The 112,582-nt window shown below is 59.7% G+C and carries 112 protein-coding genes and 2 pseudogenes (2 of these 114 only partly in view); 57 read left to right on the top strand and 57 right to left on the bottom strand.

Annotated elements, in window-relative coordinates:
- Positions 1-956: the 3' portion of a glycerol-3-phosphate transporter gene (glpT, locus tag FHW68_RS13535; RefSeq protein ID WP_183680765.1), read on the top strand. Its footprint begins 394 nt before the window's first position; the window shows 956 of its 1,350 coding nt (coding positions 395-1,350); the start codon falls outside the window, past its left edge; the stop codon is at positions 954-956.
- Here the strand turns inward: glpT and FHW68_RS13530 are convergent.
- From FHW68_RS13530 to FHW68_RS13505, 6 genes are all read right to left on the bottom strand, one after another.
- A complete protein-coding gene (locus tag FHW68_RS13530; RefSeq protein ID WP_095633146.1) occupies positions 932-1,600 on the bottom strand; it encodes a gamma-glutamylcyclotransferase in 669 nt (222 codons plus the stop codon). The two genes, glpT and FHW68_RS13530, sit on opposite strands and share 25 nt — an antisense overlap.
- 196 nt (positions 1,601-1,796) lie before the next feature.
- The gene (locus tag FHW68_RS13525) at positions 1,797-2,765 is read right to left on the bottom strand and encodes a CDP-6-deoxy-delta-3,4-glucoseen reductase (RefSeq protein WP_183680762.1); all 969 of its coding nucleotides are present in this window, start codon (positions 2,763-2,765) and stop codon (positions 1,797-1,799) included.
- Positions 2,765-4,231, bottom strand: a complete 1,467-nt coding sequence (gene ubiD, locus FHW68_RS13520; protein ID WP_008024285.1) for a 4-hydroxy-3-polyprenylbenzoate decarboxylase — start codon at positions 4,229-4,231, stop codon at positions 2,765-2,767. The genes FHW68_RS13525 and ubiD overlap by 1 nt, the downstream gene beginning before the upstream one ends.
- Positions 4,232-4,372: 141 nt before the next feature.
- Positions 4,373-5,632 carry a transcription termination factor Rho gene (gene rho / locus FHW68_RS13515; protein ID WP_007899384.1) on the bottom strand — a complete coding sequence of 420 codons (1,260 nt, stop codon included), beginning with the start codon at positions 5,630-5,632 and terminating at the stop codon, positions 4,373-4,375.
- Positions 5,633-5,879: 247 nt separating this feature from the next.
- Positions 5,880-6,209, bottom strand: coding sequence for a thioredoxin TrxA (gene trxA / locus FHW68_RS13510; protein WP_007899382.1), 330 nt, complete (start codon positions 6,207-6,209; stop codon positions 5,880-5,882).
- Between the two features lie 122 nt (positions 6,210-6,331).
- Entirely contained in the window at positions 6,332-7,039 is a 708-nt protein-coding gene (locus tag FHW68_RS13505; protein WP_095633144.1) for a FadR/GntR family transcriptional regulator, read from the bottom strand.
- A gap of 257 nt (positions 7,040-7,296) precedes the next feature.
- Here FHW68_RS13505 and FHW68_RS13500 point away from each other — a divergent pair, with 257 nt between their 5' ends.
- The 5 genes from FHW68_RS13500 to ppx all read left to right on the top strand — a co-directional run bounded on the left by FHW68_RS13500 (position 7,297) and on the right by ppx (position 11,890).
- On the top strand, positions 7,297-8,082 hold the full coding sequence (locus FHW68_RS13500; RefSeq protein ID WP_183680761.1) for a transporter substrate-binding domain-containing protein: 786 nt from the start codon (positions 7,297-7,299) through the stop codon (positions 8,080-8,082).
- Positions 8,083-8,101: 19 nt separating this feature from the next.
- Positions 8,102-8,773 (top strand): amino acid ABC transporter permease, encoded by a 672-nt coding sequence (locus FHW68_RS13495; protein ID WP_008076077.1) that lies wholly within the window; start codon positions 8,102-8,104, stop codon positions 8,771-8,773.
- Entirely contained in the window at positions 8,770-9,420 is a 651-nt protein-coding gene (locus tag FHW68_RS13490; RefSeq protein ID WP_007899375.1) for an amino acid ABC transporter permease, read from the top strand. The genes FHW68_RS13495 and FHW68_RS13490 overlap by 4 nt, the downstream gene beginning before the upstream one ends.
- On the top strand, positions 9,407-10,144 hold the full coding sequence (locus FHW68_RS13485; RefSeq protein ID WP_183680759.1) for an amino acid ABC transporter ATP-binding protein: 738 nt from the start codon (positions 9,407-9,409) through the stop codon (positions 10,142-10,144). The genes FHW68_RS13490 and FHW68_RS13485 overlap by 14 nt, the downstream gene beginning before the upstream one ends.
- Positions 10,145-10,387: 243 nt before the next feature.
- Entirely contained in the window at positions 10,388-11,890 is a 1,503-nt protein-coding gene (ppx, locus tag FHW68_RS13480) for an exopolyphosphatase (protein WP_183680757.1), read from the top strand.
- Between the two features lie 229 nt (positions 11,891-12,119).
- On the opposite strand, the gene ppk1 is transcribed toward ppx, so the two are convergent.
- Entirely contained in the window at positions 12,120-14,345 is a 2,226-nt protein-coding gene (gene ppk1 / locus FHW68_RS13475) for a polyphosphate kinase 1 (RefSeq protein WP_183680755.1), read from the bottom strand.
- Positions 14,346-14,363: 18 nt separating this feature from the next.
- Positions 14,364-15,377, bottom strand: a complete 1,014-nt coding sequence (gene hemB, locus FHW68_RS13470) for a porphobilinogen synthase (RefSeq protein WP_183680753.1) — start codon at positions 15,375-15,377, stop codon at positions 14,364-14,366.
- Between the two features lie 198 nt (positions 15,378-15,575).
- Between hemB and FHW68_RS13465 the strand changes: the two genes are divergently transcribed.
- The gene (locus tag FHW68_RS13465) at positions 15,576-16,208 is read left to right on the top strand and encodes a DedA family protein (RefSeq protein ID WP_183680751.1); all 633 of its coding nucleotides are present in this window, start codon (positions 15,576-15,578) and stop codon (positions 16,206-16,208) included.
- Here FHW68_RS13465 and FHW68_RS13460 read toward each other — a convergent pair.
- Positions 16,189-17,436 carry a sterol desaturase family protein gene (locus tag FHW68_RS13460; protein WP_095633136.1) on the bottom strand — a complete coding sequence of 416 codons (1,248 nt, stop codon included), beginning with the start codon at positions 17,434-17,436 and terminating at the stop codon, positions 16,189-16,191. The genes FHW68_RS13465 and FHW68_RS13460 overlap by 20 nt on opposite strands.
- A 114-nt stretch (positions 17,437-17,550) precedes the next feature.
- Between FHW68_RS13460 and elbB the strand changes: the two genes are divergently transcribed.
- The gene (gene elbB, locus FHW68_RS13455) at positions 17,551-18,219 is read left to right on the top strand and encodes an isoprenoid biosynthesis glyoxalase ElbB (protein ID WP_095633135.1); all 669 of its coding nucleotides are present in this window, start codon (positions 17,551-17,553) and stop codon (positions 18,217-18,219) included.
- Between the two features lie 111 nt (positions 18,220-18,330).
- Here elbB and FHW68_RS13450 read toward each other — a convergent pair whose 3' ends face one another.
- Both FHW68_RS13450 and FHW68_RS13445 read right to left on the bottom strand, forming a co-directional pair.
- Complete coding sequence (locus tag FHW68_RS13450; protein ID WP_183680748.1) at positions 18,331-18,786, bottom strand: YaiI/YqxD family protein; 456 nt, start codon at positions 18,784-18,786, stop codon at positions 18,331-18,333.
- Between the two features lie 107 nt (positions 18,787-18,893).
- Positions 18,894-20,792 (bottom strand): FTR1 family protein, encoded by a 1,899-nt coding sequence (locus tag FHW68_RS13445; RefSeq protein ID WP_183680746.1) that lies wholly within the window; start codon positions 20,790-20,792, stop codon positions 18,894-18,896.
- A 317-nt stretch (positions 20,793-21,109) separates the two neighbouring features.
- On the opposite strand from FHW68_RS13445, the gene FHW68_RS13440 reads away from it, so the two are divergent.
- Genes FHW68_RS13440 through FHW68_RS13425 form a run of 4 tightly spaced genes read left to right on the top strand, consistent with a single transcriptional unit; the run spans position 21,110 to position 24,268 of the window.
- A complete protein-coding gene (locus FHW68_RS13440; protein WP_183680744.1) occupies positions 21,110-22,504 on the top strand; it encodes a COG3014 family protein in 1,395 nt (464 codons plus the stop codon).
- Positions 22,505-22,519: 15 nt separating this feature from the next.
- Positions 22,520-22,891 (top strand): YcfL family protein, encoded by a 372-nt coding sequence (locus tag FHW68_RS13435; RefSeq protein WP_007899347.1) that lies wholly within the window; start codon positions 22,520-22,522, stop codon positions 22,889-22,891.
- Positions 22,892-22,930: 39 nt separating this feature from the next.
- Positions 22,931-23,518, top strand: a complete 588-nt coding sequence (gene lpoB / locus FHW68_RS13430; protein ID WP_095633130.1) for a penicillin-binding protein activator LpoB — start codon at positions 22,931-22,933, stop codon at positions 23,516-23,518.
- 3 nt (positions 23,519-23,521) lie between these two features.
- Positions 23,522-24,268, top strand: coding sequence for a penicillin-binding protein activator LpoB (locus FHW68_RS13425; protein ID WP_183680742.1), 747 nt, complete (start codon positions 23,522-23,524; stop codon positions 24,266-24,268).
- Between the two features lie 207 nt (positions 24,269-24,475).
- Here the strand turns inward: FHW68_RS13425 and FHW68_RS13420 are convergent, their stop codons facing one another.
- The 3 genes from FHW68_RS13420 to FHW68_RS13410 all read right to left on the bottom strand — a co-directional run bounded on the left by FHW68_RS13420 (position 24,476) and on the right by FHW68_RS13410 (position 27,853).
- Entirely contained in the window at positions 24,476-25,108 is a 633-nt protein-coding gene (locus FHW68_RS13420; RefSeq protein ID WP_095633128.1) for a LysE family transporter, read from the bottom strand.
- 253 nt (positions 25,109-25,361) lie between these two features.
- A complete protein-coding gene (locus FHW68_RS13415; RefSeq protein WP_095633127.1) occupies positions 25,362-25,943 on the bottom strand; it encodes a mechanosensitive ion channel family protein in 582 nt (193 codons plus the stop codon).
- Complete coding sequence (locus FHW68_RS13410) at positions 25,943-27,853, bottom strand: ATP-binding cassette domain-containing protein (RefSeq protein WP_095633126.1); 1,911 nt, start codon at positions 27,851-27,853, stop codon at positions 25,943-25,945. The genes FHW68_RS13415 and FHW68_RS13410 overlap by 1 nt, the downstream gene beginning before the upstream one ends.
- A 50-nt stretch (positions 27,854-27,903) precedes the next feature.
- Between FHW68_RS13410 and FHW68_RS13405 the strand changes: the two genes are divergently transcribed.
- The gene (locus FHW68_RS13405; RefSeq protein WP_095633125.1) at positions 27,904-28,368 is read left to right on the top strand and encodes a TIGR02444 family protein; all 465 of its coding nucleotides are present in this window, start codon (positions 27,904-27,906) and stop codon (positions 28,366-28,368) included.
- Here the strand turns inward: FHW68_RS13405 and FHW68_RS13400 are convergent.
- Positions 28,365-29,486 carry an AlgP family protein gene (locus FHW68_RS13400; RefSeq protein ID WP_183680740.1) on the bottom strand — a complete coding sequence of 374 codons (1,122 nt, stop codon included), beginning with the start codon at positions 29,484-29,486 and terminating at the stop codon, positions 28,365-28,367. The genes FHW68_RS13405 and FHW68_RS13400 overlap by 4 nt on opposite strands.
- A gap of 192 nt (positions 29,487-29,678) precedes the next feature.
- Here FHW68_RS13400 and FHW68_RS13395 point away from each other — a divergent pair, with 192 nt between their 5' ends.
- The gene (locus tag FHW68_RS13395; protein WP_095633123.1) at positions 29,679-30,344 is read left to right on the top strand and encodes an FKBP-type peptidyl-prolyl cis-trans isomerase; all 666 of its coding nucleotides are present in this window, start codon (positions 29,679-29,681) and stop codon (positions 30,342-30,344) included.
- A 62-nt stretch (positions 30,345-30,406) separates the two neighbouring features.
- Here FHW68_RS13395 and rsd read toward each other — a convergent pair whose 3' ends face one another.
- From rsd to FHW68_RS13360, 7 genes are all read right to left on the bottom strand, one after another.
- Positions 30,407-30,865, bottom strand: a complete 459-nt coding sequence (gene rsd / locus FHW68_RS13390; RefSeq protein WP_095633122.1) for a sigma D regulator — start codon at positions 30,863-30,865, stop codon at positions 30,407-30,409.
- A gap of 176 nt (positions 30,866-31,041) precedes the next feature.
- Complete coding sequence (locus tag FHW68_RS13385) at positions 31,042-31,593, bottom strand: disulfide bond formation protein B (RefSeq protein ID WP_095633121.1); 552 nt, start codon at positions 31,591-31,593, stop codon at positions 31,042-31,044.
- Between the two features lie 344 nt (positions 31,594-31,937).
- Positions 31,938-33,176 (bottom strand): heme biosynthesis protein HemY, encoded by a 1,239-nt coding sequence (locus tag FHW68_RS13380; protein WP_095633120.1) that lies wholly within the window; start codon positions 33,174-33,176, stop codon positions 31,938-31,940.
- Positions 33,173-34,327 carry a uroporphyrinogen-III C-methyltransferase gene (locus tag FHW68_RS13375; RefSeq protein WP_095633119.1) on the bottom strand — a complete coding sequence of 385 codons (1,155 nt, stop codon included), beginning with the start codon at positions 34,325-34,327 and terminating at the stop codon, positions 33,173-33,175. The genes FHW68_RS13380 and FHW68_RS13375 overlap by 4 nt, the downstream gene beginning before the upstream one ends.
- A 16-nt stretch (positions 34,328-34,343) precedes the next feature.
- Entirely contained in the window at positions 34,344-35,111 is a 768-nt protein-coding gene (locus FHW68_RS13370) for a uroporphyrinogen-III synthase (RefSeq protein ID WP_095633118.1), read from the bottom strand.
- The gene (gene hemC, locus FHW68_RS13365) at positions 35,108-36,049 is read right to left on the bottom strand and encodes a hydroxymethylbilane synthase (RefSeq protein ID WP_095633117.1); all 942 of its coding nucleotides are present in this window, start codon (positions 36,047-36,049) and stop codon (positions 35,108-35,110) included. The genes FHW68_RS13370 and hemC overlap by 4 nt, the downstream gene beginning before the upstream one ends.
- A 126-nt stretch (positions 36,050-36,175) precedes the next feature.
- Positions 36,176-36,922, bottom strand: coding sequence for a LytTR family DNA-binding domain-containing protein (locus FHW68_RS13360; RefSeq protein WP_095633116.1), 747 nt, complete (start codon positions 36,920-36,922; stop codon positions 36,176-36,178).
- Between the two features lie 462 nt (positions 36,923-37,384).
- Between FHW68_RS13360 and argH the strand changes: the two genes are divergently transcribed.
- Positions 37,385-38,779 (top strand): argininosuccinate lyase, encoded by a 1,395-nt coding sequence (gene argH / locus FHW68_RS13355; protein WP_183680738.1) that lies wholly within the window; start codon positions 37,385-37,387, stop codon positions 38,777-38,779.
- 99 nt (positions 38,780-38,878) lie between these two features.
- On the opposite strand, the gene FHW68_RS13350 is transcribed toward argH, so the two are convergent.
- Complete coding sequence (locus tag FHW68_RS13350) at positions 38,879-39,538, bottom strand: glutathione S-transferase (RefSeq protein WP_095633114.1); 660 nt, start codon at positions 39,536-39,538, stop codon at positions 38,879-38,881.
- Positions 39,539-39,663: 125 nt separating this feature from the next.
- Between FHW68_RS13350 and FHW68_RS13345 the strand changes: the two genes are divergently transcribed.
- The 3 genes from FHW68_RS13345 (at position 39,664) to FHW68_RS13335 (ending at position 43,526) form a co-directional block, all read left to right on the top strand.
- Complete coding sequence (locus FHW68_RS13345) at positions 39,664-39,948, top strand: hypothetical protein (protein ID WP_095633113.1); 285 nt, start codon at positions 39,664-39,666, stop codon at positions 39,946-39,948.
- Positions 39,949-40,240: 292 nt separating this feature from the next.
- Complete coding sequence (locus tag FHW68_RS13340; protein WP_095633112.1) at positions 40,241-40,486, top strand: TIGR02647 family protein; 246 nt, start codon at positions 40,241-40,243, stop codon at positions 40,484-40,486.
- A gap of 193 nt (positions 40,487-40,679) precedes the next feature.
- The gene (locus FHW68_RS13335) at positions 40,680-43,526 is read left to right on the top strand and encodes a class I adenylate cyclase (protein ID WP_183680736.1); all 2,847 of its coding nucleotides are present in this window, start codon (positions 40,680-40,682) and stop codon (positions 43,524-43,526) included.
- 7 nt (positions 43,527-43,533) lie between these two features.
- On the opposite strand, the gene rnk is transcribed toward FHW68_RS13335, so the two are convergent.
- The 3 genes from rnk to cyaY all read right to left on the bottom strand — a co-directional run bounded on the left by rnk (position 43,534) and on the right by cyaY (position 44,750).
- The gene (rnk, locus tag FHW68_RS13330; RefSeq protein WP_095633110.1) at positions 43,534-43,944 is read right to left on the bottom strand and encodes a nucleoside diphosphate kinase regulator; all 411 of its coding nucleotides are present in this window, start codon (positions 43,942-43,944) and stop codon (positions 43,534-43,536) included.
- Between the two features lie 250 nt (positions 43,945-44,194).
- Positions 44,195-44,413 (bottom strand): DUF1289 domain-containing protein, encoded by a 219-nt coding sequence (locus tag FHW68_RS13325; protein ID WP_183680734.1) that lies wholly within the window; start codon positions 44,411-44,413, stop codon positions 44,195-44,197.
- 4 nt (positions 44,414-44,417) lie between these two features.
- Positions 44,418-44,750 carry an iron donor protein CyaY gene (gene cyaY / locus FHW68_RS13320; RefSeq protein WP_095633108.1) on the bottom strand — a complete coding sequence of 111 codons (333 nt, stop codon included), beginning with the start codon at positions 44,748-44,750 and terminating at the stop codon, positions 44,418-44,420.
- A gap of 320 nt (positions 44,751-45,070) precedes the next feature.
- Between cyaY and lptM the strand changes: the two genes are divergently transcribed.
- Genes lptM through FHW68_RS13290 form a run of 6 tightly spaced genes read left to right on the top strand, consistent with a single transcriptional unit; the run spans position 45,071 to position 49,684 of the window.
- A complete protein-coding gene (gene lptM / locus FHW68_RS13315; protein WP_095633106.1) occupies positions 45,071-45,250 on the top strand; it encodes an LPS translocon maturation chaperone LptM in 180 nt (59 codons plus the stop codon).
- Positions 45,251-45,259: 9 nt separating this feature from the next.
- Positions 45,260-46,507 carry a diaminopimelate decarboxylase gene (lysA, locus tag FHW68_RS13310; protein WP_095633105.1) on the top strand — a complete coding sequence of 416 codons (1,248 nt, stop codon included), beginning with the start codon at positions 45,260-45,262 and terminating at the stop codon, positions 46,505-46,507.
- Between the two features lie 4 nt (positions 46,508-46,511).
- Positions 46,512-47,342 carry a diaminopimelate epimerase gene (gene dapF, locus FHW68_RS13305; protein ID WP_183680732.1) on the top strand — a complete coding sequence of 277 codons (831 nt, stop codon included), beginning with the start codon at positions 46,512-46,514 and terminating at the stop codon, positions 47,340-47,342.
- A gap of 13 nt (positions 47,343-47,355) precedes the next feature.
- A complete protein-coding gene (locus FHW68_RS13300; protein WP_095633103.1) occupies positions 47,356-48,081 on the top strand; it encodes a DUF484 family protein in 726 nt (241 codons plus the stop codon).
- 2 nt (positions 48,082-48,083) lie between these two features.
- The gene (xerC, locus tag FHW68_RS13295) at positions 48,084-48,983 is read left to right on the top strand and encodes a tyrosine recombinase XerC (protein ID WP_018927532.1); all 900 of its coding nucleotides are present in this window, start codon (positions 48,084-48,086) and stop codon (positions 48,981-48,983) included.
- Entirely contained in the window at positions 48,980-49,684 is a 705-nt protein-coding gene (locus FHW68_RS13290; protein WP_183680730.1) for an HAD family hydrolase, read from the top strand. Before xerC ends, FHW68_RS13290 begins: the two co-directional genes overlap by 4 nt.
- Before the next feature lie 186 nt (positions 49,685-49,870).
- On the opposite strand, the gene sutA is transcribed toward FHW68_RS13290, so the two are convergent.
- The 4 genes from sutA to glnK all read right to left on the bottom strand — a co-directional run bounded on the left by sutA (position 49,871) and on the right by glnK (position 52,649).
- Complete coding sequence (gene sutA / locus FHW68_RS13285) at positions 49,871-50,194, bottom strand: transcriptional regulator SutA (RefSeq protein ID WP_095633100.1); 324 nt, start codon at positions 50,192-50,194, stop codon at positions 49,871-49,873.
- 103 nt (positions 50,195-50,297) lie between these two features.
- Entirely contained in the window at positions 50,298-50,723 is a 426-nt protein-coding gene (locus FHW68_RS13280; protein WP_007989493.1) for a secondary thiamine-phosphate synthase enzyme YjbQ, read from the bottom strand.
- A 214-nt stretch (positions 50,724-50,937) separates the two neighbouring features.
- The gene (locus FHW68_RS13275; protein WP_095633099.1) at positions 50,938-52,275 is read right to left on the bottom strand and encodes an ammonium transporter; all 1,338 of its coding nucleotides are present in this window, start codon (positions 52,273-52,275) and stop codon (positions 50,938-50,940) included.
- 35 nt (positions 52,276-52,310) lie between these two features.
- On the bottom strand, positions 52,311-52,649 hold the full coding sequence (glnK, locus tag FHW68_RS13270) for a P-II family nitrogen regulator (protein WP_002555808.1): 339 nt from the start codon (positions 52,647-52,649) through the stop codon (positions 52,311-52,313).
- A 414-nt stretch (positions 52,650-53,063) separates the two neighbouring features.
- On the opposite strand from glnK, the gene FHW68_RS13265 reads away from it, so the two are divergent.
- Together FHW68_RS13265 and FHW68_RS13260 are read left to right on the top strand one after the other, a co-directional pair.
- Positions 53,064-53,330: an accessory factor UbiK family protein gene (locus FHW68_RS13265; protein WP_183680728.1), complete on the top strand. Its 267-nt coding sequence runs from the start codon at positions 53,064-53,066 to the stop codon at positions 53,328-53,330.
- Positions 53,331-53,805: 475 nt separating this feature from the next.
- Positions 53,806-54,333: a Bro-N domain-containing protein gene (locus FHW68_RS13260; protein WP_183680726.1), complete on the top strand. Its 528-nt coding sequence runs from the start codon at positions 53,806-53,808 to the stop codon at positions 54,331-54,333.
- 45 nt (positions 54,334-54,378) lie between these two features.
- Here FHW68_RS13260 and FHW68_RS13255 read toward each other — a convergent pair whose 3' ends face one another.
- The gene (locus FHW68_RS13255; RefSeq protein WP_183680725.1) at positions 54,379-54,684 is read right to left on the bottom strand and encodes a HigA family addiction module antitoxin; all 306 of its coding nucleotides are present in this window, start codon (positions 54,682-54,684) and stop codon (positions 54,379-54,381) included.
- An 8-nt stretch (positions 54,685-54,692) separates the two neighbouring features.
- Positions 54,693-54,970: pseudogene (locus FHW68_RS13250) on the bottom strand (type II toxin-antitoxin system RelE/ParE family toxin).
- A gap of 235 nt (positions 54,971-55,205) precedes the next feature.
- Here FHW68_RS13250 and FHW68_RS13245 point away from each other — a divergent pair.
- Both FHW68_RS13245 and FHW68_RS13240 read left to right on the top strand, forming a co-directional pair.
- Entirely contained in the window at positions 55,206-55,376 is a 171-nt protein-coding gene (locus tag FHW68_RS13245) for a hypothetical protein (protein WP_173860504.1), read from the top strand.
- A 178-nt stretch (positions 55,377-55,554) separates the two neighbouring features.
- Complete coding sequence (locus tag FHW68_RS13240; RefSeq protein ID WP_183680723.1) at positions 55,555-57,048, top strand: YifB family Mg chelatase-like AAA ATPase; 1,494 nt, start codon at positions 55,555-55,557, stop codon at positions 57,046-57,048.
- A 6-nt stretch (positions 57,049-57,054) separates the two neighbouring features.
- On the opposite strand, the gene FHW68_RS13235 is transcribed toward FHW68_RS13240, so the two are convergent.
- From FHW68_RS13235 to FHW68_RS13225, 3 genes are all read right to left on the bottom strand, one after another.
- The gene (locus FHW68_RS13235) at positions 57,055-58,269 is read right to left on the bottom strand and encodes an aldose 1-epimerase family protein (RefSeq protein ID WP_183680721.1); all 1,215 of its coding nucleotides are present in this window, start codon (positions 58,267-58,269) and stop codon (positions 57,055-57,057) included.
- A 252-nt stretch (positions 58,270-58,521) separates the two neighbouring features.
- Positions 58,522-60,498, bottom strand: a complete 1,977-nt coding sequence (locus tag FHW68_RS13230) for a methyl-accepting chemotaxis protein (protein WP_095633595.1) — start codon at positions 60,496-60,498, stop codon at positions 58,522-58,524.
- A 185-nt stretch (positions 60,499-60,683) separates the two neighbouring features.
- Positions 60,684-61,604, bottom strand: coding sequence for a LysR substrate-binding domain-containing protein (locus FHW68_RS13225; RefSeq protein WP_095633596.1), 921 nt, complete (start codon positions 61,602-61,604; stop codon positions 60,684-60,686).
- Positions 61,605-61,760: 156 nt separating this feature from the next.
- Between FHW68_RS13225 and FHW68_RS13220 the strand changes: the two genes are divergently transcribed.
- Positions 61,761-63,158, top strand: coding sequence for a NorM family multidrug efflux MATE transporter (locus tag FHW68_RS13220; protein WP_183680983.1), 1,398 nt, complete (start codon positions 61,761-61,763; stop codon positions 63,156-63,158).
- A 103-nt stretch (positions 63,159-63,261) separates the two neighbouring features.
- Here FHW68_RS13220 and FHW68_RS13215 read toward each other — a convergent pair whose 3' ends face one another.
- Positions 63,262-64,926: a bifunctional diguanylate cyclase/phosphodiesterase gene (locus FHW68_RS13215; protein WP_183680719.1), complete on the bottom strand. Its 1,665-nt coding sequence runs from the start codon at positions 64,924-64,926 to the stop codon at positions 63,262-63,264.
- 237 nt (positions 64,927-65,163) lie between these two features.
- Between FHW68_RS13215 and rep the strand changes: the two genes are divergently transcribed.
- Positions 65,164-67,173 (top strand): DNA helicase Rep, encoded by a 2,010-nt coding sequence (gene rep / locus FHW68_RS13210; RefSeq protein ID WP_095633598.1) that lies wholly within the window; start codon positions 65,164-65,166, stop codon positions 67,171-67,173.
- Positions 67,174-67,242: 69 nt separating this feature from the next.
- A complete protein-coding gene (locus FHW68_RS13205) occupies positions 67,243-67,815 on the top strand; it encodes a xanthine phosphoribosyltransferase (RefSeq protein WP_007934646.1) in 573 nt (190 codons plus the stop codon).
- A gap of 127 nt (positions 67,816-67,942) precedes the next feature.
- On the opposite strand, the gene FHW68_RS13200 is transcribed toward FHW68_RS13205, so the two are convergent.
- The 6 genes from FHW68_RS13200 to dadA form a co-directional block, all read right to left on the bottom strand.
- Positions 67,943-69,865: an acetyl-CoA hydrolase/transferase family protein gene (locus FHW68_RS13200; protein ID WP_183680717.1), complete on the bottom strand. Its 1,923-nt coding sequence runs from the start codon at positions 69,863-69,865 to the stop codon at positions 67,943-67,945.
- A gap of 133 nt (positions 69,866-69,998) precedes the next feature.
- Positions 69,999-70,412, bottom strand: coding sequence for a cytochrome c5 family protein (locus FHW68_RS13195; protein ID WP_095633601.1), 414 nt, complete (start codon positions 70,410-70,412; stop codon positions 69,999-70,001).
- Between the two features lie 182 nt (positions 70,413-70,594).
- Positions 70,595-71,143 carry a cupin domain-containing protein gene (locus FHW68_RS13190; RefSeq protein WP_018927504.1) on the bottom strand — a complete coding sequence of 183 codons (549 nt, stop codon included), beginning with the start codon at positions 71,141-71,143 and terminating at the stop codon, positions 70,595-70,597.
- 129 nt (positions 71,144-71,272) lie between these two features.
- Positions 71,273-72,346 carry an alanine racemase gene (gene alr / locus FHW68_RS13185; RefSeq protein ID WP_183680714.1) on the bottom strand — a complete coding sequence of 358 codons (1,074 nt, stop codon included), beginning with the start codon at positions 72,344-72,346 and terminating at the stop codon, positions 71,273-71,275.
- A gap of 97 nt (positions 72,347-72,443) precedes the next feature.
- The gene (locus FHW68_RS13180; RefSeq protein WP_095633603.1) at positions 72,444-72,797 is read right to left on the bottom strand and encodes a RidA family protein; all 354 of its coding nucleotides are present in this window, start codon (positions 72,795-72,797) and stop codon (positions 72,444-72,446) included.
- Complete coding sequence (dadA, locus tag FHW68_RS13175; protein WP_183680712.1) at positions 72,769-74,073, bottom strand: D-amino acid dehydrogenase; 1,305 nt, start codon at positions 74,071-74,073, stop codon at positions 72,769-72,771. Before dadA ends, FHW68_RS13180 begins: the two co-directional genes overlap by 29 nt.
- A 156-nt stretch (positions 74,074-74,229) precedes the next feature.
- On the opposite strand from dadA, the gene FHW68_RS13170 reads away from it, so the two are divergent.
- The gene (locus FHW68_RS13170; protein WP_003206849.1) at positions 74,230-74,718 is read left to right on the top strand and encodes an Lrp/AsnC ligand binding domain-containing protein; all 489 of its coding nucleotides are present in this window, start codon (positions 74,230-74,232) and stop codon (positions 74,716-74,718) included.
- A 67-nt stretch (positions 74,719-74,785) separates the two neighbouring features.
- Here the strand turns inward: FHW68_RS13170 and FHW68_RS13165 are convergent, their stop codons facing one another.
- Positions 74,786-75,139: a YkgJ family cysteine cluster protein gene (locus tag FHW68_RS13165; RefSeq protein ID WP_095633604.1), complete on the bottom strand. Its 354-nt coding sequence runs from the start codon at positions 75,137-75,139 to the stop codon at positions 74,786-74,788.
- Between the two features lie 147 nt (positions 75,140-75,286).
- Here FHW68_RS13165 and FHW68_RS13160 point away from each other — a divergent pair, with 147 nt between their 5' ends.
- On the top strand, positions 75,287-76,600 hold the full coding sequence (locus FHW68_RS13160) for an FAD-binding oxidoreductase (RefSeq protein WP_183680710.1): 1,314 nt from the start codon (positions 75,287-75,289) through the stop codon (positions 76,598-76,600).
- 118 nt (positions 76,601-76,718) lie between these two features.
- Here the strand turns inward: FHW68_RS13160 and FHW68_RS13155 are convergent, their stop codons facing one another.
- Positions 76,719-76,964 (bottom strand): DUF1127 domain-containing protein, encoded by a 246-nt coding sequence (locus tag FHW68_RS13155; protein ID WP_095633606.1) that lies wholly within the window; start codon positions 76,962-76,964, stop codon positions 76,719-76,721.
- 179 nt (positions 76,965-77,143) lie between these two features.
- Between FHW68_RS13155 and FHW68_RS13150 the strand changes: the two genes are divergently transcribed.
- Positions 77,144-78,565 (top strand): PLP-dependent aminotransferase family protein, encoded by a 1,422-nt coding sequence (locus tag FHW68_RS13150; RefSeq protein WP_095633607.1) that lies wholly within the window; start codon positions 77,144-77,146, stop codon positions 78,563-78,565.
- Positions 78,566-78,621: 56 nt separating this feature from the next.
- Complete coding sequence (locus tag FHW68_RS13145) at positions 78,622-80,202, top strand: phospholipase D family protein (protein ID WP_183680709.1); 1,581 nt, start codon at positions 78,622-78,624, stop codon at positions 80,200-80,202.
- Positions 80,203-80,220: 18 nt separating this feature from the next.
- Here the strand turns inward: FHW68_RS13145 and FHW68_RS13140 are convergent, their stop codons facing one another.
- Both FHW68_RS13140 and FHW68_RS13135 read right to left on the bottom strand, forming a co-directional pair.
- Positions 80,221-81,366, bottom strand: coding sequence for an MFS transporter (locus tag FHW68_RS13140; RefSeq protein WP_183680707.1), 1,146 nt, complete (start codon positions 81,364-81,366; stop codon positions 80,221-80,223).
- Positions 81,367-81,488: 122 nt separating this feature from the next.
- Entirely contained in the window at positions 81,489-82,982 is a 1,494-nt protein-coding gene (locus FHW68_RS13135; RefSeq protein WP_183680705.1) for an aldehyde dehydrogenase, read from the bottom strand.
- 229 nt (positions 82,983-83,211) lie between these two features.
- Here FHW68_RS13135 and FHW68_RS13130 point away from each other — a divergent pair, with 229 nt between their 5' ends.
- Complete coding sequence (locus FHW68_RS13130; protein WP_095633611.1) at positions 83,212-83,574, top strand: cupin domain-containing protein; 363 nt, start codon at positions 83,212-83,214, stop codon at positions 83,572-83,574.
- Positions 83,575-83,760: 186 nt separating this feature from the next.
- On the opposite strand, the gene rpmG is transcribed toward FHW68_RS13130, so the two are convergent.
- On the bottom strand, positions 83,761-83,916 hold the full coding sequence (gene rpmG, locus FHW68_RS13125) for a 50S ribosomal protein L33 (RefSeq protein ID WP_007894709.1): 156 nt from the start codon (positions 83,914-83,916) through the stop codon (positions 83,761-83,763).
- A gap of 11 nt (positions 83,917-83,927) precedes the next feature.
- Positions 83,928-84,161, bottom strand: a complete 234-nt coding sequence (gene rpmB, locus FHW68_RS13120; protein WP_007894701.1) for a 50S ribosomal protein L28 — start codon at positions 84,159-84,161, stop codon at positions 83,928-83,930.
- 447 nt (positions 84,162-84,608) lie between these two features.
- Between rpmB and FHW68_RS13115 the strand changes: the two genes are divergently transcribed.
- Positions 84,609-86,198, top strand: coding sequence for an ABC transporter substrate-binding protein (locus FHW68_RS13115; RefSeq protein WP_095633612.1), 1,590 nt, complete (start codon positions 84,609-84,611; stop codon positions 86,196-86,198).
- Positions 86,199-86,276: 78 nt separating this feature from the next.
- On the opposite strand, the gene radC is transcribed toward FHW68_RS13115, so the two are convergent.
- Positions 86,277-86,951 (bottom strand): RadC family protein, encoded by a 675-nt coding sequence (radC, locus tag FHW68_RS13110; protein WP_095633613.1) that lies wholly within the window; start codon positions 86,949-86,951, stop codon positions 86,277-86,279.
- A gap of 135 nt (positions 86,952-87,086) precedes the next feature.
- Between radC and coaBC the strand changes: the two genes are divergently transcribed.
- From coaBC to FHW68_RS13080, 6 genes and pseudogenes are all read left to right on the top strand, one after another.
- Positions 87,087-88,295: a bifunctional phosphopantothenoylcysteine decarboxylase/phosphopantothenate--cysteine ligase CoaBC gene (gene coaBC, locus FHW68_RS13105; protein ID WP_095633614.1), complete on the top strand. Its 1,209-nt coding sequence runs from the start codon at positions 87,087-87,089 to the stop codon at positions 88,293-88,295.
- Between the two features lie 5 nt (positions 88,296-88,300).
- A complete protein-coding gene (dut, locus tag FHW68_RS13100; protein ID WP_007894692.1) occupies positions 88,301-88,756 on the top strand; it encodes a dUTP diphosphatase in 456 nt (151 codons plus the stop codon).
- Between the two features lie 64 nt (positions 88,757-88,820).
- Positions 88,821-89,021, top strand: a complete 201-nt coding sequence (locus tag FHW68_RS13095; protein ID WP_095633615.1) for a hypothetical protein — start codon at positions 88,821-88,823, stop codon at positions 89,019-89,021.
- Positions 89,012-90,415 (top strand): annotated as a pseudogene (locus FHW68_RS13090) (phosphomannomutase/phosphoglucomutase); the annotation flags it as partial. The gene FHW68_RS13095 and the pseudogene FHW68_RS13090, both read left to right, overlap by 10 nt.
- A gap of 25 nt (positions 90,416-90,440) precedes the next feature.
- Complete coding sequence (argB, locus tag FHW68_RS13085) at positions 90,441-91,346, top strand: acetylglutamate kinase (RefSeq protein ID WP_007894690.1); 906 nt, start codon at positions 90,441-90,443, stop codon at positions 91,344-91,346.
- A 187-nt stretch (positions 91,347-91,533) separates the two neighbouring features.
- Complete coding sequence (locus tag FHW68_RS13080) at positions 91,534-91,794, top strand: hypothetical protein (RefSeq protein ID WP_183680701.1); 261 nt, start codon at positions 91,534-91,536, stop codon at positions 91,792-91,794.
- Between the two features lie 205 nt (positions 91,795-91,999).
- Here FHW68_RS13080 and pyrE read toward each other — a convergent pair whose 3' ends face one another.
- Entirely contained in the window at positions 92,000-92,644 is a 645-nt protein-coding gene (gene pyrE, locus FHW68_RS13075) for an orotate phosphoribosyltransferase (protein ID WP_095633618.1), read from the bottom strand.
- 81 nt (positions 92,645-92,725) lie between these two features.
- Here pyrE and FHW68_RS13070 point away from each other — a divergent pair, with 81 nt between their 5' ends.
- On the top strand, positions 92,726-93,505 hold the full coding sequence (locus tag FHW68_RS13070) for an exodeoxyribonuclease III (protein ID WP_007934608.1): 780 nt from the start codon (positions 92,726-92,728) through the stop codon (positions 93,503-93,505).
- A 168-nt stretch (positions 93,506-93,673) separates the two neighbouring features.
- Here the strand turns inward: FHW68_RS13070 and FHW68_RS13065 are convergent, their stop codons facing one another.
- Both FHW68_RS13065 and rph read right to left on the bottom strand, forming a co-directional pair.
- A complete protein-coding gene (locus FHW68_RS13065; protein WP_008073410.1) occupies positions 93,674-94,042 on the bottom strand; it encodes a DUF4870 domain-containing protein in 369 nt (122 codons plus the stop codon).
- Positions 94,043-94,071: 29 nt separating this feature from the next.
- Positions 94,072-94,794 carry a ribonuclease PH gene (gene rph, locus FHW68_RS13060; protein WP_095633619.1) on the bottom strand — a complete coding sequence of 241 codons (723 nt, stop codon included), beginning with the start codon at positions 94,792-94,794 and terminating at the stop codon, positions 94,072-94,074.
- A gap of 269 nt (positions 94,795-95,063) precedes the next feature.
- On the opposite strand from rph, the gene FHW68_RS13055 reads away from it, so the two are divergent.
- The 6 genes from FHW68_RS13055 (at position 95,064) to FHW68_RS13030 (ending at position 100,357) form a co-directional block, all read left to right on the top strand.
- Positions 95,064-95,927 (top strand): YicC/YloC family endoribonuclease, encoded by an 864-nt coding sequence (locus FHW68_RS13055; RefSeq protein WP_095633620.1) that lies wholly within the window; start codon positions 95,064-95,066, stop codon positions 95,925-95,927.
- A gap of 12 nt (positions 95,928-95,939) precedes the next feature.
- Positions 95,940-96,560, top strand: coding sequence for a guanylate kinase (gene gmk, locus FHW68_RS13050; protein WP_095633621.1), 621 nt, complete (start codon positions 95,940-95,942; stop codon positions 96,558-96,560).
- 167 nt (positions 96,561-96,727) lie between these two features.
- The gene (gene rpoZ / locus FHW68_RS13045; RefSeq protein WP_003177259.1) at positions 96,728-96,991 is read left to right on the top strand and encodes a DNA-directed RNA polymerase subunit omega; all 264 of its coding nucleotides are present in this window, start codon (positions 96,728-96,730) and stop codon (positions 96,989-96,991) included.
- Positions 96,992-97,048: 57 nt separating this feature from the next.
- Complete coding sequence (gene spoT / locus FHW68_RS13040; RefSeq protein ID WP_007894658.1) at positions 97,049-99,154, top strand: bifunctional GTP diphosphokinase/guanosine-3',5'-bis pyrophosphate 3'-pyrophosphohydrolase; 2,106 nt, start codon at positions 97,049-97,051, stop codon at positions 99,152-99,154.
- A 24-nt stretch (positions 99,155-99,178) separates the two neighbouring features.
- Positions 99,179-99,559 carry a RidA family protein gene (locus tag FHW68_RS13035; RefSeq protein ID WP_095633622.1) on the top strand — a complete coding sequence of 127 codons (381 nt, stop codon included), beginning with the start codon at positions 99,179-99,181 and terminating at the stop codon, positions 99,557-99,559.
- Between the two features lie 57 nt (positions 99,560-99,616).
- Positions 99,617-100,357, top strand: coding sequence for a hypothetical protein (locus FHW68_RS13030; RefSeq protein WP_095633623.1), 741 nt, complete (start codon positions 99,617-99,619; stop codon positions 100,355-100,357).
- 138 nt (positions 100,358-100,495) lie between these two features.
- Here FHW68_RS13030 and FHW68_RS13025 read toward each other — a convergent pair whose 3' ends face one another.
- Positions 100,496-101,353, bottom strand: coding sequence for an SDR family oxidoreductase (locus FHW68_RS13025; protein ID WP_183680699.1), 858 nt, complete (start codon positions 101,351-101,353; stop codon positions 100,496-100,498).
- Between the two features lie 191 nt (positions 101,354-101,544).
- Between FHW68_RS13025 and exbB the strand changes: the two genes are divergently transcribed.
- The 6 genes from exbB to FHW68_RS12995 all read left to right on the top strand — a co-directional run bounded on the left by exbB (position 101,545) and on the right by FHW68_RS12995 (position 108,457).
- On the top strand, positions 101,545-102,501 hold the full coding sequence (gene exbB, locus FHW68_RS13020) for a tonB-system energizer ExbB (RefSeq protein WP_095633625.1): 957 nt from the start codon (positions 101,545-101,547) through the stop codon (positions 102,499-102,501).
- 6 nt (positions 102,502-102,507) lie between these two features.
- Positions 102,508-102,936 carry a TonB system transport protein ExbD gene (exbD, locus tag FHW68_RS13015; protein ID WP_007894651.1) on the top strand — a complete coding sequence of 143 codons (429 nt, stop codon included), beginning with the start codon at positions 102,508-102,510 and terminating at the stop codon, positions 102,934-102,936.
- Positions 102,933-103,679, top strand: a complete 747-nt coding sequence (locus FHW68_RS13010) for an energy transducer TonB (protein WP_095633626.1) — start codon at positions 102,933-102,935, stop codon at positions 103,677-103,679. Before exbD ends, FHW68_RS13010 begins: the two co-directional genes overlap by 4 nt.
- A gap of 284 nt (positions 103,680-103,963) precedes the next feature.
- Entirely contained in the window at positions 103,964-104,893 is a 930-nt protein-coding gene (locus tag FHW68_RS13005; protein WP_008073417.1) for a hydrogen peroxide-inducible genes activator, read from the top strand.
- A 9-nt stretch (positions 104,894-104,902) separates the two neighbouring features.
- Positions 104,903-106,978, top strand: coding sequence for an ATP-dependent DNA helicase RecG (recG, locus tag FHW68_RS13000; protein WP_183680696.1), 2,076 nt, complete (start codon positions 104,903-104,905; stop codon positions 106,976-106,978).
- 78 nt (positions 106,979-107,056) lie between these two features.
- A complete protein-coding gene (locus tag FHW68_RS12995; protein WP_183680694.1) occupies positions 107,057-108,457 on the top strand; it encodes an aminoacyl-tRNA deacylase and HDOD domain-containing protein in 1,401 nt (466 codons plus the stop codon).
- Positions 108,458-108,742: 285 nt separating this feature from the next.
- Here the strand turns inward: FHW68_RS12995 and FHW68_RS12990 are convergent, their stop codons facing one another.
- On the bottom strand, positions 108,743-109,126 hold the full coding sequence (locus FHW68_RS12990) for an SCP2 sterol-binding domain-containing protein (RefSeq protein ID WP_183680692.1): 384 nt from the start codon (positions 109,124-109,126) through the stop codon (positions 108,743-108,745).
- Positions 109,127-109,714: 588 nt separating this feature from the next.
- Here FHW68_RS12990 and FHW68_RS12985 point away from each other — a divergent pair.
- Positions 109,715-110,095, top strand: a complete 381-nt coding sequence (locus FHW68_RS12985; RefSeq protein ID WP_183680690.1) for a DUF6124 family protein — start codon at positions 109,715-109,717, stop codon at positions 110,093-110,095.
- Between the two features lie 543 nt (positions 110,096-110,638).
- Here FHW68_RS12985 and FHW68_RS12980 read toward each other — a convergent pair.
- From FHW68_RS12980 to FHW68_RS12970, 3 genes are all read right to left on the bottom strand, one after another.
- The gene (locus FHW68_RS12980) at positions 110,639-111,592 is read right to left on the bottom strand and encodes a hypothetical protein (RefSeq protein WP_183680688.1); all 954 of its coding nucleotides are present in this window, start codon (positions 111,590-111,592) and stop codon (positions 110,639-110,641) included.
- Positions 111,593-111,681: 89 nt separating this feature from the next.
- Positions 111,682-112,437, bottom strand: coding sequence for a lysozyme inhibitor LprI family protein (locus tag FHW68_RS12975; protein WP_183680981.1), 756 nt, complete (start codon positions 112,435-112,437; stop codon positions 111,682-111,684).
- Between the two features lie 22 nt (positions 112,438-112,459).
- Positions 112,460-112,582, bottom strand: partial view of a type IV pilus biogenesis/stability protein PilW gene (locus FHW68_RS12970; RefSeq protein ID WP_260296508.1) — the end only. 699 nt of this gene lie beyond the right edge of the window; 123 of the gene's 822 nt are visible here — the last part of the coding sequence; its start codon lies off the right edge, out of view — the gene reads right to left on this strand; its stop codon occupies positions 112,460-112,462.

Genomic DNA, 112,582 nt, shown 5'->3' with positions numbered 1-112,582 from the left:
GGGCGCAAGGCATGGGCTGGCCGCCGAGCGGGCGCACCATGGTGCACTGGTGGTCACAGAAAGAACGCGGCGGTGTGGTTTCGGTATGGAACACCGCGCATAACGTCGGCGGTGGTTTGATCGGCCCGCTGGCAATACTCGGCATGGGCTGGTTCAACGACTGGCACAGCAAGTTCTATGTGCCGGCAGCGGTGGCGTTGCTGGTCGCTGTATTTGCCTTCATCGTCATGCGTGATACCCCGCAATCGACGGGACTGCCGCCGATCGAGAAGTACAAGAACGATTACCCGGAAGGCTACGACGCCAGCCATGAAGAAGAATTCAGCGCCAAAGACATCTTCGTCAAATACGTGCTGCGCAACAAAATGCTCTGGTTCATCGCACTGGCCAACGTCTTCGTCTATTTGTTGCGCTACGGCATTCTGGACTGGGCGCCGACCTACCTTAAGGAGGTCAAGCATTTCAACTTCGACAAGACGTCCTGGGCTTACTTCCTGTATGAGTGGGCAGGCATTCCCGGCACGCTGCTGTGCGGCTGGATGTCGGACAAGATCTTCCGGGGTAACCGTGGCCTGACGGGCATGGTCTTCATGGCACTGGTGACCGTTGCGACGATCGTTTACTGGCTCAATCCGCCGGGCAATCCGATGGTCGACATGATCTCGCTGTTCGCGATCGGCTTCCTGATCTACGGCCCGGTGATGCTGGTCGGCCTGCAGGCGCTGGAGCTGGTTCCGAAGAAAGCTGCAGGAACGGCCGCGGGCTTTACCGGTTTGTTTGGTTATTTGGGTGGTTCAGTCGCGGCCAGTGCCCTGATGGGCTACACGGTGGACTATTTCGGCTGGGATGGCGGCTTCATCCTGCTGGTTGTTGCCTGCCTGCTGGCGATGGCGTTCCTGGCGCCTACTTTGGGTCACAAAAACGTCGCCAGTCAGAGCCGCGAAGCGATCGCCTGATCGGCTTTTGATTTGCAGCGCTTGAGCCGCGCCTCCAGATTCCGGTCTGGCATGGCGTGGCTACGCAGGGCGTGGGCAGTCTGCTCGACATACTCGCGCGTCGTGCCATAACGCCCGCAAGCACTTTCGAACACCTGGCTCAGCACATGATCCGGCAAGTTGCCGGCATAGCTGGGCAGGTGTCGCTCCAAAACGAATCCCAATGCCTGAACCTGGCTTCCGTCTTCGAGACGGCAGTTGAGCCAGTGTGGGCGATAGGACGGGAATGGCATTTCACGCTGCCAGAGCGCATAAAGCGAAGCGTCGAGTTGCTCTTCGGGCAAGCGATAGGCAAAGCCGCTGCATGAGCCGCCGCGATCCAGGCCAAATACCAGCCCGGGCGCTTCCGGCGTACCGCGATGTTCGTGGGACCACAGGTATAAACCGCGATGGTAGCCATGCACGCGACCGCGTACTCGCTCAACCGCCGCACATTCAGGGCGCCAGATCAGCGAACCATAAGCGAATAGCCAGACCGGCCCACCCTTGTGGCGCGCCATGGTCGATTGCATCGAGTTGAGCAGTTGTTCATGCGTAAGTTGCGGCCCCAGATCGAGCCGCGGAGGGTAAGCCAGATTCAAAAAAGCAGATTCAATGGCGCTCATGGCGAATAGCGTTCAGCTCCCCGCGGGTGAAGAATTACTTAATAGAACGCACCGTTGTAACAATAAGGCACATAGGTTTAAGGCAATTTAAGTGCCATGGCGGCGCTCTAAAACTTATTGCCTGAATGGGATATAACCTACCGGCATTTATATAATTATATAAATACCGATCGGCTATATGAGGAGTTATAACGATTCAAGATCGCGGCGCGTAAGCGAACACATCCGCGCGCATTTGATGGGCATCCATTCCCGCTTCGACCAGCGCATCCAGGGTGCCATAGACCATCGCCGGAGAGCCGCTGGCATAGACGTGCAGGGCTTTGAGATCGGGGAAATCTTCACACACTGCCTCATGCAACATGCCGCAGCGCCCTCCCCAGCCACACTGATCGCTGACGACTTTATGCAGGAACAGATTGGGCAGTTTTTCCCATTCATCCCAATGTTCGATGTCATAAAAATCTTCAGGACGACGTACGCCCCAATACAGATGCACCGGATGCTTGAACCCCGCAGCCCGGCAATGTTCGATCAGGCTGTGAATCTGGCCCATGCCGGTCCCGGCAGCAATCAGCACCAATGGACCGTCTGGCAGTTCCGCCAGATGGGTATCGCCGAACGGCATCTCGATGCGCACCATCGGGTTGCGCTGAAGCTGTTCGATCAGGCTCAGCGCACTGCTTTCGCGCGCCAGTATGTGAATTTCCAGGTCGCGACCCGAATGCGGTGCGGAGGCCAGGGAGAAGGCGGATTTCTCGCCGTTTTCACGCTCGATCATCAGGTACTGGCCGGCGTGATAGCGCGGCGGCTTGCCCGCCGGGGCACGCAGACGCACGCGCCAGGTATCGCCGCCGACGTCCCTGCATTCAATGACCTGACACGACACGCTGCGCACCGGTAATTCTCCCAGCGCGAGCACGCCATCCCACAGCACGATGCAGTCTTCCAGCGGCTCTGCAATGCAAGTGTAGAACTCGCCATGGTCGCGCACATCGCCGGCTTGTTGGACCCGCCCTTCCACCAGCAACGCGCCGCACACATGGCAATTGCCGTTTCGACAGCTTTGCGGGCATTCATAGCCCAGGCGCCGCGCGCCATCGAGAATCCGCTCGCCGGGCAGAATATCCAGCACTGCTCCGGAAGGCTGCAAAGTTACACGCATCAATCTATTCCTAACTGATTCCAGATGGCATCGATCCGTTGGGTAACGGCTTCATCCTTGACGATGACCCGGCCCCACTCGCGAGTGGTTTCACCGGGCCACTTATGCGTGGCATCGAGTCCCATCTTCGAACCCAGGCCGGAAACCGGCGAGGCGAAGTCGAGGTAGTCGATCGGCGTGTTGTCGATCATCACCGTGTCACGCTTGGGGTCCATGCGCGTGGTGATGGCCCAGATCACGTCGTTCCAGTCCCGTGCGTTGATATCGTCGTCAGTGACGATAACGAACTTGGTGTACATGAACTGTCGCAAAAACGACCAGACACCGAGCATTACCCGCTTGGCATGCCCAGGATACGACTTCTTCATGGTCACGATGGCCATGCGGTACGAGCAGCCCTCGGGCGGCAGATAGAAGTCGGTGATCTCCGGAAACTGCTTCTGCAGGATCGGCACGAACACTTCATTAAGCGCCACACCGAGAATCGCCGGCTCATCTGGCGGACGGCCGGTGTAGGTGCTGTGATAAATCGGTTTGATCCGGTGGGTAATGCGCTCGACGGTGAACACCGGGAAGCTGTCGACTTCGTTGTAATAGCCAGTGTGGTCGCCATACGGGCCTTCGTCGGCCATTTCACCCGGATGGATCACGCCTTCCAGAATGATTTCAGCAGTAGCCGGCACTTGCAGGTCGTTACCGCGGCACTTCACCAGTTCGGTGCGATTGCCGCGCAACAGGCCGGCGAAAGCATACTCGGAGAGGCTGTCCGGCACCGGGGTCACGGCGCCCAGAATGGTTGCCGGGTCAGCGCCCAAGGCCACGGAGACCGGGAACGGCTGGCCGGGGTGTTTTTCGCACCATTCACGGTAATCCAGCGCGCCGCCACGGTGGCTCAACCAGCGCATGATCACCTTGTTGCGGCCGATCACCTGCTGACGATAGATACCGAGGTTCTGGCGATCCTTGTTCGGACCTTTGGTGACGGTCAGGCCCCAGGTAATCAGTGGACCGACGTCGCCCGGCCAGCAGGTCTGCACCGGCAACATCGCCAGATCGACATCGTCACCTTCGATGACCACTTCCTGGCACACCGCGTCTTTGACGACTTTGGGCGCCATGGCAATGATCTTGCGGAAGATCGGCAGCTTGGACCAGGCGTCTTTGAGGCCCTTCGGCGGCTCGGGCTCCTTGAGGAACGCCAACAGCTTGCCGATTTCGCGCAGCTCGCTGACCGCTTCTGCGCCCATGCCCAGCGCCACGCGCTCAGGGGTGCCGAACAGGTTGCCGAGTACGGGAATGTCATAACCGGTAGGGTTTTCGAAAAGCAGCGCCGGGCCCTTGGCGCGCAACGTGCGATCGCAGACCTCGGTCATTTCGAGCACTGGGGACACCGGAACCTGGATGCGCTTGAGTTCGCCGCGCTGTTCCAGGCCGCTGATAAAGTCGCGCAAGTCGCGATACTGCATGCGTGAGCCTCGTGTTGGCCGTGGCGTTCGGGGCAGGCAGTTTAGCGCCGAACCCCTCTATTCAGAACCACGAACTGCCGTTGATCAAAAATCAGATAGCAAAAAGCCGGGTTTCCCCGGCTTTTGCTGACTTTCTGCGATTTACTTGCGCTTCATCGACAGGAAGAACTCGTCGTTGGTCTTGGTCTGTTTCAGCTTGTCGACCAGGAACTCGATGGCAGAGACTTCGTCCATCGGGTGCAGCAACTTGCGCAGGATCCACATACGCTGCAGCTCGTCGTCGGCCGTCAGCAACTCTTCGCGGCGAGTACCGGAACGGTTGATGTTGATGGCCGGGAATACACGCTTTTCGGCGATCTTGCGGTCCAGAGGCAGTTCCATGTTGCCGGTGCCTTTGAATTCCTCGTAGATCACTTCGTCCATCTTCGAACCGGTTTCAACCAGCGCGGTCGCGATGATGGTCAGCGAACCACCTTCTTCGATGTTCCGTGCAGCACCGAAGAAACGTTTCGGTTTCTCCAGGGCGTGGGCATCGACACCACCGGTCAGCACCTTGCCGGAGCTCGGGATCACGGTGTTGTAGGCACGCGCCAGACGGGTGATGGAGTCAAGCAGGATCACCACGTCCTTCTTGTGTTCGACCAGGCGCTTGGCCTTCTCGATTACCATTTCGGCAACCTGCACGTGGCGGGTTGGCGGTTCGTCGAACGTCGAGGCAACCACTTCGCCGCGCACGGTGCGCTGCATTTCGGTCACTTCTTCCGGACGTTCGTCGATCAGCAATACGATCAGATGAACTTCAGGATTGTTACGTGCGATGTTCGCCGCGATGTTTTGCAGCATGATCGTTTTACCGGCTTTCGGCGGTGCAACGATCAGGCCTCGCTGGCCCTTGCCGATCGGGGCGCACAGGTCGATGACACGACCGGTCAAGTCTTCGGTGGAACCGTTGCCGGCTTCCATCTTCATGCGCACGGTCGGGAACAGCGGGGTCAGGTTCTCGAAGAGAATCTTGTTTTTCGCGTTCTCGGGACGATCGTAGTTGATCGTGTCAACCTTGAGCAGCGCGAAATACCGCTCGCCTTCCTTTGGAGGGCGGATCTTGCCAACGATGGTGTCACCGGTGCGCAAGTTGAAGCGGCGGATCTGGCTCGGCGAGACGTAGATATCGTCCGGGCCGGCAAGATAGGAAGCGTCAGCGGAGCGCAGGAAGCCGAAGCCGTCCTGGAGAATCTCCAGCACGCCATCACCGGAGATTTCCTCGCCGCTTTTAGCGTGCTTTTTGAGCAGGGAGAAAATCACGTCCTGCTTGCGCGAACGGGCCATATTTTCTATGCCCATCTGTTCGGCCAATTCGAGCAGTTCGGTAATCGGCTTTTGCTTGAGTTCAGTCAGATTCATATAGGAATGACGTAATCATTTATGGAGGGGGGAAATTAAGCTTTTGGCTTAATGAGGCCGCGCCGCAGAGAAGGCGACAGGATCGCGTACTTATTCGAAAAGGAGTGCGTCGGCGACGGCTAGCAGGGGGCAGTGGAGAAACCAGTGCGGGGCCGAATGTACCACCTGAATTTCGGAGCGTCTAGCCCTCAATAACGAAAAGGCCCCGCATTATGCGGGGCCTTTTCATGACGCTTTATAACAACGCTTAGATGTTGGCGTCGAGGAAAGCAGCCAGTTGCGACTTCGACAGCGCACCGACCTTGGTGGCTTCGACGTTGCCGTTCTTGAACAGCATCAGCGTCGGGATACCGCGTACGCCGTGCTTGGCCGGGGTTTCCTGGTTTTCATCGATGTTCAGCTTGGCAACGGTCAGCTTGCCAGCATAGGTGCCAGCAATCTCGTCCAGAACCGGGGCGATCATTTTGCAAGGGCCGCACCACTCAGCCCAGTAGTCAACAAGCACAGGGCCAGCAGCCTTCAGTACTTCTTCTTCGAAGTTAGCGTCGGTGACGTGCTTGATAAGATCGCTGCTCATGGATGTCTCCGGGTTGTAAGCAATAAAAAACGTGGCCCATCATAGCCGCCCTTCCCGTGTTCAGGAAGCCGCAGATGATTGAGTCTCGCTATGGTGGCCCATGAGTTTGGGTATAGCTCAAGTCATGAGGTGGCGGGAGCGACAAAAGCAATTCCGGTCCGCAGGGCGGCATTGCGCACATGCTCTTGCATGGCCTTCTGCGCGGCGCCAGAGGCCCGACGCGCCAGCGCGCGGAGGATTTTACGGTGCTCCTGCCAGGTTTCCATCGCCCGTTCGGCCCTGATGAACGGTAGCTTCTGGCTCTCCAGGAAGATGTCGGCGCTGGCGGAAAGGATGCTTAGCATCGCCTGATTGCCACTGGCCAGGAGGATACGTCGATGAAACTCGAAATCCAGTCGCGCCGCTGCATCGAAGTCGGCGGTCCGCAGTTCGTTGCGCATGGCGGCGACATTGTCTTCCAGGGCATCGAGTTCATCGGTGCTCAAGGTCACGGCAGCCAGCCCGGCGGCAAAACCTTCCAGCGCGTAGCGCAGCTGGAAAATGTCCAATGGCGATGCCTGAGCCGCGAACGGCCAGCCCGGCGCCGCATCGCCCCGGGGCAGATCTACCGGCGATTGCACGAACACCCCCTTGCCCGGCTGGATACTGACCACCCCCAGCGCGCTCAGGGACGACAACGCCTCGCGCAATGACGCCCGACTGACGCCCAACTGAGCTGCCAGATCCCGTTGCGACGGCAACGCGTCCCCCGCCCCGAAGCCTTGTTCGGTAATCAGTTTGCGGATGGCTTGCAGCGCCACTTCGGGTACGGCGCGGGAGATCGAGTTCATGGTTTTTTCAGACGAACCAGGCCAATGAGCGGCTAGTTGTAAAGCTATTCGCAACGCCCGGCAAGTCGTGCCCCATGGGGGTTCGGGAATTTTCACGGGTGCGCCATCAGGGTGCGAAATGTCACTCAACTGTTCAGACCAGTAAGACCGAACGACACCAGCAAAACCGTGGCCTGCGCCCCCCAAAAACCATTTTTGGCATGGCCCGTGCTCTGTCGATCCGCAGAAATCACTTCTCGCCGATCCGGAGATTTGCCATGACCCTGCGTTACAGCGCCCTCCTCGCCGCCTTGTTTGCCAGCCTGATGCTGAGCCAGGCACCCGCCCACGCCGACGGTCTGGAGGATGTGGTCAAGCGCGGCACCCTCAAAGTCGCCGTGCCCCAGGACTTCCCGCCGTTCGGTTCGGTCGGCCCGGACATGAAACCGCGCGGCCTCGATATTGACACCGCCAAACTGCTGGCCGACCAACTCAAGGTCAAACTCGAACTGACCCCGGTCAACAGCACCAACCGCATTCCGTTCCTGACCACAGGCAAAGTCGACCTGGTGATTTCCAGCCTGGGCAAGAACCCTGAGCGCGAGAAAGTCATCGACTTCTCACGTGCCTACGCGCCGTTCTACCTCGCCGTATTCGGCCCGCCAGACGCCGCCATCAAGGGCCTGGAGGATCTCAAGGGCAAAACCATCAGCGTCACCCGTGGCGCCATCGAAGACATCGAGCTGACCAAAGTCGCTCCTGAAGGCGCGACGATCAAACGCTTCGAAGACAACAACTCGACCATCGCCGCCTACCTCGCCGGGCAAGTCGACCTGATCGCCAGTGGCAACGTGGTGATGGTGGCGATCAGCGAGAAAAACCCGAAACGCGTGCCAGCCCTCAAGGTGAAGCTCAAGGATTCGCCGGTTTACGTCGGCGTGAACAAGAACGAGCCAGCGCTGCTGGGCAAGGTGAATGACATCCTCACCTCGGCCAAGGCTGACGGTGCGCTGGAAAAGAACTCGCAAACCTGGCTGAAAGAGCCGCTGCCGGCCGATCTCTGATCGTTCGCGGAGACGACTTATGGCTTATCAGTTCGATTTCTTGCCGGTGGTGGAAAACACCGATCTGCTGCTGCGCGGTGCGCTGTTCACCCTTGAGTTGACGGCCATTGGCGCGGTACTCGGAGTCGGTCTGGGTATCGTCGGGGCACTGGTGCGGGCGTGGAACATCCGCCCGTTCGCCGGCATTTTCGGGGTTTACGTCGAGTTGATCCGCAACACGCCATTCCTGGTGCAGTTGTTTTTCATCTTCTTCGGTTTGCCGTCGCTGGGCCTGCAGATTTCCGAATGGCAGGCGGCGGTGCTGGCGATGGTGATCAACCTTGGCGCCTATTCGACCGAGATCATCCGCGCCGGCATTCAAGCAATTCCGCGCGGGCAGTTGGAAGCCGCAGCCGCACTGGCGATGACCCGCTTCGAAGCCTTCCGCCACGTGGTGCTGCTACCAGCGCTGGGCAAGGTCTGGCCGGCCCTGAGCAGCCAGATCATCATCGTGATGCTCGGCTCGGCGGTCTGTTCGCAGATCGCCACCGAAGAGCTGAGCTTCGCCGCCAACTTCATTCAATCGCGCAACTTCCGCGCCTTTGAAACCTATGCCCTGACCACACTGATCTACCTGTGCATGGCGCTGCTGATCCGCCAATTGCTGAACTGGATCGGCCGGCGCTACATAGCAAGGAGCAGCAGCCAATGAGCGATTTCACCTTCTGGGACATCCTGCGCAACCTGCTCACCGGCCTGCAATGGACCCTCGCGCTGTCGCTGGTGGCATTTATCGGCGGCGGGCTGATCGGTTTGTTGATCATGGTGATGCGGATTTCAAAAAAGTCCCTGCCCAGCCACTTCGCCCGCACCTACATCGAACTGTTCCAGGGCACGCCGCTATTGATGCAGCTGTTTCTGGTGTTCTTCGGTGTGGCGCTGGCCGGTGTGGAGATTTCGCCGTGGATGGCCGCGGCGATAGCCTTGACGCTGTTCACCAGCGCCTATCTGGCGGAGATCTGGCGCGGTTGTGTCGATTCGATCCCCAATGGCCAGTGGGAAGCCTCCTCGAGCCTGGCGCTCAATCCGCTGGAGCAACTGCGTTACGTGATCCTGCCGCAAGCCTTGCGCATTGCCGTGGCGCCGACCGTGGGCTTCTCGGTGCAAGTGGTCAAAGGCACCGCCGTGACCTCGATCATCGGCTTCACCGAACTGACCAAGACCGGCGGCATGCTCGCCAACGCGACCTTCGAGCCCTTCATGGTCTACGGCCTGGTGGCGCTCGGTTACTTCCTGCTCTGCTACCCCTTGTCCCTCAGTGCGCGCTACCTGGAAAGGAGACTGCATGCCTCTGCTTAGAATTTCCGCCCTGCATAAATATTACGGCGACCATCATGTGCTCAAAGGCATCGACCTGAGTGTCGAGGAAGGCCAAGTGGTGGCGATCATCGGTCGCAGCGGCTCGGGCAAATCCACCTTGCTGCGCACCCTCAATGGCCTGGAATCGATCAATGACGGCGTGATCGAAGTTGATGGCGAATACCTCGACGCAGCCCGTGCCGACCTGCGCAGCTTGCGGCAGAAAGTCGGGATGGTGTTCCAGCAGTTCAATCTGTTCCCGCACCTCACTGTGGGCGAAAACGTCATGCTCGCGCCGCAAGTGGTGCAAAAAGTGCAGAAAGCCAAAGCCGCCGAACTGGCGCGGCACATGCTGGAACGGGTCGGACTGGGGGAAAAGTTCGATGCCTTCCCCGACCGGCTGTCTGGTGGCCAGCAACAGCGGGTGGCGATTGCCCGGGCGCTGGCGATGTCGCCGAAGGTGCTGTTGTGCGATGAAATCACCTCGGCGCTGGACCCGGAACTGGTCAACGAAGTGCTGAGCGTGGTCCGGCAACTGGCCAGGGAGGGCATGACGCTGATCATGGTCACCCATGAAATGCGTTTTGCCCGCGAGGTGGGGGACAAATTGGTGTTCATGCACCAGGGCAAGGTGCATGAGGTGGGGGATCCGAAGGTGCTGTTCGCCAACCCGCAGACGGCGGAACTGGCGAATTTTATCGGGACGGTGGAAGCGGCAGGCTGAAGGAAACTTAGTGCCTTTGAGGCCGCCTTCGCGGGCAAGCCCGCTCCCACAGGGTTCTCTGCTGGAACGCGATCATGTGTTCGACGCAAAAACCTGTGGGAGCGGGCTTGCCCGCGAAGAGGTCATTCGCAACACCACGGATGCCCCGTGGTAAAAGATCGCAGCCTTCGACAGCGCCTACGCGTTGGCGGCAGCGTTTGATCGTGGCAGGATGTCGGGGTTATCGACCGAGACCCCCTGACCATGCCGCTATCCCAAGCCAAGAATCTGTCCCTGATCGCCGCAATCGACCTGGGCTCCAACAGCTTTCACATGGTCGTGGCCAAGGCCCAGAACGGCGAAATCCGGATTCTCGAGCGTCTCGGGGAAAAGGTTCAGCTGGCCGCCGGCATCGACGAAGAACGTCAACTCAGCGAAGAATCCATGCAGCGCGGGCTCGATTGCCTGAAACGCTTCGCCCAACTGATCAGCGGTATGCCACCGGGCACCGTGCGGATCGTCGGCACCAACGCCCTGCGCGAAGCCCGTAACCGCGCCGAATTCATCCACCGCGCCGAAGAAATCCTTGGCCATCCGGTGGAAGTCATCTCGGGCCGTGAAGAAGCGCGCCTGATTTACCTCGGCGTCTCCCACACCCTCGCCGATACGCCGGGCAAGCGCCTGGTGGCTGACATCGGTGGCGGCAGTACCGAATTCATCATCGGCCAGCGCTTCGAACCGCTGCTGCGCGAAAGCCTGCAAATGGGTTGCGTCAGTTATACCCAGCGCTATTTCAAGGATGGCAAGATAACCCCGGCCCGCTATGCCCAGGCATACACCGCGGCGCGGCTGGAGATCATGAGCATCGAACACGCCCTGCACCGCCTGACCTGGGATGAAGCCATCGGCTCCTCGGGCACCATTCGCGCCATTGGCCTGGCACTGAAGGCCGGCGGGCATGGCACGGGCGAAGTGAATGCCGAAGGCCTGGCCTGGCTCAAGCGCAAGCTGTTCAAACTCGGCGATGCCGAAAAAATCGATTTCGAAGGCATCAAGCCCGACCGTCGGGCAATCTTCCCCGCCGGGCTGGCAATTCTCGAAGCAATCTTCGACGCCCTCGAATTGCAACGCATGGACCACTGTGAAGGCGCCCTGCGCGAAGGCGTGCTCTACGACCTGTTGGGCCGTCATCACCATGAAGACGTGCGTGAGCGCACCCTCAGCTCGCTGATGGAGCGTTACCACGTTGACCTGGAGCAAGCCGCCCGGGTTGAACGCAAGGCGCTGCACGCCTTCGATCAAGTGGCCGTGGATTGGGAGCTGGATGACGGTGTCTGGCGCGAACTGCTGAGCTGGGCCGCCAAAGTCCATGAAGTGGGCCTGGACATCGCCCACTATCAGTACCACAAGCACGGTGCTTACCTGATCGAGCACTCGGATCTGGCTGGTTTCTCCCGCGAAGACCAGCAAATGCTCGCGCTACTGGTACGTGGCCACCGACGCAACATTCCCAAGGACAAGTTCGCCGAATTCGGCGACGACGGCATCAAGCTGATTCGCCTGTGCGTGTTGCTGCGTTTTGCGATTCTGTTTCACCACATCCGCGGCACCCAGGAAATGCCTCAGGTCGTACTGCACGCCAACGGCCACAGCCTGGATGTGTTGTTCCCCGAACACTGGCTGGACGATAACCAGTTGACCCAGGCCGACTTCGCCCTCGAAGCGGAATGGCTGACTCGCGTCAGCTTCGTGCTTAACGTTCGTTGAAATTGAAAAAGGCCTTCTTCGGAAGGCCTTTTTTTGTGCCCGCGATTCAGCAGACGATGCAATCCCCATGTGGGAGCGGGCTTATGTGGCGAGGGGGCTTGCCCCCGTTGGGTCGCGAAGCGGCCCCAGAATCTGCGCTCGTGGTGTATCGGGTACACCGCGTGCAATGTTCTACGACTGCTACGCAGCCGAACGGGGGCAAGCCCCCTCGCCACACAGGTTCTGCGCGTTAACGAACGGTCAGAATCGGGCTACCCAAACGCTCCAGCAAGGTGGCCTGGGCACTGCGCGGGTTCTGGTTGCCGGTCGGCGTATTGCGGATATAGCGACCATCCGACTGCAGGCTCCAGCTGTGGGTGTTATCGGTGAGATAAAGCTCCAGCTCTTTCTTGACCCGCAATATCAGCTTCTTGCCCTCGACCGGGAAGCAAGTCTCGACGCGTTTGTCGAGGTTGCGCTCCATCCAGTCGGCGCTGGACAAGAACATCTGCTCTTCGCCGCCATTGAGGAAGTAAAAGACCCGGGTGTGTTCCAGGAAGCGGCCGATGATCGAGCGCACGTGGATGTTGTGGGACACGCCGGCGATGCCTGGGCGCAGGCAGCACATGCCGCGCACCACCAGATCGATACGCACCCCGGACTGGCTGGCCTTGTACAACGCGCGGATGACCTTCGGGTCGGTCAGCGAGTTGAACTTGGCGATGATGTGCGCCGGTTTGCCGTCTAGAGCGAATTGCGTCTCCCGGGCAATCATGTCGAGCATGCCCTTCTTCAACGTGAACGGCGCGTGCAGCAGTTTCTTCATGCGCAGGGTCTTGCCCATGCCAATCAACTGGCTGAACAGTTTGCCGACGTCTTCGCACAAGGCATCGTCGGAAGTCAGCAGGCTGTAGTCGGTGTACAGACGGGCGTTGGCTGCGTGGTAGTTGCCGGTCCCCAAGTGGGCATAACGGACAATTTCGCCCGCCTCGCGGCGTAAAATCAGCATCATCTTGGCGTGGGTCTTGAAGCCGACCACGCCGTAGATCACCACCGCGCCGGCCGCTTGCAGACGGCTGGCCAGTTGCAGGTTGGATTCTTCATCGAAGCGCGCGCGCAATTCGATTACCGCCGTCACTTCCTTGCCGTTGCGCGCAGCGTCCACCAGCGCGTCGACGATCTCGGAGTTGGCGCCGCTGCGATACAACGTCTGGCGAACCGCCAACACGTGCGGATCCTTGGCCGCCTGACGCAGCAAGTCGACCACCGGGGTGAACGACTCGAACGGGTGCAGCAGCAGAATGTCCTGCTTGCTGATCACGCTGAAAATGTTCTCGCTGTTTTGCAGCAGTTTCGGGATCTGCGGTGTGAACGGTGTGTATTGCAGCTCCGGATGACTGTCCAGGCCGGTGATGCTGAACAGCCGGGTCAGGTTGACCGGGCCGTTGACCTGGTACAGCTCGGTCTCATGCAGGTTGAACTGCTTGAGCAGGTAATCGGACAGGTGTTTGGGGCAGGTATCGGCGACTTCCAGACGCACCGCGTCACCGTAGCGACGGGAGAACAACTCACCGCGCAGGGCGCGAGCCAGGTCTTCGACATCTTCGGTGTCGACCGCGAGGTCGGCGTTTCGGGTCAGGCGGAACTGGTAGCAACCCTTGACCTTCATGCCCTGGAACAGGTCGTCGGCGTGGGCGTGGATCATCGACGACAGGAACACATAGTTGTCGCCGGGGCCGCCGACTTCTTCCGGCACCTTGATGATCCGCGGCAGCAGACGCGGTGCCGGGATAATCGCCAGACCGGAGTCGCGACCGAAGGCGTCGATGCCTTCGAGCTCGACGATGAAGTTCAGGCTCTTGTTCACCAGCAACGGAAACGGGTGCGTCGGGTCGAGGCCGATCGGGGTGATGATCGGCGCGATCTCGTCGCGGAAATAACGTCGAACCCAAGTCTTGAGCTTGGTGGTCCAGTAACGGCGACGGATGAAGCGGACCTGATGTTTTTCCAGTTCCGGCAACAGAATGTCATTGAGGATCGCATACTGACGATCGACGTGGCCGTGCACCAGTTCACTGATGCGAGCCAGGGCCTGGTGCGGTTGCAGGCCATCGGCGCCAGCCTGTTCGCGAGCGAAGGTGATCTGCTTCTTCAGGCCGGCCACACGAATCTCGAAGAACTCGTCCAGGTTGCTGGAGAAAATCAGCAAAAACTTCAGCCGCTCCAGCAATGGGTAGGACTCATCCAGCGCCTGCTCCAGCACGCGGATGTTGAACTGCAGTTGCGAGAGCTCACGATGGATGTACAGGCTGCTGTCATCCAGGCCGGGAATGGCAATCGCTGGCGCCGCCGCAACAACAGGCTCGGCCACCACTGCGGGAGGAGCAGGCTCCAGCTCCGGCGGGGTTTCGGCGATTGGCTCCACCACAGGTTGAGCGTCTTTTACGGCAACTTCAGTGAGTCCTTCGGTATTCATCGAATGTTCCTGGGAGGGCTATTTTTGCTCTCGTAACAATTGAGCAGCACGGACGGCAAAGTAAGTCAGGATGCCATCAGCGCCTGCACGTTTAAAAGCGGTCAGGGATTCGAGGATAACCCCTTCGCTCAACCAGCCATTCTGGATCGCTGCCATGTGCATGGCGTATTCGCCGCTGACCTGATAGACAAAGGTCGGCACTTTGAATTCTTCCTTGACCCGGCAAAGGATATCCAGATACGGCATGCCTGGCTTGACCATGACCATGTCCGCACCTTCTGACAAGTCCGCAGCCACTTCGTGCAGGGCTTCGTTGCTGTTGGCCGGGTCCATCTGATAGGAGGCCTTGTTGGCCTTGCCCAGGTTCAGCGCCGAACCCACCGCATCGCGGAACGGGCCGTAGTAGGCGCTGGCGTATTTGGCCGAGTAAGCCATGATCCGCACGTTGACGTGACCGGCCAGCTCCAGCGCTTCGCGGATCGCCTGAATGCGCCCGTCCATCATGTCCGAAGGCGCCACCACCTGAGCGCCGGCTTCGGCGTGGGACAGGGCCTGTTTAACCAGCGCGTCGACGGTAATGTCGTTCTGCACATAGCCTTCTTCATCAAGAATGCCGTCTTGACCGTGGGTGGTAAACGGGTCCAGAGCGACGTCGGTGATCACCCCCAGTTCCGGGAATCGGTCACGCAGCGCTCGGGTGGCGCGCTGGGCGATGCCGTCAGGATTCCAGGCTTCGGCGGCGTCCAGGGATTTGAGCTCCGGCGGCGTTACCGGGAACAATGCCAGGGCCGGAATTCCCAGCTCGACCCACTTGGCCGCTTCTTCCAGCAACAGGTCGATGGTCAGGCGCTCGACGCCCGGCATCGATGCCACCGCTTCGCGACGGTTTTCACCGTCCAGCACGAACACCGGCAGGATCAGGTCATCGACGGTCAGTACGTTTTCACGGACCAGTCGACGCGAGAAATCATCACGACGATTACGACGCAGGCGGGTTGCAGGAAACAAACGATTGGCGGGGGTAAAACTCACGGCAGACTCCTGAGCCCGCGCTGGCGGGCGAGCGTGACAGTTATAAGCGGCCATTATGACGAACGGATGACAGTTGTGCTTCAGCACGCCGCATTCCATTGTCCCTGTAGGAAATGTTCACGTCGAGACACATTTTGACACTTTCCTGAATGTGTCCGAGGGGTTAGGCTGCGCGTTCATTTCGCCAGCACCCAGACAATGCTCCAACAATTTCTTCAGGAATTCGGCTACTTCGCCCTCTTTCTCGGCACGTTCTTCGAAGGCGAAACCATCCTGGTGCTCGCAGGCTTCCTTGCGTTCCGTGGATACATGGACATCAAAGTGGTGATGCTCGTGGCATTCCTCGGCAGCTATGCCGGCGATCAGCTGTGGTACTTCCTGGGACGCAAGCACGGGCGCAAATTGCTGGCGCGCAAACCGCGCTGGCAACTGATGGGCGATCGGGCGCTGGAACATATCCGCAAGCATCCGGATATCTGGGTGCTGAGCTTTCGCTTTGTCTATGGACTGCGCACCGTGATGCCGGTGGCGATCGGTCTGTCGGGCTATCCGCCGGGACGTTATCTGCTGCTCAACGGGATTGGCGCAGCCATCTGGGCCGCCGCCCTGGCGTCCGCCGCTTATCACTTTGGCGCAGTGCTCGAAGGCATGCTCGGTAGCGTCAAGAAGTATGAGCTGTGGGTACTGGGCGCCCTGCTGGTATTGGGCTTTTTCCTGTGGCTGCGCCGGCGCTTCAAGAATGCCCGTCTGGCGAAGCAGATCTATGCCGACGAGCAAGCGTTGAAAGCCGAACAGGCCAAATCCAGCGAATCTACGACGCCCATCGAGTGAAGCGGTTTGTGCAACAGTAGAGACCGATTCCGCTGAGCAGGCTGTAACTGAGCAGCCCCACCCAGCCCGCCGCGCCGCCCATTACATGGGCCGGCCATAACCCGACCATTGGCGCCAGCCATACCAGCGGCAGGTTTGACGCCAGCCGCAACAGCTCCAGCTTCAATGCCTGCGGGCGATTTTCCAGGGCCATGCCCAACACAAACAACCCCAGCGCCACGGCGCCCCAGCCCAACACCAAGGCTGCGGTGGGCAGACTGTGCTCCAGGTTCATCAAGTAACTGCCCAAGGCGATGTAGACGCAAAATTGCAGCGCCACATACCACTGCTGGCGTCCGTCGAGTGGAACCTCGAATTTGCGGAACTGGCTAAGGTCCGGTTTGTTCATCGGGTACTTGGCCGCCACATCCGCCGGCCGCCAACCGGTGCGCATGAACCAGATCCGCAGTTTGTCCCATCTGCTTTCTGCGCGCCGGGCGTCATCCCACAGCTGCACATAGAACTGCACGTTCGCCCACAACGGATTCCAGCTCGCCAGCGGCGTGGTCACGCCGAAAATCACCGGTTCGTTGTCATCCTCTTCCTGGAACGAGCCAAATAGACGGTCCCAAATAATGAACACCCCGCCGTAGTTGCGATCCATGTAAAGAGCGTTCTGTGCATGGTGAGCCCGATGATTGGACGGCGTGACGAAGCACCATTCGAACCAGCCAAGCTTGGGAATGTGCCGGGTATGCACCCAGAATTGGTACAGCAGATTCAGCGCCGCAACGCTGACGAACACCACCAGCGGCACGCCGAGCACGGCCATGGGCAGGTAGAAAATCCAGCTCAACAGGAACCCGGTGCTGGTCTGGCGCAAGGCCGTGGAGAGGTTGTACTCCTCGCTCTGATGATGCACCGAGTGCGCGGCCCAGAGGATGTTGCGTTCGTGGCCCATGCGGTGCAGCCAGTAGTAGCAGAAGTCGTAGAAAACGAAAGCGAACACCCAGACCCAGACGCTGTCGGCCGACAGCTCGATCACGGCCAGATGCTTCAGGGCGAAAGCATAAGTCACCAGGCCGACGCCTTTGGTAAGCAGGCCCGTGGTAGTCGACAGCACACCCGTGCTGAGGCTGTTGATCGCGTCTGCCAAGCGGTAATTGCTCACTGCGCGCCAACGGTCAGCCAGCAACTCGACTGCAATCAGCACAAAGAAAAACGGCACCGCATACAGAATGAAGTCCATGACGCGCCCTGATCAGAATCGTTCAGCAGAGATTAGGTGTAGCCGCGTATTAACCCTATGGCAACGAATGACAAATTAGTGGACATTTAACGCCATGAATCTGGAGAAAAGCCCATGAGCAAAAAAATTGCAGTGATCCTTTCCGGCTGCGGCGTGTACGACGGCGCCGAGATCCACGAAAGCGTGATCACCCTGCTGCGGCTGGACCAGCGCGGTGCCCAGGTGCAGTGTTTCGCACCCGATATCGCGCAATTGCATGTGATCAACCACCTGACTGGCGAAGAAATGCCCGAGGCGCGCAACGTGCTGGTGGAATCGGCACGGATCGCCCGAGGCAACATCAAGGATATCCGTGAAGCCAGCGTCGAAGATTTCGATGCGCTGATCATTCCCGGCGGATTCGGATCAGCCAAGAATCTGTCGAACTTTGCCGTCGAAGGTGCCGGATGCAGCGTTCAGCCTGATGTGCTGGCGCTGACCGAAGCGTTCGCCGAAGCCGGCAAACCGGTGGGCCTGATCTGCATCTCGCCGGCGCTGGCGGCCAAGATCTACGGCCCAGGCGTGACCTGCACCATCGGCAACGATGCCGATACAGCCGCCGCGATGAGTAAAATGGGCGCCACCCATGCCGAGTGCGCGGTGACCGACATCGTCGAAGACAAGGCGCGCAAACTGGTAAGCACGCCGGCGTACATGCTGGCCCAATCGATCAGCGAGGCCGCTTCTGGCATCAACAAACTGGTCGACCGCGTGCTGGAACTGACCCACGAGAACGACGAGTAAAGAAGCAAGATCAAAAGATCGCAGGCTTCGCCAGCTCCTACATGGACCGTGACCGACGCAAATTACAGGTTTATGCGAATCCTGTAGGAGCTGCCGAAGGCTGCGATCTTTTCAGGCTTTACGCGATAACCGCGTGAGTATCCGGTCCAGCGCATTGGCGAATGCCTGCTTCTCGCGCTCGCCAAACGGCGCCGGTCCGCCGCTCATCTGGCCCTGCTCGCGCAGATCGGTGAACAGGTTTCGCACCGCCAGTCGATCGCCCATGTTCTGCGCATCGAACTCCTTGCCCCGCGGGTCCAGCGCCGCGACGCCCTTCTTTACCAGCCGATCCGCCAGCGGTACATCGCTGCAAATCACCAGCTCACCCGGCGCCGCGTGTTCCACCAGGTAATCGTCGGCGGCATCCGGGCCGCTGGGCACCACGATCAGTTTCACCAAGGCGAGGCCCGGTTTGATCTGCGGCTGACCGGCCACCAGCACCACTTCAAACTGGCGCTTGAGGGCGAACTTCACCACCAGATCCTTGGCTGCCCGAGGGCAAGCGTCAGCATCGATCCACACGCGCATAGCGTTTCCTCTATTGAAAAGCATCGCGGGCAAGCCCGCTCCCACAAGGTTAGCGCTTAACCTGTGGGAGCGAGGCTTGCCCGCGAATATGAGCGCAGCGAATGCTTTTAAGAAACCTGCATCCGCCGCTTCTCGGCCATTCGGCTACGGCTGTACAACACAATGATCGCAATGATCGCCACAGCCTGAGCACTCAGCGAATACGCATCAGCGTGGATCCCCAGCCAGTCGAAGTCAAAGAATGGTACCGGCCGCGTGCCGAAGATCCCGGCTTCCTGCAATGCCTTCACGCCATGGCCGGCAAACACCACCGACAACGCGCAGAGCAAACCGGCATTGATGCCGAAGAACAACGCCAGCGGCAGTTTCGCCGAGCCGCGCAGAATCACCCACGCCAGACCAATCAGCAATACCAGCGCCGTCGCTCCGCCCGCCATTACGGCGTTGTGCCCTGCCGGCCCGGCTTGCAGCCACAGGGTTTCGTAAAACAGGATCACTTCGAACAGCTCGCGATACACCGAGAAGAACGCCAGGATTGCAAAGCCGAAACGCCCGCCGCCGCTTACCAGGCTGCTCTTGATGTAATCCTGCCAGGCCGCTGCGTGGCGACGGTCGTGCATCCACACGCCGAGCCAGAGCACCATGACACTGGCAAACAACGCCGTCGCACCTTCCAGCAGTTCACGTTGCGCGCCGCTGACGTCGATCACATACGCCGCCACTGCCCAGGTCGCCAGCCCGGCCAGCAGTGCCAGGCCCCAGCCGATGTTGACGCTGCGCACCGCCGATTGCTGGCCGGTATTGCGCAGGAAGGCGAGAATCGCCGCGAGCACCAGAATCGCTTCCAGACCTTCGCGCAACAGGATCAACAGACCGGAAACGTAGCTCAGCGACCAGCTCAAGCCATCACTGCCCAATAAGCCGGCAGACTCTTTCAACTTGGCTTTGGCCGCTTCCAGACGCTGCTCGGCCTGGGCCACCGGCAAGCCGTCCTGCAACGACTGACGGTACGCCATGAGGGATTTTTCGGTGTCTTTGCGCACGTTGGCGTCGACGTTGTCCAGCGAGCTTTCAACCAGCTCGAAGCCTTCCAGGTACGCCGCTACCGACAAGTCATAAGCCTGATCGTGATCGCCGGCGCGGTAGGCTGCGATGCTCTTGTCCAGGGTGGCGGCCGTGTAATCAAGCAACTGCCCCGGCCCACGCTTGACCTGCGGCGGTTGCGCCCGTTGTGCACGGAAGGTAGCGGCTGCTTGCGGGCCTTCGGCGGCCAGCACTTCGGCTGGTGTCTGACGCGCGAGGTCGGCGATGTTGTAGGTTTTCCCGGATGTGGCCGCAGCCGGATCGGCGCTGAAGCTGGCGATGTAGGTTGCCAGGTCCCAACGTTGACGATCATCCAGTTGATCGGCGAAGGCCGGCATGTCGGTGCCTTCGACCCCCATGCCCAGCGTGTTGTAGATCGCATAGAGGCTCAGACGGTCCAGTCGCACGGCATCCCGCAGATTGGCCGGCGGCGGCGTCATGCCGACGCCCGCCGGGCCGTCACCGGCCCCCGCATCGCCATGGCATACCGAACATTGCTGGGCATACAGCGGCGCACCGCGAGTCGGGTCGGGGGTAATGACCGGGGCCTGGCTGACCTCATAGGTCACCGCCAGTCTGGCCCCCAGCTGACGCGCCTGACGGGCAACATCCGCGCCATTCTTGCGAGCAGCGATGGCCGCGCCAAGGCTGTCGACGCCCTGCTCCAGCTCTGCGCGCTCGGGTTTGGCCGGCAAATCGGCGATCAAACCTTGCAGCACTTTTAGGAATTCCTGTTGTTCGCGGTACTCAGGTTCATCGATGACGTTGCCCGCCTCCACCGTCGCCGGGTAATCGGCGCCGATGTAATCGAGCAAATGCAAGGCCTTGGGCGCACCTTCTGCGGTTTCGGCCAGCGTATTGAAGCTGCAGAACGCAATCATCGGCAGCACAAGCCACGCCAGAAAACGAGAGGAAGCAGTCATGAATAACTCTCAAATGGAAATACGAAGTAACACATTGTTCACTTCGAATGAGTTTCACTCAAGCTTTGTTGGAATTTCCTGGGAAAGCGCTGTGGTGTTCGGCCTGAAATAAGTAATGGCACATCGCGGAAATTTGCAATTAAAAAGCCATTACATGGCCAGCATCCCTGTTTATAATGCCGCGCCTTCGTTATTGCGATATGGCATTTAAGCTCCTTTTTTTATGAGGAATTGGCAGGAGGCCAACAGCCCTGCCGATGGGTCCCAACAGCCCGACCAGCACGCGGCTGCTTAAATTCAGGGAAGACGTACCCCTTATGGCATTCCATGCCCCCACCTTGATCGCGCTCAGCGCTGTCACCTTGCTTTGCGGCTGCTCGGCCTTTCGTAACTACGATTCGGAACTTGCACAAACCAACCAGCAACTGGCCTCCGGCAACGTCGACGCCGCCTTGACCCTGCTGGAAAAGAACAACACCAGCAAAGACAAAGACCTGCTCTATTACTTCGAGAAAGGTGAATTGCTGCGCGCCAAGGGCGACTTGTCCGGCAGCCAGAACGCCTGGTCCAGTGCCGATCAGGTGGTGGGCAAGTGGGAAGACGCGGTCAAGCTCGACACCGACAAATACCTGGCTCAGTTCGGCAGCTTCCTGGTCAACGATAAAGTGCGTCGCTACGAAGGCTACGATTACGAAAAAGTCATGCTGACCACGCAGATGGCCCTCAACCTGCTGGCGGTGAATGACTTCGATGGCGCGCGCACGGCGATCAAGAAGACTCACGAGCGTGAAGCGGTGATTGCCGACCTTCGTGACAAGGAATACCTCAAGAGCGAAGAGCAAGCCGAGAAACAAGGCGTCAAAACCCAGTACAAGGATTTGCAGGGTTACCCGGTGGCCAGCCTCGATGCGCCGGAAGTGGTCAGCCTGAAAAACAGCTACCAGAGCGCGTTCAGCCATTATCTGGCCGGCTTCGTCTATGAAGCCCTGGGCGAGAAAGATCTGGCGGCACCAGGTTATCGCAAGGCCGCCGAGCTGCGTCCGAACACGCCGCTGCTGGAGCAGGCGCTGGTGAATCTCGACAAACCCGCCAAGAACGAGGACAGCGACATCCTGATCGTGGTGCAAAGCGGTCTGGCGCCGTCCCGTGATTCGATCCGCATTCCGCTGCCGTTGCCGATCAGCAATAACGTGGTGATTACGCCGCTGTCATTCCCGATCATCAAGCCGGACACCTCCACCGCCGTGTTTGCCCAAATCGGCGTGGACGGTCAGCAGTTGGACCTGACCCCACTCAACAGCACCACTGCCATGTCCCGTCGCGCGCTGCGTGATGACATGCCAGGCATCATCCTGCGCACTACCGTGCGGGCGATCACTCGTGGCGTGGCACAGAAGCAGATCAACGAAACCAACCCGCTGGCGGGTCTTGCGGTCGGCATCACTTCAGCCGTACTCGAAGGCGCCGATACCCGTACGTGGCGCACGCTGCCGGACAACACTCAGGTGGTGCGGCTGCGTTTGAAGAAAGGCGAGCACAGCGTCACGTTGCCGAGCGCCGTGGGTGGCTCGGTGGTCAAGGTCACCGTCGATCAGCGCTTTCAGGTCATCACCCTGCGCGCCGTGGGCAATCACGTGTTCACCAGCGGCCTGGCTGCGCATGTGATCCCGAGCGCCAACCCGACCGCCGTGGCCAGCCTCAAACAACCTTAAGAACGGAGTCTTTGCATGCGTTTCAAATTCATCGCTGTCGTCGCCCTGGCCTTGCTGGCCGGCTGCGCCACCCCGCCACCGCCGGAGCCAGGCAGCGCGGCCAGCAAGGTCGTGGCCATGGGCAAGCTCAAGAACATCGTGGTCGGCGCCATGCGCGTGGCCCGGGAAAACGGTTTCATGACGGTCAATGCGCAGTTGAGCAACACCAGCTACAACAACAAGACCTTCTACTACCGCTTTGCCTGGCTCGGCCCTGAAGGTTTTCCGGTTGCCGAAGAGGAAACCTGGAAAAGCCAGATGATGTACGGCGAGCAGACCAGTTTTATCCAGGCCATTGCGCCGACCGCCAAAGCCGTGGATTTCCGTCTCGAAATCAAAACGCCTTAAGCCCGACACCCTATTCGTTCAGTTCTAGAGAGCATTCCCATGTTTGCACGCTTTTCGTTCATCGCCTTCATCGCCCTGCTGGCCAGCGGTTGCGCCAACACTTCGCCGACGCTTGGCAACAAAAACATCAGCTACGGCGACACCAAGGCCGTGGAAACCGTGACCAACGAATTCGGTTCCACTGATCTGCAGATGATCGCTGAATCCATGACCCGCTCCCTGGCCCAGTCCGGCATCTTGCAAGGCCGCCCGGTGGTTCAGGTCTACGACGTGAAGAACAAGACCAGCGAGTACATCGATACCCGCGAAATCACCACCAGCATCAAGACTCAACTGATGAAGTCCGGCACTGCCCGCTTCGCCAGCGACAACACCGCCATGCAAAGCCAGGTCGACCAGCTCAAGCTGCAAAACCAGAGCGGTTTGTACAAGAAAAGCACCGTGGCCAAGACGGGCAACATGATCGCCGCCCAATACCGTCTTGAAGGTTCGATCAGCTCGATCGTCAAGCGCAGCAGCGATTACAAGGACGTCTTCTACAAATTCAGCCTGCAGTTGATCGACGTTGAAAGCGGCCTGGCCGAGTGGATGGACGAAAAAGAGATCCGCAAGACCACGGAGCGTTAATCGATGCGCGCATGGATTGGCATGATGGCCCTGGCTTGCGCGTTCAGCGTGCAAGCGGCCCCGAAAGTCGCGGTGACGGATCTGGCGTATCAGGAGCGGGTGGAGCAATACATCCACATCGTTTCGGCACAGAGCAACCACAGCCAGAGTTATTACGGCGCCAGCGGCTCTTCGAGTTACAACGAGATCGAAGCGACCAGCAGCTACATCGAGCAAGGCGAGCTGCGTAAATTCACCGGCGACATCAAGGGCGAGATTCTGCGCACCGGCATGTTCCAGCTGGTGCAAGGCACGCCTTACACAGCATCGTCCAAAGGTGATGTGTATGACGTGATCAAGCGGATCAAGGCCGGTAACTTCAAGGGTGCCGACTACGTGCTGTTCGGCACCGTGTCGGACATCGATTTCACCCGCGACATGAATGAGCTGGCCAACACCGACAGCTATGCGGCGGTGCTGGGGCTGACGTTGGTGGCGGACTTCAGCCTGATCAACACCAAGACCTTTGAAATCACCTCGGCGTTCACGGCGATGGGCGAAGGTCAGGACACCAAACTGGTGAATGGTCGGGACATCAGGATTTCACTGAACCGCCCACGGGTGGTACGTGACGTGTCCAAGGCGCTGGGTGAAGATGTGGCTGCGCAACTGAGCCAACAGCTCGGTGGCGATGGTGGCTACGAGCAGCCGAGGCAAGCGCCGCTGCGCAATAACCTGCCGCAGGATACGGCGCCGGTGATTTTGCACTGACCTCAGGTTGGCTATCTGTGGCGAGGGGGCTTTGTGGCGAGGGAGCTTGCTCCCGTTCTGATCGTTCCCACGCCCCGCGTGGGAATGCAGCCAGGGACGCTCTGCGTCCCAAAGAGCCGAACGCGAAGCGTCCGTTGAGGCATTCCCACGCAGAGCATGGGAACGATCAGGCGACCTGAAGAGGTCGCCTTTTTTGTGCCTGACGGTCTATGCCGCCGCTTTGCGCAGGGTCGCCATGAACGCCGCCGCGCCAATGAACAATCCGGCAAAAGTCCGGTTCATGCGTTGTTGCTGCTTGGGTGTGCGCAGCAAACGCAGCACCTTGGCCGCCAGCCCGGTGTAGCCGGCCATGACGATCAGGTCGACGCCGATCATGGTCACGCCGAGAATCAGGTACTGGGCCACCAGCGGCGCGTGAGGGTCGATGAATTGCGGCAGCACCGCAAGCATGAACACCAAGGCCTTGGGGTTGCTGATGTTCACCAGAAAGCCCCGGAACACCAGCGCCATCGGCTTGCCGATCTGCCGGATGGCGGCATCGTCGCTCATGTCATTGGGCAGCGCGCGCCATTGCTTGACCGCGAGGTAGACCAGGTAAGCCACGCCAAACCATTTGATCGCATAAAAAGCCGTGGCCGAAGCCGCGAGGATCGCCCCCACACCGGCCGCGACAATCGCGATCTGCAAGGCCAGGCCCAGTTGCAGGCCCAGAGCATTCCAGTAGCCGCGCCAGAAACCGTAGCGCAAACCGCTGGACATCGACGCAATGGCGCCGGCACCGGGTGAAAGACTGATCACCCAGCAGGCGGCAAAAAAAGCCAGCCATGTTTGAAGCACCATCGCCCACCTCGATTCAGACTCGTGACAGACACCTAAACTAATGCGCCTTCGGGCCGATGACTACCGATTTTTTGTGGGATATGGCGACTGTCGATCTGCGCTTACGGCTTGAAGGGCCCATCGTCTGACGGACCGCCATCGCGAGCAAGCTCGCTTCACAGGGTTTCGGGCTGATCACAAACCTGTAATCCGCCCCCAAAAAACTGTGGGAGCGGGCTTGCCCGCGATGGCGGTGTGTCAGGCAACAGAAGGCTTACTTTTCGAACCCGTTCGAAGGGAGCACATCCGTCCCACGCCAACGCCGGACCGAGCGCTGGAAAAACAGGCTATTGGGCACCTGCACCATGGCGCTGCCGGTGCCGAGTTCTTCGGCTTCGATCAGCGTGGTGTAGAGCAGATTGATCGCCACCACCCGGCCTTTGACACCGGGCTTGTCGGTGGTATCCACCAACTCGACCACATCGCCGATACGAAACGGGCCGACGGTAAAGATCAGGATCGCGCACAGCAAGTTGGAGAGCACGCTCCACATGGCGAAAAACGCCACGGCGGCCACTGCAACGAAACCGGACAATGCCGTCCAGAGCACTGTGGCCGACACGCCAAGGCGTTCCAGCACAAAGATCAACGCACTGCCCATGATCAGCCAGCGCAAACCACCGCGCAGCGGCATGAAAAACTGCGGCGGAAACGGATAGCGTTCGCCCAGGCGAGTCAGGCATTTAGCGACGACGCGCTGAGCGATATAACCGGCCAGCAGGATCAGCAGAATTTGCACGACCAGCCAGAGCGGCTCGCCCCACCCAGCCGGCAGCGGCAACTTGAAGGCTTCCATCAGGACAACGCCTCCAGCTCCGCCTGCATGCTTTCGAGCAGTTCGAGCGCTTCCATCCAGGCTTCTTCCAGCTCCGCTTCACGCACCTTCAGCTTGGCCTGTTCAGCCAGCAAATCACGCAAATCGTTCTTGCGCATCGGCTCGTAAATGTCGCTGTCGCCGAGGCTGGTATCGATTTTCGCCAGCTTCTCGTGCAGCTTGCCCAGCTCGGCTTCAAGCTTGTCAGCCTCACGCTTGTGCGGTGCCAGTTGCTGACGCAACGCAGCAGCCGCCTGGCGCTGGGCTTTCTTGTCGGTCTTGTCCGGATTGACCGGCGTATTGCTGACCGGGGCGTTGCGTTGACGGTATTCCACCAGCCAACGGGCGTAATCCTCCAGGTCGCCGTCGAACTCCTCGACCTTGCCGTCTGCCACCAGATAGAAATTGTCAGTGGTGCTTTTGAGCAGATGGCGATCGTGTGAGACCACCAAAACCGCGCCACTGAACTCCTGCAGCGCCATGGTCAGCGCCAGACGCATTTCCAGATCCAGGTGGTTGGTCGGTTCATCGAGCAGCAACAGGTTGGGTCGATCCCAAGCGATCAATGCCAAGGCCAGACGTGCCTTCTCACCGCCAGAGAAATTAAGGACTGGCTCATCGATACGCGCGCCACGGAAGTCGAAACCACCGAGGAAATCACGCAAGGTTTGCTCTCGTTCGGTCGGCGCCAGGCGCTGCAAATGCAGCAACGGGCTGGCTTTGGCGTCGAGAGAATCCAGTTGATGCTGGGCGAAGTAACCCACGACGGTATTTTCACCGCGCGTCAGGCGACCCGCCAACGGCTCAAGCTCACCGGAGAGGTTTTTGATCAGGGTCGATTTACCGGCGCCGTTCGGGCCGAGCAAACCGATGCGCGCACCAGGGGTCAGTTGCAGCTTGACCTTCTCCAGCACGGCTTTGTCGCCGTAACCCAGTCGAGCATCTGACAGGTCGATCAGCGGGCTGGAAATTTTCGTCGACTCGCGGAAGACGAAATCGAACGGCGAATCGACGTGGGCGGCGGACAGCTCTTCCATCCGCTCCAGTGCCTTGATCCGGCTTTGGGCCTGACGGGCCTTGGTGGCCTGAGCCTTGAAGCGGGCGATGTAGCTTTCCATGTGCGCACGTTGCGCCTGCTGCTTCTCGTAGGCCTGTTGTTGCTGGGCCAGACGTTCGGCACGGGCACGTTCGAAAGCGCTGTAACCACCGCGATACAGGGTGATCTTGCGTTGATCGACGTGGGCGACGTGATCGACCACGGCATCGAGGAAGTCCCGGTCGTGGGAGATCAGCAGCAAAGTGCCGGGATAGCTTTTAAGCCACTCTTCGAGCCAGATGATGGCGTCGAGGTCCAAGTGGTTGGTCGGTTCGTCGAGCAGCAACAGGTCCGAAGGGCACATCAAAGCCTGCGCCAGATTCAGACGCATCCGCCAGCCACCGGAGAAATCTCCTACTTGCCGATCCATCTGCTCGTTGGTGAACCCAAGGCCGGCCAGCAACTTGCGGGCCCGGGCATCGGCGGTGTAGCCGTCGGCGCTGTCGAGCTCCGAGTGCAGGCGGGCCTGAGCGGCACCGTCATGGGCCGCTTCGGCTGCGGCGAGGTCGCGTTGCACCTCGCGCAGGCGCAGGTCGCCATCGAGCACGTAGTCGACCGCCAGGCGTTCGAGTGTCTCGATTTCCTGGCGCATGTGGGCGATGCGCCAGTCGGCCGGCAAGAAGCAGTCACCCGAGTCCGGATGCAGTTCGCCACGAATCAAGGCGAACAGGCTCGATTTGCCGGCGCCGTTGGCACCGATGAGGCCGGCTTTGTGGCCGGCGTGCAGGGTCAGCTCGGCGTCTTCTAGCAGACGTTGCGGGCCACGCTGTAAAGTGAGGTTCTGAAGTCGAATCATAATGGCGGCGGAGTCTACCAGCTTCGCTCGCAACTGGCGCGAGTAGCACTATGTCCTCTGACCTGTGGAGCTTTTCCGTTACCACGTATTCTCGTCGTGGCGTTGAACGCGCATGCCTGCACTTGCAGTCCAGGGGTGTGAACGTGTGCCTGCTGCTGTGCGGGTTATGGCTGGGAGAACGGGGCGTTGCCTGCAGCGAGCGACGCTTGCAGCAGCTACGCGATGTAGCCGGGCCTTGGGATGCGGATGTCGTGCAACCATTGCGCACCTTGCGCCAGCAATGGAAAGCCGCTGCGAGCGAGGATGCCGGGCTGGATGATTTACGCGGACGCGTGAAGACACTGGAGATGGAAGCCGAAAGGCATTTGTTGCTGCGACTGGAACGTTTGACGCAGCGTTGGCCGCAGGATGAGGCGACCGATCTCTCGGCCTGGCTGGAAGGTGTGGCGGCAGGCGCCGCCAACCTGGACCGCGACGCGCTGCATCAGCTGCGCGTCGCGGCAACCGGCACTTAGGAAGCGCTGGTCGGGGTAGTGCTGGTGCTCGACGGCGCGGCTGGCGTTGGCACAGACGCAGTTGTCGGGGTGGTTGCTGCAGGTACGGGCGCAGCCGAAGCAGCGGGTGCGGGTGCTGCAGTCGCTGGCTTGGCAGCAGGCGCAGTGGCCGGTTTGGCAGCAGCGACCGGCTTTTTCACGGCCGGTTTTGCTGCTGGCTTGGCCGCGGTTTTGGCTGCTGGTTTCGCAGTCGGTTTGGCGGCTGGCTTGGCGGCTGGCTTGGCAGCGGCAGCGGGTTTGGCAGCAGCGGTTCTGGTAGCTGGTTTAGCAGCGGGTTTAGCCGCCGTTTTTACAGCGGTTTTCGCAGCAGGCTTGGCCGCGGCGGTTTTAGCTACAGCCGGTTTGGCGGCGGCAGTTTTAGCGGCTGGCTTGGCAGCAGGTTTAGCCGCTGCCGTTTTTGCGGCGGGTTTGGCAGCCGTGGTTTTTGCAGCCGGTTTAGCGGCAGCTGTTTTGGCGGCAGTTGTTTTGGCGGCAGTTGTTTTGGCAGCAGCAGGCTTGGCGGCAGGTTTGGCAGCCGTCGTTTTAGCTGCTGGTTTTGCAGCACTGGCAGCGACTGTTTTTTTCGCCGCCGGTTTTACGGCTGGCTTGGCTGTGGTTTTCACCGCAGTTTTGGCTGGTGCTTTCGCAGCAGCTGGTTTGGCCGCAGCCTTCTTCACAGGTGCCGCCGCTGGCTTGGCCGAACGCAGGGATAACGCCTTGCCGACAGCCTCCTGGACACGACCGACACCCTGGGCCAGTTTCAGGCTTTCTTGAGCATCGCGTTTGAGTTGCAGGATGTAGCTGCGCGTTTCGGACTGGCGATCCTTGAGGGCATCGAGCAAGTTCTCAAGTTCTTTCACCGCCTCCTTGGCCTTGGCTTGCGCCTTGGCTTTGCCGGCCGCCGCCGCATCCTGCAATTTGGTCCGGGATTTGTGCAGTTTTTCCTGCGCTTTTCCGCGCTGCTTCTCCAGTTTGGCGAGCAGTTTTTCAGCATCAGCCAAGGCTTGGGAACAAGCGTTTTCCAAATGCTCGAGCAGGCTGCCCGAGAGTTGTTGGAGTAAGTGCAACGGAGTATTTACTGGCTTCTTGGTGGCCGACATGATTTACCTCCTGGCTGACGTGAATGCGGCTCATACTAGACCTCTGCTGCAACCGCCGCTAGGGCCTGTTGACAGTATCGAAAGCACGCCGTTGCAACATCGCCAAAATGTTCTGCACGCAGCCAAAACCAGTTCACCTTCGAGCGCATCCACACTGGCATAATCCTGCTCATCCCAGGCTGGAGAGTGCCCATGTCGCGCTACCTTTTTTTATCGTTGTGCGTGTGTTTTTCTGTGGCACAAGCCACCGAAAAAAACGCCGCAAATGACACTCACGATCTCGCTTACAGCTTGGGCGCAAGTCTTGGCGAACGCTTGCGCCAGGAAGTTCCGGACCTGCAACTTCAGGCCCTGCTCGAAGGTTTGCAGCAAGCCTATCAAGGCAAGCCGCTGGCGCTGAAAGATGAGCGGATCGAACAGATTCTGGCTGAGCATGAAGCCCGGATTGCCATGCAGTCACCGGTACCGCAAAGCGAATTGGCACTGGAAAACGAGCGACGGTTTCTCATTGAAGAAAAAGCCAAACCCGGCGTGCGCGAACTGGCCGATGGAATACTGCTGACCGAGTGGGTGCAGGGCACCGGCGCCAAGGCCGGTCCGAATGGCAAAGTCCAGGTGCTGTATACCGGACGCCTGCCTGACGGCTCGGTGTTCGACCAGAACAGCCAGGCGCAGTGGTTCAGTCTCGATAGCGTAATCAGTGGATGGCGCAGTGCGCTGCAAAACATGCCGGTCGGCGCGAAATGGCGCCTGGTGATTCCGTCGGCGCAAGCCTACGGCGCCGACGGTGCCGGCGATGTGATCGCGCCGTTCACGCCGCTGGTATTCGAGGTCGAATTGCTGGGTGCTAAAAGCTGAAAGCCGTGAACGAAAAACGGCGCGCATAGGCGCACCGTTTTGAGGGTGTTGCCGGATACGGTTCAGGCCTGAACCGAATCCTCTTGCTTGTGAGCGGTGTGCAGCACTTCAATCAGGCAATCTTCCAGTTCGAAGCGTTCGTGCAACAAGCCACCCAGCTCCTTGAATTTCTCCGCGACACACTTGCCGGCATCACACAGATCGTTGAACGCCAGCAGCTTTTCGGTGATGACGTCGATGCGCGGGTAGATCTGCTCGGCGAGTTCCAGGCCACGCTTGTCGTTGAAGGCCTTGGCCTCACTTGTCAGTTGTTCGTAGATCTCGAAATGCCCGGCAGACACGTAGTCGACCAGCACACCGCAGAACTCCTGCAACCGTTTTCGGTCCTCGCTCAGAGCCTCGGGCTTGTCGCCGAGAGCATCATAGGCCCGAACCAGTTCGTGACGCTCCTGCAACCAGCGATCGATCAGCAGATGCACTCCACCCCAGCGTTCCTGAGCATTCTGACAACTTTCGAGCATGGTGATTCTCTCTTCCCTTGTGGGTCATGCTGCTCTACACCTGTCGCACTTGAAATCACGGATCGACCAGGCAGAGCGTCATTCGAGCAACATAAATCCAATGACACGTGCGGGCCAGATTATGCCCGCGCGCTTATAGCTTCAAGGTACGCAGGAGATAAAGTTCATACAAGTGTTTAATCTCCCGCCAACGCCCGGTGCGACGACTCGCCGCTGAGCGGTCGCTGGCATGCGATCCAGACAAGGCGCAGCAACTGATACCCGCCCAGAATCATCATCGCAACGAAGAACAACAGACTCCATTCCGGGATGCTCAGGTCGAACAGCGTCCAGGAAATTTCCGCGCAATCGGCGGTTCCTTTGAACATTCGCTGTACGACACACAGCCAGGGCGTACTGGCGAACAGATCAGCCAGATCAGGCGAGCATGCCGATAACTGATGTGCCGGATCGCTCTGCAACACCACCTGGCGCCACGCTGTGATGGTGCCCGCCAGACTGCAGAGCAGACCCAGCAACCAATACAGGAACAATCCGAAGCGGCCAGGCCCCTGCACTGAAGCCGCCAGACAGATACCCGTCAACAGCGCCAGGCAAACCCGCTGCAATAGGCACAACCCGCATGGCTTGAGGCCGACGGCATATTCCAGGTGATAGGAAACGCCCAAGGCCAGGGCACCTGCAATGAAAACCATGAAAAACAAGGAGCGTGAGCAGGCCAAAGACATGGCTTTTCCGTAACAGTAGAGACAGGCGGTTACGGTAGAGGAAAGCGCAGCAGCCTTTCAAGGCAGGCCGCCACGGACACTTCACCAGAAGTGTAGGGAATTCCCGACAGTGTCGAGAGGATTTGATGTAGTCCTCTGTAGGACTTTGCCGCCGAAGGATTACAGCGCTGAAACAGAGACGGATTCGAAGCGATTTCCGCCCGTTGCAGCAGCTGCCGAAGGCGGTGTTCGGCTGCGCAGCAGCCGTAAAACAGACACGGTTTGGTCAGCCAAGTCGCATTAAATCTGGGCGACTGCTGCGCAGCCGAACGCAGGCTGCGCCAGCTGCTACAGCTACAGCGAAATCAGGCGTGAGCCGGCACCGGCAGCGGTGCCGCCAGCAAGCGCTCATCCAGCAGGCCCAAGCCCTCCTGAAACAGCTGATTACTGCGTTGGGTATCACCCAGTTGCGCCAGCAACCGCGCCAGCTCGGCGCAGGCTTCAGGGTTGCGCTGCACGCGCAGGCTGCTCTCCAGATAATCCCGGGCTTTGCCCCACAGACTGCTTTGCAGGCACAAACGGCCCAGCGTCAGCAGCAGGCTCGGGTCGGCGGGATGATCCTTGAGCCAACCCTCGGCGGTGTGCAGCTGCCTGGCCGGATCACTGCCGCGAACCAGCCCGTACAGACGCGCCAGATGACTGTCGTATTGGCGCTTGAGGGCTGTCCGCAAAACTTCTTCGGCCTCGACCTGCGCGCCCAGTTGCCGCAATTGCTCGGCATAGGCCAGCACCAGTTGTGGTTCCTGGCGCTGAGCGCTGGTGAGTTGTTGCCAGGCGCGCTGCAGCGATTGCAAACCAACTGTTCCGTCTTCTTCCTGGTGGGCCGCCAACGAAAGATTTTCACCCCAGGCGCGGCGCTCCAGCTCAGCCAGTTCGGCCGGTGGCAATACCTTGTCCTTGCGTAACTCCGGCAACAAGCGAATCACGGCCGACCAGTCGCCCCGCTGCTGATGCAGGCGTTGCAACTGGCGCAGGGTCTGGACGTTATGGGGATGGCGTTCGTGCATGGCCTGCAGGGTCACCAGCGCACCGTCAGTATCGCCGCGGTCTGTCTGTAACTGGGCATGGCTCAAGGCAATCGCCAGCTCGGCCTGGGGCTGCCGCTCGAGGGCACGTTCCAGCAGGTTGTCGCTTTCCTCGTAGTGACCTTGTTCGTTCGCGGCACGGGCGGCACCGAGGTAATAGAGCAGCGGTTGGCGTTCGGCTTCCGCTGCGCGATATAAATGACGCTGCGCACTGGCCCAACGGCCCTCGGCCAAATCCAGCTGACCGTGTTCGATGGCCACTTGTACCCGCCGACTGCGATTGCGCCGGGACCATGGATTGACCACGCCACCGGAAGTCGTCACCAGCTCGATCAGCGCCTTGATGCCCCAGAACACCAGCCACAGCACAGCCACCAGGGCGAGGGTTGCCCACAGGCTCGATTCATAACGGAATGTTTTGTAGGCGATCAGCACGTAGCCGGAATGCTCGGCAATCGCCAGCCCGAGCGCGGCAGCCGCCGCGATGACGACGAACACGATGACATAGAGGCGCTTCATGGCGTGGCCTCCTGGGGGGTGCTCGCGGCAGGTTTGGCCAGAGGTTTCACCGACTCCTCGGCATTGATATTACGACGTTCAAGATAGGCCTGAACCGTACTCAAGGTGCCCGTCAGATCTGGCGTGACCACCGTGACTGGCTGCTTGCTCAACTCGACCACCTGCTCGAGCATGACTTTGCTCTGTGGGTTGTCCGGGTTGAAGTTGTTCTTGAGTACATCCCGCGCTTCAGCCAGCGCTTGGGTGTACACCGCGGCCTGACCATTGAGCGCGGCCCATTGCGCCTGTTCCAGCGCCAGACTCAGCGCCAGACGCACCTGGCTCAGGCTCTGCCCCGCCAGCAGCGGACGGACATTCTTGTCGGCGTTGAAATCGATGCGGATATAACGCGAGATCTGGTCCCACCATTGCGCCCAGCGACTGGCGCCGTCGCCATCAGCGGTCAGGCCCAACAGGGATTCGCCACGATCCTTGTACTCAGGTGCCAACTCGGTGAGGTTGATCACCTGATCACGCAAGGCACCCAGTTGCAGGAACAACCCGGTGCGATCCGGTTGTTCGGTACTGCGCAGGGCCACCAGGGTTTTGGCCACTTGCTCTCGAGCGGCGAAAGCCCCGGGGTCGTTCTGTTCACGGAGAATTTCGTCGGCGCCTTGCACCAGGGCCTGGGCGCTGTTGATGTCCTGCAATGCAGACAGACGCAGGCTGGCCAGACGCAGCAAGTGCTCGGCTTCGGCCAGACGCCAGTCCTTGCGGCTCGCGCCGAGGACGGTTTCCAGACGTTGATTCAGGCGTTGCTGATCGCCTTGGAGCTGAGTGACCAGACGATTGCGCGCGTCGAGCTCCTCGGCGGCCGGTATTTGCTCGAGGCGAGCCGTCAGGCGTTGCTCGTTGAGCTTCAGGCTCTGGGCCTGATCACTCAACGCCTGCACCTGATTCAACTGTTGCTGGTTAGTGGCTTGCAGGTGACGCACCTGCCAGACTCCCCAACCGCCCACGGCAACACCGGCGGCGCCCAACAGCAGCGCGACGATTGCCAACCCATTGCCTCGGCGCTGCTCAACAGCAGTTGGCGTAGTTTCAACCGGTGCATCAGCCGATGCATCAAGCACAGGCCGGACGTCATCTTTAGGCAAGGCTGTTTCGCTCACGTATCCATCCTTTGCATTAGAAAACGGGCACGGGATGTTCCCGTAACGCCGCCAGCAAGGCCGCGGCACTGGCGCCACGACAATCCACAACTGTTTGGGCCCCGGCGGCATGTGCCAGCGCGGCGACCCTGGGGCTTGGAACAAACAACGGCAACCGCACCATGCTCGGCCAGGCATCGCCAGCCAATCGGTGCAGGTGCTCAAAACCCTGTCCACTGCTGACCACCAGCCCGTTCAAGCGTTCCGCCCTGATCCGGTCTGGCAAGGTCGCCGACGGGTACCGCGGTAAACCGCGCCGGTACAACTCCAGATATTCGACACTAGCACCAAGCTCACGTAAACGCTCAGCCAGCAGCTCGCGCCCACCCTCCCCGCGCAGGATCAGCACCCGCGGATCAGGGCCGACGACAGCCTCGCGCAACGGCGCAAGCTCAAGCAAGGCTTCGCTGTCATCGCCGTCCACCGGGAAGCTCACATCCAGCCCGCTGTCCTTGAGAATCTGCGCCGTCGCCGCGCCCACGCTGAACCACTTCAGGCCCGATGGCTGCGACCCGTACTGGTTGAGCAGATCGACAGCGATTCTGGCGGCCGGTTTGCTGACCACGATCACCGCGCGATAGTTTTCCAGGTGCTGAATCACTTCGCGCATTGTGTCAGAGGCAGGAATCGGCTCGATATCCAAAAGCGGCAACGTGCTGCTGAAAACCCCCGCGTCGGCCAGCACCCGGGCGAGCGCCGCCGACTCCTGCGCAGGGCGTGTCAGCAACAGGCGCCAGCCGGTCACTCGTGCCCCGCCTCGCCGTAGACTGCTTTCAAAATGTCGGCAGCGCCCTGGTTCAGCAGGTCTTCAGCCACTTGCACACCCAAAGCCTGGGCATCAGCCCGCGGCGCCCGGGCCTGCGCGCTGAGCAACAGACCGCCGCCCGGATCCCCCACCAAACCGCGCAACCAGATCTGCTCGCCTTCAAGCACGGCGTAGCAAGCGATGGGCACCTGGCAGCCGCCATTCAGATGTTTATTGAGCGCACGTTCGGCGGTAACGCGAGTGGCCGTGTCCTGGTGATGCAGCGGCGCCAGCAACGCGTGGATCTCTGTGTCGGCGCTACGGCATTCGATACCGACCGCGCCCTGGCCACCGGCCGGCAGACTGTCTTCGACGCTGATGGCCGAGGTGATGCGGTCTTCGAAGCCCAGGCGAATCAAACCCGCCGCGGCGAGAATGATCGCGTCGTATTCACCGGCATCGAGCTTGGCCAGGCGAGTATTGACGTTGCCGCGCAGGAAGCGGATTTCCAGGTCCGGGCGACGGCTCAGCAACTGCGCCTGACGACGCAGGCTGGAGGTGCCGACGATGCTGCCTGGCGGCAACTCAGCCAGACTGGCGTAGGTATTGGAGACAAAGGCATCGCGTGGGTCTTCGCGCTCGCAGATGCAGAACAGACCGAGGCCTTCAGGGAAGTCCATCGGCACGTCTTTCATGGAATGCACGGCGATGTCGGCTGCGTTTTCCAGCAGCGCGGTTTCCAGCTCTTTGACGAACAGGCCCTTGCCGCCGATTTTGGACAGCGGCGAATCGAGCAGCTTGTCGCCACGACTGACCATCGGAACCAGCGTCACGAGCAGGCCCGGATGGGCCTCTTCCAGACGAGCCTTTACGTACTCGGCCTGCCATAGGGCGAGAGCACTTTTGCGGGTGGCGATGCGGATTTCGCGAGAGGACATGGATCAATCCGTACTGAAATAGATACGGCAGATAATAACAGCTCAGCCAAATCCGCTTTGACTTGTATCAGAAACCACGTGGCCTCCCTGGCCTTCTATGTCCGGTAACAGGCTGAAAATCCGCTTTTAAAGCTGTTGCATCATTTTGCGCACGCCGGCCACATGACGTCGACTGACGATCAGGGCATCGCCGTTCAGGCCTTTGAGAAATAATTGGAAATGCCCAAGGGGCGTACGCTGCAACCGCTCGATGCGTTCGCGAGCCACCAGTGCATTGCGGTGGATCCGCACAAAACGTTCGCCAAATTCGTCTTCAAGGGCCTTGAGTGGTTCGTCGAGCAGTACTTCACCACCTTCATGACGCAAGGTGACGTACTTGTGGTCGGCGATGAAGTAGACCACCTGACCCAACGGAATCAGTTCAATGCCTTTTCGGGTGCGAGCGCTGATGTGGCTGCGCGGACCGCTGCCGGTTTCGGCCGCCGGGCGAGTCAACGCCGCAAGCTGGACGCGATTGGGTCGCTCGGCTTTCTTTAATGCTTCCTGTAACTGTTCTGTGCGCACTGGCTTCACCAGATAGCCCACGGCGCTGGCCTGCAGGGCTTCCACGGCAAATTCATCGGGCCCGGTGCAAAACACCACGGCGGGCGGGGTTTCGCGTTCGCACAATCGTGCAGCCACTTGCAGGCCATCGAGGCCGGGCATGCGAATATCGAGCAGTACGATATCCGGTTTGTGGCTGTCGATCAGTGCCAACGCCTCTTCGCCGTTCGTGGCGCTGGGCTCCAGGACATTGTATCCCTCGAGCTCGCCAACCATTCGGCTCAGGCGCTCGCGGGCCAGGGGTTCGTCATCAACGATCAGGACATTCATATTGCGCTGGATTCCTGCGTGAGTCTCGCACAAGGATAGCGTAGACAGGTGAAGTGACGTCCGTCACCGCGATCCACGCTAAGACTAGCGCGAGGGCCAAAAAGTGCCGCGAGACCGGCGGCTAAATTTTCATTTGCCGCGTGACTGGCGGCCCAGGCCCGCACTGGCGAGACATCGCCGTAGGGTTTGCTGATACACAATATGAACACCCCTCTTCTCTCTATAGTCAGCTGCAGCATCGAGAAGTGCGCTGATCCTCTGTCCAACTGTAGACGGTTGCCGGGACGATATTGCTCAATTGAAAAATATCCTTGCGCAATTTGCGCATTGCTTGCTTCGAGCAGGGGGTGGCGCGATGAGAAAAAAACCTGTCGACCAGTGTCAGCGACAGGATTGGCAACCCTGTTATTATCCGCGTCAGCGTTTCACGCCATCTTTCTTCAAGCCGATACGAGCGAATTCATGAGCACTGACAAGACCAATCAGTCCTGGGGCGGCCGCTTCAGTGAACCCGTCGACGCCTTCGTCGCCCGCTTCACCGCCTCCGTCACCTTCGACCAGCGCCTGTATCGCCACGACATCATGGGTTCGATCGCCCACGCCAGCATGCTGGCCAAGGTTGGCGTGCTGACCGATGCCGAGCGCGACAGCATCATCGATGGCCTGAACACCATCCAGGGTGAAATCGAGGCCGGCCAGTTCGACTGGCGCATCGACCTTGAAGATGTGCACATGAACATCGAGGCGCGTTTGACCGACCGCATCGGCATAACCGGTAAAAAACTGCACACCGGCCGCAGCCGTAACGATCAGGTCGCCACCGACATCCGCCTGTGGCTGCGGGACGAGATCGACCTGATCCTGGGCGAAATCACCCGCCTGCAACAAGGCTTGCTGGAGCAGGCCGAGCGCGAAGCCGCCAGCATCATGCCAGGCTTCACTCACCTGCAAACCGCGCAGCCAGTGACCTTCGGGCATCACATGCTGGCCTGGTTCGAAATGCTCAGCCGCGACTACGAGCGCCTGGTCGACTGCCGCAAGCGCACCAACCGCATGCCGCTGGGCAGCGCCGCGCTGGCCGGCACCACGTACCCGATCGACCGCGAGTACACCGCTCAATTGCTAGGCTTCGACGCGGTCGGTGGTAACTCCCTGGACAACGTGTCCGATCGCGACTTCGCCATCGAATTCTGCTCGGCCGCGAGCATCGCGATGATGCACTTGTCGCGGTTCTCCGAAGAGCTGGTGCTGTGGACCAGCGCGCAGTTCCAGTTCATCGATCTGCCGGACCGTTTCTGCACCGGCAGCTCGATCATGCCGCAAAAGAAAAACCCGGACGTGCCAGAACTGGTTCGCGGCAAGACCGGCCGGGTATTCGGCGCGTTGATGGGCCTGCTGACCCTGATGAAAGGCCAGCCGCTGGCCTACAACAAGGACAACCAGGAAGACAAGGAACCGCTGTTCGACGCCGCCGATACCCTGCGCGACTCGCTACGCGCCTTCGCCGACATGATCCCGGCGATCAAGCCCAAGCACGCCATGATGCGCGAAGCGGCACTGCGCGGTTTCTCTACCGCCACCGACCTGGCTGACTACCTGGTACGCCGTGGCCTGCCGTTCCGGGATTGCCACGAAATCGTCGGCCATGCGGTGAAGTATGGCGTGGACACCGGCAAGGACCTGGCGGAAATGAGCCTTGAAGAATTGCGCAAGTTCAGCAACCAGATCGAGCAGGACGTATTTGCCGTGCTGACTCTGGAAGGCTCGGTGAATGCTCGCGATCACATCGGCGGGACGGCGCCGGCGCAGGTCAAGAAGGCTGTTGCTCGCGGTCAGGCGTTGCTCGCCAGCCGTTAAAAGCTTCGCGGGCAAGCCTCGCTCCTACATTAGGGGACTGTATTTGTCCTTGTAGGAGCGAGGCTTGCCCGCGAAGGCATTCTCAAGATCGTTACACGTCTACTTTTTGGACGCGATCATCGCCAGGAACGCCGGCATCGCCGCGTCCTTGTCCTTTGCGATCCGCTGCACATGCCGATTGTGCTCCAGACGCTCCAGCAGCGCCCTGGCCGCCGGCATCTCGGCCAACAGATCGATATCAAACAGCTTCCGCGCCACGGCACAAGCCATCGGTACGCTGTAGAGAAAATACAGATCGGCCACGCTCAGGCTGTCACCCGCCACATAGGGGGCGAATTTGCCATGCCTGCCCAGCGAGGCAAATCCCAGCAGTAGCTCGGCCTTGGTCTTGTCCTTGATCGCCTCCGGCACAGACATGCCGAAAAACGCTTCGGGGTAGCAGGCGCGCGCCGGCAGTTCGATGTACAACTCGATTTCCTTGGCCAAAGCCAGCGCCTGCGCTCGCTCGAAGGGATTGTCCGGCAGCAGCGGCGTGCCTGTCTGGCTCTGCTCGAGGTACTCGAGAATCACGCTGGTTTCGTTGATGAAACCTTGTTCGACACACAGCACCGGGACCTTTCCGCGCGGGCTGATCGCTAGCGTCTCGGGGGTAGTGCCTGGGTAAAACAGCACCTCTTCGAACGGCAATCCCTTTTCCAGCAACGCCAGCTTGACCATGTTGTAGTAGTTGCTGACGCAAAATCCATAAAGCTTGAGCATTAGTTAGCCTCCAGGCCGTGCAAGGGGTTGGCAGCGCCAGTTATAGAACGCCCGGGCACTTCTCGCCAGCAGCATCACAGCGCTGAATGCAGGTAAACTGGCCGCCTTAACTTGAGGAGCCTGCCATGAGCGAGCCAACTGACATCGACAACGACGAAGAAGAGTTCACCGAAACGACGCTGATCGAAGCCATCGAAAACCAGATCGAAAGCGACAATCCACCGGCGGCCAAGGCCACGTTCAACAAGCTGACCCTGGTGGGTTACGAGCGTGAGGAAATCCTCAACCTGATGGCCCACGTGCTGGCTTATGAAATCGATGCCATGCTCGATGACGACCGTGCCTTCAATACCGAATGGTATGAAACCGCGTTGCGCGCGCTGCCAGAGTTGCCGCCGGAAAAGAAATAAGCCCAATCCGTTTCGGGCACGGGACTGTGGCGAGGGGGTTTACCCCCGTTGGGTCGCGAAGCGGCCCCAAAAGCTTTGCGACTGCTTCGCAGCCGAACGGGGGCAAGCCCCCTCTCCACAAAAGCCCGCCTCCACATGGATTTGTCATCCATCCGTATTGCCTTGCCCCAGACGCTGACTGAACTGGAAACCACCTCAAGTGAAAAACCCTGTTACGAGCACTGGACATGCTGCGCGAGTGGGCTCACCTTAGGAGCGCTATCGTCCAATTCCTAGAAAGTCTGGAGTCCTTATGTCGCTTACCCCTGAGTTGGTTGCCGAACTGGAAATCCTCGCCCTCTTCAACCTGGACAGTTCCCAGGAAGGTTTGAAAATTCATCAGACCGCTGCCCCGAAAGCCATTGCCGCTGCCCAACGACTGTTCGACAAAGAATTGATTACCCAGCCCGATGGCGGTTATCTGACCAGCCTGGGGCGTGACGCTGCTCAAAATGTACAAACCCTTCTAACCATTTTGTCCGTACGCGAAACAGCCTGAACATCAGCGCATCGCCCACGGAAAGCTCTGTCACGGGATTTCCGCGGGCACACCTTGGTGCCCGCCGTCGCCGCGCGATAAAAACCTGACGCCAGAAATACAAAATCAGCTTAAAAGTCCCGGGGCCGAGGCGCTAAACTGCCCCTCATCCCGAGCCCTCCACATTCGAGCCCGCGAGCCGGATTGAGCTGACATGACCCGCACCCATGAAATCCGCCCCGATCTGGACGAGGGAATCGACCGCAAGGTTCTCAGCCAGTTGCGCGCCCGTTTTCTGAAGCTCAACGAGGGCCGCATGGCCCGCGCCATGGAAGGGCTATCGACCCGCCAGCAAACGGTGCTGAGCCTGCTGCCGCTGTTTTTCCACGTCAATCATCCGCTGTTGCCGGGTTACGTTTCAGGTAGCACCCCGGCAGGGCTGTCAAATTTCGAACCTGACGCCAATACCCTCGCCGAAGCCCAGCGCCTGACCCGCTCGTTTTCCTACAAACCACGCCACGGCAGCAACCCGCCGCGACCGATCCACGGCCTGTTCCTGATGGGCAGCCTCGGCACCTTGGCCCAGGCCGATCAGAGCGATATGGACGTGTGGGTCTGCCACGGGCCGGACTTGAGCGAAAGCGAGCTCACGGAGCTGCGCAAAAAATGCCAGCTACTTGAAACATGGGCGGCCAGCCAGGGTGCCGAGGCGCATCTCTTCCTGATCGACCCTGCGCGGTTCGTGCTCGGTGAGCGCGATACCCAATTGAGTTCGGAAGATTGCGGCACCACCCAGCATTACCTGCTGCTGGACGAGTTCTACCGCACCGCGATCTGGCTGGCCGGCCGCACCCCCATCTGGTGGCTGGTGCCGGTTTATGAAGAGGCAGCGTATGACCGTTATACCCACACGCTGTTATCCAAGCGTTTCATCCGTTCCGACGAAACCCTGGACCTGGGGCATCTGGCCTATATCCCGCCCGGAGAATTCATCGGTGCCGGGCTCTGGCAATTGTTCAAAGGCATTGAGTCACCCTACAAATCCGTGCTCAAACTGTTGCTGACCGAGGTCTATGCCAGTGAACACCCCAAGGTCCACTGCCTGAGCCTGCGCTTCAAGCAGGCGGTGTTTGCCAATCAGCTGGACCTGGATGAACTGGATCCATACGTCGTGGTTTACCGGCGTATCGAGGAATACCTCACGGCCCGGGGCGAATCGGAACGCCTGGAGCTGGTGCGCCGCGCGCTGTACTTGAAGGTCAACCGCAAACTCACCGGCAGCAGCGGTCGCACCCAGAACTGGCAGCGTTCGTTGCTCGAACGCCTGGCCCACGAATGGCAGTGGGATCAGCGTCAGCTTGCGTTGCTCGATAGCCGCAGCCAATGGAAGGTCCGCCAGGTCAGCGCCGAACGCCGAGCCTTGGTCGGCGAGCTGAATTACAGCTACCGCTTCCTGACGCAGTTTGCCCGCAACGAGCAGACCGTCAGCCTGATCAACAAACGCGACCTCAATGTACTGGGGCGGCGTTTGTACGCGGCCTTCGAGCGCAAGGCCGACAAGGTCGAATTCATCAACCCGGGCATTGCCCCTGATCTGGCCGAAGACACTCTGACGCTGGTGCAGGCGCCAAACAAGAAAGAACCGGGGCAAACCCAATGGGGTCTGTACAACGGCAGCCTGACGGCCCATGAGTGGGAACATTTCGCGCCGATCAAGCGCAGCCGTCAGTTATTGGAATTGCTCACCTGGTGCCACCGCAACGGCGTGATCGACAGCAGCACCCGCCTGGCCCTGCATCCCGGCACCAGCGATTTGAGCGAGTTCGAACTGTTCAACCTGCTCGGCAGCCTGCAACAAAGCATCGCCCTGCCCCTGAGTACTGTCGCCGAAGAGCCTTTACTGCGCGCCAGCGTGCCAAGCGAAGTACTGATTCTGGTGAATGTCGGCATCGACCCGCTCAAGCACCATCGCGACCTGAACATCCTGATGACCACCGAACGCACCGATTCCCTGAGTTACGCCGGCGTGCGGGAAAACCTGGTGCTGACCCTGGACCAGGTCACGCTCAATAGCTGGAACGAAGTGCTGGTCAGCCGCTTTGACGGCCCCCATGCCCTGCTCGACTGCCTGCGCGATTACCTCAACACCCTGCCGGACGGGCCACAACAGCCCAAGGTGCGGGTACGTTGTTTCTGCCACAACCGCGCGCAATTCATTGCCCGGCGAGTCGAGGACATTCTCGACACCGCGCAGAACCTGCTACTGAGCAAACTCAATCATCGTTACCTGATTCAGGTCCAGCAGCACTACCACGTGCTGGAACTGGTGCCGGGCCAGGTCAATCACATTGCCCTCGCCACCCTGCCAGCGCTGTTCGATTACCTTGGCGAAGAACTGGTGAGCTACAGCCCGTTTCATCTGGATCCTATGGCACTGGAAGATCACGACCTGGCGCTGATCCTGCCCATGGGGCAACCCGATTGCGTTCAGGTGTTCTACCGGATCAACGAACATCAGGCCGAGGTGTATGTTCTGGATGAGTTCAATGCCCTGTGGCAGCAGCGCTTGCCCTATCACGACGAACAGAGCCTGCTGGTGCCGCTGCAGCGCTTCCTGCAATCGATCCAGTACCGGCGTGATGCCTTGCTGCCGATGGACGCTGCCCAACCATTAAGTCTGGACACTTTGTATTACCAGTTGTTGCCTTCAGGTACCGCACGGGCGCGTCGCGTCGAAACCCGGCCGGCACCGCAATCCCCCGTCAACAAGCCGTTCTATGACGTGCAAGCCATCATCGGCAAAGCCGCACCAGGGCAGGTGCAGGTCACGCTGTATTGCAACCAGCGGGAATTTTGCGAACTGGAATATGGCGACCAACTGTTCAGCGTGGTCGCCCGGGAAATCGTCGAGCAGCGCCGCGAGGCCAAACGCTATCGCTGCTACATCACCGACCTGGACCTGTCGGGGCTGCTCGGTGATGGTCAGGGTTCAAGCCATCTGTATCTGCGCTACAAGGCCGACCTGGAACGCGCACTGAACGAGGCGCTCGAGCAGGTCTGAGGCGTGGTCAAACGTTGAAATCACCGCCATGGTCAGGTTGCGATTCGACTTCAAGCAACGTCAGTTTGAGGGTCTTGCCGCCCGGTGCCGGCCAGTCGATGTGCTGACCGACTCTCAAGCCCAGCAAAGCACTGCCCACCGGCGCCAGAATGGAAATCCGGCCTTCGTCGGCGTTGGCATCCTTGGGGTAAACCAGGGTCAGGTGATAGTCCTTGCCGCTGCTTTCTTCACGGCAATGCACGCGGGAGTTCATCGTCACGACGTCGGCGGGCACCTCTTCGTGACCGACCAGGGTATCGGCGCGATCCAGTTCGGTTTGCAGCGCGATCACGCCCGGCAGCGTGTTATCCAGGCTGTCGATCAGGCGCTCCAGACGTTGCACGTCCAGACGGGTAAGGGTGATGGAAGGTGCGGTCATGATCAGGGCAGACTCCTTTCTTCTGCACGAAAAAAGCAAAACCCCGCCAGAAGAAGGCGGGGTTTTCACGAGCCTCGGTGGGTTGAGGCGTCTCTGGACACTATCACAGCTCAATAAATATACAAGTCATGACCCGAAGGCCCCACGCCCCTGTAGGAGCTGCCGAAGGCTGCGATCTTTTGATCTTCCGTCGGCGCGACTTATAAAGATCAAAAGATCGCAGCCTTCGGCAGCTCCTACAGGGGTCGGGTTAGCCTTTGGTTTTGCGGTCGAGGGCCTGCGCACAAATCACCCGCCGCCGCTCATCATCGGCCGAGCGCCATTCACGGATGTCTTCGACATGGCGAAAACACCCAAGACAAACCTTCTGCTCATCCAGCCGACACACGCCACTGCACGGCGAAGGCACCGCCGGGCTGATATTGCTGTAAAGCGGTTTGGGCGGACGAACGGACGCAGGCTGAGTCACGATCTCACAAACCTTCGAAATCGAGTTCGACGTCAGCCTGCTGCTTGACGATGCGTTCTAGCATTTCGCCCAGCTGCTCTTCGCTCTTGTCGCACATCCAGCGCTCGCTCTCCTCGTCGTAGTCGAAGTGAAAGCCGCCGGACACCGCCGCCAGCCACAACTGCCGCAGCGGCTCCTGGCGACTGAAGATCAGCGCGGTGCCGTTTTCGAACTTGACGGTGAGCACACCGGCCGAGCTCTCCAGATCGATATCCAGTTCACTATCGTCAAAAATATCCTCCAGCGTCTGCTGGGTCGCATCGACCAGGTCGTGGAAGCGGGCTTCGGTCAAACTCATTGCGGGAACCTCAAAAAGTGTCTACTCACGCTCAAGCGCCGCAAGATACGGGCGAGCCCCGGTGATTGCAAAGGATAACCACCCAGGGCCCTGTCGGTACATCCAACACTGCTCTCTGTGAGAGCGAGTCTGTTTGCGAAGCGAGGGCACTTGCAACATCGCGGGTGACTGACATACCGCCATCGCGTGCATCTCACAAGGAGAGCCGCGTTCCGGCGGTGACAAGACAAGCCCCGCCGGACGGGAGGTGCGTCGCATAGGCAAGCTGCCGGGTGGCCGGTATACTCCGGCGCAATTAACGCATTTTCAAGGATTTCGCCATGAAGCGCCTGATCTCTTCCCTTGCTGCGCTCACTTCGCTCGTCGCTTTTGTCAGCTTGTTATCGGCCTGTGGTCAAAAAGGCCCGCTGTACCTGCCTGATGAAAATCAGGACCCCGCAGAGCAAGCCAAATCGTCGCAGCAGACTCCGTCGAAAGCCCACAAGCACGACGTCTACTAAGGGAACGCTATGGACGCTTTTAACTACCGTGACGGTGAGCTGTTCGCGGAAGGGGTTGCCCTGTCCGCCATCGCCGAGCGCTTTGGTACACCGACCTACGTTTATTCCCGTGCCCACATCGAAGCCCAATACCTGGCGTATGCCGATGCGTTGGCCGGCATGCCACACCTGGTCTGCTTTGCGGTCAAGGCCAACTCTAACCTGGGTGTACTGAATGTCCTGGCGCGTTTGGGCGCCGGTTTCGACATCGTTTCCCGTGGCGAGCTGGAACGCGTGCTGGCCGCTGGCGGCACTGCGGACAAGATCGTGTTCTCCGGTGTCGGCAAGACCCGTGATGACATGCGTCGTGCGCTGGAAGTCGGCGTGCACTGCTTCAACGTCGAATCCACCGATGAGCTCGAACGCCTGCAAGTGGTGGCCGCGGAGCTGGGCGTTCGCGCGCCGATCTCGTTGCGCGTGAACCCGGATGTTGATGCCGGCACCCACCCGTACATTTCCACCGGCCTCAAGGAAAACAAGTTCGGCATCGCCATCGCCGACGCCGAGGACGTGTACGTGCGCGCCGCACAACTGCCTAACCTGGAAGTGGTCGGCGTCGATTGCCACATCGGTTCGCAACTGACCACCCTGCCACCGTTCATCGATGCCCTCGACCGCCTGCTGGGCCTGGTCGACCGCCTCGGCGATTGCGGCATCTACCTGCGCCACATCGATCTCGGTGGTGGTTTGGGCGTGCGTTATCGCGATGAAGAGCCGCCATTGGCTGGCGACTACATCAAAGCCGTGCGCGAACGTCTCGACGGTCGTGACCTGGCGCTGGTATTCGAGCCGGGCCGTTTCATTGTCGCCAACGCCGGCGTGCTGCTGACCCAGGTCGAGTACCTCAAGCACACCGAACACAAAGACTTCGCCATCGTCGATGCGGCCATGAACGACCTGATCCGCCCGGCGCTGTATCAGGCCTGGATGGACGTCACCGCCGTGCGCCCGCGCAACAGCGCCGCTCGTGCCTACGACATCGTCGGCCCGATCTGCGAAACCGGCGACTTCCTGGCCAAGGATCGTCAACTGGCCCTGGAAGAAGGCGACCTGCTGGCTGTGCATTCGGCCGGTGCCTATGGGTTTGTCATGAGTTCCAACTACAACACCCGCGGCCGCGCCGCTGAAGTGTTGGTGGACGGTGATCAGGCATTTGAAGTGCGTCGCCGTGAGACGGTAGCCGAGTTGTTTGCTGGCGAAAGCCTGCTGCCGGAGTAAAACCATGCTGCTGCGTTTTACCAAGATGCACGGCCTGGGCAATGATTTCATGGTCCTCGACCTGGTCAGCCAGCACGCGCACATCCTGCCTAAACACGCCAAACAATGGGGCGATCGGCACACGGGGATCGGTTTCGACCAGTTGTTGATCGTCGAGGCGCCGAGCAACCCGGACGTGGACTTCCGCTATCGGATCTTCAACGCCGACGGCTCCGAAGTGGAACAGTGCGGCAATGGTGCGCGCTGCTTCGCCCGCTTCGTGCTCGACAAGCGCCTGACCGCCAAGCGGCTGATTCGCGTCGAGACCAAAAGCGGCATTATCGAACTGGACATCCGCAACGATGGCCAGATCTGCGTCAACATGGGCGCCCCGCGCCTGGTGCCGGCCGAGATTCCATTCGATGCCCCGAGCCAGGCCCTGAGCTATCAGGTCGACGTCGACGGCACCCAGGTCGAACTGGCCGCGGTGTCCATGGGCAACCCCCATGCCGTGTTGCGGGTCAGCGATATCAACAACGCACCGGTGCATGAACTGGGGCCGAAAATCGAACATCACTCGCGCTTTCCGGCACGGGTCAATGTCGGTTTTCTCCAGGTCATCGACCGGAACCGTGCGCAGTTGCGCGTCTGGGAGCGCGGGGCCGGAGAAACCCAGGCGTGCGGAACCGGCGCCTGTGCTGCCGCAGTCGCCGCGATCAGCCAGGGGTGGATGGATTCGCCGCTATTAATCGACCTGCCCGGCGGGCGTCTGTCCATTGAATGGGCAGGCCCTGGCCAACCGGTCATGATGACCGGCCCGGCAGTACGCGTATACGAAGGACAAGTGCGTCTTTGAGTGAGCCAAATCCATGACCGACAAGCCCCAGGTTCCCGCCCCGCAGCCCGACGAATCTCCTTGCGAAAGCCTTGAGGCGGCGGCGATTGCCGCGTACCTGGAGGCTCATCCGGATTTCTTCATCGAGCACGAAGAACTGCTTCCGGCGCTACGCATTCCGCATCAGCGCGGCGACACCATTTCGCTGGTCGAACGCCAGATGACGATTCTGCGCGACCGCAATATCGAGTTGCGTCATCGCCTCTCGCACTTGATGGACGTGGCCCGGGACAATGATCGACTCTTCGACAAGACCCGCCGCCTGATTCTCGCGCTGATGGACGCCACCAGCCTGGAAGATGTGGTAATCAGCGTTGAAGACAGCCTGCGACAAGACTTCCAGGTGCCCTTCGTCAGCCTGATCCTGCTGGGCGACAACCCGATGCCGGTGGGTCGTTGGGTGACGCATGCCGAGGCGCAAACAGCGATCGGCGGCTTGCTCTCGGAAGACAAAAGCGTCAGCGGCAGCCTGCGAGAGCATGAACTGGACTTCCTGTTCGGCGAGGAACAGCGCAAGCAGATCGGCTCCACCGCCGTCGTCGCCATTTGCCACCAGGGCATCCACGGCGTCCTGGCCATCGCCAGCCGCGATCCGCAGCACTACAAGAGCTCGGTGGGTACGCTGTTCCTGAGTTACATCGCCGAAGTCATGGGCCGCGTGCTGCCTCGGGTCAACAGTTCCCTGCGCTCGGTACGCTGACCATGGAACGACAACTGGACGCTTACTGCGAACACCTGCGCAGTGAGCGGCAGGTGTCGCCGCACACGCTGTACGCCTATCGCCGCGACCTCGACAAAGTATTGGGTTGGTGCGTCAAACAGAACATTGGCAGTTGGGCCGCGCTGGACATTCAGCGCCTGCGCAGCCTGATCGCCCGCCTGCATGCCCAGGGCCAATCCTCCCGCAGCCTGGCGCGGCTGCTCTCGGCCGTGCGCGGGCTTTATCACTATCTGAACCGCGAAGGTCTGTGCGATCACGACCCGGCCAACGGCCTGGCGCCGCCCAAGGGCGAACGTCGCCTGCCGAAAACCCTCGACACCGACCGCGCGCTGCAACTGCTTGAGGGCGCGGTGGAGGACGATTTTCTCGCGCGTCGGGATCAGGCGATTCTGGAGCTGTTCTATTCCTCCGGCTTGCGGCTTTCGGAACTGACCGGGCTCAACCTTGATCAGCTGGACCTGGCTGACGGTATGGTTCAAGTGCTGGGCAAGGGCAGCAAGACGCGGCTGTTGCCGGTGGGTAAAAAGGCTCGCGAAGCGCTGGAGCTATGGTTGCCTTTGCGGGCAATGACCAACCCGGCGGACGACGCAGTGTTTGTCAGCCAGCAAGGCCGGCGCCTCGGTCCACGGGCGATTCAGGTACGGGTCAAGGCTGCCGGCGAGCGCGAACTGGGGCAGAACCTGCACCCGCACATGTTGCGACATTCCTTCGCCAGCCATTTGCTGGAGTCCTCTCAGGACTTGCGGGCGGTGCAGGAACTGCTCGGCCACTCAGACATCAAGACCACCCAGATCTATACCCATCTGGACTTCCAGCACCTGGCGACGGTCTACGACAGCGCCCATCCACGGGCCAAACGCATTAAAGGCGACGATTCATGACCATCCAATTGATCACCTTCGACCTCGATGACACCTTGTGGGACACCGCCCCGGTGATCGCCAGCGCCGAAATCGTATTGCGTGAATGGCTGACCGAGCAAGCGCCGACCCTGGGCGCAGTACCGGTGGAACATCTGTGGTCGATTCGCGAACGGGTGCTGAGCCACGAACCGAGCCTCAAACACCGCATCAGTGCCTTGCGTCGGCGGGTGCTGTTCCATGCACTGGAAGAAGCCGGTTATGGACATGCTGAAGCAGCCGACCTGGCCGATCAGGGTTTTGAAGTGTTTCTGCATGCACGGCATCAGCTGGAGATCTTCCCGGAGGTGCAACCGACCCTGGAAACTCTGGCCAATCACTATGCGCTTGGCGTGGTGACCAACGGCAATGCCGATGTGCGTCGATTGGGGCTGGCAGATTATTTCAAGTTTGCCCTGTGCGCCGAAGACATCGGCATCGCCAAGCCCGATGCGCGACTCTTTCATGAAGCATTGCTGCGGGGCGGCGCAACTGCCGAAACCGCAGTGCATATCGGTGATCATCCCGGCGATGACATTGCCGGCGCCCAGCAGGCGGGATTGCGGGCAATCTGGTTCAACCCGGCGGGCAAGGTGTGGGAAGCAGAGAAGGCGCCGGATGCCGAGATTCGCAGTTTGACCGAGTTGCCGGGGTTGTTGGCGCGCTGGAATTCGGTTTTGTAGCGGCTTTGAGATCGCCTTCGCGGGCAAGCCTCACTCCTACAGGATTTGCGTCATGCGCGATATTTGCGAACGACACAAATCCTGTAGGCGCGAGGCTTGCCCGCGAAGCTCTTCGGCCCATTTATCCTTCCCCATGAAAAAGCCCGCAGCGACGGCGGGCTTTTTCAGCAAGCAAGAAGCAGGCGCTTAGATAGGCCGGCTGCCGTACTTGTTATCAGGCTTTTTGGGAGGATCGGCGACCACATTGGCCTCCACTTCCTGCACCTTGCCGCCCCGTGCAAGAAACTCTTCCATGGCCTTGGCCAGGGCGTCGCGTTCCTTGTTCTTGGCTTCGACGCTCGGCAGCTCATCGACCGATACCGCAGCCTTGGCCTTGCCTTTGGCAGTCGGAACGGGCACATCACCGCCGTCGTCTTCAGCGACGTCTTCTGCCGCCGCATCAAGGCCTTCTTCGGTTTCGTCTTCGTCGCCTACTTCGAGGTCGTCGTTTTCCAGATCATCGTCGCTCATGTTCTACCTCATGACTTGCGAAAAGCAAATTAGTTATAGCCCAGCTTTGCTGTCTGTCGACGGCTGCCGGAAAAAATCAACCACCACTGGTGACCAGCGGTTTTCATGCCCCTTCACCGTGCACGGTGGCGAGGACTTTACGGGCACCGCCGTGATCACGGTGCTCGCCCAGATAAACACCTTGCCAGGTCCCCAACGCCAGTCGGCCTGCCGAGATCGGCAAACTGAGCTGACAGCCAAGTACGCTGGCCTTGAAGTGCGCCGGGAGGTCGTCCAGGCCTTCGTCGTTATGCTCATAGCCGTCTGTTCCTTGTGGGATCAGACGATTGAAAAATCGTTCGAAGTCGCGACGTACCGCCGGATCGGCGTTCTCGTTGATGGTCAACGACGCCGAGGTATGCTGTAGCCACAAATGCAACAGACCGACCCGACACGCCTTGAGTTCAGGCAAGCCGGCGAGCAATTCATCCGTTACCAGATGAAACCCCCGGGGCCGTGCTCGCAAGGTGATCAGAGTCTGTTGCCACATACTGTTCTCCGCACGTTCGGGGCGCATTCTAGCGCGCTCTGGAAAAAAACAAAGGCCCTAATATTCCTTCAATCATGTAAGCCATTGGCCGCGTAAAAACCCCCGTCGCAAACGGGACTGAACGTGTATGAAAAAACCTTTCAGCCCTTCCTTCACTGACAAATCCCAGACAAAAAAATGCCCGGCAAGCCGGGCAATTTTTTCATGGGCGTGCTTACAAGTTGTAGCCGCGTTCGTTGTGAAGCGCCAGATCGATGCCGACAGCTTCTTCTTCCTCGGTGATACGCAGCCCCATGACGGCATCCAGGACCTTGAGGATGATGAACGTGACGATCGCGGTGTAGATCACCGTGAAGCCAACGCCTTTGCACTGGACCCAGACTTGTGCACCGATGTCGGTGACGGTGCCGAAGCCACCAAGAGCCGGTGCCGCGAATACACCCGTCAGGATTGCGCCGAGGATACCGCCGATGCCGTGCACGCCGAAGGCATCCAGGGAGTCGTCATAACCGAGTTTGCGTTTCAGGGTGGTGGCGCAGAAGAAGCACACCACGCCCGCCGCCAGACCGATCACCAGAGCGCCCATCGGGCCCACGGTGCCGGCCGCCGGAGTGATTGCAACCAGACCGGCCACCACACCCGAAGCGATACCCAGTGCGCTTGGTTTGCCGTGCGTGATCCACTCGGCAAACATCCAGCCCAGCGCCGCCGCAGCGGTGGCGATCTGGGTGACCAGCATCGCCATGCCGGCAGTGCCGTTGGCGGCGGCAGCGGAACCGGCGTTGAAGCCGAACCAGCCGACCCACAGCATCGCGGCGCCCATCAAGGTATAACCAAGGTTGTGCGGGGCCATCGGGGTGGTCGGGAAACCTTTACGCTTGCCCAGCACCAGGCAGGCAATCAGGCCAGCCACACCGGCGTTGATATGCACCACGGTGCCGCCGGCGAAGTCGAGAACGCCCCAGTCCCACATCAGGCCGCCGTTACCGGACCAGACCATGTGCGCGATCGGTGCATAAACCAGGGTGAACCAGATGCCCATGAAAATCAGCATGGCGGAGAACTTCATCCGCTCGGCGAAAGCACCGACGATCAACGCGGGGGTGATGATGGCGAAAGTCATCTGGAAGGTAATGAAGACCGCCTCGGGGAACAGTGCCGCGGGGCCGGTCAGGCTCGAAGGCGTGACACCGGCGAGGAACGCCTTGCCCATGCCACCGAAGAACGAGTTGAAGTTGACGACGCCCTGTTCCATGCCGGTGGTGTCGAACGCAATGCTGTAGCCATAAATGACCCACAGAATGCTGATCAGACCGGTAATGGCGAAGCACTGCATCATCACGGAAAGAATGTTTTTCGAGCGAACCATGCCGCCGTAGAACAGCGCGAGACCGGGAATGGTCATGAACAGCACGAGGGCTGTCGAGGTCATCATCCAGGCGGTGTCGCCGGAATTGAGGACTGGGGCCGCCACTTCGTCTGCCGCCATGGCCAGGCCGGGCATTACGAGGGACAACAGGGCTCCTAGCCCTGCGATTTTACGCAGAGTCATATTGTTTTCTCCTGGGGCGTTGGGTTTGTGGCGGCTTAGATTGCGTCGGTATCGGTTTCGCCGGTACGGATGCGAATCGCCTGTTCCAGATTGACCACGAAGATCTTGCCGTCACCGATCTTGCCGGTGTTGGCGGCCTTGGTTATCGCCTCGATAACCCGGTCCAGATCCTTGTCGTCAATGGCGACATCGATCTTCACCTTGGGCAGGAAATCGACCACGTATTCCGCGCCGCGATACAGCTCGGTGTGACCCTTCTGCCGGCCGAAGCCTTTGACCTCAGTAACGGTAATGCCCTGCACGCCGATTTCGGACAGCGACTCGCGCACGTCGTCCAGTTTGAACGGCTTGATGATGGCAGTGACTAGCTTCATGAAACTCTCTCCCGAATTGGTGGACTTGCCCCAGGAAAACAAACCCGACTCAAGTCTAAGCGCAGTGCCTGGCTTTGTAACGCATCGTCGGCCTTACCTGCCGTCCGACGCCAGCGAACCACTCCGCACGAAACATCCCCCGTTCCGCTTGGCGCACTGCATTCGTCACAGCGACTGCATCAGTGCATGGGTCACCAGCGACTAAGCAGAAAGCTTGCCATCTATCCAAATCCCATTGATTTCAATGCCTTGGCCGCGGCCGAAGCGCCTTCCGCCCGATTGAGGCAACCGTTACGCACAACAACAGTGCGCGGCCGCCCACTCGATTGCGCGAAAAGCGTGCATCGCAGTTGCCGAGATTGACTATAGACACTGCGTGATACACTGCTCGCCATTGTTGACAGGACATTTCCCATGCTCGCGCCCAAAGATTTCCTCGACGCCCTGAGCGGCACCGCTTCCCGCCTCTTCAGCGGCGACACCCCACTGCCGAAAAGCGAAATCGAAAGCCAGTTCAAGGCTCTGTTGCAGAGCGGCTTCAGCAAGCTGGATCTGGTCAGCCGGGAAGAATTCGATAGCCAGATGGTCGTACTGGCACGCACCCGCGCACGGCTGGAGAGCCTGGAGGCGAAAGTGGCGGAGCTTGAAGCGAAGCTCAATCCATCTGCTGACGCCGAGTAAGCCGCTCATTCCCACGCTCTGCGTGGGAATGCTGCCAGGGACGCTCCGCGTTCCGCCCCAGATGTGACGCAGAGCGTCACGGGATGCATTCCCACGCAGAGCGTGGGAACGATCATTCAATGTTTTCTGTAGGAGCTGCCGAAGGCTGCGATCTTTTGATCTTTAAGCCCTCAATAACCCCGGCAACGTCCTACAAGAAAACCACCGCCGTCCGATTGCGTCGCAAAGCCCCGGTTTCTAAGCTCACTCAATGCTGAATGTTCAGCACTGGGTTTGGCGACCCGGAAGCTTAAGGCGCACGACGACCATCCGGTGGCGGACTTATTCCCGCCACATCGAGTCATGGCGGTTGTGCGTGGGAGATCTTCGGATCTGCCGGGTTCCTTTTGCTCCGGTTCGCCAACCCGCGTACAGCTGCCACCCAATCGTTTGGCGACGATTGACGGCAGCCCCTTTAGCAAAAGGAGCTGTATCAATGAATAGCGATGACGCTTATCTGATTCCCCACGTCTTCACCCGCCACAAACTCCACCTCCACGCCCTTCTCCTGGAAAACCAACCCTGGTTCAGCGCCCGAGACCTTGGCCGACTGCTACGTCTCTTCCTCGACGAACGAGCGCTACGCAAACTCGATCCCGACCAACACCAAACCGTACAAATGCTCATCCACGGAGCCATCGAAAACACTCTGCTGATCAGCGAGTCCGGCATCTACGCGTTACTGATCTACCACTACTGCCCCGAATACCGAGGCCTGCGCGAATGGCTGACCCACGACGTGGTCCCAGCGCTCAGAGACGCCCAGCAATCTGCCTCAACAGAGCGCCCGATACTGAGCCTGCTGAATTGGCCGCAGATGTCATTGAGTTTGCTGCACTGGAATAACCAGCCGTGGATTCGGTTGCAGGATGTTCCATACGTGCTGCCTGATGGAGAGCCACCACGACGTGCAGTCAATGCTCCGTGGTGGAAACGCGCTTCGCGAATACTTCAAACGTTCTGAACAAAAAAACCCACGCTTTAACGTGGGGTTCGTTCAATCTGAGGATCAGGCGCAATGTGGAAGACGTTCAACTTGATCCCGGATCGCGGCACCCCGTTCAATGTCAGCCTTGCGCAAATCGTAAGTCGATTGCAGATTCAGCCAAAACTCAGGAGTGGTGTCCAGGCAGATAGAAAGCCTGAGAGCCATATCAGCACTGACCCCACGACGCTGGAGCACAATGTCGTTCACCGTAGGTGTCGACACATTCAATGCTCTGGCCAAGCCTGCAGCCGAAAGGTTCAAAGGCTCCAGGTATTCCTCTTTGAGGATCTCGCCTGGGTGAACCGGGCGCATACCATTCTTAGTCATTACTCACCTCAGTGATAATCGACGATTTCGACATTCTCCGGTCCGTTAGGACCCCAGATAAAGCAAATTCGCCATTGGGCGTTGATACGGATGCTGTGCTGCCCTTTGCGACTACCCTCGAGCGCTTCCAGGCGATTGCCCGGCGGTGATCGGAGATCTATCAACATAGCTGCGGCATCAAGCATCGTCAGCTTTCGTTCCGCGACATTCAAAATGGCTGACCACACACGGTTCTTCCGCTGCGAAACAGGGACTCGGTCTCAGAACACTTAAAGCTAACGATCATAATTTAAAGCTTAACGTTATGCATTAAGCTTGAGTGTATAACCTGAATTCACAAATGCAAACGTGCTGTTTTGACTTTTGGCCTCCCTTTCAAAAATCTAGGAAAAGGACTACCTGGGCCCTTCAGAAAGTCTTCAAACCAAGCTGAGTCCTACAAAAAAAACCTCCAATTCCCATTGCCTCACAAGTAAGCACATCTCTTAAGCTGATTGACTCGAACAGCACGCGAGGTGTCTATGAAACCCAAAAAGCAAAAAGCGAAGCCCTTAATGATCGCTGAGTATCATGCCGAGGCGCTCCGCTTGGCCGGAAACGTTTCTGCCAGTCAGCGTCGCTTTTTTAAAGTCGCAGCAACGTATGGCAAAGAACTTGAACCTGATGGCTTGCTTGCAGGTGCACGAGCCTGATCAGGCTCCCCGAAGAAACCGCCCGAGTGGCGGTTTTTTTGTGCCTCGCGATTGGCCTGCTGCGTACTTGCAACATCCAGTGAAAGTTTGTCGCCTAAACCATCCCACCAGAACTTCCTCCGCCAACTACCCTTCAAAAAACCGCAGGAAGCGGTCCTCGTCAGCTCAAGGAACGACCATGTCCCTCTCCATCGTCCACAGCCGCGCCCAGGTCGGCGTAGAAGCACCCGCCGTCACCGTAGAAGTGCATCTGGCCAACGGCTTGCCGTCGCTGACCATGGTCGGGCTGCCCGAGGCGGCGGTGAAGGAAAGCAAAGACCGGGTGCGCAGCGCGATCATCAATTCAGGCCTGCAATTTCCGGCACGGCGCATCACCTTGAATCTCGCCCCGGCCGATCTGCCAAAGGATGGCGGGCGATTCGATCTGGCGATTGCCCTGGGAATTCTCTCGGCCAGCGTGCAAGTGCCGACATTGACGCTGGATGACGTGGAATGCCTGGGAGAGTTGGCCCTGTCGGGTGCGGTGCGGGCGGTTCGCGGTGTATTGCCCGCGGCACTGGCAGCACGCAAGGCCGGGCGCACGCTGGTGGTGCCGCGAGCGAATGCCGAGGAGGCTTGCCTCGCTTCCGGGTTGAAGGTGATTGCGGTGGATCATCTGCTGGAAGCGGTCGCGCATTTCAATGGCCACACGCCCATCGCCCCCTACGCTTCCAGCGGTTTGCTCTACGCCAGCAAACCCTATCCAGACTTGAACGAAGTTCAGGGGCAACTTGCCGCCAAGCGTGCGTTGCTGATTGCGGCGGCGGGTGCTCATAATCTGCTGTTCAGCGGACCGCCGGGGACGGGGAAAACGTTGTTGGCGAGTCGTCTGCCGGGGCTGTTACCGCCATTGGCCGAGAGTGAGGCGCTGGAAGTCGCGGCGATTCAATCCGTCGCCAGTTGTGTGCCCCTGAGTCATTGGCCACAGCGCCCCTTCCGACAGCCGCACCACTCCGCTTCAGGCCCAGCGCTGGTAGGCGGCGGCTCAAAACCGCAACCGGGCGAGATCACCCTCGCCCACCACGGAGTGCTGTTCCTCGATGAGCTCCCGGAATTTGATCGCAAGGTATTGGAGGTATTGAGAGAGCCACTGGAATCCGGCCACATCGTGATTTCCCGCGCCAAGGACCGCGTACGCTTCCCGGCACGCTTTCAACTGGTCGCGGCGATGAACCCTTGCCCCTGTGGATATCTTGGCGAGCCCAGTGGTAAATGCAGTTGTACACCGGACATGGTCCAGCGTTACCGCAACAAACTGTCGGGGCCACTGCTGGACCGCATCGATCTGCACCTGACAGTTGCTCGCGAAGCCACAGCGCTGAATCCTGCGTTAAAACCCGGCGATGATACTGCCACCGCCGCCGAGTTGGTGGCCGATGCGAGAGAACGCCAACAAAAACGCCAAGACTGCGCCAATGCATTCCTCGATTTACCGGGCCTGCGCAAACACTGCAAGTTATCCACAGTTGACGAAACCTGGCTGGAAACGGCGTGTGAGCGGCTGACCTTGTCGCTGCGAGCGGCCCATCGACTGCTCAAGGTCGCTCGCACCTTGGCGGACCTTCAGCAAGTCGATGGCATCACCCGTGAACACTTGGCCGAAGCGCTGCAATATCGGCCAACAACACTCTAGCCGGCATCACCCCTTGGTCAGATCAACCAACGGCGTCTGCCGCACCTCAGTCTCCCGCCCACCCTGAATCTCGCTCACCTGCTTCAACGCCTTATCCACAGCCGCCTTGTCCGCCAACAAGCTGTAGCTGATCCTGAACTGCTTCTGTTCCTTTGGCGCAATCGTCGGCACCAGGTTCAGGGGCCGTTGATACCGGCGGTTGTAGGAAAAACTCGTCCCTGGCTCCAACCCCGTGACATAGCCCTGGCCTTGGGTATCGGTGTTTTTCCACAGGGAGAACACGGGCAGTGTTTGAGTATTGAAGCCGACCGAAACCCCCAGGCTGCCGGCCTTGTCATGCAGCACGGTCAACGTATCGCCCTTGGCATCGGCATACGGCACCACGTTGTAAACCGTTTCGTCGTAGTCCTTGGTCGGTGCGCGGTAGGTTTGCCAATCCGGCAGATCGCCCTTGGCCTTGTCGTTGAACGGCGACACCTGTTTCACCGGTGCAACGAAACGAGCGCCCTGCTCCAGGAATGGCGCACCGAAGTTGCTGTGATACAGCGCCTGGTATTCCTTCGGATAGTCGCCATTGTTGGTCAGGGTATCGTTGAGGGCGAACGCTACGCTGCCGGGTTCGGTGACCAGTTCGGTCGCAACCGAGAAGTCGACTTTCTTGAACGCCTGTTCTTTCAGCTCACCGCGCAGGGTGATGGCGTACGGCGGTTTTTCATCGATGTGCAGGGTGACTTTATTGGCAGGGATATTGGCGGCGCGACCGTGCAGGGTCAGCAGCTCACCATTGTCGATGCCGGGGTGGCCGACCCATTCGTAGCCGCAGCGGGTGACCAGTTCGTTGAAACCTTCCAGCCAGCCCAGGCCACCGCGGCCGTTGAGTTCGATGAAGGATGGATTGACCACTTCCTTGACCGGCGAATCCCAGCCCATGCGCACATTGCCGACCGAGGCCTGCAAGACGTTCATGCCACGAGTCGGCACCACCGAGAGTTTCATCGTGCCGTTATCAATGTCGACGATGCTGACGCCCTCCTGCCGCCCCCCGTGCAAAGTGCGCAGGGTGACGCTGAAGGGTTTGTCGGTTTTTACGCCAAGTTGCTGGCTGGTGATCTGCCAGTTCTGGGCGGCTTTGTCGGTGTCGAGCAGGACGTAATCCCAGGCCAAGGCTTGGGATGCAGCGGACAGTGCGCTGAGGGCAACGAAGAGTTTGAGCGGGGTCATGGCGGCAGCCTTTCTTGGAGTTGTGCCAATTTTATAGACTTGAAGAAACGTTTCAGCAAGCATAAAAATCGAGACACTGGTGCTAAATGCCAAGGAAGACGACCAGAGAGGAATTGATCCGAAGATTTCGCAAATCGGGATTGAGTCGATGCCATCGCCAGCAGGCCCACACTGGATCGAAGGTGAACACAGAATTTGTGAACACCCGAGATCAACTGTGGGCCTGCTCGCGATGGCGATTTCGGCAGCTACTCAACGAAACCGGTCAACCTCATGCCGCAAGTCCGCCGCCAGCTTCTCCAGCTCTTTGGCCGTCACAGCCAGGTTCGACACCACTTCGCGCTGTTCACTGTTCGCCAACGCGATGCTTTGCAGGTTGCTGCTGAGCAAGGTCGCGGTGCTGCTTTGTTCCTGGGTCGCGGTAGTAATGGCGGCGAATTGCTGACCGGCCGAGCGGCTTTGTTCATCGATCCGTGCCAGCGCCGAGGCGACGTTGGCGTTGCGTGACAGGCCTTCTTGCATCAGCACGTTGCCCTGCTCCATGGTGCTGATGGCGTTGCCGGTTTCCTGCTGGATGCTTTGGATCATCCCGGAAATTTCATCAGTGGCCTGGCGGGTACGCGAGGCCAGGTTACGCACCTCATCGGCCACCACCGCAAACCCACGGCCCTGCTCACCAGCGCGGGCGGCTTCGATGGCGGCGTTGAGCGCCAGCAGGTTGGTTTGCTCGGCAATCGAGGTAATTACCCCGACAATGCCACCGATTTCCTGGGAACGCTGGCCCAAGGTATTGATTACCGTCGCGGTGCTGTTCAATGCACCGGCGATTTGCTCCAGGGAAGAAGACGCTTCGTCCATCGACGTACGACCGATCTGGGTTTGCTGTGCGTTTTCCTGCGCCAGACGCTGGGTGTTGCCCATGTTGTCGGCGATATTCAACGAGGTGGCGCTGAATTCTTCCACGGCACCGGCCATGCTGGTGATTTCGCCGGACTGCTGCTCCATCCCTTCATAGGCGCCACCGGACAACCCGGATAACGCCTGGGCACGGCTGTTGACCTCTGCCGAGGCCTTACGGATGTGCTCGACCATGGTCGACAGGGCTTGGCTCATCTGGTTGAAGGCGCGGGCCAGTTGACCGATTTCGTCATTGCTCGACACGTTCAGGCGAACACTCAAATCACCGGCGCCCAAGGCTTCGGCCTGGCGTACCAGATCCCCCAGTGGCGCCAGTTTGCTGCGCAGCAACCAGACCGCCGAACCAACCGCCAGCAACATCGCCAGCAAGCTGCCGATCGCCAATTGAATACCCACGCTCCAGGTGACGGCGCGGATTTCGCTTTTCGGCATGCTCGCCACCACCGACCACGGCCCGCCTTCGAACGGCACGGCAACACTGTAAAAATCTTGCGACGTGTCGTTCCAGAAGTCGCCTTTGCCCGGCGTCTTGGCCAGACCGACGATGCTTGGCACCGCCTGATCCGGCGCCTGTACACCGGCAATTGGCACCAACCATTTGCCTTGTTCATCCAGCAACGCCAGGGAACCGGTCTGGCCGATGCGGAAGCGTTTGAGGTTGGAGAACTGTGCGTTCTGCGCGTCGGTGTAATCGAATCCTACGTACAGCACCGCAATGATCTTACCTCCGCTGTCGCGTACGGGGGTGTACTGCGACATGTAGAAGCGTTCGAACAGCAACGCTCGCCCCACGTAACTCTGCCCCGCCATCAAACGGGCGTAAGCCGGGTTTGCGTGGTCGAGCAGTGTGCCAATGGCTCGGCTGCCGTCTTGTTTGGTGACATTCGTGCTGACCCGAATGAACTCTTCACCGCTGCGCACGAACACGGTCGCAACGCCTGCGGTCATCTGCTTGAACTCGTCGACTTCCGCGAAGTTGTTATTCAGCACTTCACTGCCCAGGTGCAGGCCCGGGGTCTGCACACCCGCCACGGTCACCGGCTGATCCGGGTGCACGCTCAAACCGGCACTGAAGCGCTTCTCGAACAGGCCGGCCAAGCGCTGGGTGCTTTCACGCAAGGTGCCGTGAAAGGTGCTCAACTGATCAGCCAGCAAGCGAGCCTCACTGGCCAGATGCTCTTCGCGGGTGGCAAGGTTGGCGGTGTCCAGCGAGCGCAGGGCGAACACGGTACTGCCACTGATGACAATTGCCAGAATCACGGCAAGCGCAAGACCCAGCTGTGAGGCAATCCGAGCACGAGGTTGAGACATGACAGCTCCTGACCCAGTGGCCGGATCATTCTGATCCCATCGCACACTCGGCAAAATTTCTGATGGTGGGGGAAACATGGAACCTGCACGACGGTGCCATCAGCAGATTTTCGGCGGCAAAGTTGAATACTTGAGTAATGAGCGAGGATATGGCCCAAGGCCGCCATTGCGGCGGCTCCATCGATTCAGCCCAGGCGTTCGACAGCCGGTAATTCCATGGCCCGGACCTCGCCTTGCAGGAAATCGCTGAGGCGGCGCAAACGTTCGCCGCCGGGGCGGGTTTTCGGCCAGACCAGGTAATAGTTTTCACCACTGGCAACGGCCGTCGGCCACGGCAAACTCAGACGTCCCTGCGCGACATCCTCCGCCACCATGAGCAAATCGCCCATGGACACGCCGTAACCTCTGGCCGCAGCGATCATGCCAAGCTCCAGCGTGTCGAACACCTGCCCGCCCTTGAGCGAGATTTGATCGGTCAGGCCCATGCGCTCCAGCCAGTTGCGCCAGTCACGGCGGTCTGGCGTGGGGTGCAGCAGCTCGGTACTGGCCAGGCGCGCAACGTCCCACGGTTGGTCCTTCAGAAGATTCGGCGCGCCCACCGGAATCAGCTCTTCGGGGAACAGGAAAGTCGCCTCCCAGTCCAGTGGAAAATGCCCGTTGCTGAGGATGACGGCGCAGTCGAAGGGCTCATGGTTGAAGTCCACCGTATCGATGTCCATCCAGGCGCTGGTCAATTGCACCTCGTTGCCCGGTCGCAGGTGCCGAAAACGACTGAGCCGCGCCAACAGCCAGCGCATGGTCAGGGTCGACGGGGCTTTCATGCGCAGGATGTCGTCTTCGGCCCGCAAGGTATTACAGGCCCGCTCGAGGGCGGTGAAGCCTTCGCGAATGCCGGGCAGGATCAGCCGCGCCGATTCGGTCAGTTGCAGGTTGCGCCCGCTGCGATGAAACAGCCGACAGGCGAAATGCTCTTCGAGCGTACGAATGTGCCGACTGACCGCACTTTGGGTGATCGACAGTTCTTCGGCCGCGCGGGTAAACGAACTATGCCGCGCCGCGGCTTCGAATGCTCGAAGGGCATACAAGGGAGGAAGACGACGGGACATCAGGAAGGCTCCTTTAGCGCGATTGCACCAACTTATCAGAAACTCCCCTGCATGAGTTTTAATCATGCCACCCATCCTTTTTATCCCTTTGTGCAAACCCCGCAGAGCGCCGAGAATCGACGTTTCCTGTTCTCTCTGATATCGAGCGTGATGATCATGCAGCATCCAGCGCGTAGTGAACTCTGGGCCATCCTGCGGCTGGCGGGGCCGTTGATTGCCTCGCAGTTGGCGCACATGTTGATGGTCCTCACCGACACGTTGATGATGGCGCGCCTGAGCCCCGAAGCACTGGCCGGCGGCGGCCTGGGCGCGGCGACGTATTCGTTCGTATCGATTTTCTGCATCGGCGTGATCGCTGCCGTCGGCACTTTGGTGGCGATCCGCCAGGGCGCGGGTGACATCCTTGGCGCGGCGCGGCTGACCCAGGCCGGGTTGTGGCTGGCCTGGTTGATGGCGCTGGTGGCGGGTTTGCTGCTGTGGAACCTCAAACCGGTGTTGCTGCTGTTCGGTCAGACCGAAACCAACGTCCAGGCTGCCGGCCAGTTTCTGTTGATCCTGCCCTTCGCCCTGCCCGGCTACCTGAGCTTCATGGCGCTGCGCGGTTTCACCAGCGCCATCGGCCGGGCGAGCCCGGTGATGGTCATCAGCCTCGCCGGCACCGTGGCCAACTTCCTGCTCAACTATGCGTTGATCACCGGCATGTTCGGTCTGCCGAAAATGGGTCTGGTGGGCATCGGCCTGGTCACGGCGATCGTTGCCAACCTGATGGCGCTGGCGCTCGCGCTGCACATTCGTCGGCATCCGGCCTACGACGCGTATCCCTTGCTGCCTGGGCTGTCGCGCCCCAACCGTCAATACTTGAAGGAATTGTGGCGCCTGGGCCTGCCGATTGGCGGCACCTATGCGGTGGAAGTCGGCCTGTTCGCCTTCGCCGCGCTGTGCATGGGCACCATGGGCAGCACGCAACTGGCGGCGCATCAGATCGCCCTGCAAATCGTTTCGGTGGCGTTCATGATTCCGGCGGGGCTTTCCTATGCGATCACCATGCGCATCGGCCAGCATTACGGCGCCGGGCAATTGCTCGATGCGCGGCTGGCCGGACGGGTCGGGATCGCCTTTGGTGCGGCGGCAATGCTCGGCTTTGCAATGGTGTTCTGGCTGCTGCCGCATCAGTTGATCGGCTTGTTCCTGGACCACAACGATCCGGAGTTCGGCGAAGTCATCAACCTGGCCGTGAGCTTGTTGGCGGTGGCGGCGTGGTTCGAGCTGTTCGACGGCACACAAACCATTGCCATGGGCTGCATCCGTGGGCTCAAGGATGCCAAGACCACGTTCCTGGTGGGTTTGGGCTGCTATTGGCTGATCGGTGCACCGGCCGCCTGGTGGATGGCCTTCCATTTGAACTGGGGGCCAACGGGGGTCTGGTGGGGTCTGGCGCTGGGGCTGGCGTGTGCGGCGGTGAGCCTGACGCTGGCGTTTGAGTGGAAGATGAAGCGGATGATTCGGCGTGAGCCGGCGTCGCAGGGCGATTTCCAGATAGCTCAGCCTGATTGAGATCCCTGCAGGAGCGAGGCTTGCCCGCGAATGGCATCACGCGGTGTATCAGAGACAACGCGTGATGCCATTCGCGGGCAAGCCTCGCTCCTACGGTACGTCGTTAAGCGAGCACCACCTGCTGACTGGAACCGAAGCTCAAATACTCAACCAGTTCCGCCAACGGCAACGGCTTGCTGATCAGATATCCCTGCACCTGATCACAACCAAAACCGCGCAACAAATCCAGTTGTTCCGGCGTTTCCACACCTTCGGCGACCACTTCCAGGTTGAGGTTGTGCGCCAGGTTGATCATCGCATGCACCAGTTTGCGGTTCTCTTCCCGTTCCTCCATGCCGCCGACAAAGCTCTTGTCGACCTTCAACAAGGCGATTGGCAGGCTGTTGAGGTGCACGAACGAAGAAAATCCGGTGCCGAAGTCGTCCAGCGAGAAGCGCACGCCCAAACGCCCGAGGGCGTCCATGGTTTGCTTGACCAGGTCGCTGCGACGCATCACCGCGGTTTCGGTCAATTCGAATTCCAGCCATTGCGCCTCGACGCCACGCTCGGCAATCAGCCGGCTCAGGGTCGACAGCAACTGGCTGTCCTGGAACTGCCGGAACGACAGGTTGATTGCCATGTGCAGCGCCGGCAGACCTCGTTCGCGTAATGCTTGCATGTCTCGCAGGGCCCGGGAAATCACCCAGTAACCCAGCGGCACGATCAAGCCGCTTTGCTCGGCCAGCGGCACGAATTCGCTGGGAGGCAACAAGCCGCGTTCGCCATGACGCCAGCGCACCAACGCTTCGAGACCGACAATCTGGCCATCCTCAAGGTTCAGACGTGGCTGGTAATGCAATTCCAGCTCATCGCGGCGCAAGGCCCGGCGCAGCTCGCTTTCGAGGTCGGCGATGCTGCGGGCATTGCGATTGATCCGTTCGTTGAAGACGTGAAACGTGCAGCCCTGAGTACTCTTGGCCTGCTGCATGGCAATGTGCGCGTGCCACATCAACGGGTCGGCGCCGGCCTGCGCTCGTGCGTGAGCGATGCCGAGGCTGGAACCGATCAACAGGCTTTCGCCGTCAATCCAATAAGGTTCGGACAGCGCTTCGGTAATGCGTTCGGCCATCCATTCGGCGCGCTGTGGGGCGCGGCGGGTGTCGATAAGCAGGGCAAATTCATCGCTACCCAGCCGCGCCAGTTGATCGCTGGCCTCCAGCTGGCTTTTCAGCCGCGAGACCACTTGCAGGATCAACCGGTCGCCGGCCTGATGGCCGAGGGCGTCGTTGGCGTGTCGAAAGTTGTCGAGGTCGAGGTGGCCGAGGGCCAGGCCCCGACCATCGTTGTCGGCCAGACGCGCCGCCAGCAAGGTCTGGAAACCTTGACGGTTGGCGATACCCGTCAACGGGTCCTGCTCGGCCAGACGCTGCAAGGTGTTTTCCAACACGCCACGCTCACGCACATGGCGCAGGCAGCGGCGCAACATGCCCGGGTCTAGCAGATTACGCACCAGCCAGTCGCTCACACCGTCGGGCGGCGCCAGCGGCTCGTGTTCGAGCAGCAAAACCGTCGGCAGGTTGCAACGGCCGGGGGCCGGCTGGAGAGCAGGAATCGTCAACAACACCGCGCTGCGGTTGTCATCGAACAGGCTACTGACCGACTCCCAGTTCGGCGCGCTGAGCAGCACAGCCGAACTCCCCATCGGAGCCAGACACTCGCGCAACAACGCTGCCCACGCTGGCTCTTCGGCCAGTAACAGCAAACGCAAGGGTTCGACAGGCGTAGACAAGCTAGCTCCCTAGACTCTGCAAAGATGTAGGCGGCGGGCATTATGCCGCGCAGATAACCAATGACCAAATGCGTCTTGAATACGAACATTAGACGCAAATTCACTACGCATCCTGCGTGAAAGTATCAAAACCGGCAATTAGAGATCGCGTGTTACGTCACAAGTCGGAGAGAGCAGCACAATTCGCTGAGCCTGTTAAAATGCCGGCCCATTTCGCTAATGACTCCCTGATTTCGTATGTCCCGACTCAATCCCCGGCAGCAAGAAGCCGTGAGCTACGTCGGCGGCCCTCTTTTGGTGCTCGCCGGCGCAGGCTCCGGCAAGACCAGCGTGATCACCCGCAAAATTGCGCACCTGATCCAGAACTGTGGCATCCGCGCCCAGTACATTGTCGCCATGACCTTCACCAACAAGGCCGCACGCGAGATGAAGGAGCGGGTCGGCACCCTGCTCAAAGGCGGCGAAGGCCGCGGCCTGACGGTTTGTACCTTCCACAACCTGGGCCTGAACATCATCCGCAAGGAACACGTGCGGCTGGGCTATAAACCGGGCTTCTCGATCTTCGACGAGACCGACGTCAAAGCCCTGATGACCGACATCATGCAGAAGGAATACTCGGGCGACGACGGCGTCGACGAGATCAAGAACATGATCGGCTCGTGGAAAAACGACCTGATCCTGCCGCCCGAAGCCCTGGAAAACGCCCGCAATCCCAAAGAGCAGACCGCCGCCATCGTCTACACCCATTACCAGCGTACGCTCAAGGCGTTCAACGCGGTGGATTTCGACGACCTGATCCTGCTGCCGGTAAAACTGTTCCAGGAACACGACGATATCCTGGAAAAATGGCAGAACAAGGTCCGCTACCTGCTGGTGGACGAATATCAGGACACCAACGCCAGCCAGTATTTGCTGGTGAAACTGCTGATCGGCAAGCGTAACCAATTCACTGTGGTGGGCGACGACGATCAGTCGATCTACGCCTGGCGAGGCGCCCGCCCGGAAAACCTGATGCTGCTCAAGGACGACTATCCGTCCCTGAAAGTGGTCATGCTCGAGCAAAATTACCGTTCCACCAGCCGCATCCTGCGCTGCGCCAACGTGCTGATCTCCAATAACCCGCACGAATTCGAAAAGCAGCTGTGGAGCGAGATGGGCCACGGCGACGAAATCCGTGTGATCCGTTGCCGCAACGAAGACGCAGAAGCCGAGCGCGTGGCCGTGGAACTGCTCACCCTGCACCTGCGCACGGATCGGCCGTACAGCGATTTCGCGATCCTGTATCGCGGCAACTACCAGGCCAAGCTGATCGAGCTGAAACTGCAACACCACCAGATTCCGTACCGCCTGTCTGGCGGCAACAGCTTTTTCGGACGTCAGGAAGTGAAAGACCTGATGGCCTACTTCCGCCTGATCGTGAACCCGGATGACGACAACGCCTTCCTGCGAGTGATCAACGTCCCACGCCGGGAGATCGGTTCGACCACACTGGAGAAGCTGGGCAACTACGCCACCGAGCGAAAAATCTCGATGTACGCCGCCACCGACGAAATCGGTTTGGGCGAGCATCTGGACACGCGCTTCACCGATCGCCTGTCGCGCTTCAAGCGCTTCATGGACAAGGTCCGCGAGCAGTGCGCCGGCGACGACCCGATCTCCGCCCTGCGCAGCATGGTCATGGACATCGACTACGAGAACTGGCTGCGCACCAACAGCTCCAGCGACAAGGCCGCCGATTACCGCATGGGTAACGTCTGGTTCCTGATCGAGGCGCTGAAAAACACCCTGGAGAAAGACGAAGAAGGCGAGATGACCGTCGAGGACGCCATTGGCAAACTCGTTCTGCGCGACATGCTGGAGCGTCAGCAGGAAGAGGAAGACGGCGCCGAAGGCGTGCAGATGATGACCTTGCACGCCTCCAAGGGTTTGGAGTTTCCCTACGTGTTCATCATGGGCATGGAAGAGGAAATCCTCCCGCACCGTTCCAGTATCGAAGCCGACACCATCGAAGAAGAGCGCCGCCTGGCCTACGTCGGGATTACCCGGGCGCGTCAGACGCTGGCGTTCACCTTCGCCGCCAAGCGCAAGCAATACGGCGAGATCATCGACTGCGCACCCAGCCGTTTCCTCGATGAACTGCCGCCGGACGACCTGGCCTGGGAAGGCAATGACGACACCCCGACCGAAGTCAAAGCCGTGCGCGGAAATACCGCATTGGCAGATATACGTGCAATGTTAAAGCGCTAGAATTGAGCACTTTTTAACCGCACACTTTTTAAACGCCAGGCGCACACGGCGTCAGTAGAGGAAAGCTTCATGGAAGCACTGCACAAGAAAATTCGCGAAGAAGGCATCGTGCTTTCCGACCAGGTCCTGAAAGTCGACGCCTTTCTGAATCACCAGATCGACCCGGCCCTGATGAAGCTGATCGGCGACGAATTCGCCACGCTGTTCAAGGATTCGGGCATCACCAAGATCGTCACGATCGAAGCCTCGGGCATTGCCCCGGCAATCATGACCGGCCTGAACCTCGGCGTACCGGTGATTTTCGCGCGCAAGCATCAGTCCCTGACCCTGACTGAAAACCTGCTGTCGGCGACCGTCTACTCGTTCACCAAACAAACCGAAAGCACCGTGGCGATCTCCCCGCGCCACCTGACCAGCAGCGACCGCGTGCTGATCATCGACGACTTCCTGGCCAACGGTAAGGCCTCGCAAGCGCTGATCTCGATCATCAAACAGGCCGGCGCGACCGTGGCCGGTTTGGGTATCGTGATCGAGAAGTCATTCCAGGGCGGCCGTGCGGAACTGGACGCCCAGGGTTATCGCGTGGAATCGTTGGCGCGGGTGCAGTCGCTGAAGGATGGCGTTGTAACCTTTATCGAATAAACCCGCTGCATCACCGAACCTGTGGGCGCGGGCTTGCCCGCGATGAGGTCATAACATTCAACATTGATGTTGGCTGTTCCACCGCCATCGCGGGCAAGCCCGCTCCCACAGGTTTTTGTGGCGGCTGTTAATGCGCGGTGGCCTTCAGGCCGGTGAGCAACAGCCGCTGAAACAAATCCTCTTTCAACCCCTCCGGATTGGTCAGCTGCATCCTTTCCAGATGCACCGCAAATTCCGAAGGCTGCGGCGCATCCAGCGCAGCCTTGCCCAGCTCCAGAATCTCCGAGAGCTTGAACTTGCTCTTCAACCAGTTCAGTGCCCGCAATAAGTCCCGTTCCTCGGCGGTGAAATCGCAGCCCAGCGGATATTCCGGAAACAGATTCGAATGCCGAGCCTGAATGGCCTGCAAACGCTGTGGGCTGTTGTCGGCGAAGCGCGGATCGAGGCGAAAATGCTTCGGCAATTTGCCAACGCTCTGCGCCTGCTCGATCAGGCCAGGCTGGAAACGTGAGTCGCTGATGTTCAGCAACGCCTCGATCACTGCAGCGTCGGTCTTGCCCCGTAAATCAGCGATGCCGTATTCGGTGACGACGATGTCCCGCAGATGCCGCGGGATTGTGCAATGGCCGTATTCCCAGACGATATTCGAACTGACGTCACCGCCCGACTCGCGCCAACTGCGCAGCAGCAGGATCGAACGCGCGCCTTCCAGCGCATGGCCCTGGACGACGAAGTTGTATTGCCCGCCGACTCCGCTCAGTACCCGCCCGTCTTCAAGTTGATCGGCCACGCCGGCGCCAAGCAAGGTCATGGTGAAGACGGTGTTGATGAAGCGCGCATCGAGGCGCTGCAAGCGTTTGAGTTCTTCCTGACCGTAGAGCTCATTGATGTAGCTGATGCGGGTCATGTTGAACTCGAGTCGCTTGTTCTGCGGCAACGCGCGCAAGCGCTCGTAGAAACTGCGCGGCCCGAGGAAAAACCCGCCATGCACCGAGATGCCGTCAGCCTGCGCGGCCTCGTCCAGCGTCCCGGCATTCGCCTGCTGCTGGGTCGGCACGTCCGGGTAGACTTTGCGCCGCACGATCCCGGCGTCCGCCAACACCAGCAAGCCGTTGACGAACATTTCGCTGCACCCGTACAGGCCCTTGGCGAACGGTTCGATCCCTCCTTCGCGCTCAATCAACTGTGCCCATTGCCTGAGATTCAGATCCGCCAGCAACGCCTTGTAACCATCACTGTCAGCCTGCCGCGCCAGCAACGCTGCCGTTAAAGCATCCCCCATGGCCCCAATGCCAATCTGCAAGGTACCGCCATCGCGCACCAGCGTGCTGGCGTGCAACCCGATGAAATGATCCTGGAAACCCACCGGCATGTTCGGCGTGGAAAACAGCGTGGTGCTGTCTTTCGCGTCGATCAGCAGGTCGAAGGTGTCGATGCCGATTTCCGCATCGCCAGGCATGTACGGCAAATCGTTGTGTACCTGCCCCACCAGCAGGATCGTCTCCCCCGCCGCCCGACGCTTGGCGATCATCGGAAACAAGTCGAGGGTGATGTCCGGGTTGCAGCTCAGGCTCAGGCGATCGGGATGCTCGCTGTGGCTGGCGACCAATTGCGCCACCAGGTTCAAGCCAGCGGCATTGATGTCCCGGGCTGCGTGGCTGTAATTGCTGCTGACGTAATCCTGCTGGGCCGATGCGCTGTTTAGCAGGCTGCCTGGCTGCAGGAAGAATTGATGGACGTGAATGTTGGCCGGCAGGCTGTCGCGATGCAGGTCGGCGAGAAAATCCAGCTCCGGATAATCGCCGAATACTCGCTCGATGAAAGGTTCGAGGAAGCGCTTTTGCAAGCCATCGCCCAATGGCGGGCGTCCGAGGCACAGGGCGGTATAAACCGTCAGCTGCCGCTCGGGCAATTGCGCGATCCGTTGATACAGCGCGTTGACGAAATGGTTGGGCTTGCCCAGCCCCAGCGGCAATCCCATGTGGATATGCGCCGGCAACCGCGCCAGAACATCATCGACCGCCTGTTCGATAGAACACAAACGCACCATCTGATCCTCCCGCCGTTCCATGAATTGGGGTTGGACCGAGCTTGCCGGGGATTTGTCGCAAAGCATAGCCTCAGCGGAAAATCGCACGTACAAAAAAAGCCGCTCGAAAGCGGCTTTTTGTTTGAAGACTGGCTTATTTCAAACCGGACATCTTCTGGATGGCGCCCTTGAGATCAGCATCAGAGCAATCGGCGCAGGTGCCCTTTGGTGGCATCGCGTTGACACCGGAAATTGCTTTGGCCAGCAAGCCGTCGAGGCCACCTTGTTTCTTGGCGCGCTCGCCCCAGGCTGCAGCGTCACCGATTTTCGGCGCGCCCAACAGGCCGCTGCCGTGGCATGCGTTGCAATGTTTTGCAATCACTGAGTCAGGGGTCTTGGCATCACCGCCCCCCGCAGACGCAGCGACTTCCATTCCCTTGCACTCTTTGCCCTGCACACAGACTTGGCCAACGGGTTCAAGACGTTTAGCGATATCGTCGTTGGTCGCAGCTTGTGCGCTGACTGCCCAAAGGGCCAATACGGTTGCTGGTGCGGCCAGCATTTTCATAATTAGGTTCACGCGTACACCCTCAATGGTGGCTAGTCACGCCCACGGCCACGGTTCGCAGGCGGGCGCAAGTATAGCGGTAAGCCCGTCACACTGAAACAACCCCAAAGTCGAAGGGGTCTTATCGTGGGAAGGAAATACAGCAAGGGCGTCTGCGCAATCCGGGCAGGACGCCGCTTCTCTTAGAAATTTGCCGGGGTGGCTGCGCTGATTAGTCGCGCCGGGGCATCGAACGGATTACGGAAACGGTGTGGCTTGGTACTTTCAAAGTAGTAGCTGTCGCCGGCTTCGAGCACAAATGTTTCGAGCCCGACCACCAGTTCCAGCCGCCCTTCCACCAGAATTCCGGTTTCCTCGCCCTCGTGGGTGAGCATCTCCTCGCCCGTGTCGGCGCCTGGCGGGTAGATTTCGTTGAGGAATGCAATGGCCCGGCTCGGATGAGCCCGACCGACCAGTTTCATGGTCACTGCCCCATCGGAAATATCGATCAGCTCGTGAGCCTTGTAGACGATCTGAGTCGGTTTTTCCTGCAGGATTTCTTCGGAAAAGAACTCGACCATGGACATGGGAATCCCGCCCAGGACCTTCCTCAGCGAACTGATCGAGGGGCTGACGCTGTTCTTCTCGATCATCGAAATGGTGCTGTTGGTAACACCCGCGCGTTTGGCGAGCTCACGCTGGGAAAGACCTTTGAGCTTACGGATCGATTGCAGTCGTTCACCGACGTCCAATGCTGGAGCCTCCAGGGGTTCAGGTTTGCAGAAATATTGAGCGTTATCATGGCGACAGCGTTCAGTATTTACAACACTTGGGCCTGAATCCTGTTTGGCGAAGCGACTTTCGGTCGGGCATGTGATTCGTCAGGCCCCGGAATAGAGGCGCGGCACCCGATGCAGGTTGCAGAAGATCTGGTAAGGAATCGTGCCCGCAGCCATGGCGACGTCACTGGCGAGAATATTTTTGCCCCACAACTCGACGGGCGAACCGAGGCCGGCTTGCGGCACATCGGTCAGATCGACGCAAAGCATGTCCATTGATACCCGACCCAGTAACTGAGTACGCTGCCCGGCCACCAACACAGGCGTACCGCTCGGTGCCTGACGCGGATAACCGTCGGCATAACCCATTGCCACCACACCTACGCGCATCGGCTTGGCGGTGACAAATTTCGCGCCGTAGCCAATTGGCTCGCCAGCAGGCAGTTCGCGCACGCTAATCACTTTCGATTCCAGGGTCATCACCGGTTGCAGGCGGGCCGCCACGGCATTGGTCTCTTCGAACGGGGTCGCGCCATAAAGCATGATGCCCGGGCGCACCCAATCGCTGGGAACCTGCGGCCAACCGAGCACCGCCGGCGAATTACACAGGCTGATTTCAGCCGACAAACCCCGACGCGCCGTCTCGAACACCGCAACCTGCTCGGCGCAGCTCTGGCATTGCAACTCATCGGCGCGGGCGAAGTGACTCATCAGCACGATCTTCGCCACTTTTCCGCTGGCCAGCAGCCGTTGATAGGCCGCCTGATAATCCGCCGGGTGCAGGCCAACGCGATGCATGCCGGAGTCAAGTTTGAGCCAGACTGTGATCGGTTTGCTCAGCACGGCTTTTTCGATGGCCTCGAGCTGCCACAGCGAATGCACCACGCACCAGAAATCATGCTCGACGATCAGCGGCAGTTCATCAGCTTCGAAAAAACCTTCCAGCAGCAAAACGGGTGCACGAATACCGGCGGCGCGCAGCTCCAGAGCTTCTTCGATGCACGCCACGGCAAACCCGTCCGCCTCGGCTTCCAGCGCCTGGGCGCAGCGCACCGCGCCATGGCCGTAGGCGTCGGCCTTGATCACCGCGAGGGCCTTGGCCCCGGTCACTTCGCGGGCGAGCTGGTAGTTGTGGCGCAGGGCTTGAAGGTCGATCAGGGCACGGGCTGGACGCATGGCGGCAGACTTCTAGTCGGTCATTTGAAAAAAACCGGCGCTGGCTGACAGCGTGAACCGCCAACAGCGCCGGGAGAGGGATCTTTCTGGCTGAGCGTTATGGCAGCGCGGCGACAACCGACAGCTCGACCAGGATTTGCGGTTCGCACAGCTTCGATTCAACCGTCGCGCGGGCCGGTGCGACGCCTTTTGGCAGCCACTGGTCCCACACCGAATTCATGCCTGCGAAGTGCGCGTCGATGTCTTTCAGGTAAATCGTCACCGACAGCAAACGGCTCTTGTCGGTCCCGGCCAGGTCCAGCAAACGCTCGATGTTGGCGAGGGTTTCACGGGTTTGCTGTTCAATCCCGGCGTTCATGTCATCGCCGACCTGTCCTGCCAGATACACGGTACTGTTGTGGACCACGATCTGGCTCATGCGCTCATTGGTGAGCTGGCGCTGGATTGACATGTTTTGCGGACTCCTTGAGTTTGTTGCCATAACGGGAAATGTCGAGGCCTTCGGCGCTGATCTGCGGCGTCTTCTTCGCCATCAGGTCAGCCAGCAAACGACCGGAACCACAGGCCATGGTCCAGCCGAGCGTGCCGTGGCCCGTATTCAGAAACAGGTTTTTGAACGGCGTGGCGCCGACAATCGGCGTGCCGTCCGGAGTGGTCGGACGCAGGCCGGTCCAGAAACTCGCCTGGGCCAGATCGCCGCCCTGAGGATAAAGGTCGTTGACGATCATCTCCAGGGTTTCGCGCCGACGCGGGTTCAACGACAGGTCAAAACCGGCGATTTCCGCCATGCCGCCAACGCGGATGCGGTTGTCGAAACGGGTGATCGCAACCTTGTAGGTCTCATCGAGAATGGTCGACGTCGGAGCCATCGCCGGGTTGATGATCGGAACGGTCAACGAGTAACCCTTGAGCGGGTATACCGGCGCCCGGATGCCCAGCGGTTTGAGCAATTGTGGCGAGTAGCTGCCCAGCGCCAGCACGTAGCGGTCGGCGGTTTCCAGCTTGCCGTCGATCCACACGCCGTTGATGCGATCACCGGCGAAGTCGAGGCGCTGGATGTCCTGGCCGAAACGGAATTCCACACCCAGTTTTGTGGCCATCTCGGCCAGGCGGGTGGTGAAGATCTGGCAGTCGCCAGTCTGGTCATTCGGCAGACGCAAGGCCCCGGCGAGAATATCGGTGACACTGGCCAGGGCCGGTTCTACCCGGGCAATGCCGGCGCGGTCGAGCAATTCGAATGGCACGCCGGACTCTTTCAGCACGGCGATGTCTTTGGCGGCGCCATCAAGCTGGGCCTGGGTGCGGAACAGTTGGGTAGTACCCAGGGTGCGGCCTTCGTAGGCAATGCCGGTTTCGGCGCGCAATTCGTCGAGGCAGTCGCGGCTGTACTCGGACAGGCGCACCATGCGCTCCTTGTTCACCGCATAACGGCTGGCGGTGCAGTTGCGCAGCATCTGCGCCATCCACAGGTATTGATCGATGTCGGCAGTGGCCTTGATCGCCAATGGCGCGTGACGCTGCAACAACCACTTGATGGCTTTGAGCGGCACGCCCGGCGCGGCCCACGGCGAGGCATAACCCGGCGAAACCTGCCCGGCGTTGGCGAAACTGGTTTCCATGGCCGGCGCTGGTTGACGATCAACAACCGTCACTTCAAAGCCAGCCCGTGCCAGATAATAGGCACTGGCGGTACCGATGACGCCGCTACCCAAGACCAGAACGCGCATTTTCATATCCCTCATCGCGGCTTACCGCTGACGTTTGTTGTGCAGACCGAAGATGTGGGCAGTTTAAAAAAGATTAGCCAGTGCTTTTCACTATATAAGTGCCTATATTTGGCGACAATTCTCGGCAAAAACCCTTTTCACGGAGGCGCATCCCCTATGCGGACCAACACTCAGACCAAACGTGAGCTGGACAAGATCGACCGCAACATCCTGCGGATCCTGCAAGCGGACGGGCGTATCTCCTTCACCGAGCTGGGGGAAAAGGTCGGCCTCTCTACGACGCCCTGCACCGAGCGGGTACGGCGACTGGAGCGCGAAGGGATCATCATGGGCTACAACGCCCGCCTGAATCCGCAGCACCTGAAGGGTAGCCTGCTGGTGTTCGTGGAGATCAGCCTTGACTACAAATCCGGCGATACTTTCGAAGAGTTCCGACGCGCGGTGCTGAAACTGCCCCACGTGCTGGAATGCCATTTGGTGTCAGGGGATTTCGATTACCTGGTGAAAGCGCGGATTTCCGAGATGGCTTCCTACCGCAAACTGCTGGGCGACATCCTGCTCAAACTGCCGCATGTGCGCGAATCCAAGAGCTATATCGTGATGGAAGAAGTGAAAGAGAGCCTGAATCTGCCGATTCCGGATTGAGCCTGCACCGATCAGAGCCGAACGCAGAGCGTCCGATGAGGCATTCCCACGCAGAGCGTGGGAACGATCAAACCAACACCTGTCGGGTAGAAGCCATGTACTCATGAATCTGCTTCTCGACCCGCGGATGGATCAGCTCCACCGGCCGCCGGCCATTGGGGCATGGCAATGTCTGGGTGGTACCGAACAGCCGACAGATCAGCGGTCGTTCGTCATACACCGTGCAGCCATTGGGGCCCAGATGGACGCAATTGAGTTCATCCATCGCCGCATCCTGCTCGGCCCGGGTCTTGCGCGGCAGGCGGGACATTTCTTCGGGCGAGGTGGTCACCGGCCCACAGCAGTCATGGCAGCCGGGCACGCACTCGAAAGAGGGAATCTGTTGGCGCAGCGTGCGAATTTTCTGACTGTTGCAACTCATCGAAGCGGTGACCGAATACGAAATAGACCAGGATTCTGACGCAAAAGCCCCGATCCAGACAGCACCAACCGACCGGTGTTGCCCGCGTCCGAAGCGCCGGCTTATGCTCCGTCAACTTTTTCAAACACATGCCCCAGGATGACGCACATGAACGCCCCCGTTCAGCAACCTGCCTTACGCCATCAACACGCGGCTTCCTATTACGCCGCCAGCAGCCTGCCGCAGCCCGAGCTTGCGGTACTCGAAGGTGAGCGGGTTGCAGACGTGTGCGTGGTGGGCGGCGGGTTCTCCGGGCTGAACACAGCGATTGAATTGGCCGAACGCGGGTTCAGCGTGGTGCTGCTGGAAGCGCACAAGATCGGTTGGGGCGCCAGCGGACGCAATGGCGGGCAGTTGATTCGCGGCGTCGGGCATGGCCTCGATCAGTTCGCCAGCGTGATCGGCGTCGACGGTGTGCGTCAGATGAAACTGATGGGTCTGGAAGCGGTGGAAATCGTCCGACAGCGGATCGAGCGCTTTCAGATCCCTTGCGACCTGACCTGGGGCTACTGCGACCTCGCCAACAAGGCTCAAGAGCTGGAAGGCTTCGCCGAAGACGCCATCGAGCTGCACAGCCTCGGTTACCGCTACGAAACCCGTCTGCTGCAAGCTCACGAAATGCACAGGGTGGTGGGGTCCGATCGCTACGTCGGCGGTTTGATCGACATGGGCTCCGGGCATCTGCACCCTTTGAACCTGGCACTGGGCGAAGCGGTCGCCGCCGGGCAATTGGGTGTGAAGCTGTTCGAACAATCGGCGGTGACCCGCATCGATTACGGCCCCGAGGTCAAGGTCCATACCGCCCGAGGCACGGTTCGCGCGAAGACCCTGGTGCTGGGTTGCAACGCCTACCTCAACGATCTGAACCCGCAACTCGGTGGCAAGGTGCTGCCCGCCGGCAGCTACATCATCGCCACCGAACCCTTGAGTGCGGAACAGGCTCACGCCTTGTTACCGCAAAACATGGCGGTCTGCGATCAACGGGTGGCGCTGGACTATTACCGACTCTCGGCGGATCGACGCTTGCTGTTCGGCGGCGCCTGCCATTATTCAGGGCGCGACCCGAAAGACATCGCCGCGTACATGCGACCGAAGATGCTGGCGGTATTTCCGCAACTGGCCGGGGTGAACATCGACTATCAATGGGGCGGGATGATCGGCATCGGCGCCAATCGCCTGCCGCAGATCGGCCGGCTCAAGGAGCAGCCGAATGTGTATTACGCCCAGGCCTATTCCGGTCATGGGTTGAATGCCACGCATCTGGCGGGCAAGTTGTTGGCGGAAGCCATCAGCGGTCAGCACAGTGGAGGGTTCGATCTGTTCGCCAAAGTGCCGCATATCACCTTCCCGGGCGGCAAGCATTTGCGTTCGCCGTTGTTGGCGTTGGGGATGTTGTGGCATCGGATGAAGGAGTTGGTCTGAAAGATTTTCGGCGTCTGTGTCGACGCCTTCGCGGGCAAGCCTCGCTCCTACAGAGTCATGCGCGAAACTTGTAGGAGCGAGGCTTGCCCGCGAATGGATCTATAGACCGCCGCGATATTCAGATCTGCCAAAAAGGTTTAAGCCCCTCCTCCCGCGCCTGTTCCCGGCTCAATCCGACATCTCTGAGCTGCTCCGGCGTCAGCGTCAGCAACGCCTTGCGCGTGTGCAAACGATGCCAGAACAGGCCCCACCGACCCAGGCCGGACGGCGCGTTGCGCGTGACCGCCTCGCGTGCGCCGTTTTTTTGCCCTGCCGCCAGTTCCTGACTGTGTAACGTCAGCCGCACATCGCTCAAGCCGTTCATTTTCATTGCTCCTGTTTACTTGGGTAGCCAGAGCTTTCATGATGCGCGGGCGGCGAAAAGCATTACAGATTCAACGGTAGTGTATTAACTCCATACAGATTTTCCGTTTCAGCGTCTGAATCACACATTTTTGCCCCATCTGTACTGGTTAACCGAATCACCCACACCGAGACTGCGCCATGACCCTTTACGTCAACCTCGCCGAATTGCTCGGCACGCGTATCGAACAGGGCTTCTATCGCCCCGGCGACCGGTTGCCCTCGGTGCGAGCGCTGAGTGTCGAACACGGGGTCAGCCTGAGCACGGTGCAGCAGGCCTATCGAATGCTGGAAGACATCGGTCTGGCGATGCCCAAACCCAAGTCCGGTTATTTCGTACCGGTGAGTCGCGAGCTGCCGGAGCTGCCAGCGGTTGGCCGGCCGGCCCAACGGCCGGTGGATATCTCACAGTGGGATCAAGTGCTGGAATTGATCCGCGCCGTACCGCGCAAGGACGTCGTGCAACTGGGTCGCGGCATGCCGGACATCACCACGCCGACCATGAAACCGCTGCTGCGCAGCCTGGCGCGAATCAGCCGTCGGCAGGACATGCCAGGTCTGTATTACGACAACATCTACGGCACCCTTGAATTACGCGAGCAGATCGCTCGCCTGATGCTCGACTCCGGCTGCCAGTTGAGCGCCAACGATCTGGTGATCACGACCGGTTGCCACGAAGCGCTGTCCACCAGCATCCGTGCCATTTGCGAGCCGGGTGATATCGTCGCCGTGGATTCGCCGAGCTTTCACGGCGCCATGCAGACACTCAAAGGCCTGGGCATGAAAGCCCTGGAAATCCCCACCGACCCGCTCACCGGCATCAGCCTCGATGCGTTGGAACTGGCGTTGGAGCAATGGCCGATCAAAGCCATACAGTTGACCCCCAACTGCAACAACCCATTGGGCTACATCATGCCGGAGGCGCGCAAGCGTGCGCTGTTGACGCTCGCGCAGCGTTTCGACGTAGCGATTATCGAGGACGATGTGTATGGCGAACTGGCCTACACCTACCCTCGCCCGCGCACGATCAAATCCTTCGACGAAGACGGCCGCGTCCTGCTCTGCAGTTCCTTTTCCAAGACCTTGGCACCTGGCCTGCGCATTGGTTGGGTTGCACCGGGCCGATATCTGGAACGGGTGCTGCACATGAAGTACATCAGCACCGGGTCCACCGCGCCGCAACCGCAGATTGCAATTGCCGAGTTCCTCAAGGCCGGGCATTTCGAACCGCATTTACGGCGGATGCGCACGCAATACCAGCGCAACCGCGATGCGATGATCGACTGGGTGACCCGCTATTTCCCCGCTGGCACCCGGGCCAGCCGTCCGCAAGGCAGCTTCATGCTGTGGGTCGAATTGCCGGAGGGCTTCGACACCCTGAAACTCAATCGGGCACTGCATGATCAAGGCGTGCAGATTGCGGTCGGCAGTATCTTTTCCGCCTCGGGCAAATACCGCAATTGTCTGCGGATGAACTACGCTGCCAAAACAACTCCGCAGATCGAAGAAGCCGTGCGCAAGGTCGGAGCGACAGCCATCAAACTCTTGGCGCAAACCCACTGACCTTTCTTCGGGATGCGGCGTCCATATGCTAACCGCCACCATCCGGAATACGCTCCGTGAGAATCAGACAGCCCCTGCTTGCTCTTCTGTTACTCGCCTCGCTCCTCGGTGGTTGTACAACACTCAATGTCCCCCGCGAACCAAGTCAGGCCCTCCCCGCGACCGATTCGGCGTTCGGCCGCTCGATCCAGGCCCAGGCAGCTCCCTACAAGGGCCAATCGGGCTTTCGCTTGCTCTCCGATAGCGCCGAGGCCTTCACCGCCCGCGCCGAGCTTATTCGCATGGCTCAAAGCAGCCTCGATCTGCAGTACTACATCGTCAATGACGGCATCAGTACACGAATACTGGTGAGCGAATTGCTCAAGGCCGCCGACCGCGGCGTGCGAGTGCGGATTCTGCTCGACGACACCACCAGCGATGGCCTGGACCGAATCATCGCGACCCTCGCCGCACACCCGAAGATTCAGATCCGCGTGTTCAACCCGCTGCACCTGGGCCGCAGCACCGGCGTTACGCGAGCCATGGGCCGGTTCTTAAACCTGTCGCAGCAACACCGGCGCATGCACAACAAACTGTGGGTGGCGGACAACAGCGCGGCAATTGTTGGCGGGCGTAACCTGGGGGACGAGTATTTCGATGCCGAGCCTAACCTCAATTTCACCGACATCGACATGCTCAGTGTCGGCCCGGTTGCAGAGCAGTTGGGACACAGCTTCGACCAATACTGGAACAGCGCCCTGAGCAAGCCGATCGAGCAGTTCCTTTCGACCAGGCCGACAGCCAGGGATCTGAGAAATACCCGGACCCGACTGGACGAATCCCTGGAGGAAACACGCAAACAGGATCACGCGCTTTATCAGCAATTGATGGCCTATACCACTCAGCCGCGTCTGGATGCCTGGCGTCGGGAGCTGATCTGGGCCTGGAACCAGGCATTGTGGGACGCACCAAGCAAGGTGCTGTCCGACGGCGAACCTGACCCGCACTTGTTGTTGACCACCCAGTTGGCGCCCGAGCTCAATGGGGTCAGCAAAGAGCTGATCATGGTCTCGGCCTACCTCGTACCCGGCCAACCGGGGCTGGTTTACCTGACCGATCGCGCCGATGCCGGCGTATCGATCAGTGTGCTGACTAACTCACTGGAAGCCACCGACGTACCGGCCGCGCACGGTGGTTACGCACCTTATCGCAAAGCCTTGCTGGAGCATGGCGTGCAGCTGTTCGAATTACGCCGTCAGCCCGGCGACAATGGAGACAACGGCGGTAGCGGACCGAGCCTGTTTCACAGTGGCAGCAGCTCCTACCGCTCCGACTCCAGCCTGCACAGCAAGGCGATGATTTTCGACCGACAGAAAGCCTTTATCGGCTCGTTCAATTTCGACCCGCGCTCGGTACTTTGGAACACCGAAGTCGGGGTCCTGGTAGACAACCCGCAGCTCGCCGGGCGGGTGCGAGAACTGGCACTGGAGGGCATGGCACCCGCCCTCAGCTATCAAGCCCGGCTGGAAAAGGGGCAGATCGTCTGGGTCACCAAAGATGACGGCAAGCAGCGCACATTGACCAAAGAACCGGGGGGTTGGTGGCGACACTTCAATTCATGGCTCAGCAGCATGGTCGGCCTGGAACGAATGTTGTAGAGCGACTTTATGCAGCGTTCAGGCCGATTCGGCAACCACACCAAACGCCCCTTGCCGCGAGACCAGAATCACCAGCCCCAACGCGCCCGCCGCCATTAGCAACGGCAAGGCATGCCCGCTGATCCACTGACTCCCGGCACCGGCCGCCAAGGGCCCGATCAGGCAACCAATTCCCCATAGCTGTGCGATATGAGCATTGGCGCGCACCAAGGCATCGTCGCGATAACGCTCGCCAATCAAAATCAGCGACAAGGTGAACAAACCGCCGGCACTGGCGCCAAACAATACCCATAGCGGCCAGATCAGTAGCGTGTCGATCAATAGTGGAATGGCCAGGCTCGACAGCAGCAAAAGCATCGCACAGCCGGTGAACAACATACGCCGTGACAAGCGATCGGCCAGCGCGCCAATCGGCAATTGCAACAAAGCATCCCCCACCACCACTGTGCTGACCATGGCCAAGGCGATTTCCGTGGTGAAGCCCTGACGCAGGCAATAGACCGGCAACAAGGTCAAGATCATCGCTTCGAACGCTGCGAACAGCGACACCGCCCAGGCAATCGCCGGCAAGCCGCGGCAGAACGCCAACAGGTTACCCAAGGTCACGCTGCAGGCTTCGCTGGTGGGGGCGCCGCTGCGGCCCCACAACAGGAGCGGTGATGTCATCAGCAAACCGACGCCGACCCAAAAACCATAATCATGCTCGGTGCCCAGCGCCCCCAACAGTAACGGCCCGGCCAGTTGGCTCAACGCGTAACTGCTGCCATACAACGCCACCAGTCGACCGCGCCATTGCTCGACCACCAGTTGGTTGATCCAGCTTTCACCGAGGATGAAGACAAGCGTCAGGATCACCCCGATCATCAACCGCAACACCAGCCAGACCGGGTAGCTTGGCCACACGGCCAATAACCCGATGGACACCGCTCCGGCCCACAGGCACAGGCACATCAGATTGGCCGTGCCAAGACGGGCCGCAAGGTGGCTGGAGATCTTCGCCCCCAGCAGTACGCCAATGGCCGGCATCGCTGCCATCACGCCGATCGCGAACGAGCCGTAACCCCAGCCTTCCAGACGCAGCGACACCAAAGGCATGCTGACACCCAAGGCCAGGCCGACACTCAAGACAGACGCCAAAACGGCGAAATACGTCGCCCAACGCATGTTCCACGCTCCTGTGGATATTCTTATGTACAGCGCAAAAAACTGTGGGAGCGGGCTTGCCCGCTCCCACAGGGGATCGCGTCGTTCAGGCGCCCGATTTATTCGCGGGCTCCCTAACGGGCTTACAACTTGATCCAGGTCGCCTTCAGCTCGGTGTACTTGTCGAACGCATGCAGTGATTTGTCGCGACCATTGCCCGACTGTTTGAAACCACCGAACGGCGCGGTCATGTCGCCACCATCGTATTGATTGACCCACACGCTACCGGCACGCAAAGCCTTGGCGGTCAGATGAGCCTTGGAGATGTCGGCGGTCCAGACTGCAGCAGCCAGACCGTAAGGCGTGTCGTTGGCGATCTGGATGGCTTCTTCAGCGCTGTCGAAGGTGATGACCGACAACACCGGACCGAAGATTTCTTCCTGAGCAATTTTCATCGCGTTGCTCACGCCATCGAAAATCGTTGGCTCGACGTAAGTACCACCGGTTTCCTGAAGAATGCGCTTGCCGCCCGCCACCAGTTTCGCACCATCGGTGTGACCGGATTCGATGTAAGACAACACAGTGTTCATTTGCTGGGTATCCACCAGCGCACCGACATTGGTAGCCGGGTCCAGCGGATTGCCAGGTTTCCAGGTTTTCAGGGCCTCGATCACCAGCGGCAGGAATTTGTCCTTGATCGAACGCTCGACCAGCAGGCGCGAACCGGCGGTGCAGACCTCGCCCTGGTTGAAGGCGATGGCACCGGCGGCGGCTTCGGCGGCGGCTTGCAGGTCCGGCGCATCGGCAAACACGATGTTCGGGCTCTTGCCGCCAGCTTCCAGCCAAACGCGCTTCATGTTCGATTCGCCGGAGTAGATCAACAGTTGCTTGGCGATCTTGGTCGAACCGGTGAACACCAGCGTGTCGACGTCGTTGTGCAGGGCCAGGGCCTTGCCGACGGTGTGACCGTAGCCCGGCAACACGTTCAGCACACCTTTCGGGATACCGGCCTCAACCGCCAGCGCCGCGATGCGAATCGCCGTCAGCGGCGATTTTTCCGAAGGCTTGAGGATTACCGAGTTACCGGTGGACAGCGCCGGGCCGAGTTTCCAGCAGGCCATCATCAACGGGAAGTTCCAGGGCACGATCGCTCCAACCACGCCGACTGGCTCGCGAGTCACCAGACCCAACTGATCGTGCGGGGTGGCAGCGACTTCGTCATAGATCTTGTCGATGGCTTCGCCGCTCCAGCTCAGGGCTTGCGCCGCGCCGGGAACGTCGATGTACAGGGAATCGCTGATGGGCTTGCCCATGTCCAGGGTTTCGAGCAGGGCCAGCTCTTCGGCGTGCTGTTTGAGCAGGCCGGCAAAACGAATCATGGTGGCTTTGCGTTTGGTTGGCGCCAGGCGCGACCAGACGCCGGAATTGAAAGTGGCGCGAGCGTTGTCAACGGCACGCTGGGCGTCGGCGGCGTCACAGCTGGCAATCTTGCCCAGCAGACGGCCATCGACGGGGCTGATGCACTCGAAAGTCTCACCAGAGACTGCATCGGTGTATTCACCATTGATGTAGGCGCGGCCTTCGATCTTCAGATCGCGAGCCCGTTGTTCCCAGTCGGCACGAGTCAGGGTGGTCATTCGAGTGTCCTCCTCTTATTGAATACGAGTGCCCCCGCATTCTGCGCGGGCGCTGTCAGGAATTCTGCCCGGCCAGCCTGCTTTTTCGGCTCAAGGCAACCGTTACCCTAAACCAGCGGCCGGTGAAGTTTCAATATATTTGACACAAAGCCGGCAAACGGCCTTGCGATGTTCATTTTAATAAACATAGACTTTCAACTTTCCAGCGCAATCATGGGGGAATACCAGCATGAGCATTCAGGATATCGTCGATTTCAGCCAGGCCAACCCAAAGCCCGATCGTTATCGGCCCGACCCGGCAAAAATCCTCAAGGGCGACCCTGAGCAAGCGGTGTACAACCATTACAACAGCCCGTGCGGCCAGATGAATGCGGGTGTTTGGGAAGGCGAAGTCGGCCAATGGCTGGTGAACTACACCGAACATGAATACTGCGAAATCGTTCAGGGGGTTTCAGTGCTGCGCGACAACGATGGCAACGCCAAGACCCTGCGTGTGGGCGATCGTTTCGTAATCCCGGCTGGGTTCAAAGGCAGCTGGGAAGTGCTGGAGCCTTGCCGCAAGATTTATGTGGTGTTTGAACAGAAGGCCTGAAGATTTGTGTTGCTCGGGCCGGCCTCATCGCGGACAAACCCGCTCCACAGGGATCTGTGTCGATCATAAAACCTGTGGGAGCGGGCTTGCCCGCGATGAGGCCCTGCCAGACAACACCAACCCACAGGCAACAAAAAAGGCCCGTATCTCGCGATACGGGCCTTTTTCGTAAGAGAGAAAAATCAATTACTTGATTTTGCCTTCTTTGTAGATCACGTGCTTGCGAACAACCGGATCAAATTTCTTGATCTCGATTTTGTCCGGCGTAGTGCGCTTGTTCTTGTCGGTAGTGTAGAAGTGACCAGTACCGGCGCTCGAAATCAAACGAATCAATTCACGCATGATTAGCTCCCTTAGATCTTGCCAGCTTTGCGGATTTCGGCCAGCACGACAGTGATGCCACGCTTGTCGATGATACGCATGCCTTTGGCAGATACGCGCAGACGCACGAAACGTTTCTCTTCTTCAACCCAGAAGCGGTGATGCTGCAGGTTCGGCAGGAAACGACGACGGGTTTTGTTGTTTGCGTGGGAAATGTTATTCCCAGTCACCGGACCCTTACCGGTAACTTGACAGACTCTCGACATGCCTCAGCCCTCTAAAACCACATGCCCAACCCGGCATGGGTTGGCCGCTTAATCTCTCAGTCATTTGGCGCCAGGCGCCGCGTTTCTTTAAGGGTCTTACCGGCTACACCTACAAACGAAGGAACCGGGCCCCTAGAAAAGAGCGCTGCTTTATACCAGAAAGACTAGAGAGCAACAACAACCGGTGCACATTGAATTGATAAAAACCCGGTTTTTCGGGCGCCGAGTGCCTTGGACAAAGGCTGCGCCCGAAAATGACCGCTCGTCGCAGAGCATCGGCCAATCGGCCAATTCCAGGTTTTCCTCAACCATCACTCACCAAAAACAATCGTCCATACTCCCCTTAAAACGAAAAAGGGGATAGTCATTTGCAAAAGAGCCCACTAGGGTAAGCCTTTTCCAGACTGCACTTGCAGATGGGCCTTCGATCTGTAAAGGAATCCGACCATGCGCCTCGCTGCCCTACCGCTGCTGCTCGCACCGCTTCTACTGAGCCCACAGGCTATGGCTGCCGCCCTGAGCGTCTGCACCGAAGCCAGCCCGGAAGGGTTCGATGTGGTGCAATACAATTCGCTGACCACCACCAACGCCTCGGCAGACGTACTGATGGACCGCCTGGTGGACTTCGACACGGCCAGCGGCAAAGTGGTCGCCAGCCTGGCGGACAGCTGGGAAGTCACGCCCGACGGCCTGACTTACGTTTTCAAACTGCACCCGCAAGTGAAATTTCACCGCACCGAATACTTCAGCCCGACACGTGAACTGACCGCCGAAGATGTGAAGTTCAGCTTCGACCGCATGCTCGACCCGGCGAACCCATGGCACAAAGTTGCCCAGAGCGGCTTCCCGCACGCTCAGTCGATGCAGTTACCCGCGCTGATCAAGAAGATTGACGCATTGGACCCGCTGACCATCCGCTTCACCCTCGACCACCCGGACTCGACTTTCCTGCCCACCCTGAGCATGGGTTTCGCCTCGATCTATTCGGCCGAGTACGCGGACAAACTGCTGAAAGCCGGCACCCCGGAGAAACTCAACAGCCAGCCGATCGGCAGTGGCCCGTTCATCTTCACGCGCTTCCAGAAAGACGCCTCGATTCGTTACAAGGCCAACCCGGATTATTTCCGTGGCAAACCTTCGGTGGACCCGCTGATTTTCGCCATCACCCCGGATGCCAACGTGCGCTTGCAGAAGTTGCGCCGCAACGAGTGCCAGATCGCCCTGTCGCCCAAGCCTCTGGACGTACAGGCCGCGCTGAAAGAGCCAACCCTGAAAGTCGAAAAGACTGACGCTTTCATGACCGCATTCGTCGGCATCAACAGCCAGCATCCACCGCTGGACAAACCTGAAGTACGCCAGGCGATCAATCTCGCGTTCGATAAGGCCAATTACGTCAAGGCCGTGTTCGAAGACACCGCCGAACCCGCCAACGGCCCCTATCCGCCCAATACCTGGAGCTACGCCAAAGGCTTGCCGGGCTACTCACATGACGTCGAAAAGGCCCGCGCGTTGATGGCCAAGGCCGGTCTCAAGAATGGTTTCCAGACCACCATCTGGACCCGCCCATCCGGCAGCCTGCTCAACCCCAATCCGAGTCTCGGCGCGCAATTGCTGCAGTCCGATCTGGCGGAAATCGGCATCCAGGCCGAGATTCGTGTGATCGAATGGGGCGAGCTGATTCGCCGCGCCAAGGCCGGCGAACACGATCTGCTGTTCATGGGCTGGGCTGGTGATAACGGCGACCCGGATAACTTCCTCACGCCGCAGTTTTCCTGCGCGGGGGTCAAGTCCGGCACCAACTTCGCCCGCTACTGCAATCACGACCTGGACAAACTGATCAGCGCCGGCAAGACCACCGGCGAACAAGGTGTCCGCACAAAGCTCTACGAACAGGCCCAGGCGCAGATCCAGCAGCAGGCATTGTGGCTGCCACTGGCGCATCCGACTGCGTTTGCGTTGACGCGCAAGAATGTCGAGGGTTATCAGGTCAGCCCGTTCGGCCGGCAGGACTATTCAAAAATCAGCTTCAAGCCATAAGCTACAAGCGGCAAGCTCAAGCATTCCGCGCACTGCTCTGGCTTGCCGCTTGAAACTCGAAGCTTACCGCTGCTTCCCTTACATCCACCCATACTCGGCCATGGACAGCGGATCGCCGTCACCGACGATGAAATGATCGAGCACCCGCACATCGATCAGGTCCAGCGCCTCTTGCAGGCGCTTGGTCAGCATTCGGTCTGCCTGACTGGGGTCGGGATTACCCGACGGATGGTTGTGGCACAGGATCAGCGCCGCGGCGTTATGGGCCAGGGCGCGTTTGACCACCTGCCGTGGATAGACGCTGGTGTTGTCGATGGAGCCGCGGAACAGCGCTTCGAATGCTAATACCCGGTGTTTGGAATCCAGAAACAGGCAGCCAAACACCTCGTGGAGCTCATGACGGAGCATCGACTTCAGGTAATCACGGACAACCTGCGGATTTTCCAGCGCCGACTTGTAGCGCGAGCGTTCAGCCAAATGCCGTCTGCCCATTTCCTGGACGGCCTGCAATTGAGCGAATTTCGCGGGTCCGAGCCCTAATTGTTTGCTGAATGTTTTTTGATCAGCCTCCAGTAGCGAGCGCAGGCCGCCAAACTGACTCAACAAGTGTCGTGCCAGGTCTACCGCACTCTTGCCGGATACACCGGTACGCAAAAAAATCGCCAACAGTTCGGCGTCGGAAAGACTCGTCGGGCCTAATTCCAGTAACCTCTCCCGCGGCCGCTCGGCCGCCGGCCAATCGCGAATGCTCATAACACCTCCATGTCTGTGGGCGCCGCTGTTCCGTAGCGGTCGCTGTGATATCGTAGCCCATCTTTTTTGCGGGCGATTTCACTCCTGGGGAGGGGGTATCGCAACGCAGTCATCAACGAAATGAAAGGCAGACCTATGCAGCGGCTGTATCGGAAACGCATCGTTCTGGGCGTCGGCGGCGGTATTGCTGCCTACAAGAGCGCCGAGCTGGTTCGCCGCCTGATCGACCAGGGCGCCGAAGTACGCGTGGTCATGACCCGTGGCGGCAGCGAATTCATTACCCCGCTGACCATGCAGGCCTTGTCCGGGCATCCGGTCCATCTCGATTTGCTGGACCCTGCGGCCGAAGCCGCGATGGGCCACATCGAGCTGGCCAAATGGGCCGATCTGGTACTGATCGCCCCCGCCACCGCGGACCTGATTGCCCGGCTGGCCCAGGGCATCGCCGACGACCTGCTGACCACGCTGGTGCTGGCCACCGACGCGGTGGTGGCCGTTGCTCCGGCGATGAACCAGGCCATGTGGCGCGACCCAGCAACCCAAGCCAATCTGCAAACCCTCGAAAGCCGCAACTTCAAAGTCTTCGGTCCGGCCTCTGGCAGCCAGGCCTGCGGCGACGTCGGCATGGGCCGCATGCTCGAAGCCACCGACCTCGCCCAGTGCGCGGCTGAGTGCTTCCAGCGCCAGGCGCTGACCGGCAAGCACGTGTTGATCACCGCCGGCCCGACCCAGGAAAACATCGACCCGGTGCGCTACATCACCAACCACAGCTCCGGCAAAATGGGCTTTGCCCTGGCCGAAGCCGCGGTAGAAGCCGGCGCCCGTGTAACCTTGATCACCGGTCCCGTGCACCTGCCGACCCCGGATCGCGTCACGCGTATCGACGTGGTCAGTGCCCGCGACATGCTCGCCGCCTGTGAAGCGTCGATACCTTGCGACCTGTTCATCGCCTCGGCTGCGGTCGCGGACTACCGCCCGGAAGTCGTCGCCCCACAGAAACTCAAGAAAGATCCTACGAACGGCGACGGCTTGTTGCTACAGATGGTGCGCAACCCGGACATCCTGGCCACCATCGCCACCCGTCCTGACCGCCCGTTCAGTGTCGGTTTCGCCGCCGAAACCGAACATTTGCTCGATTACGCTGCCCGCAAGTTGAAAGACAAGAACCTCGATCTGATCGTCGCCAATGACGTCGCGAACCCGAGTATTGGCTTCAACAGCGAAGAAAACGCCTGCAGCGTGATCGACCGTGAGCTGCACGCCACACTCTTCGCCCAGACCAGCAAGAGCAAAATCGCTCGCCAGCTGATCACCTTTATCGCCGAACGTCTGAACCAGGTTTAATTTACATGCACGCTTTGCAAGCCAAGATCCTCGATCCTCGCATCGGTACTGAATTCCCGCTGCCGCAGTACGCCACGCCAGGCTCCGCCGGCCTCGACCTGCGCGCCATGCTGGAAAAAGACACCGTTATCAAGCCCGGCGAAACCCTGCTGATTCCGACAGGCTTGTCTGTCTACATTGGCGATCCAGGTTTGGCCGCGCTGATCCTGCCGCGCTCCGGCCTTGGCCATAAGCACGGTATCGTGCTGGGCAATCTGGTCGGCCTGATCGACTCCGATTACCAGGGCCCGCTGATGGTGTCGTGCTGGAACCGTGGCCAGACCGATTTCAACATGGTGGTAGGCGAACGCCTGGCACAATTGGTGCTGGTACCGGTCGTTCAAGCGCATTTTGAAATGGTCGAAGAATTTGTCGAAACCCAGCGCGGCACCGGCGGTTTCGGACACTCGGGCAGCCATTGACCATCGGCATTCAGGCCGGGAACCCTGCCCGGCCTGAATGCCCTCTGCATTTTAAGGATGAAAATTGCAAAGACGTCATCTGGAAGGTTTACCACTGGAAATCAAGGCATTGGCCGGCCAATTGCTTGCCAATGCTGATGGCATGGCCTTTTCGCACCACGAACTCTCTGCCGAAAACGCCGTCATACCCTTCAGTTTGAGCCAGCCCACGCGCTTTTCGCAGGCTTGTCCAACCACTTTAGAGATGGAGCATTTCCAGAAATGAGCACCCAAGCCCAAGTCGCACCCACGTTCCCCGACAGCATTTTCCGCGCCTACGACATTCGTGGCACCGTCCCGGAATTCTTGAACGCTGAAACCGCTTATTGGCTTGGTCGCGCCATCGGCTCCCAGAGCCTGGCCCAGAACGAACCCAACGTATCCGTCGGCCGTGACGGTCGCCTGTCCGGCCCGGAGCTGGTGGAACAACTGATCCAGGGCCTGGCCGACAGCGGCTGCCACGTCAGCGACGTCGGCCTGGTGCCAACCCCCGCGCTGTACTATGCCGCCAACGTATTGGCCGGCAAATCCGGCGTGATGCTCACCGGCAGCCACAACCCGTCGAACTACAACGGCTTCAAGATCGTCATTGCTGGCGACACGCTGGCCAATGAACAGATCCAGGCCCTGCACGAACGCCTCAAGACCAACAATCTGAGCAGCGGCAAGGGCAGCATCACCCAGGTCGAGATCCTCGACCGTTACAACACGGAAATCGTCCAGGACATCAAACTCGCACGCCGCCTGAAAGTGGTGGTCGATTGCGGTAACGGCGCGGCCGGTGTAATCGCCCCGCAGCTGATCGAAGCCCTGAACTGCGACGTCATCCCGTTGTTCTGTGAAGTCGACGGCAATTTCCCGAACCACCACCCGGACCCGGGCAAACCTGAAAACCTCGTCGACCTGATCGCCAAGGTCAAGGAAACCAACGCCGACCTGGGCCTGGCTTTCGATGGCGACGGCGACCGTGTGGGCGTCGTGACCAACACCGGCAGCATTGTCTTCCCTGATCGCCTGTTGATGCTGTTCGCCCGCGACGTCGTGGCGCGCAACCCGAATGCGGAAATCATCTTCGACGTCAAATGCACCCGCCGCCTGATCCCGCTGATCAAGGAATATGGCGGTCGGCCGCTGATGTGGAAAACCGGTCACTCGCTGATCAAAAAGAAAATGAAACAGTCCGGCGCCCTGTTGGCAGGCGAAATGAGCGGGCACATCTTCTTCAAGGAGCGCTGGTTCGGTTTCGATGATGGCATTTATGCCGCTGCACGGCTGCTGGAGATCCTCAGCAAGGAAAAATCCACCGCGGAAGAGCTGTTCGCCACCTTCCCGAACGATATTTCTACGCCAGAGATCAATATCCATGTGACCGAAGAGAGCAAATTCAGCATCATTGATGCTCTGCACGATGCGCAGTGGGGCGAAGGCGCCGACCTGACCACCATTGACGGCGTGCGAGTCGACTACGCCAAAGGCTGGGGCCTGGTTCGCGCCTCCAACACCACACCGGTGCTGGTGCTGCGCTTCGAGGCCGATGACGAGGCTGAACTGCAGCGCATCAAGGATGTGTTCCACGCCCAGCTGAAGCGCGTTGCACCTGATCTCCAATTACCGTTTTGATCTATTGATGCACCCGGAGCCCTGAATGACCCTCGAACGCGAAGCCGCCGCCAACACCGCCAAGGTCCTGTCCGAAGCGCTGCCTTACATTCGCCGCTATGTCGGCAAGACGCTGGTGATCAAATACGGCGGCAACGCGATGGAAAGCGAGGAGCTGAAAACCGGCTTCGCCCGCGATATCGTGCTGATGAAAGCCGTGGGCATCAATCCGGTGGTAGTTCACGGTGGCGGTCCGCAAATCGGCGACCTGCTCAAGCGCCTGTCGATCGAGAGCCACTTCATCGATGGTATGCGCGTGACTGACGCGCAAACCATGGACGTGGTGGAAATGGTCCTTGGCGGCCAGGTCAACAAAGACATCGTCAACCTGATCAACCGTCATGGCGGCAGCGCCATTGGCCTGACCGGTAAAGATGCCGAGCTGATTCGCGCGAAAAAGCTCACTGTCACCCGTCAGACACCGGAAATGACCCAGCCGGAGATCATCGACATCGGCCACGTTGGTGAAGTGGTCGGAATCAACACCGACCTGTTGAACCTGCTGGTCAAAGGCGACTTCATTCCGGTGATCGCGCCAATCGGTGTCGGCGCCAACGGCGAGTCGTACAACATCAACGCTGACCTGGTGGCCGGTAAAGTGGCCGAAGCGCTGAAAGCTGAAAAGCTGATGCTGCTGACCAACATCGCCGGCCTGATGGACAAATCGGGCACGGTTCTGACCGGCCTGACGACCCAACAGGTCGATGACCTGATCGCCGACGGCACGATCTACGGCGGCATGCTGCCGAAGATCCGTTGCGCGCTGGAAGCGGTACAAGGCGGTGTGGGCAGCTCGTTGATCATCGATGGCCGGGTGCCAAACGCGATTCTGCTGGAAATCTTCACCGATACCGGTGTGGGCACCTTGATCAGCAATCGCAAGCGTCACTGATTCAAACCTTAAAAAGATCGCAGCCTTCGGCAACTCCTATGGATGTACGAATATTCCGTAGGAGCAGACGAAGTCTGCGATCTTTTTTATGCGCGCAGGAAATGCCTGACCTGACTAAGCGAAACGTCTGACATCGCGAAGTAACCAATCTGCATAGGATCTTCCCTGAGCCACAGGAGATCTACTCATGCAAAAAGACTATGTTCCATACGGCAGCGATGTTTCACCTGGCACCTATGCCTGCGTCGATTGCGGCCATGAATACTCGAATCAAGCCAAGACCTCGATGCCGCCCTGCCCGCAGATCCGCAAAACCGCACACACCCGCCATGGCTGGAAAATCCTGACCGGCCAGGGCGATGCCGTTGCTGATCCGTACCCGCAAAAAACGGATAAACCCGCCGGGATCAAAAAGGCCGAGACGCTCAGCACCACCAGCAAAGAATAATTCTGGAGGACCAAGCCACCACGCGGCCTTTCAACGATCGACGTCCAGGCACTTTGGCCCGAAACAAAAGGAATCGGCATTCAACTGAGAGGGAAATGGCGAAGATTGCACTGACAACAAAAGACCCCGCTCAGACTGGCTGAGCGGGGTCTTTTTTTGCCTGTCATCCCTGTGGGCGAGCGCTTGCCGCCCACAAAAGATGCGATTACACGCCAAATTGGGCGCGGTAGGCTTCAACTGCTGGCAGGTGTTGCTTGAGCTGCGGGTCATCTGCCAGGAACTCGAGCACCTGATTCAGCGAAACAATGCTGATCACCGGGATACCGAAGTCACGCTCCACTTCCTGGATGGCCGACAACTCGCCGTTGCCTCGTTCCTGACGGTTGAGGGCGATCAGCACGCCGGCAGCCTTGGCGCCCTCCTGGGAGGCAATGATCTGCATCACTTCCCGAATAGCGGTGCCTGCGGTGATCACGTCGTCGATGATCAGCACATCGCCGGTCAATGGCGCGCCGACCAGACTGCCGCCTTCGCCGTGGGCCTTGGCTTCCTTGCGGTTGAAGCACCATGGCAGATCACGGCCATGATGTTCGGCCAACGCGACGGCGGTAGTCGCCGCCAATGGGATGCCTTTGTAGGCCGGGCCAAACAGCACGTCGAACGAAATTCCGCTCTCGACGATGGCTGCCGCATAGAAACGGCCCAGCTGCGCCAGGGCAGAACCCGAGTTGAACAGGCCGGCATTGAAGAAGTAAGGACTGGTGCGTCCGGACTTCAGGGTGAACTCACCGAAGCGCAAAACGCCACGATCAATGGCAAAACGAATGAAGTCGCGCTGATACGCTTGCATGAAAAAACCCCAAATACCACGGATTTAGCTAATTAGGTAGACGCCGTGTATCATACCCGCACGCGATTTTTGGGGCCACTTATGCGGATCATCAGTGTGAACGTCAATGGTATTCAGGCTGCAGTCGAGCGTGGTTTGCTCAGTTGGCTGCAAGCACAGAATGCTGACGTCATCTGCCTGCAGGACACCCGCGCCTCCGCCTTTGAACTGGACGATCCAGCCTTCCAACTGGATGGCTACTTCCTTTATGCCTGCGAAGCCGAAGTTCCCGCCCAAGGTGGCGTAGCTTTGTACTCGCGGTTGCAACCGAAGGCAGTCATCAGCGGTCTCGGCTTCGAGACAGCCGACCGCTACGGGCGTTACCTGCAAGCCGATTTCGACAAGGTCAGCATCGCGACCTTGCTGCTCCCTTCGGGGCAGAACGGCGATGAAGATTTGAACCAGAAGTTCAAGCTAATGGACGACTTCGCCCGTTATCTGGATAAACAGCGACGCAAACGTCGCGAGTACATTTATTGTGGCTCGCTGTACGTGGCGCAACAGAAGCTGGATATCAAGAACTGGCGCGACAGCCAGCAATCTCCGGGCTTCCTGGCACCTGAACGTGCCTGGATGGACGAGATTGTCGGCAACATGGGTTATGTCGATGCCCTGCGTGAAGTCAGCCGTGAAGGCGACCAGTACAGCTGGTGGCCGGACAACGAACAGGCCGAGATGCTCAATCTGGGCTGGCGTTTCGACTACCAGTTGCTGACCCCGGGCCTGCGCCGCTTTGTACGCAGCGCACGCCTGCCACGTCAGCCACGGTTCTCGCAGCACGCACCGCTGATCGTGGACTACGACTGGACGCTGACAATCTAAGCGTCTTTTCGCAGATGCAAAAAAGCCGACTTCACTGTCGGCTTTTTTGTGCGCTTGATTCCTGTAGGAGCGAGGCTTGCCCGCGAAAGCGATTTAACAGCCAGTATATATGCTGGATGTGCTGGCCTCTTCGCGGGCAAGCCTCGCTCCTACAGAGGATTGCGGCGCTTACTTGATCAGGCGCCAGGTGAATGGATACCGGTAAGGGAACCCTTCATTGGCTTTCACGCCCGCAATGATCGTCAGCACCAGCGCACCAATCGCGACCAGACCAAACAGGAAGAACCCGACGATCACCACCATCAGCAGGAAGCAGATGGCGGAAGCAATGGCGACGGTGATCTGAAAGTTCAACGCCTCCTTGCCTTGTGCATCGATGAACGGGTCGGACTCGCGCTTCATCTGCCAGAGAATCAGCGGCCCGATCAGCGTACCGAACGGCAGCCAGATCCCCAGCAAGGCGGACAGGTGACAAAACATCGCCCACTGACGAACCTCTCGGCTCGGTGTGGGTAGCGGCAGTTGCTCGTCACTCATGGCGTCCTCCTTGCGTGGAGCGGGTCCGATCAGTCGGCCAGTGCAGCCTTCTGCAGTTCGAAGATCTCGATCATGCCTTTTTTCGCCAGTGCCAGCATTGCGTTCAATTCTTCCGGCTGGAACGGCGCGCCTTCGGCAGTGCCTTGAACTTCGATAAAGCCGCCAGTGCTGGTCATCACCACATTGAGGTCAGTTTCGGCAGCGGAATCTTCCAGGTAGTCGAGGTCAAGTACAGGCTCGCCCTGGTACATGCCCACCGAAACGGCAGCGATCATTTGCTTGAGCGGGTCGCCACCTTTGAGGCCGCCGCGCTTCTTGATCACTTTCAGGGCGTCGATCAATGCAACCATCGCACCGGTGATGGACGCGGTGCGGGTGCCGCCGTCAGCCTGGATCACGTCGCAGTCGACATACAGGGTGACGTCGCCCAGTTTGGACATGTCCAGCGCAGCGCGCAGGGAGCGGCCGATCAAACGCTGGATCTCCAGCGTACGGCCGCCTTGCTTGCCGCGGCTCGCTTCACGCTGGTTACGCTCGCCGGTGGCGCGCGGCAGCATGCCGTATTCGGCAGTCAACCAGCCTTGGCCCTGGCCTTTGAGGAAACGCGGCACGCCGTTTTCGACACTGACGGTGCAGATGACTTTGGTATCACCGAACTCGACCAGTACAGATCCCTCGGCGTGTTTGGTGTAGTTGCGGGTAATGCGGATCGAGCGGAGCTGATCGGCAGCGCGACCACTTGGACGTTTCATAGGGATTACCTGTACGGAGGACGGAAAACTGCCGAGCATTATAGAGCCGTGGGCCGCCGCTGGGCACTTCTAAAAAAAACGCCCGACGATTGAAGCCCCTGAATAGAGCTTAGCCGACGGCCTGCAGCTCTTTGTCACAGCGTGTGTTTGGGCGCATCCGCCCCACTGCGCTACAATCCTGCGCCTTTGCTGCCTGTCGGCTTTAATTCACAGATAGCGGGTCCGCGAAACCATGGGTTATGCGCCGACCTGCATTGCGAGGTACTTCCATGGTGCACAGCATGACCGCCTTCGCCCGCGTCGAAAAAGCCGGCGCCCAGGGCACCCTGAGCTGGGAATTGCGCTCGGTCAACAGCCGCTACCTGGAACCCCACCTGCGCCTGCCGGAATCTTTCCGTGACCTCGAAGGCGCAGTCCGCGAAGCCCTGCGCCAGGGACTGTCCCGGGGCAAGCTCGAATGCACCCTGCGCTTTACCGAAGAAAGTACCGGCAAACCGCTGCAAGTGGACCGTGAACGCGCTGCGCAACTGGTCGCTGCCGCCGAGACAGTCGCCAGTCTGATCAAGAACCCCGCTGCGCTGAACCCGCTGGAAGTCCTGGCCTGGCCCGGCGTATTGGTGGCCGACGCCGCCGACCCGCAAGCGCTGAATGCCGAAGCCCTGGCGCTGTTTCATCAGGGCCTGAAAGAGCTCAAGGCCGGACGCGAGCGCGAAGGCACTGAGCTGGCGCGATTGATCGACGAACGCCTGACCTCTATTGAAGGGGATGTGGTGATCCTGCGTGAGCTGGTGCCGCTGATGCTCGCCACCCAGCGCCAGAAAGTCCTCGACCGCTTCACCGACATGAAGGCCGACCTCGACCCGCAGCGACTGGAGCAGGAAATGGTCATGCTCGCGCAAAAGAGCGACGTCGCCGAAGAACTGGATCGCCTGAGCACTCACATCATTGAAGTTCGCCGGGTGCTCAAGTCCGGCGGCGCTGCCGGCCGGCGCCTGGACTTCCTGATGCAGGAACTCAACCGCGAAGCCAACACACTGGGCTCCAAAGCCTTCGACCCGCGCAGCACCCAGGCAGCGGTCAACCTCAAAGTGTTGATCGAGCAGATGCGCGAACAAGTGCAGAATATTGAGTAAGGCAAACCCGACATGACCCACAGCACCGGCACCCTGTACATCATTTCCGCCCCTTCGGGCGCGGGCAAGAGCAGTCTGGTCAAAGCCCTGACCGACGCTGACCAGGACATCCGTGTCTCGGTCTCCCACACCACCCGCGCCATGCGCCCCGGTGAAGTGAACGGCGTGAACTACCACTTCGTCGAACGCAGCGAGTTCGTGAAGATGATCGAGCACGGGGACTTCCTCGAGCGCGCCGAAGTGTTCGGCAATCTCTATGGCACCTCACAAAGCCACCTGCAGCAGACCCTGGATGAAGGCCACGACCTGATTCTGGAAATCGACTGGCAGGGCGCAGAACAAGTGCGCAAGTTGATGCCCCAGGCCCGTTCGATCTTCATTCTGCCGCCGTCCCTGGAAGCCTTGCGTCAGCGCCTGAACAATCGCGGCCAGGACAGCAACGAGGTCATCGAAGGCCGGATGCGTGAAGCTGTCAGCGAAATGAGCCACTACGTCGACTACGACTACCTGATCATCAACGACGATTTCGCCCACGCGCTGCGCGATTTGCAGGCGATTTTCCGCGCCAATCAACTGCATCAAAAGCGTCAGCAGCAGCGCCACGGTAAATTATTGGCTGAACTGCTCGACTAAACAGCCCTTCCCAAAAGCGCTGCAAGGGCTTTACATTGGCACTTATAGCGCGTTGAAGGGCCTGGTCAAAAAATCAGCGCTTCCCTAATCGCTGGTGATTTTTTAAACTGTTGAGTCCGCTCGCCCAACCGGGCAGCGCGCATATTGCATTCGCTCCGAGGAATACCATGGCCCGCGTAACCGTTGAAGACTGCCTAGAACACGTGGAAAACCGCTTTGAGCTGGTCATGCTCTCTACCAAGCGTGCCCGTCAACTGGCCACCGGCGGCAAAGAGCCCCTGGTTCAGTGGGAAAACGACAAGCCTACTGTTGTAGCACTGCGTGAAATCGCTGAAGGCCTGATGAGCTACGAGTTCATCGCCAACGCTGAAATCGTCGAAGACGAACCGCTGTTCGCAGCGTTCGAGGACGAGTCCAACGAGGCAGTATAAGGCCATGCCCGGTCGACGTAGCACGGCGCGGAGTCACAACGAACGGCAGGAATCATCATGCCGAGCATAGACGCCCTCGCCGATCGCTTATCGACCTACCTCGGCAAGGACCAGGTCAATCTGGTCCGCCGAGCGTACTTCTACGCCGAACAAGCCCACGATGGCCAACGCCGCCGTAGCGGTGAGGCGTACGTCACGCATCCTCTTGCAGTGGCGAATATTCTTGCCGACATGCACATGGACCATCAGAGCCTGATGGCGGCCATGCTGCATGACGTGATCGAAGACACCGGTATTGCCAAGGAAGCGCTGCAAGCGCAGTTCGGCGAAACCGTGGCCGAACTGGTCGACGGGGTCAGCAAACTGACCCAGATGAACTTCGAGACCAAGGCCGAAGCCCAGGCCGAAAACTTCCAGAAAATGGCCATGGCCATGGCGCGCGATATTCGCGTGATCCTGGTCAAGCTGGCCGACCGCCTGCATAACATGCGCACCCTGGAAGTACTGTCCGGCGAAAAGCGCCGGCGGATCGCCAAGGAAACCCTGGAAATCTATGCGCCCATCGCCAACCGGCTGGGCATGCACGCCATTCGCATAGAGTTCGAAGACCTCGGTTTCAAAGCCATGCACCCGATGCGTTCCGCGCGGATCAACCAGGCGGTCAAACGCGCCCGGGGCAACCGCAAGGAAATCGTCAACAAGATCGAAGAGTCCCTCAGCCACTGCCTGGCCATCGATGGCATCCAGGGCGAGGTCAGCGGTCGTCAGAAACACCTCTACGGCATCTACAAGAAAATGCGCGGCAAGCGTCGGGCCTTCAACGAAATCATGGACGTGTACGCGTTCCGGATCATCGTCGACAAGGTCGATACCTGCTACCGCGTGCTGGGTGCCGTGCACAATTTGTACAAACCGTTGCCGGGGCGCTTCAAGGATTACATCGCGATCCCCAAGGCCAACGGCTACCAGTCGCTGCACACCACGCTGTTCGGCATGCATGGCGTACCGATCGAAATCCAGATCCGCACCCGCGAAATGGAAGAGATGGCCAACAACGGCATCGCCGCCCATTGGCTGTACAAATCCAGCGGCGACGAGCAGCCCAAAGGCACTCACGCCCGTGCCCGCCAGTGGGTCAAAGGCGTGCTGGAAATGCAGCAACGGGCCGGCAACTCGCTGGAATTCATCGAGAGCGTGAAGATCGACCTGTTCCCGGACGAGGTCTACGTATTCACGCCCAAAGGCCGAATCATGGAGCTGCCCAAAGGCTCCACGGCGGTCGACTTCGCTTATGCAGTGCACACCGACGTGGGCAACAGCTGCATTGCCTGCCGGATCAATCGTCGTCTCGCACCGCTGTCCGAACCGCTGCAAAGCGGCTCCACGGTCGAGATCGTCAGCGCCCCCGGCGCGCGGCCGAATCCGGCATGGCTTAATTTTGTGGTTACTGGCAAGGCGCGAACCCACATCCGTCATGCGTTGAAACTGCAGCGCCGTTCCGAGTCGATCAGCCTCGGCGAACGCCTGCTGAATAAGGTACTCAACGGTTTCGACAGTTCCCTGGAAAAAATCCCGGCCGAACGCGTGCAGTTGATGCTCCACGAATACCGCCTCGAACTGATCGAAGACCTGCTCGAAGACATTGGCCTGGGCAATCGCATGGCTTACGTGGTCGCCCGTCGCCTGCTTGGCGAAGGTGAACAACTGCCGAGCCCGGAAGGCCCGCTGGCGATTCGTGGCACCGAAGGTCTGGTGCTCAGTTACGCCAAGTGCTGCACGCCGATTCCGGGCGACCCGATTGTCGGCCATCTGTCCGCGGGCAAAGGCATGGTGGTGCACCTGGACAATTGCCGTAACATCAGCGAGATCCGTCACAACCCGGAAAAATGCATCCAGCTCTCGTGGGCCAAGGATGTCACCGGCGAATTCAATGTCGAGCTGCGTGTCGAACTGGAACACCAGCGCGGCCTGATCGCCCTGCTGGCCAGCAGCGTCAACGCGGCCGACGGCAATATCGAAAAAATCAGCATGGACGAACGCGACGGTCGTATCAGCGTGGTCCAACTGGTGGTCAGCGTGCACGACCGCGTGCACCTGGCCCGCGTGATCAAGAAACTGCGCGCCCTGACCGGGGTCATCCGCATCACCCGCATGCGCGCGTAGCCCATCCCTTACAAGGAGTCATACATGACCAAGACCGTTATCAACAGCGACAAGGCCCCGGCCGCCATCGGTACTTATTCCCAGGCGATCAAGGCTGGTAACACCGTTTACATGTCGGGTCAGATTCCTCTGGACCCAAAAACCATGGAACTGGTTGAAGGCTTCGAGGCCCAGACCGTCCAGGTGTTCGAGAACCTCAAAGCCGTGGCTGAAGCGGCCGGTGGTTCGTTCAAGGACATCGTCAAACTGAACATCTTCCTCACCGACCTGAGCCACTTCGCCAAGGTCAACGAGATCATGGGCAAGTACTTCGAGCAACCTTACCCAGCCCGCGCCGCCATCGGCGTAGCCGCCCTGCCAAAGGGTTCGCAGGTTGAAATGGATGCCATTCTGGTCATCGAGTAATGTGTCCGGCGCAGTCCGTTAAAGGCTGCGCCGATCTTGCTTTGAAAGGATTCCACCATGCGCCAAGCGCTAGCTCTCTCGCTGGTCGCCCTTCTCTTGGGCGGTTGTGCCAGCGATCCTGCCGATCGTGATATCAGCGGCACCTGGATCAATCAGTCGGCGATCGATGCTGCATCCAAGGGCGGCCCCCTGCGCGAAGCGCTCCAGGCCTATGGTCCGAACCTGGAGTGGGACATCAACACCCGAGCCGGTCAGGCCCGCTACACCAATGGTTTTGAAAACGTCGAAGGCAAGTTGCTGGGCGAGGAGTCCGGCGCCTGGAAAGTCGACTTTTATGGCAGCTCCGCCAGCGAGCTGAAGCGTGACGGCAAGCAACTGAGCCAGGCCGCCAACGACAACGAGCCGGAGCAAGTCTTCGACCGTGCATCGGTCCCGGTACCCGAAGGCGCACCGATTGGCGCGAGTTTCGAGCGGGCACTGTATTCGGCTTACATGGGCGGCAGCTGGAAAATCGTCAGCGGCCCCGGCGAAGGCAACACCGTGAAATTCCAGGCCGATGGCCAGGTCGCCGGCCTGCCCGGTGCCGATCGTTATGCTCTGTGCCTGGCGGGCGATTGCGCATCAATGAGCGGCGGCAACGACAATATCTGGCTGCAGGTTAACGGCCAGGGCAACACCTGGATCTTTGCGCGCAAGGGCAACGAACTGGAGATTTTCCAGACCGTGAATACCGCACTGGCGGACGAGATGCCGCAGTTCACCCAGGGTGATCGCAAGTGGCTGCTGGAGAAACAGTAACCCGAATCTGAAGCCAACAGATAACCCTGTGGGAGCGGGCTTGCCCGCGATGGCGGTGTAACAGTCAACCTGGATGTTGAATGTTATGGCCTCATCGCGGGCAAGCCCGCTCCCACAGTTGTTGTGTGTAACTGGATTTCAGCAGCGGCCTTCGAGGATCGCGGCGTACCCTTCGCGGAAACTCGGATATTTCGGCTTCCAGCCCAACGCCTTCGCCCGAACATTGCTGCAGCGCTTGCTGCCGGCACGACGTACACTCGCATCCTCGGCCCATTCGGTCACGCCCAGATACTCACGCAACCAACCCACTACTTCAGCCAATGGCGCGGGCGCATCATCGACGCCGATGTAACAATCATCCAGCGCCACCCCACGCCGATCCGCCTCAAGCAGGAATGCCAGCAACCCCGCCGCGTCATCGACGTGAATGCGGTTGGCATATAACGGAGGATCGATGGCCACGCGATAGCCGCGACGGACCTGGGTCAGCAGCCACTCGCGGCCCGGACCATATATGCCGGTCAGGCGCACGATGCTGGCCGGGATGCCGCTATCGAGCGCCACCTGCTCGGCTTCGAGCATCAAACGACCCGAATAGCCGCCCGCCACCGTCGGCGAAGTCTCATCGATCCACTCACCGTTCTGCTGGCCGTAAACACTGCTGCTGGAAACGAACAGCAGTCGATCGGGTACTTGCCCATAGTCGCCCAGCCATTCCAGCACGTGCTGCAAACCCTGCACATAAGCGGCGCGGTAACCCGCCTCATCGTGATCGGTGGCCGCCGCGCAATACACCAGGTAATCCACCGCACCGATTGGCCAGGTCGCCGGGCAGTCTTTATTGAACAAGTCGCCGGCAACGCCGATCACGCCCTGTGGCAGACGTGAGACATCACGCCGCAAGCCGTGAACCTCCCACCCGCAAGCCAGCAATTGCGTAGCCAGACGACTGCCGACATCACCGCAGCCGGCGATCAAAACAGAAGGCGCGGACATCAGAAAACTCCCATCGGAAAGTCACAGACTAGCGCCGGCAAGGGACCTGGGGCTAGCAATGAAGGAAAAAAAAGATACTCTATTACTTTTGTTAACAAGAATTACTTGCAATAATGCCCACCACTTTTGTTCTCGGCCTCACGAGGCCTGGAAGAACATTTACCGTTTTTTTCCTTTCAGGTCCGGCCAGCATGACACCCAATCAATTCCCCGCTTCGCCAACCAAACGACCTCGCGCCTGGAGCGCGGTTGCCGCCCTGCTGCTCAGCCTGATGCTGGCACCGACCGCCGCCTTCGCCGATGCACAAGCGCCGGCCACCCAGCCTGCTGCCGCTCAAACACCCGCCGCGCCTGCTGTGGCACCTGCCGCGACCGATCCGGTCCAGGCCGTGGACGCCACTGACATGCCGGAAGTCCTCGAAGCCGACAACACGCTGGGCATGGCCCATGACTTGTCGCCATGGGGCATGTACCAGAACGCCGACATCATTGTGAAAATCGTGATGATCGGCCTGGCCATTGCCTCGATCATCACCTGGACCATCTGGATCGCCAAGGGCTTCGAGCTGATGGGCGCCAAGCGTCGTCTGCGCACTGAAATCACCCACCTGAAAAAAGCCACCACCCTTAAAGAAGCCAGCGCAACGGCAGGCAAGGAAGGCACCCTCGCCCACCTGCTGGTCCATGATGCACTGGAAGAAATGCGCCTGTCGGCCAACAGCCGCGAGAAAGAAGGCATCAAGGAACGCGTGAGCTTTCGTCTGGAGCGCCTCGTCGCTGCCTGCGGTCGCAACATGAGCAGCGGCACCGGCGTCCTCGCCACCATCGGTTCCACCGCGCCGTTCGTCGGTCTGTTCGGTACCGTGTGGGGCATCATGAACAGCTTCATCGGCATCGCCAAAACCCAGACCACCAACCTCGCCGTCGTGGCGCCCGGCATCGCCGAAGCCCTGCTAGCAACTGCGCTGGGCCTGGTTGCCGCGATTCCTGCGGTGGTCATCTACAACGTCTTCGCCCGCTCCATCGCCGGTTACAAGGCACAAGTGTCCGACGCCTCGGCAGAAGTACTGCTCCTGGTCAGCCGTGATCTCGACCACCTGCCGACCGAGCAGCGCAGCTCGCAACCGCACATGGTGAAAGTGGGGTAATCGGCCATGGGCCTGCATTTGAAAGAAGGCGCAGACGACGATCTGGCCGAGAACCACGAAATCAACGTCACGCCGTTCATCGACGTGATGCTGGTGCTGTTGATCATCTTCATGGTGGCCGCGCCGTTGGCCACCGTAGACATCAAGGTCGACCTGCCCGCCTCCACCGCCAAACCGGCGCCGCGGCCAGAGAAACCGGTGTTTCTCAGCGTGAAGGCTGACCAGCGCCTGTTCCTTGGCGAAGATGAGGTGAAGGCCGAAACCCTGGGCGCCACACTCGACGCCAAGACCCAAGGCAAGAAAGACACGACGATCTTCTTCCAGGCCGACAAAGGCGTGGACTACGGCGACCTGATGAGCGTGATGGACGCCCTGCGCGCCGCCGGCTACCTGAAGGTCGGCCTGGTCGGACTCGAGACGGCAGCCAAGAAATGATCAACACGCGCCAAAAGCTGACGCGTTACAGCGGGAGCCTGGCCGTGGTGCTGGGCGTTCATGCGCTGGCCATTGCGCTGGCGCTGAACTGGACGTCGCGCCCGCCGATCCAGCTGCCGCCGCAAGCGATGATGGTCGAGCTGGCGCCGGTTCCGGCCCCGCCACCGCCCGCACCGCCGAAAGTGATCACGCCGCCACAGCCACCGGCCCCGGTGGAAGAATTGCCGCTGCCGAAACTGGCTGAAGCACCGAAGGCCGAAATCGCCGTGCCGAAACAGGTCAAACCCAAGCCCAAGCCTCAACCGCCCAAGCCTGTGGAGAAAAAGCCGGAGCCGCCAAAGGAGAAACCCTCCGAGGAGAAACCGAGCGACGCGCAACCGACCCAGGCACCGACGGAGAAATCCGCTCAGCCAGCGCCTGGTCCATCACCGGCGCAGCAAGCGGCCAAAGCCAGCTGGCAAGGCACCCTGCTCGCGCACTTGGCCAAGTACAAAAAGTACCCGGCCAGTGCACAGGCGCGGGGCAAAGAAGGTTTGAACCGTCTGCGCTTCGTGGTGGATGCTGAAGGTAACGTGTTGTCGTTCGAACTGGTGAGCCGCTCCGGCAACGCCGATCTGGACCGGGCTACCCTGGAAATGATCCGCCGCGCCCAACCGCTGCCCAAGCCACCGGCTGACATGCTGAATAACGGCTCCATCGAAATCGTTGCACCGTTTGTTTACTCGCTGGAACGCCGACGCTAAAACGCAATACAAGACCCTGTGGGAGCGGGCTTGCCGGCGATAGCGATGTAACAGCCAACTAAGAGGTTGGATGTGATGGCCTCATCGCGGGCAAGCCCGCTCCCACAAGTACATCCCTTTTCAGAAAGATCCGCGATTGCTAAAAAGGCACCGAAAGGTGCCTTTTGCATATCTGGCAACGGCAAATCCGCATTGCCCAGTGTCACTCAGCACACTCAGTCTGATAACGTGCGTCTATCGATTGCAGCCGGTATGCTTGGCTCGCAACTTCATGGACGCCTGCTATGACTCTCACAGAATTACGCTACATCGTAACCCTCGCCCAAGAGCAGCACTTCGGCCACGCGGCCGAGCGTTGCCACGTCAGCCAGCCAACCCTGTCGGTGGGCGTGAAAAAGCTCGAAGACGAACTCGGTGTGCTGATTTTCGAGCGCAGCAAGAGCGCCGTGCGCCTGACTCCAGTCGGCGAAGGTATTGTCGCCCAGGCGCAGAAAGTCCTGGAGCAGGCCCAAGGCATCCGCGAATTGGCCCAAGCCGGCAAGAACCAGCTGACCGCGCCGCTGAAAGTCGGCGCAATCTATACCGTCGGCCCGTACCTGTTCCCGCACCTGATTCCACAACTGCACCGGGTCGCCCCGCAGATGCCGTTGTACATCGAAGAAAACTTCACCCACGTGCTGCGCGACAAACTGCGCAATGGCGAGCTCGACGCGATCATCATCGCCCTGCCGTTCAACGAAGCCGACGTGCTGACCTTGCAGCTCTACGACGAGCCGTTCTACGTGCTGATGCCGGCCCAGCATGCGTGGACGCAAAAAGAGTCCATCGACGCGGCCCTGCTCAACGACAAGAGCCTGCTGCTGCTAGGCGAAGGCCACTGCTTCCGCGATCAAGTGCTGGAAGCCTGCCCGACCTTGACCAAAGGCAACGATGGCGCCAAACACACCACGGTGGAATCCAGCTCGCTGGAAACCATTCGCCACATGGTCGCCTCCGGCCTGGGCATTTCGATCCTGCCGCTGTCGGCGGTGGACAGTCACCACTACGCTCCCGGCGTGATCGAAGTGCGCCCATTGAGCGCGCCCGTGCCGTTTCGCACCGTGGCCATCGCCTGGCGTGCGAGCTTTCCGCGGCCGAAGGCGATAGAAATTCTCGCCGACTCCATTCGCCTGTGCTCGGTGGCCAAGCCGCCAGCGCCGGTGGTGGCCGGTTAAGTCACAGCCATGACCGAGTTGTCGCAAGTGTCGGTGACGGCACTCAAGGGTGTCGGCGAAGCCATGGCCGAGAAACTGGCCAAGGTCGGCCTGGAAAACCTCCAGGACGTGCTGTTCCACCTGCCGCTGCGTTATCAGGACCGCACCCGCGTGGTCCCGATCGGCCATTTGCGACCTGGGCAAGATGCCGTGATCGAAGGCACCGTCAGCGGTGCCGACGTGGTCATGGGCCGACGCCGCAGCCTGGTTGTCCGCCTGCAGGACGGCACCGGCGGGCTCAGCCTGCGCTTTTATCATTTCAGCAACGCCCAGAAAGAAGGCCTCAAACGCGGCACGCGCATTCGCTGCTATGGCGAAGCGCGGCCCGGCGCCTCGGGACTGGAGATCTACCATCCGGAATACCGCGCCATCACGGGCGACGAGCCGCCGCCGGTGGATGAAACCCTGACCCCGGTCTACCCGCTCACCGAAGGCCTGACCCAACAGCGTTTGCGCCAGTTATGCATGCAAACCCTGACCTTGCTCGGCCCCAGCAGCCTGCCCGACTGGCTGCCGACCGAACTGGCTCGGGACTATCAACTGGCGCCGCTGGCCGATGCGATCCGTTACCTGCATCACCCGCCCGCCGATGCCGATGTCGACGAACTCGCCCTCGGTCATCACTGGGCCCAACACCGCTTGGCGTTCGAAGAGTTGTTGACCCATCAACTGTCCCAGCAGCGCCTGCGCGAAAGCATGCGTGCCCTGCGCGCGCCGGCGATGCCAAAAGCCACGAAGCTGCCTGCTCAGTATTTGGCCAACCTCGGTTTCACACCGACCGGCGCCCAGCAACGGGTCGGCAACGAAATCGCTTACGACCTCAGTCACCACGAGCCGATGCTACGGCTGATTCAGGGCGACGTCGGCGCCGGCAAAACCGTGGTCGCGGCCCTCGCCGCACTGCAGGCGCTGGAAGCCGGTTACCAAGTCGCACTGATGGCGCCCACAGAAATTCTCGCCGAGCAGCATTTCATTACCTTCAAGCGCTGGCTCGAACCGCTGGGCATTGAAGTCGCGTGGCTGGCTGGCAAGCTCAAAGGCAAAAACCGCGTCGCCGCGCTGGAGCAAATAGCCAACGGCACGCCAATGGTGGTCGGCACCCACGCGCTGTTTCAGGACGAGGTGCAATTCAAGAACCTGGCGCTGGCGATCATCGACGAACAACACCGCTTCGGCGTGCAGCAGCGTCTGGCATTGCGGCAGAAAGGCGTCGGCGGGCGGATGTGTCCGCACCAGTTGATCATGACCGCCACGCCGATCCCCCGGACGCTGGCCATGAGCGCCTACGCCGACCTCGACACCTCGATCCTCGACGAACTGCCTCCCGGTCGTACGCCCGTGAACACGGTGCTGGTCACCGACACCCGTCGCGTCGAAGTGATCGAGCGCGTGCGCGGCGCCTGTGCCGAAGGGCGTCAGGCTTATTGGGTGTGCACACTGATCGAAGAGTCGGAAGAGCTGACCTGCCAGGCCGCCGAAACCACTTTTGAAGACCTCACCGCCGCCCTTGGCGAGTTGAAAGTCGGTTTGATCCACGGCCGCATGAAGCCTGCCGAGAAGGCCGCGGTGATGGCCGAGTTCAAAATCGGCAACTTGCAACTGCTGGTCGCCACCACCGTGATCGAAGTCGGCGTCGACGTGCCCAACGCGAGCCTGATGATCATCGAAAACCCCGAACGCCTCGGCCTCGCGCAACTGCACCAATTGCGCGGCCGTGTCGGCCGGGGCAGCGCCGTCAGTCATTGCGTGCTGCTCTATCATCCGCCGCTGTCGCAGATCGGCCGTCAGCGCCTGGGCATCATGCGCGAAACCAACGACGGTTTTGTCATCGCCGAAAAAGACCTCGAACTGCGCGGCCCCGGCGAAATGCTCGGTACGCGCCAGACCGGTCTGCTGCAATTCAAGGTCGCCGACCTGATGCGCGACGCCGATTTACTGCCTGCCGTACGCGACGCCGCTCAGGCGCTGCTGGAACGTTGGCCCGATCACGTCAGCCCGTTGCTCGACCGCTGGCTACGCCACGGGCAGCAATACGGCCAAGTGTGAGCACTGTCGCAGTTTCTGGACCCTGGCGTTAAACAAGCTGGTTATACTCCTGCAATTGTTTGCAAACGGATACAGACCATGACAGAAGCTGCCCTCGCCCCCGAAACCCCGCACGCTCCGTCTGTTATTCGGCTGCTGCTCGGCAAGCTGGGCATCGCCTACGAAGAAGTCCTCGACCATCATGGCCTGAACGCCGCGCGTAAAGTACAAGCGGTTCTGCTGAACGATGCCGTCGGCGCGCTCATGGTGCTATTCCCCCAGAGCCAACTGCTGGACCTCAACCGCCTCGCCGAACTTACCGGCCGCCGATTGACCGCCGTATCCACCGACCGTCTGGTAAAAATGCTCGGCAAACACAGCCTGAGCCTGCTGCCCGGCCTGCCGGCGCTCACCAGTTCGCCGTGCCTGTATGAAGAAAGCCTGCTGCGTGAACCGACGTTGCTGATCAACTCGGGCGAGCCGGGCGTACTGCTGGAAATCTCCAGCGACGCTTTCAAAACCATGCTCACCAAGGCCAGCGCCGGCAATTTCGGCGAAGCCGTGAACCGCATCCGCCCCAACCTCGACCGCCCCGACGATGACCGCGAGGAAATCACCCAAGCCGTGCAAGCGTTCACCGCACGACGCATCCAGCAGCGCCTGGAAGAAACCATCGAGATTCCGCCGCTGGCCGAAACCGCGCAGAAAATCATCAAACTGCGCGTTGACCCCAACGCCACCATCGACGACATCACCGGCGTGGTGGAAACCGACCCGGCCCTGGCCGCACAAGTCGTCAGCTGGGCAGCGTCACCGTACTACGCCTCGCCGGGCAAGATTCGCTCAGTGGAAGACGCCATCGTCCGGGTGCTGGGTTTCGACTTGGTGATCAACCTGGCGTTGGGCCTGGCCCTGGGCAAAACCCTGAGCCTGCCCAAAGACCATCCGCAACACACCACGCCGTACTGGCAGCAATCGATCTACACCGCCGCCGTCATCGAAGGCCTGACCCGCGCCATGCCCCGCGCCCAGCGCCCGGAAGCCGGCCTGACCTACCTCGCCGGCCTGCTGCACAACTTCGGTTACTTGCTGCTGGCCCATGTGTTCCCGCCGCATTTCTCGCTGATCTGCCGCCACCTGGAAGTCAATCCGCACCTGTGCCACAGCTACGTGGAACAACACCTGCTGGGCATCAGCCGCGAACAGATCGGCGCATGGCTGATGCGCTTCTGGGACATGCCCGACGAACTGGCCACCGCCCTGCGCTTCCAGCACGACCCAAGCTACGACGGCGACTACGCCGAATACCCGAACCTCGTCTGCCTGGCCGTACGCCTGCTGCGTAGTCGCGGGATTGGGTCTGGGCCGGATGAAGACATCCCCGACGTCCTGCTGGAGCGCGTCGGCCTGACCCGCGACAAAGCCAACGACGTGGTCAGCAAGGTTCTGGAAGCAGAAGTGCTGCTGCGCGAACTGGCTTCGCAATTCAGCCAGGCCTGAAAACATCGCGGGCAAGCCACACTCCTACAGATCACCAAAACCCTGTAGGAGCGAGGCTTGCCCGCGAAGAATCCACCGCGATTTATCTGATCACCTCAAACCTGCGATCCTGGCGCTGCAAGGGCGCTACCTTCAGGAGAAACGTGCGCAGAAACATAGCGCATGAGTTTTAATCCGCTCAGCGACTTAGAGGCCGCACAGCCACTCGACGCCCGCGAGGCTTCTGAGTCGGATGGCTGAAGAGGCTGGCTAGCTCTCGAAAATCCCGCGAGCTACCTGAAAGACTTATGCCTTCGGCTTGGCCTTCTTCGGCTTCAAATACTTGGTCAACCCCTGAAACCACATCACCAACGCCGGGTTGCCCTTGATCTGAATCGACTTGTCCTGAATCCCGGTCATAAACGCCAACTGCTTGTTCTTCGCCTGCATCGTCGCAAAGCCATACGCCGCATCCTTGAACGCAATCGCAAACGCCGGCTCGGCATACACGCCCGACTTGCTGGTAATGCGCTGATCCTTCACAAAGAAATGCCGCGCCACTTTCCCGTCCAGGGTCTGTAGCTGAAACACCAATGCCTTGTCACCCAACTGCTGCTGAAACGCAGGATTAGTCCGACTGGCCTTACCCATCAACAAACCCAGCATCCACAGAAGAAAACGAAATTTCATGCGCACAGCCTCAAGAGAAAAGTGAACGGCCGGCGCAGTGTAGCGGCTTCAGGCCAGAACGCCACTCTCGGCTTGCGTTAGAAGAAGATGAACCGCTTTTCCAGCATGATGACCGCCAAGTCACGCTTTACCGCCTCAACCCTGATCGTTCCCACGCTCCCGCGTAGGAACGCATCCCATGACGCTCCGCGTCACACCCAACACCCGCCCTACACCTGAAGAAACACATTCTGTAGGAGCTGCCGAAGGCTGCGATCTTCTGATCTTGATGCCCTCAAACTTATCGGACATTTCCTTCAAAACGCCGGGCTGTCCATGAACTAGGCAGCTTGGTCCCTCATCGATAACCTCTGTTCGTCACCGCAAAATCGGTGACTCGGACGTGCAAGTCCGGTGGAGTACACATTCGGTTATGGCAATTCATCGAGCGTTTTCCTATGCTCGCGAATCGTTATGGCAGCTGTGTATGGGAGACCTCCGGGTCTGCCGGGTGACTCCACCGGTCTTGCACACCTATGCACAGCTGCCACCTCTTTCGAAGTGCACGCGAAATGGTGTCAGCTCCTTTAAATCATGGAGTAACACTTAATGATCAAGCCAACACCGAATCCTCCTGAAAACCCAGCCACATCCCCCTACGAATCCTTCGATTCCAGAAAACTCCACGAAGCCGCTGAACGCGCCCTCGACCACCATTTCGCCCCACCACCCAACGAAAAATCCAAGCGCAAAGGCAAGCTCTTCACCGTCTCCCCCGACATCGACACCGAAGCCCTCCTGGCCAACGCCTCGGAAGACTTGCTGTCCATCAGCGCCATCGCCGCCAACCTGGCCGACGACGTGGACGGTACACGGCGCTCCTTAGCCTTGGCGCTTAGCAGATTGGCGGATGGGGTCCGGTTGTTGGTGGAGCGAGCGCTGGATCACATTGATTCGCCGAATCCGGCGGAGTATCGGGCGAAGACGTAGCGAAATCGCGGAAAGAGAAAGGGGACGTTAAGCCCCCTTTCTTGATGACCCCTGGCTCACCACTGGCAGCCTGTCTCGGGTGGCGAGTCCATACTGATATCTTGCTCAAACGAATACTTCTTCCCGGATTTGTAATTCGTATAGGTCATCCCAGAGATCCGAGCCCCCTGACTGACCATCTCATACTCACCCGTCAGGGCACCCTCGGAAACTTCCACCCAAGTTGTCGTGAATTCATAGGGCCGATCCTCTGCCAGGATTTCTTGCTCGGTGCTTCGATGGACTAGAGAAATGGCCTTCTTCGACTTGCTATACCTAACCCCCGCGCCGCTCCATTGGGTGACCGAGTCGTAATAGGTTCTGAATTTCGAAATTGATGTTTTTGCCTTCCAGCGAACGGAAACAAGAAACCTGTGTTGTGATCTCACTGCGGGCCGTCAGCGGCAACACCAACAACAGCATTAAAAATAACCTCTTCATAAATCCCTCTGATCTCATTTTTTTGAAAACGATGACGTGCTCTCAGTAGCGCTTACCACATGCCTAAAGTGAAAAATCCGAGACCTCTGCAAGCCGCCAACATTGCCCACGAACAAACTGATACTCGAACACATAATCGGTATTCGGCTTCTGCAGGATCGCCGTAGCGTTGTTGCCCCGCTCTTCCTTGACGGTCAACGCAAGACCGTCGGCCTCTCGTTTCACGCGATCCGGGATGATTGGAAACTTGATCTGATCACCGCTGACGCTGCGCTTTTCCATCTCAGGCTCGGGATCTCCCGCCACGGTCGTGACCATTTTCAGCGGTTGTTGGACGAAGGCTTTCTGTACGTCTGCGCGTTCGGAGAAAGCTGAGAGGAACGTTGAAAAGTCGGTCGAGGGGCAAGAATCACTGGCCGCGTCACCATCGGCTTGCAGTGTCTTCTGACGGTTGCCCTGACCCAGTTTTGAATCCGCAATCATCTTTGCATCCAAGTCTGCCAAGCGCTTCTTAATGCTCGCCGCATCCTTGTAAGCACACTCGACTTCTACGTCATCTTCCAGATTTAGACCGTCGCGGCAGTTCTGCAACTCGGGGTCTGGCGGGTCACCGCGAAAAAACTGCAAGGATAAGTGATCGCCGTCCTTGAAGAGCGGCAGTTCCAGCACCGAATAGGAATCACCTTCGAAATGGCTGTGCGAAACTTTGTGCTTTGTTAAAACAAACATGGACCTCCCCGCTCGCTCAGGGAATTTGCGCTCGAAGAAGAACACCGAGGCAATTTGTTCGCCTTCGACCTTCCACACATAATTCAGCGAAGGCTTCACCGCATTCATGGGTGCGTAGAAAATTTCAGCATCAGGCACATGCACGCCCCCAACCTGACCTTTAAGGTTGTTCTTCAAAAAGAAGACCGTGATCTTTTGATCACCCAACGAAGCAACCACCGGCGGATGCAGCTCGCCGATGGTTTGTGGGTCACTTGCCGATGCCGGTTGAGCCGACAAACCGGCCATGCATCCGAGCGCAGCAATAAAACTTAAGAGCCTAGCCAACTCCACCCACTTCCCTATTGATCAATCTTCAAATGTTTACGCTGATGGTTTCACGCTGCCTCAGATGCGCCGCACTTCAGTTCTTTGATTTGCTCATTCTGAATCGGAATCACGCAAGCGAGGCGCTTCTCTCCGTCCCCACGAAGCTCGAACAAGCTGAGCGTCAGGTGTAAACCATCGGCAGCAAATGCATGATCCTCAAACAACGCACTGGCATAGCCATCCCAAAACGATTTGCCGTCAAAACTGCAAAACCGCTTGGAGGAAAGCACTCTCCAGCCGCCGTTAGGCGCCAGAATCTGAACCGTCAAACAAGGGCTGCCAAAGGTGCTGACATAACGCGCCACGACATCGCCGAAGCGCTGGGAGCCGGACAGGAACACCTTGTTGAGATCAACCACATTACCCGGCTCATCAGCGACGATAGTGTCCAGATAAGCCGCACGCTCCAGGCTCATTCTGGCCATGCAGTTGTTGATAGTCGTAACATGCAGTGCCACACCGGGCTCGCTTTCCGTGGATTCGAGCGGGCACGTGGTGTCGCGCAGCTTGATCCACGCGCGCTGGGCCTCTCTGGCCATCGCCATCAATGCCTTGCCCTGTTCAGGGTCTCGCCGCTGCTGAGACTCGAACCGCGCTAGCAGTTTCTTGTAACTAGCATTGAGCTGTGCGTCAGCTTCTTTGCGTGCCGCTTCCACGCACAGATCAATCTGCCAACTCACCGTGGTCTCTTTGCATTCGTCCTTGGCCATCGCGATGGAGGCAAACAGGCATCCAAAGGACAACGCGATACAGCGCACAAACATATTCAATTTTTCATTCCCTGAATTACAAATCGCTAACTACACGTTGCGGAATTTTCTGCGCCTTGCCGTCGGCGCTCATCGCGTCGCGGTATTGGCTGTAATAGCGCTGCGCTTCGTCTTTGCGACCAAGGCGCCACAGTGAATC

This window comes from Pseudomonas sp. Tn43 (genome assembly GCF_014192635.1).
GTDB lineage: Bacteria > Pseudomonadota > Gammaproteobacteria > Pseudomonadales > Pseudomonadaceae > Aquipseudomonas.
Note: the sequence above shows the minus strand (reverse complement) of the source record. Positions and strands in the feature narration are given on the sequence as shown.

Bases quoted from the DNA above. Each gene is read 5' to 3' on its own strand.
- FHW68_RS13275 (WP_095633099.1), bottom strand. From the start codon at position 52,275: ATGACTCTGCGTAAAATCGCAGGGCTAGGAGCCCTGTTGTCCCTCGTA.
- FHW68_RS13415 (WP_095633127.1), bottom strand. From the start codon at position 25,943: ATGGAAGCCTTCAAGTTGCCGCTGCCGGCTGGGTGGGGCGAGCCGCTC.
- FHW68_RS13300 (WP_095633103.1), top strand. From the start codon at position 47,356: ATGACCGACAAGCCCCAGGTTCCCGCCCCGCAGCCCGACGAATCTCCT.
- FHW68_RS13170 (WP_003206849.1), top strand. From the start codon at position 74,230: ATGCGGACCAACACTCAGACCAAACGTGAGCTGGACAAGATCGACCGC.
- FHW68_RS13265 (WP_183680728.1), top strand. From the start codon at position 53,064: ATGCTCGCGCCCAAAGATTTCCTCGACGCCCTGAGCGGCACCGCTTCC.
- FHW68_RS13235 (WP_183680721.1), bottom strand. From the start codon at position 58,269: ATGACCCCGCTCAAACTCTTCGTTGCCCTCAGCGCACTGTCCGCTGCA.
- FHW68_RS13205 (WP_007934646.1), top strand. From the start codon at position 67,243: ATGGAAGCACTGCACAAGAAAATTCGCGAAGAAGGCATCGTGCTTTCC.
- FHW68_RS13495 (WP_008076077.1), top strand. From the start codon at position 8,102: ATGGCTTATCAGTTCGATTTCTTGCCGGTGGTGGAAAACACCGATCTG.
- FHW68_RS13065 (WP_008073410.1), bottom strand. From the start codon at position 94,042: ATGAGTGACGAGCAACTGCCGCTACCCACACCGAGCCGAGAGGTTCGT.
- FHW68_RS13425 (WP_183680742.1), top strand. From the start codon at position 23,522: ATGCGCGCATGGATTGGCATGATGGCCCTGGCTTGCGCGTTCAGCGTG.
- FHW68_RS13350 (WP_095633114.1), bottom strand. From the start codon at position 39,538: ATGCTCAAGCTTTATGGATTTTGCGTCAGCAACTACTACAACATGGTC.
- FHW68_RS13280 (WP_007989493.1), bottom strand. From the start codon at position 50,723: ATGTGGCAACAGACTCTGATCACCTTGCGAGCACGGCCCCGGGGGTTT.
- FHW68_RS13400 (WP_183680740.1), bottom strand. From the start codon at position 29,486: ATGTCGGCCACCAAGAAGCCAGTAAATACTCCGTTGCACTTACTCCAA.
- rnk (WP_095633110.1), bottom strand. From the start codon at position 43,944: ATGACCGCACCTTCCATCACCCTTACCCGTCTGGACGTGCAACGTCTG.
- cyaY (WP_095633108.1), bottom strand. From the start codon at position 44,750: ATGAGTTTGACCGAAGCCCGCTTCCACGACCTGGTCGATGCGACCCAG.
- FHW68_RS13150 (WP_095633607.1), top strand. From the start codon at position 77,144: ATGACCCTTTACGTCAACCTCGCCGAATTGCTCGGCACGCGTATCGAA.
- FHW68_RS13010 (WP_095633626.1), top strand. From the start codon at position 102,933: ATGATCAACACGCGCCAAAAGCTGACGCGTTACAGCGGGAGCCTGGCC.
- gmk (WP_095633621.1), top strand. From the start codon at position 95,940: ATGACCCACAGCACCGGCACCCTGTACATCATTTCCGCCCCTTCGGGC.
- lpoB (WP_095633130.1), top strand. From the start codon at position 22,931: ATGTTTGCACGCTTTTCGTTCATCGCCTTCATCGCCCTGCTGGCCAGC.
- FHW68_RS13140 (WP_183680707.1), bottom strand. From the start codon at position 81,366: ATGCGTTGGGCGACGTATTTCGCCGTTTTGGCGTCTGTCTTGAGTGTC.
- FHW68_RS13290 (WP_183680730.1), top strand. From the start codon at position 48,980: ATGACCATCCAATTGATCACCTTCGACCTCGATGACACCTTGTGGGAC.
- FHW68_RS13030 (WP_095633623.1), top strand. From the start codon at position 99,617: ATGCGCCAAGCGCTAGCTCTCTCGCTGGTCGCCCTTCTCTTGGGCGGT.
- rpoZ (WP_003177259.1), top strand. From the start codon at position 96,728: ATGGCCCGCGTAACCGTTGAAGACTGCCTAGAACACGTGGAAAACCGC.
- FHW68_RS13445 (WP_183680746.1), bottom strand. From the start codon at position 20,792: ATGACTGCTTCCTCTCGTTTTCTGGCGTGGCTTGTGCTGCCGATGATT.
- glnK (WP_002555808.1), bottom strand. From the start codon at position 52,649: ATGAAGCTAGTCACTGCCATCATCAAGCCGTTCAAACTGGACGACGTG.
- FHW68_RS13245 (WP_173860504.1), top strand. From the start codon at position 55,206: ATGAAACCCAAAAAGCAAAAAGCGAAGCCCTTAATGATCGCTGAGTAT.
- FHW68_RS13195 (WP_095633601.1), bottom strand. From the start codon at position 70,412: ATGAAAATGCTGGCCGCACCAGCAACCGTATTGGCCCTTTGGGCAGTC.
- radC (WP_095633613.1), bottom strand. From the start codon at position 86,951: ATGAGCATTCGCGATTGGCCGGCGGCCGAGCGGCCGCGGGAGAGGTTA.
- alr (WP_183680714.1), bottom strand. From the start codon at position 72,346: ATGCGTCCAGCCCGTGCCCTGATCGACCTTCAAGCCCTGCGCCACAAC.
- trxA (WP_007899382.1), bottom strand. From the start codon at position 6,209: ATGAGCAGCGATCTTATCAAGCACGTCACCGACGCTAACTTCGAAGAA.
- dapF (WP_183680732.1), top strand. From the start codon at position 46,512: ATGCTGCTGCGTTTTACCAAGATGCACGGCCTGGGCAATGATTTCATG.
- FHW68_RS13255 (WP_183680725.1), bottom strand. From the start codon at position 54,684: ATGACTAAGAATGGTATGCGCCCGGTTCACCCAGGCGAGATCCTCAAA.
- FHW68_RS13260 (WP_183680726.1), top strand. From the start codon at position 53,806: ATGAATAGCGATGACGCTTATCTGATTCCCCACGTCTTCACCCGCCAC.
- FHW68_RS13450 (WP_183680748.1), bottom strand. From the start codon at position 18,786: ATGCGCGTGTGGATCGATGCTGACGCTTGCCCTCGGGCAGCCAAGGAT.
- FHW68_RS13340 (WP_095633112.1), top strand. From the start codon at position 40,241: ATGTCGCTTACCCCTGAGTTGGTTGCCGAACTGGAAATCCTCGCCCTC.
- pyrE (WP_095633618.1), bottom strand. From the start codon at position 92,644: ATGCAAGCGTATCAGCGCGACTTCATTCGTTTTGCCATTGATCGTGGC.
- FHW68_RS13005 (WP_008073417.1), top strand. From the start codon at position 103,964: ATGACTCTCACAGAATTACGCTACATCGTAACCCTCGCCCAAGAGCAG.
- dut (WP_007894692.1), top strand. From the start codon at position 88,301: ATGCACGCTTTGCAAGCCAAGATCCTCGATCCTCGCATCGGTACTGAA.
- FHW68_RS13055 (WP_095633620.1), top strand. From the start codon at position 95,064: ATGGTGCACAGCATGACCGCCTTCGCCCGCGTCGAAAAAGCCGGCGCC.
- FHW68_RS13225 (WP_095633596.1), bottom strand. From the start codon at position 61,604: ATGTCCCGTCGTCTTCCTCCCTTGTATGCCCTTCGAGCATTCGAAGCC.
- FHW68_RS13200 (WP_183680717.1), bottom strand. From the start codon at position 69,865: ATGGTGCGTTTGTGTTCTATCGAACAGGCGGTCGATGATGTTCTGGCG.
- rsd (WP_095633122.1), bottom strand. From the start codon at position 30,865: ATGCTCGAAAGTTGTCAGAATGCTCAGGAACGCTGGGGTGGAGTGCAT.
- FHW68_RS12990 (WP_183680692.1), bottom strand. From the start codon at position 109,126: ATGAAATTTCGTTTTCTTCTGTGGATGCTGGGTTTGTTGATGGGTAAG.
- xerC (WP_018927532.1), top strand. From the start codon at position 48,084: ATGGAACGACAACTGGACGCTTACTGCGAACACCTGCGCAGTGAGCGG.
- argB (WP_007894690.1), top strand. From the start codon at position 90,441: ATGACCCTCGAACGCGAAGCCGCCGCCAACACCGCCAAGGTCCTGTCC.
- lptM (WP_095633106.1), top strand. From the start codon at position 45,071: ATGAAGCGCCTGATCTCTTCCCTTGCTGCGCTCACTTCGCTCGTCGCT.
- rph (WP_095633619.1), bottom strand. From the start codon at position 94,794: ATGAAACGTCCAAGTGGTCGCGCTGCCGATCAGCTCCGCTCGATCCGC.
- FHW68_RS13530 (WP_095633146.1), bottom strand. From the start codon at position 1,600: ATGAGCGCCATTGAATCTGCTTTTTTGAATCTGGCTTACCCTCCGCGG.
- ppk1 (WP_183680755.1), bottom strand. From the start codon at position 14,345: ATGAATACCGAAGGACTCACTGAAGTTGCCGTAAAAGACGCTCAACCT.
- FHW68_RS13360 (WP_095633116.1), bottom strand. From the start codon at position 36,922: ATGAATGTCCTGATCGTTGATGACGAACCCCTGGCCCGCGAGCGCCTG.
- elbB (WP_095633135.1), top strand. From the start codon at position 17,551: ATGAGCAAAAAAATTGCAGTGATCCTTTCCGGCTGCGGCGTGTACGAC.
- FHW68_RS13035 (WP_095633622.1), top strand. From the start codon at position 99,179: ATGACCAAGACCGTTATCAACAGCGACAAGGCCCCGGCCGCCATCGGT.
- FHW68_RS13525 (WP_183680762.1), bottom strand. From the start codon at position 2,765: ATGCGTGTAACTTTGCAGCCTTCCGGAGCAGTGCTGGATATTCTGCCC.
- FHW68_RS13165 (WP_095633604.1), bottom strand. From the start codon at position 75,139: ATGAGTTGCAACAGTCAGAAAATTCGCACGCTGCGCCAACAGATTCCC.
- FHW68_RS13405 (WP_095633125.1), top strand. From the start codon at position 27,904: ATGTCCTCTGACCTGTGGAGCTTTTCCGTTACCACGTATTCTCGTCGT.
- argH (WP_183680738.1), top strand. From the start codon at position 37,385: ATGAGCACTGACAAGACCAATCAGTCCTGGGGCGGCCGCTTCAGTGAA.
- FHW68_RS12995 (WP_183680694.1), top strand. From the start codon at position 107,057: ATGACAGAAGCTGCCCTCGCCCCCGAAACCCCGCACGCTCCGTCTGTT.
- FHW68_RS13490 (WP_007899375.1), top strand. From the start codon at position 8,770: ATGAGCGATTTCACCTTCTGGGACATCCTGCGCAACCTGCTCACCGGC.
- rpmB (WP_007894701.1), bottom strand. From the start codon at position 84,161: ATGTCGAGAGTCTGTCAAGTTACCGGTAAGGGTCCGGTGACTGGGAAT.
- FHW68_RS13385 (WP_095633121.1), bottom strand. From the start codon at position 31,593: ATGTCTTTGGCCTGCTCACGCTCCTTGTTTTTCATGGTTTTCATTGCA.
- sutA (WP_095633100.1), bottom strand. From the start codon at position 50,194: ATGAGCGACGATGATCTGGAAAACGACGACCTCGAAGTAGGCGACGAA.
- FHW68_RS13160 (WP_183680710.1), top strand. From the start codon at position 75,287: ATGAACGCCCCCGTTCAGCAACCTGCCTTACGCCATCAACACGCGGCT.
- recG (WP_183680696.1), top strand. From the start codon at position 104,903: ATGACCGAGTTGTCGCAAGTGTCGGTGACGGCACTCAAGGGTGTCGGC.
- lysA (WP_095633105.1), top strand. From the start codon at position 45,260: ATGGACGCTTTTAACTACCGTGACGGTGAGCTGTTCGCGGAAGGGGTT.
- FHW68_RS13335 (WP_183680736.1), top strand. From the start codon at position 40,680: ATGACCCGCACCCATGAAATCCGCCCCGATCTGGACGAGGGAATCGAC.
- FHW68_RS13440 (WP_183680744.1), top strand. From the start codon at position 21,110: ATGGCATTCCATGCCCCCACCTTGATCGCGCTCAGCGCTGTCACCTTG.
- rpmG (WP_007894709.1), bottom strand. From the start codon at position 83,916: ATGCGTGAATTGATTCGTTTGATTTCGAGCGCCGGTACTGGTCACTTC.
- FHW68_RS12985 (WP_183680690.1), top strand. From the start codon at position 109,715: ATGATCAAGCCAACACCGAATCCTCCTGAAAACCCAGCCACATCCCCC.
- FHW68_RS13115 (WP_095633612.1), top strand. From the start codon at position 84,609: ATGCGCCTCGCTGCCCTACCGCTGCTGCTCGCACCGCTTCTACTGAGC.
- FHW68_RS13465 (WP_183680751.1), top strand. From the start codon at position 15,576: ATGCTCCAACAATTTCTTCAGGAATTCGGCTACTTCGCCCTCTTTCTC.
- ppx (WP_183680757.1), top strand. From the start codon at position 10,388: ATGCCGCTATCCCAAGCCAAGAATCTGTCCCTGATCGCCGCAATCGAC.
- FHW68_RS13460 (WP_095633136.1), bottom strand. From the start codon at position 17,436: ATGGACTTCATTCTGTATGCGGTGCCGTTTTTCTTTGTGCTGATTGCA.
- FHW68_RS13380 (WP_095633120.1), bottom strand. From the start codon at position 33,176: ATGAAGCGCCTCTATGTCATCGTGTTCGTCGTCATCGCGGCGGCTGCC.
- FHW68_RS13345 (WP_095633113.1), top strand. From the start codon at position 39,664: ATGAGCGAGCCAACTGACATCGACAACGACGAAGAAGAGTTCACCGAA.
- FHW68_RS13410 (WP_095633126.1), bottom strand. From the start codon at position 27,853: ATGATTCGACTTCAGAACCTCACTTTACAGCGTGGCCCGCAACGTCTG.
- dadA (WP_183680712.1), bottom strand. From the start codon at position 74,073: ATGCGCGTTCTGGTCTTGGGTAGCGGCGTCATCGGTACCGCCAGTGCC.
- FHW68_RS13220 (WP_183680983.1), top strand. From the start codon at position 61,761: ATGCAGCATCCAGCGCGTAGTGAACTCTGGGCCATCCTGCGGCTGGCG.
- rep (WP_095633598.1), top strand. From the start codon at position 65,164: ATGTCCCGACTCAATCCCCGGCAGCAAGAAGCCGTGAGCTACGTCGGC.
- FHW68_RS13230 (WP_095633595.1), bottom strand. From the start codon at position 60,498: ATGTCTCAACCTCGTGCTCGGATTGCCTCACAGCTGGGTCTTGCGCTT.
- FHW68_RS13025 (WP_183680699.1), bottom strand. From the start codon at position 101,353: ATGTCCGCGCCTTCTGTTTTGATCGCCGGCTGCGGTGATGTCGGCAGT.
- hemC (WP_095633117.1), bottom strand. From the start codon at position 36,049: ATGTCCTCTCGCGAAATCCGCATCGCCACCCGCAAAAGTGCTCTCGCC.
- FHW68_RS13420 (WP_095633128.1), bottom strand. From the start codon at position 25,108: ATGGTGCTTCAAACATGGCTGGCTTTTTTTGCCGCCTGCTGGGTGATC.
- spoT (WP_007894658.1), top strand. From the start codon at position 97,049: ATGCCGAGCATAGACGCCCTCGCCGATCGCTTATCGACCTACCTCGGC.
- FHW68_RS13180 (WP_095633603.1), bottom strand. From the start codon at position 72,797: ATGTCAATCCAGCGCCAGCTCACCAATGAGCGCATGAGCCAGATCGTG.
- FHW68_RS13080 (WP_183680701.1), top strand. From the start codon at position 91,534: ATGCAAAAAGACTATGTTCCATACGGCAGCGATGTTTCACCTGGCACC.
- rho (WP_007899384.1), bottom strand. From the start codon at position 5,632: ATGAATCTGACTGAACTCAAGCAAAAGCCGATTACCGAACTGCTCGAA.
- FHW68_RS13435 (WP_007899347.1), top strand. From the start codon at position 22,520: ATGCGTTTCAAATTCATCGCTGTCGTCGCCCTGGCCTTGCTGGCCGGC.
- FHW68_RS13395 (WP_095633123.1), top strand. From the start codon at position 29,679: ATGTCGCGCTACCTTTTTTTATCGTTGTGCGTGTGTTTTTCTGTGGCA.
- FHW68_RS13155 (WP_095633606.1), bottom strand. From the start codon at position 76,964: ATGAACGGCTTGAGCGATGTGCGGCTGACGTTACACAGTCAGGAACTG.
- FHW68_RS13500 (WP_183680761.1), top strand. From the start codon at position 7,297: ATGACCCTGCGTTACAGCGCCCTCCTCGCCGCCTTGTTTGCCAGCCTG.
- ubiD (WP_008024285.1), bottom strand. From the start codon at position 4,231: ATGCAGTATCGCGACTTGCGCGACTTTATCAGCGGCCTGGAACAGCGC.
- FHW68_RS12975 (WP_183680981.1), bottom strand. From the start codon at position 112,437: ATGTTTGTGCGCTGTATCGCGTTGTCCTTTGGATGCCTGTTTGCCTCC.
- FHW68_RS13135 (WP_183680705.1), bottom strand. From the start codon at position 82,982: ATGACCACCCTGACTCGTGCCGACTGGGAACAACGGGCTCGCGATCTG.
- exbD (WP_007894651.1), top strand. From the start codon at position 102,508: ATGGGCCTGCATTTGAAAGAAGGCGCAGACGACGATCTGGCCGAGAAC.
- exbB (WP_095633625.1), top strand. From the start codon at position 101,545: ATGACACCCAATCAATTCCCCGCTTCGCCAACCAAACGACCTCGCGCC.
- FHW68_RS13505 (WP_095633144.1), bottom strand. From the start codon at position 7,039: ATGAACTCGATCTCCCGCGCCGTACCCGAAGTGGCGCTGCAAGCCATC.
- FHW68_RS13240 (WP_183680723.1), top strand. From the start codon at position 55,555: ATGTCCCTCTCCATCGTCCACAGCCGCGCCCAGGTCGGCGTAGAAGCA.
- FHW68_RS12980 (WP_183680688.1), bottom strand. From the start codon at position 111,592: ATGGCCGGTTTGTCGGCTCAACCGGCATCGGCAAGTGACCCACAAACC.
- FHW68_RS13485 (WP_183680759.1), top strand. From the start codon at position 9,407: ATGCCTCTGCTTAGAATTTCCGCCCTGCATAAATATTACGGCGACCAT.
- FHW68_RS13130 (WP_095633611.1), top strand. From the start codon at position 83,212: ATGAGCATTCAGGATATCGTCGATTTCAGCCAGGCCAACCCAAAGCCC.
- coaBC (WP_095633614.1), top strand. From the start codon at position 87,087: ATGCAGCGGCTGTATCGGAAACGCATCGTTCTGGGCGTCGGCGGCGGT.
- FHW68_RS13070 (WP_007934608.1), top strand. From the start codon at position 92,726: ATGCGGATCATCAGTGTGAACGTCAATGGTATTCAGGCTGCAGTCGAG.